Origin of the sequence: Brevibacillus panacihumi W25, assembly GCF_000503775.1 — a bacterium.
Taxonomy (GTDB): domain Bacteria; phylum Bacillota; class Bacilli; order Brevibacillales; family Brevibacillaceae; genus Brevibacillus; species Brevibacillus panacihumi_A.
In genome coordinates this window covers 173014-288356 of sequence record NZ_KI629782.1, presented here as the reverse complement: position 1 = coordinate 288356, position 115343 = coordinate 173014, and the positions used below count along the sequence as shown (strand labels likewise).

The 115343-nt window shown below is 51.2% G+C and carries 100 protein-coding genes, 3 tRNA genes and 1 pseudogene (2 of these 104 only partly in view); 87 read left to right on the top strand and 17 right to left on the bottom strand.

The window, feature by feature from the left end; translation table 11 throughout:
* The 10 genes from T458_RS30805 to T458_RS0128245 all read left to right on the top strand — a co-directional run.
* On the top strand, nucleotides 1–547 hold the 3' portion of the coding sequence (locus T458_RS30805; RefSeq protein ID WP_023554329.1) for an energy-coupling factor transporter ATPase. 326 nt of this gene lie to the left of the window's left edge; only the last 547 of its 873 coding nucleotides appear in the window; the start codon falls outside the window, past its left edge; its stop codon occupies nucleotides 545–547.
* Complete coding sequence (locus T458_RS30800) at nucleotides 544–1404, top strand: energy-coupling factor transporter ATPase (protein WP_023554328.1); 861 nt, start codon at nucleotides 544–546, stop codon at nucleotides 1402–1404. The genes T458_RS30805 and T458_RS30800 overlap by 4 nt, the downstream gene beginning before the upstream one ends.
* A gap of 12 nt (nucleotides 1405–1416) precedes the next feature.
* Nucleotides 1417–2253: an energy-coupling factor transporter transmembrane component T family protein gene (locus tag T458_RS30795; RefSeq protein ID WP_023554327.1), complete on the top strand. Its 837-nt coding sequence runs from the start codon at nucleotides 1417–1419 to the stop codon at nucleotides 2251–2253.
* A 67-nt stretch (nucleotides 2254–2320) separates the two neighbouring features.
* Nucleotides 2321–2872, top strand: coding sequence for an ECF transporter S component (locus T458_RS30790; RefSeq protein ID WP_023554326.1), 552 nt, complete (start codon nucleotides 2321–2323; stop codon nucleotides 2870–2872).
* A gap of 10 nt (nucleotides 2873–2882) precedes the next feature.
* Entirely contained in the window at nucleotides 2883–3842 is a 960-nt protein-coding gene (locus T458_RS30785) for a P1 family peptidase (protein WP_023554325.1), read from the top strand.
* 14 nt (nucleotides 3843–3856) lie between these two features.
* The gene (locus T458_RS30780; protein ID WP_023554324.1) at nucleotides 3857–5074 is read left to right on the top strand and encodes a M20 family metallopeptidase; all 1218 of its coding nucleotides are present in this window, start codon (nucleotides 3857–3859) and stop codon (nucleotides 5072–5074) included.
* 133 nt (nucleotides 5075–5207) lie between these two features.
* The gene (locus tag T458_RS30775) at nucleotides 5208–6986 is read left to right on the top strand and encodes a M3 family oligoendopeptidase (RefSeq protein WP_023554323.1); all 1779 of its coding nucleotides are present in this window, start codon (nucleotides 5208–5210) and stop codon (nucleotides 6984–6986) included.
* A 104-nt stretch (nucleotides 6987–7090) separates the two neighbouring features.
* Nucleotides 7091–7327, top strand: coding sequence for a hypothetical protein (locus T458_RS30770; RefSeq protein WP_023554322.1), 237 nt, complete (start codon nucleotides 7091–7093; stop codon nucleotides 7325–7327).
* Nucleotides 7328–7420: 93 nt separating this feature from the next.
* The gene (locus tag T458_RS0128250; RefSeq protein ID WP_031305320.1) at nucleotides 7421–8101 is read left to right on the top strand and encodes a helix-turn-helix domain-containing protein; all 681 of its coding nucleotides are present in this window, start codon (nucleotides 7421–7423) and stop codon (nucleotides 8099–8101) included.
* Nucleotides 8098–8979 (top strand): IS3 family transposase, encoded by an 882-nt coding sequence (locus tag T458_RS0128245; protein WP_084567900.1) that lies wholly within the window; start codon nucleotides 8098–8100, stop codon nucleotides 8977–8979. Before T458_RS0128250 ends, T458_RS0128245 begins: the two co-directional genes overlap by 4 nt.
* 81 nt (nucleotides 8980–9060) lie before the next feature.
* Here the strand turns inward: T458_RS0128245 and T458_RS30765 are convergent, their stop codons facing one another.
* Complete coding sequence (locus tag T458_RS30765) at nucleotides 9061–9969, bottom strand: C40 family peptidase (protein ID WP_023554321.1); 909 nt, start codon at nucleotides 9967–9969, stop codon at nucleotides 9061–9063.
* 185 nt (nucleotides 9970–10154) lie between these two features.
* On the opposite strand from T458_RS30765, the gene T458_RS30760 reads away from it, so the two are divergent.
* From T458_RS30760 to T458_RS30725, 8 genes are all read left to right on the top strand, one after another.
* Nucleotides 10155–10231: transfer RNA gene (locus tag T458_RS30760), tRNA-Asp, on the top strand.
* Between the two features lie 17 nt (nucleotides 10232–10248).
* A tRNA-Thr gene (locus tag T458_RS30755) sits at nucleotides 10249–10324 on the top strand.
* 5 nt (nucleotides 10325–10329) lie between these two features.
* Nucleotides 10330–10416 (top strand) — tRNA-Leu (locus T458_RS30750).
* 162 nt (nucleotides 10417–10578) lie between these two features.
* Nucleotides 10579–11208 (top strand): DsbA family oxidoreductase, encoded by a 630-nt coding sequence (locus tag T458_RS30745; RefSeq protein WP_023554320.1) that lies wholly within the window; start codon nucleotides 10579–10581, stop codon nucleotides 11206–11208.
* Nucleotides 11209–11611: 403 nt separating this feature from the next.
* Nucleotides 11612–12148 carry a hypothetical protein gene (locus T458_RS30740; RefSeq protein WP_023554318.1) on the top strand — a complete coding sequence of 179 codons (537 nt, stop codon included), beginning with the start codon at nucleotides 11612–11614 and terminating at the stop codon, nucleotides 12146–12148.
* Between the two features lie 96 nt (nucleotides 12149–12244).
* A complete protein-coding gene (locus T458_RS30735) occupies nucleotides 12245–12871 on the top strand; it encodes a fumarylacetoacetate hydrolase family protein (RefSeq protein WP_023554317.1) in 627 nt (208 codons plus the stop codon).
* A gap of 283 nt (nucleotides 12872–13154) precedes the next feature.
* The gene (locus tag T458_RS30730; RefSeq protein WP_023554316.1) at nucleotides 13155–14069 is read left to right on the top strand and encodes a C40 family peptidase; all 915 of its coding nucleotides are present in this window, start codon (nucleotides 13155–13157) and stop codon (nucleotides 14067–14069) included.
* 211 nt (nucleotides 14070–14280) lie between these two features.
* Nucleotides 14281–15864 (top strand): acetate--CoA ligase, encoded by a 1584-nt coding sequence (locus T458_RS30725; RefSeq protein ID WP_023554315.1) that lies wholly within the window; start codon nucleotides 14281–14283, stop codon nucleotides 15862–15864.
* A gap of 65 nt (nucleotides 15865–15929) precedes the next feature.
* Here the strand turns inward: T458_RS30725 and xerS are convergent, their stop codons facing one another.
* Nucleotides 15930–17042, bottom strand: a complete 1113-nt coding sequence (xerS, locus tag T458_RS30720) for a tyrosine recombinase XerS (RefSeq protein ID WP_023554314.1) — start codon at nucleotides 17040–17042, stop codon at nucleotides 15930–15932.
* A gap of 275 nt (nucleotides 17043–17317) precedes the next feature.
* Here xerS and T458_RS30715 point away from each other — a divergent pair, with 275 nt between their 5' ends.
* Both T458_RS30715 and T458_RS30710 read left to right on the top strand, forming a co-directional pair.
* On the top strand, nucleotides 17318–18511 hold the full coding sequence (locus T458_RS30715; protein WP_023554313.1) for a glycine C-acetyltransferase: 1194 nt from the start codon (nucleotides 17318–17320) through the stop codon (nucleotides 18509–18511).
* Nucleotides 18508–19470: an L-threonine 3-dehydrogenase gene (locus T458_RS30710; RefSeq protein WP_023554312.1), complete on the top strand. Its 963-nt coding sequence runs from the start codon at nucleotides 18508–18510 to the stop codon at nucleotides 19468–19470. Before T458_RS30715 ends, T458_RS30710 begins: the two co-directional genes overlap by 4 nt.
* Nucleotides 19471–19519: 49 nt before the next feature.
* Here the strand turns inward: T458_RS30710 and T458_RS30705 are convergent, their stop codons facing one another.
* The gene (locus T458_RS30705) at nucleotides 19520–21121 is read right to left on the bottom strand and encodes an S-layer homology domain-containing protein (RefSeq protein ID WP_023554311.1); all 1602 of its coding nucleotides are present in this window, start codon (nucleotides 21119–21121) and stop codon (nucleotides 19520–19522) included.
* 139 nt (nucleotides 21122–21260) lie between these two features.
* On the opposite strand from T458_RS30705, the gene T458_RS30700 reads away from it, so the two are divergent.
* Nucleotides 21261–22238 (top strand): YpdA family putative bacillithiol disulfide reductase, encoded by a 978-nt coding sequence (locus T458_RS30700; RefSeq protein WP_023554310.1) that lies wholly within the window; start codon nucleotides 21261–21263, stop codon nucleotides 22236–22238.
* Between the two features lie 6 nt (nucleotides 22239–22244).
* Here T458_RS30700 and T458_RS30695 read toward each other — a convergent pair whose 3' ends face one another.
* Nucleotides 22245–22583 (bottom strand): histidine triad nucleotide-binding protein, encoded by a 339-nt coding sequence (locus T458_RS30695; protein WP_023554309.1) that lies wholly within the window; start codon nucleotides 22581–22583, stop codon nucleotides 22245–22247.
* Between the two features lie 330 nt (nucleotides 22584–22913).
* Between T458_RS30695 and fdhF the strand changes: the two genes are divergently transcribed.
* From fdhF to T458_RS30670, 5 genes are all read left to right on the top strand, one after another.
* Complete coding sequence (fdhF, locus tag T458_RS30690; protein WP_023554308.1) at nucleotides 22914–25874, top strand: formate dehydrogenase subunit alpha; 2961 nt, start codon at nucleotides 22914–22916, stop codon at nucleotides 25872–25874.
* Nucleotides 25875–25877: 3 nt separating this feature from the next.
* Nucleotides 25878–26357, top strand: a complete 480-nt coding sequence (locus tag T458_RS30685) for a helical membrane plugin domain-containing protein (RefSeq protein WP_023554307.1) — start codon at nucleotides 25878–25880, stop codon at nucleotides 26355–26357.
* Nucleotides 26358–26466: 109 nt separating this feature from the next.
* Entirely contained in the window at nucleotides 26467–27210 is a 744-nt protein-coding gene (locus T458_RS30680) for a sulfotransferase family 2 domain-containing protein (RefSeq protein ID WP_023554306.1), read from the top strand.
* A 45-nt stretch (nucleotides 27211–27255) separates the two neighbouring features.
* Entirely contained in the window at nucleotides 27256–27792 is a 537-nt protein-coding gene (gene cysC, locus T458_RS30675; RefSeq protein ID WP_252989770.1) for an adenylyl-sulfate kinase, read from the top strand.
* A 96-nt stretch (nucleotides 27793–27888) separates the two neighbouring features.
* Entirely contained in the window at nucleotides 27889–29250 is a 1362-nt protein-coding gene (locus T458_RS30670) for a sigma-54-dependent Fis family transcriptional regulator (protein WP_023554304.1), read from the top strand.
* 13 nt (nucleotides 29251–29263) lie between these two features.
* Here T458_RS30670 and T458_RS30665 read toward each other — a convergent pair whose 3' ends face one another.
* A complete protein-coding gene (locus T458_RS30665; RefSeq protein WP_023554303.1) occupies nucleotides 29264–29752 on the bottom strand; it encodes a GyrI-like domain-containing protein in 489 nt (162 codons plus the stop codon).
* A 316-nt stretch (nucleotides 29753–30068) separates the two neighbouring features.
* Here T458_RS30665 and T458_RS30660 point away from each other — a divergent pair, with 316 nt between their 5' ends.
* The 3 genes from T458_RS30660 to T458_RS30650 all read left to right on the top strand — a co-directional run bounded on the left by T458_RS30660 (nucleotide 30069) and on the right by T458_RS30650 (nucleotide 32573).
* Entirely contained in the window at nucleotides 30069–31430 is a 1362-nt protein-coding gene (locus T458_RS30660) for an ethanolamine ammonia-lyase subunit EutB (RefSeq protein ID WP_023554302.1), read from the top strand.
* A gap of 18 nt (nucleotides 31431–31448) precedes the next feature.
* The gene (eutC, locus tag T458_RS30655) at nucleotides 31449–32276 is read left to right on the top strand and encodes an ethanolamine ammonia-lyase subunit EutC (protein ID WP_023554301.1); all 828 of its coding nucleotides are present in this window, start codon (nucleotides 31449–31451) and stop codon (nucleotides 32274–32276) included.
* An 84-nt stretch (nucleotides 32277–32360) separates the two neighbouring features.
* Entirely contained in the window at nucleotides 32361–32573 is a 213-nt protein-coding gene (locus T458_RS30650) for a hypothetical protein (RefSeq protein ID WP_023554300.1), read from the top strand.
* A gap of 90 nt (nucleotides 32574–32663) precedes the next feature.
* Here the strand turns inward: T458_RS30650 and T458_RS30645 are convergent, their stop codons facing one another.
* On the bottom strand, nucleotides 32664–33542 hold the full coding sequence (locus T458_RS30645; RefSeq protein WP_023554299.1) for an AraC family transcriptional regulator: 879 nt from the start codon (nucleotides 33540–33542) through the stop codon (nucleotides 32664–32666).
* Nucleotides 33543–33661: 119 nt separating this feature from the next.
* On the opposite strand from T458_RS30645, the gene T458_RS30640 reads away from it, so the two are divergent.
* Nucleotides 33662–35164: an L-fucose/L-arabinose isomerase family protein gene (locus T458_RS30640; protein WP_023554298.1), complete on the top strand. Its 1503-nt coding sequence runs from the start codon at nucleotides 33662–33664 to the stop codon at nucleotides 35162–35164.
* A 132-nt stretch (nucleotides 35165–35296) separates the two neighbouring features.
* Nucleotides 35297–36058: a DeoR/GlpR family DNA-binding transcription regulator gene (locus T458_RS30635; protein ID WP_031305313.1), complete on the top strand. Its 762-nt coding sequence runs from the start codon at nucleotides 35297–35299 to the stop codon at nucleotides 36056–36058.
* A gap of 47 nt (nucleotides 36059–36105) precedes the next feature.
* On the opposite strand, the gene T458_RS30630 is transcribed toward T458_RS30635, so the two are convergent.
* The 4 genes from T458_RS30630 to T458_RS30620 form a co-directional block, all read right to left on the bottom strand.
* Nucleotides 36106–37335, bottom strand: a complete 1230-nt coding sequence (locus tag T458_RS30630) for an MFS transporter (protein ID WP_023554296.1) — start codon at nucleotides 37333–37335, stop codon at nucleotides 36106–36108.
* 174 nt (nucleotides 37336–37509) lie between these two features.
* A complete protein-coding gene (locus tag T458_RS57745) occupies nucleotides 37510–37644 on the bottom strand; it encodes a hypothetical protein (RefSeq protein WP_023554295.1) in 135 nt (44 codons plus the stop codon).
* A gap of 8 nt (nucleotides 37645–37652) precedes the next feature.
* Nucleotides 37653–40508, bottom strand: a complete 2856-nt coding sequence (locus tag T458_RS30625; protein WP_023554294.1) for a DEAD/DEAH box helicase — start codon at nucleotides 40506–40508, stop codon at nucleotides 37653–37655.
* Nucleotides 40505–42112 (bottom strand): SWIM zinc finger family protein, encoded by a 1608-nt coding sequence (locus T458_RS30620; protein WP_023554293.1) that lies wholly within the window; start codon nucleotides 42110–42112, stop codon nucleotides 40505–40507. The genes T458_RS30625 and T458_RS30620 overlap by 4 nt, the downstream gene beginning before the upstream one ends.
* Nucleotides 42113–42287: 175 nt before the next feature.
* On the opposite strand from T458_RS30620, the gene T458_RS30615 reads away from it, so the two are divergent.
* Entirely contained in the window at nucleotides 42288–43097 is an 810-nt protein-coding gene (locus tag T458_RS30615; RefSeq protein WP_023554292.1) for an alpha/beta fold hydrolase, read from the top strand.
* Between the two features lie 100 nt (nucleotides 43098–43197).
* Complete coding sequence (locus T458_RS30610) at nucleotides 43198–44085, top strand: YitT family protein (RefSeq protein WP_023554291.1); 888 nt, start codon at nucleotides 43198–43200, stop codon at nucleotides 44083–44085.
* Nucleotides 44086–44144: 59 nt separating this feature from the next.
* Here T458_RS30610 and T458_RS30605 read toward each other — a convergent pair whose 3' ends face one another.
* Nucleotides 44145–45374, bottom strand: coding sequence for an aminopeptidase (locus tag T458_RS30605; protein WP_031305312.1), 1230 nt, complete (start codon nucleotides 45372–45374; stop codon nucleotides 44145–44147).
* 184 nt (nucleotides 45375–45558) lie between these two features.
* Here T458_RS30605 and pepF point away from each other — a divergent pair, with 184 nt between their 5' ends.
* On the top strand, nucleotides 45559–47349 hold the full coding sequence (gene pepF, locus T458_RS30600) for an oligoendopeptidase F (RefSeq protein ID WP_023554289.1): 1791 nt from the start codon (nucleotides 45559–45561) through the stop codon (nucleotides 47347–47349).
* Nucleotides 47350–47429: 80 nt separating this feature from the next.
* On the opposite strand, the gene T458_RS30595 is transcribed toward pepF, so the two are convergent.
* Entirely contained in the window at nucleotides 47430–47789 is a 360-nt protein-coding gene (locus T458_RS30595; RefSeq protein WP_023554288.1) for a Lin0512 family protein, read from the bottom strand.
* A 162-nt stretch (nucleotides 47790–47951) separates the two neighbouring features.
* Here T458_RS30595 and T458_RS30590 point away from each other — a divergent pair, with 162 nt between their 5' ends.
* The 10 genes from T458_RS30590 (at nucleotide 47952) to T458_RS30545 (ending at nucleotide 60575) form a co-directional block, all read left to right on the top strand.
* Nucleotides 47952–49943, top strand: coding sequence for an ATP-dependent DNA helicase (locus T458_RS30590; RefSeq protein ID WP_023554287.1), 1992 nt, complete (start codon nucleotides 47952–47954; stop codon nucleotides 49941–49943).
* A gap of 106 nt (nucleotides 49944–50049) precedes the next feature.
* Complete coding sequence (locus T458_RS30585; protein WP_023554286.1) at nucleotides 50050–50259, top strand: hypothetical protein; 210 nt, start codon at nucleotides 50050–50052, stop codon at nucleotides 50257–50259.
* Nucleotides 50260–50366: 107 nt separating this feature from the next.
* Complete coding sequence (locus T458_RS30580) at nucleotides 50367–51347, top strand: 2-hydroxyacid dehydrogenase (protein WP_031305308.1); 981 nt, start codon at nucleotides 50367–50369, stop codon at nucleotides 51345–51347.
* A gap of 42 nt (nucleotides 51348–51389) precedes the next feature.
* Nucleotides 51390–53402: a S9 family peptidase gene (locus T458_RS30575; RefSeq protein WP_023554284.1), complete on the top strand. Its 2013-nt coding sequence runs from the start codon at nucleotides 51390–51392 to the stop codon at nucleotides 53400–53402.
* A gap of 308 nt (nucleotides 53403–53710) precedes the next feature.
* Entirely contained in the window at nucleotides 53711–54757 is a 1047-nt protein-coding gene (locus T458_RS30570) for an ABC transporter ATP-binding protein (RefSeq protein WP_051410009.1), read from the top strand.
* Complete coding sequence (locus tag T458_RS30565) at nucleotides 54757–55743, top strand: ABC transporter ATP-binding protein (RefSeq protein WP_023554282.1); 987 nt, start codon at nucleotides 54757–54759, stop codon at nucleotides 55741–55743. Before T458_RS30570 ends, T458_RS30565 begins: the two co-directional genes overlap by 1 nt.
* A 23-nt stretch (nucleotides 55744–55766) precedes the next feature.
* Entirely contained in the window at nucleotides 55767–56717 is a 951-nt protein-coding gene (locus T458_RS30560; protein ID WP_023554281.1) for an ABC transporter permease, read from the top strand.
* Between the two features lie 20 nt (nucleotides 56718–56737).
* A complete protein-coding gene (opp4C, locus tag T458_RS30555; protein ID WP_023554280.1) occupies nucleotides 56738–57655 on the top strand; it encodes an oligopeptide ABC transporter permease in 918 nt (305 codons plus the stop codon).
* A gap of 49 nt (nucleotides 57656–57704) precedes the next feature.
* Complete coding sequence (locus T458_RS30550; protein WP_023554279.1) at nucleotides 57705–59369, top strand: ABC transporter substrate-binding protein; 1665 nt, start codon at nucleotides 57705–57707, stop codon at nucleotides 59367–59369.
* A gap of 24 nt (nucleotides 59370–59393) precedes the next feature.
* Complete coding sequence (locus tag T458_RS30545; protein WP_023554278.1) at nucleotides 59394–60575, top strand: M20 metallopeptidase family protein; 1182 nt, start codon at nucleotides 59394–59396, stop codon at nucleotides 60573–60575.
* 61 nt (nucleotides 60576–60636) lie between these two features.
* On the opposite strand, the gene T458_RS30540 is transcribed toward T458_RS30545, so the two are convergent.
* The 3 genes from T458_RS30540 to T458_RS30530 form a co-directional block, all read right to left on the bottom strand.
* Nucleotides 60637–61347, bottom strand: coding sequence for a B3/B4 domain-containing protein (locus T458_RS30540; RefSeq protein ID WP_023554277.1), 711 nt, complete (start codon nucleotides 61345–61347; stop codon nucleotides 60637–60639).
* Between the two features lie 28 nt (nucleotides 61348–61375).
* On the bottom strand, nucleotides 61376–62014 hold the full coding sequence (locus T458_RS30535) for a LysE family translocator (RefSeq protein ID WP_023554276.1): 639 nt from the start codon (nucleotides 62012–62014) through the stop codon (nucleotides 61376–61378).
* Nucleotides 62015–62083: 69 nt separating this feature from the next.
* A complete protein-coding gene (locus T458_RS30530; protein WP_023554275.1) occupies nucleotides 62084–62701 on the bottom strand; it encodes an FMN-binding negative transcriptional regulator in 618 nt (205 codons plus the stop codon).
* A gap of 118 nt (nucleotides 62702–62819) precedes the next feature.
* Between T458_RS30530 and T458_RS30525 the strand changes: the two genes are divergently transcribed.
* From T458_RS30525 to accC, 11 genes are all read left to right on the top strand, one after another.
* Nucleotides 62820–64199 carry a MocR-like pyridoxine biosynthesis transcription factor PdxR gene (locus tag T458_RS30525; protein WP_023554274.1) on the top strand — a complete coding sequence of 460 codons (1380 nt, stop codon included), beginning with the start codon at nucleotides 62820–62822 and terminating at the stop codon, nucleotides 64197–64199.
* A 146-nt stretch (nucleotides 64200–64345) separates the two neighbouring features.
* Nucleotides 64346–65317 (top strand): peptide-methionine (R)-S-oxide reductase MsrB, encoded by a 972-nt coding sequence (gene msrB / locus T458_RS30520; RefSeq protein ID WP_031305307.1) that lies wholly within the window; start codon nucleotides 64346–64348, stop codon nucleotides 65315–65317.
* A gap of 30 nt (nucleotides 65318–65347) precedes the next feature.
* Entirely contained in the window at nucleotides 65348–66244 is an 897-nt protein-coding gene (locus tag T458_RS30515; protein WP_031305306.1) for a M15 family metallopeptidase, read from the top strand.
* A gap of 51 nt (nucleotides 66245–66295) precedes the next feature.
* The gene (locus tag T458_RS30510; RefSeq protein WP_023554271.1) at nucleotides 66296–66943 is read left to right on the top strand and encodes a TetR/AcrR family transcriptional regulator; all 648 of its coding nucleotides are present in this window, start codon (nucleotides 66296–66298) and stop codon (nucleotides 66941–66943) included.
* 189 nt (nucleotides 66944–67132) lie between these two features.
* Complete coding sequence (gene accB, locus T458_RS30505) at nucleotides 67133–67669, top strand: acetyl-CoA carboxylase biotin carboxyl carrier protein (RefSeq protein ID WP_023554270.1); 537 nt, start codon at nucleotides 67133–67135, stop codon at nucleotides 67667–67669.
* 43 nt (nucleotides 67670–67712) lie between these two features.
* Nucleotides 67713–69812, top strand: coding sequence for a methylmalonyl-CoA mutase family protein (locus tag T458_RS30500; protein WP_023554269.1), 2100 nt, complete (start codon nucleotides 67713–67715; stop codon nucleotides 69810–69812).
* Nucleotides 69809–72013: a methylmalonyl-CoA mutase gene (gene scpA / locus T458_RS30495; RefSeq protein WP_023554268.1), complete on the top strand. Its 2205-nt coding sequence runs from the start codon at nucleotides 69809–69811 to the stop codon at nucleotides 72011–72013. Before T458_RS30500 ends, scpA begins: the two co-directional genes overlap by 4 nt.
* Nucleotides 71994–73037 (top strand): methylmalonyl Co-A mutase-associated GTPase MeaB, encoded by a 1044-nt coding sequence (gene meaB / locus T458_RS30490; protein WP_023554267.1) that lies wholly within the window; start codon nucleotides 71994–71996, stop codon nucleotides 73035–73037. Before scpA ends, meaB begins: the two co-directional genes overlap by 20 nt.
* Nucleotides 73038–73073: 36 nt before the next feature.
* A complete protein-coding gene (locus tag T458_RS30485; protein WP_031305305.1) occupies nucleotides 73074–74615 on the top strand; it encodes an acyl-CoA carboxylase subunit beta in 1542 nt (513 codons plus the stop codon).
* Nucleotides 74616–74630: 15 nt separating this feature from the next.
* Nucleotides 74631–75098, top strand: coding sequence for an acetyl-CoA carboxylase biotin carboxyl carrier protein (locus tag T458_RS30480; RefSeq protein WP_023554265.1), 468 nt, complete (start codon nucleotides 74631–74633; stop codon nucleotides 75096–75098).
* 13 nt (nucleotides 75099–75111) lie between these two features.
* Nucleotides 75112–76458 (top strand): acetyl-CoA carboxylase biotin carboxylase subunit, encoded by a 1347-nt coding sequence (gene accC, locus T458_RS30475; RefSeq protein WP_023554264.1) that lies wholly within the window; start codon nucleotides 75112–75114, stop codon nucleotides 76456–76458.
* A gap of 75 nt (nucleotides 76459–76533) precedes the next feature.
* Here the strand turns inward: accC and T458_RS30470 are convergent, their stop codons facing one another.
* Nucleotides 76534–77781 carry a cysteine desulfurase-like protein gene (locus T458_RS30470; protein WP_023554263.1) on the bottom strand — a complete coding sequence of 416 codons (1248 nt, stop codon included), beginning with the start codon at nucleotides 77779–77781 and terminating at the stop codon, nucleotides 76534–76536.
* Between the two features lie 206 nt (nucleotides 77782–77987).
* Here T458_RS30470 and T458_RS30465 point away from each other — a divergent pair, with 206 nt between their 5' ends.
* The 9 genes from T458_RS30465 (at nucleotide 77988) to T458_RS30425 (ending at nucleotide 86379) form a co-directional block, all read left to right on the top strand.
* Nucleotides 77988–78440 carry an SRPBCC family protein gene (locus tag T458_RS30465; protein WP_023554262.1) on the top strand — a complete coding sequence of 151 codons (453 nt, stop codon included), beginning with the start codon at nucleotides 77988–77990 and terminating at the stop codon, nucleotides 78438–78440.
* A gap of 26 nt (nucleotides 78441–78466) precedes the next feature.
* A complete protein-coding gene (locus tag T458_RS30460) occupies nucleotides 78467–78985 on the top strand; it encodes a (2Fe-2S)-binding protein (RefSeq protein WP_023554261.1) in 519 nt (172 codons plus the stop codon).
* A 15-nt stretch (nucleotides 78986–79000) separates the two neighbouring features.
* Nucleotides 79001–81349 (top strand): xanthine dehydrogenase family protein molybdopterin-binding subunit, encoded by a 2349-nt coding sequence (locus T458_RS30455; RefSeq protein WP_023554260.1) that lies wholly within the window; start codon nucleotides 79001–79003, stop codon nucleotides 81347–81349.
* A complete protein-coding gene (locus T458_RS30450; RefSeq protein WP_023554259.1) occupies nucleotides 81346–82203 on the top strand; it encodes an FAD binding domain-containing protein in 858 nt (285 codons plus the stop codon). The genes T458_RS30455 and T458_RS30450 overlap by 4 nt, the downstream gene beginning before the upstream one ends.
* A gap of 30 nt (nucleotides 82204–82233) precedes the next feature.
* Complete coding sequence (locus tag T458_RS30445) at nucleotides 82234–83421, top strand: XdhC family protein (protein ID WP_084567898.1); 1188 nt, start codon at nucleotides 82234–82236, stop codon at nucleotides 83419–83421.
* A gap of 73 nt (nucleotides 83422–83494) precedes the next feature.
* Entirely contained in the window at nucleotides 83495–84373 is an 879-nt protein-coding gene (locus T458_RS30440) for a 5-oxoprolinase subunit B family protein (RefSeq protein ID WP_031305303.1), read from the top strand.
* Nucleotides 84366–85346, top strand: a complete 981-nt coding sequence (locus tag T458_RS30435; RefSeq protein WP_023554256.1) for a 5-oxoprolinase subunit C family protein — start codon at nucleotides 84366–84368, stop codon at nucleotides 85344–85346. The genes T458_RS30440 and T458_RS30435 overlap by 8 nt, the downstream gene beginning before the upstream one ends.
* Before the next feature lie 15 nt (nucleotides 85347–85361).
* Complete coding sequence (locus tag T458_RS30430; RefSeq protein WP_023554255.1) at nucleotides 85362–85607, top strand: acetyl-CoA carboxylase; 246 nt, start codon at nucleotides 85362–85364, stop codon at nucleotides 85605–85607.
* Nucleotides 85608–85620: 13 nt separating this feature from the next.
* The gene (locus T458_RS30425) at nucleotides 85621–86379 is read left to right on the top strand and encodes a LamB/YcsF family protein (RefSeq protein ID WP_023554254.1); all 759 of its coding nucleotides are present in this window, start codon (nucleotides 85621–85623) and stop codon (nucleotides 86377–86379) included.
* Nucleotides 86380–86423: 44 nt separating this feature from the next.
* Here T458_RS30425 and T458_RS30420 read toward each other — a convergent pair whose 3' ends face one another.
* Complete coding sequence (locus T458_RS30420; protein ID WP_023554253.1) at nucleotides 86424–86774, bottom strand: DUF3899 domain-containing protein; 351 nt, start codon at nucleotides 86772–86774, stop codon at nucleotides 86424–86426.
* A 165-nt stretch (nucleotides 86775–86939) separates the two neighbouring features.
* On the opposite strand from T458_RS30420, the gene T458_RS30415 reads away from it, so the two are divergent.
* The 23 genes and pseudogenes from T458_RS30415 to T458_RS30310 all read left to right on the top strand — a co-directional run.
* The gene (locus T458_RS30415; RefSeq protein ID WP_023554252.1) at nucleotides 86940–88607 is read left to right on the top strand and encodes a peptide ABC transporter substrate-binding protein; all 1668 of its coding nucleotides are present in this window, start codon (nucleotides 86940–86942) and stop codon (nucleotides 88605–88607) included.
* A 92-nt stretch (nucleotides 88608–88699) separates the two neighbouring features.
* On the top strand, nucleotides 88700–89632 hold the full coding sequence (locus tag T458_RS30410; RefSeq protein ID WP_023554251.1) for an ABC transporter permease: 933 nt from the start codon (nucleotides 88700–88702) through the stop codon (nucleotides 89630–89632).
* Nucleotides 89633–89640: 8 nt separating this feature from the next.
* Nucleotides 89641–90693, top strand: coding sequence for an oligopeptide ABC transporter permease (gene opp3C, locus T458_RS30405; protein ID WP_427329495.1), 1053 nt, complete (start codon nucleotides 89641–89643; stop codon nucleotides 90691–90693).
* Between the two features lie 17 nt (nucleotides 90694–90710).
* Nucleotides 90711–91727, top strand: a complete 1017-nt coding sequence (locus T458_RS30400) for an ABC transporter ATP-binding protein (protein ID WP_031305300.1) — start codon at nucleotides 90711–90713, stop codon at nucleotides 91725–91727.
* Between the two features lie 148 nt (nucleotides 91728–91875).
* Nucleotides 91876–95166 carry a DEAD/DEAH box helicase gene (locus T458_RS30395; protein WP_031305299.1) on the top strand — a complete coding sequence of 1097 codons (3291 nt, stop codon included), beginning with the start codon at nucleotides 91876–91878 and terminating at the stop codon, nucleotides 95164–95166.
* 2419 nt (nucleotides 95167–97585) lie between these two features.
* Complete coding sequence (locus tag T458_RS30390; RefSeq protein ID WP_023554246.1) at nucleotides 97586–99295, top strand: methyl-accepting chemotaxis protein; 1710 nt, start codon at nucleotides 97586–97588, stop codon at nucleotides 99293–99295.
* Between the two features lie 127 nt (nucleotides 99296–99422).
* Nucleotides 99423–100109: a YjjG family noncanonical pyrimidine nucleotidase gene (locus T458_RS30385; protein WP_031305298.1), complete on the top strand. Its 687-nt coding sequence runs from the start codon at nucleotides 99423–99425 to the stop codon at nucleotides 100107–100109.
* An 87-nt stretch (nucleotides 100110–100196) separates the two neighbouring features.
* Nucleotides 100197–100457 (top strand): DUF2573 family protein, encoded by a 261-nt coding sequence (locus T458_RS30380; protein WP_023554244.1) that lies wholly within the window; start codon nucleotides 100197–100199, stop codon nucleotides 100455–100457.
* 133 nt (nucleotides 100458–100590) lie between these two features.
* A complete protein-coding gene (locus T458_RS30375) occupies nucleotides 100591–101298 on the top strand; it encodes a VOC family protein (protein ID WP_023554243.1) in 708 nt (235 codons plus the stop codon).
* A 14-nt stretch (nucleotides 101299–101312) separates the two neighbouring features.
* Nucleotides 101313–102053: an oxygen-insensitive NADPH nitroreductase gene (gene nfsA, locus T458_RS30370; RefSeq protein WP_023554242.1), complete on the top strand. Its 741-nt coding sequence runs from the start codon at nucleotides 101313–101315 to the stop codon at nucleotides 102051–102053.
* Between the two features lie 96 nt (nucleotides 102054–102149).
* Nucleotides 102150–103454 carry an acetamidase/formamidase family protein gene (locus tag T458_RS30365; RefSeq protein WP_023554241.1) on the top strand — a complete coding sequence of 435 codons (1305 nt, stop codon included), beginning with the start codon at nucleotides 102150–102152 and terminating at the stop codon, nucleotides 103452–103454.
* A gap of 188 nt (nucleotides 103455–103642) precedes the next feature.
* Nucleotides 103643–104737, top strand: coding sequence for a 3-phosphoserine/phosphohydroxythreonine transaminase (gene serC / locus T458_RS30360; protein WP_023554239.1), 1095 nt, complete (start codon nucleotides 103643–103645; stop codon nucleotides 104735–104737).
* A gap of 131 nt (nucleotides 104738–104868) precedes the next feature.
* A complete protein-coding gene (locus T458_RS30355) occupies nucleotides 104869–106701 on the top strand; it encodes a sigma 54-interacting transcriptional regulator (protein ID WP_023554238.1) in 1833 nt (610 codons plus the stop codon).
* A gap of 162 nt (nucleotides 106702–106863) precedes the next feature.
* Nucleotides 106864–108222, top strand: a complete 1359-nt coding sequence (locus T458_RS30350) for a sodium/glutamate symporter (RefSeq protein ID WP_023554237.1) — start codon at nucleotides 106864–106866, stop codon at nucleotides 108220–108222.
* Nucleotides 108223–108249: 27 nt separating this feature from the next.
* Entirely contained in the window at nucleotides 108250–109374 is a 1125-nt protein-coding gene (locus tag T458_RS30345; protein ID WP_023554236.1) for a tyramine oxidase subunit B, read from the top strand.
* A 182-nt stretch (nucleotides 109375–109556) separates the two neighbouring features.
* The gene (locus T458_RS30340; RefSeq protein ID WP_023554235.1) at nucleotides 109557–109889 is read left to right on the top strand and encodes a DUF3870 domain-containing protein; all 333 of its coding nucleotides are present in this window, start codon (nucleotides 109557–109559) and stop codon (nucleotides 109887–109889) included.
* A 243-nt stretch (nucleotides 109890–110132) separates the two neighbouring features.
* Entirely contained in the window at nucleotides 110133–111320 is a 1188-nt protein-coding gene (locus tag T458_RS30335; protein WP_023554234.1) for an ABC transporter substrate-binding protein, read from the top strand.
* A gap of 11 nt (nucleotides 111321–111331) precedes the next feature.
* Complete coding sequence (locus T458_RS30330) at nucleotides 111332–112210, top strand: branched-chain amino acid ABC transporter permease (protein ID WP_023554233.1); 879 nt, start codon at nucleotides 111332–111334, stop codon at nucleotides 112208–112210.
* Between the two features lie 15 nt (nucleotides 112211–112225).
* Nucleotides 112226–113239 (top strand): branched-chain amino acid ABC transporter permease, encoded by a 1014-nt coding sequence (locus T458_RS30325; protein WP_023554232.1) that lies wholly within the window; start codon nucleotides 112226–112228, stop codon nucleotides 113237–113239.
* Nucleotides 113236–113991, top strand: a pseudogene (locus T458_RS57500) (ABC transporter ATP-binding protein); the annotation flags it as partial. The gene T458_RS30325 and the pseudogene T458_RS57500, both read left to right, overlap by 4 nt.
* A gap of 57 nt (nucleotides 113992–114048) precedes the next feature.
* Nucleotides 114049–114780 (top strand): ABC transporter ATP-binding protein, encoded by a 732-nt coding sequence (locus T458_RS57455; RefSeq protein ID WP_252989809.1) that lies wholly within the window; start codon nucleotides 114049–114051, stop codon nucleotides 114778–114780.
* Between the two features lie 20 nt (nucleotides 114781–114800).
* Nucleotides 114801–115118 (top strand): DUF3870 domain-containing protein, encoded by a 318-nt coding sequence (locus T458_RS30315; RefSeq protein WP_023554230.1) that lies wholly within the window; start codon nucleotides 114801–114803, stop codon nucleotides 115116–115118.
* 149 nt (nucleotides 115119–115267) lie between these two features.
* A protein-coding gene (locus tag T458_RS30310; RefSeq protein WP_023554229.1) for an LLM class flavin-dependent oxidoreductase crosses the window boundary here: on the top strand, nucleotides 115268–115343 show its start. 944 nt of this gene lie beyond the right edge of the window; only the first 76 of its 1020 coding nucleotides appear in the window; it begins with the start codon at nucleotides 115268–115270; its stop codon lies beyond the right edge, outside the window.

Below are 115343 nucleotides of genomic sequence, written 5' to 3'. Positions count from 1 at the left end.
GGCTTTCGGGCTGGAGAATATCGGGATCGCCGCTCACGAGATGAGAGAGCGGATCGATGCCTCTTTGGAGGCGGTAGGCATGAGTGCGTTTCGCCATCGGCCTCCCCATCACTTGTCCGGGGGGCAAAAGCAGCGAATCGCCATCGCGGGAATCCTGGCGATGAGGCCGCAATGCATTGTTTTGGACGAGGCGACCAGCATGCTGGACAGCTACGGAAGGCAGGATATTCTCGCGGTCATTCGCAAACTCCATCGAGAGGGCATGACGATCGTGACAGTGACGCATCACATGTCTGAAGTAGCGGAAGCGGATCGGGTCGTCGTTATGGAAGCAGGCCAAATCGTGTTGCAGGGAACGCCCAGAGAAGTATTTGCCCATCAGCAGAGATTGCGAGAGCTGCACTTGGATGTTCCGGACGCAAGCCGCATAGCTGCCTTGGTTCATCAAGAGTGGGAACCTTTTTCTCCCAACCTGATCGTCAACGAGGAAGTGGTCGAGGAAGTAAATCGTCATGTGATCAAACAAGCGGAGGCGAGCGGTACATGACCAGTCCCATCGTAGATGTAACGGATTTGTCGCATGTCTATATGCAGGGAACCCCTCTCGCACACCAGGCACTGGATCGGGTGAGCATCCAGGTTGAACGGGGAGAGTGCATCGCCATCATTGGACACACCGGTTCTGGCAAATCGACCCTGATCCAGCATTTGAACGGGCTAATGAGACCGCAGTCAGGAAAAGTGATCGTCAACGGTCTGGACGTCTCCGATCCGAAGGTGGATGTTCGACTGCTGCGGCGCCAGGTAGGGCTTGTGTTTCAAAATCCGGAGGACCAGTTGTTTGAAAAGCTGGTTGGAGATGATATTGCCTATGGTCCTTTTAAGATGGGACTTCCGATTGCGGAAGTGAAGGAACGAGTAGAGTGGGCGATGGAGCTGGTCGGACTGTCGTTTGACGAGATGAAAGATCGGCCGACATTTGCCTTGAGCGGTGGCCAGAAGCGCAAGGTAGCCTTGGCGGGCGTGCTCGCGCTGCGTCCGCATGTGCTCGTGCTCGACGAACCTACGGCTGGTCTTGACCCTCGCTCCCGCAATGAACTGCTGCAGCGCATCCGTCGGCTGAATCAGGAGGAGGGACTGACGGTCATTTTCGTCTCGCACAACATGGAGGAGGTCGCCCGGCTGGCCCAGCGAGTTTATGTCATGGCAAACGGACAAATTGCTTGCGAAGGTACGCCGCGGCACATATTTGGCAACTCGTCACTGCTGCAGGAACATCATATCGGGACACCGGAAGCTGTGGACATCCTGTACCAATTGCTTGAACAAGGATACGCCGTAGATACCGGGTCTTTTTTGCCTGAAGAGGCTGCCGCCGAGATCTTGAACCTGATCAAACGCTAGGGAGGGAGCATGATGTCAGCAGAATTCGAGTTGTCGCGCAATATTACGATTGGTCAATATCTGCCCACGGACTCCGTGGTGCATCGGCTCGATCCGCGCTTCAAGCTTGCCGCTTTTGTGATCATGATCCTGGCGATCGCCATTTGCGGTACGTATGTCGGGAATTTGTTTGCTCTGGCGATCTGCATCGCGATGTTTTGGGTCTCCAAGATCCCGCTTCATTACGGTCTATCGGGAGTGAAACCGGCGATTCCGTTCATTATCATCCTGGCGACGCTGCAATTGCTGTTTTATGGAGAGATTGCGCGTGGAGGGACCGTTTATTTCCAATATGGCTTTGTTACGATATCAAGCGAAAGCGTCCGGCTGGTCCTGGTCTCCGCGATGCGTTTTGTGGAGGTCATTTTCCTCTCCAGCGTTCTGACGCTCAGCACTTCGACGACGGAATTGACCCATGGCATGGAAAGACTGCTGGGACCGCTGCAAAAGGTGAAATTCCCTGTTCACGCCTTCGCGCTCATCATCACAATAGCGATTCGCTTCGTGCCAACCTTCGCCATGGAGATGGAAAAAATGATGAAAGCCCAGGCTTCCCGCGGTGCAGATTTTGGGACGGGGGAATGGTGGCGGATTATTCGGCGGACCAAAGACATGCTTCCGATCATCATTCCGTTGTTTAATGTCGCGTTGGCACGCGCAGAGGATCTGATCTTGGCGATGGAAGCCCGATGCTATATGCCGGGAGCTTCGCGGACGCAGTATACCCATTACAAAGCCAATGGAAAGGACTATGCCGCACTCATCATCAGCATCTTCATTTCCGTCATCATGCTCTACATTCCTTGGTAATTCCGTACTGGGAATCCGCCCTTTGACGGGCATTCCAAATAGAAAGATCGTAGAGGAGGAGTATGGCATGGAAAAAGGCTTGACGGTACGTAGAATCGTTATAGCAGGTGTCTTGGGAGCAATCGCGATCCTGCTGGGTGTCACGCGTCTCGGCTACATTCCGGTTCCGACTGCTGCGGGAAATGCGACGATCATGCACATTCCTGTGGTTATTGGCGGCATTATGGAAGGCTGGGGCGTAGGCATGATCATTGGTCTTATTTTTGGTGTATCTTCCTTCTTGAATGCTACAGTTCCCTTGTTCAAAGATCCGTTGGTAGCCATCCTTCCGCGTCTGTTTATCGGCGTGACCGCGTACTTCACGTATGTCGGCCTCAAAAACATCAACGAATACTTCGCGATCGGAGCCGCAGGCTTTATCGGAGCGATGACCAATACCATCCTAGTTCTGGGGATGGCTGTCATTCGCGGTTACATGACGTTTGGGGTAGCGGCTACGGTAGCACTGACGAGCGGGTTGCCTGAGGCCATCGTCTCGGTGATCGTGACGCTGGCGGTTGTGGCTGCATGGAAAAATCTGGTGAAAGCAGGAAAACAAAAATCAAAGATTTCGGGGTGAGTGTTACGAAATGACTGGAACGATCGTAGATGTGCCTGGCGTCCTGGTAGGGCATGCACAAGATCAGGAAGCGCTGACGGGATGCAGTGTCCTTTTGCTGGAGCAGCCTTCCGTATGCGGCGTGGATGTCAGGGGTTCCGCCCCTGGTACACGCGAGACGGACCTGTTGAATCCCGTCAATCTCGTCAGTGTCGTGCATGGAATCTGCTTGTCAGGCGGCAGCGCCTACGGTCTGGATGCGGCCACAGGGGTCATGCAATGGCTGGAAGAACAAGGACGGGGACTCGATGTCGCCTTCGGCATCGTTCCCATCGTCCCAGCGGCAGTGCTGTTTGATCTGTCTATTGGCAATCCGCGGGTTCGACCTGATCGAAGCATGGGATATGAGGCATGCAATCGTGCGAGTCGGGATGCTGTGCAGCAGGGCAATGTTGGGGCAGGGACAGGTGCGACCGTAGGCAAACTGAACGGCTTTGCACAGTCCATGAAAGGCGGCCTTGGCTCTTCCTCGCGCTGCTTGGCAAATGGTCTCGTCGTCGGTGCGATGGTGGCGGTGAATGCAGTCGGCCACGTTTTTGATCCGAAAACATCCGAGATACTGGCAGGACCGCGAGATGAGCACGGTGACATTATGGACAGTGTAGAGCTGATGACGACACACTCCTTTTCACCGATACCGCCCGGGACCAATACAACGATTGCCATTGTCGCAAGCAACGCAAACCTCACCAAGGCAGAGGCAAACAAAGTGGCTCAGATGGCGCATGATGGTTTGGCCCGGACGATACGCCCCATCCATACCATGCACGACGGGGACACCATTTTTGCGGTGGCGACAGGAGGGATTCAGACTTCTGTCGATTTGATCGGAGCCTTATCGGCGGAAGTTCTTGCAGAAGCCGTCCTCTCGGCAGTCAAGCACGCAGAGCGAGCGGGGGGCATTCCGGCTTATCGAGATCGAAACAGATGAGAGGAGATGTGCAGATGAACCAGGTCATTTCTTTTGTGGATGAGCAAGAGGTGGTACGTTTGACCCAGGAGTTGGTCCGGATTCCCAGCGTCTACCGTCCGGATCAGCCGGGGGGCAACGAGGAGCGAGTGGCCTTGTTCGTCGCCGATCACCTGCGAAACATGGGCATGGAGGTCTATTATGAGGAGGTCGTTCCCGGCCGTCCCAACGTGATTGCGATCTATGACTCCGGAAGACCTGGTAAGACACTCCTCTTTGAGGCCCACACTGATGTAGTGACAGAAGGAGATCGTGAGGTTTGGAGCTACGATCCATTTGGCGCAACGATTGCCAACGGGCGCATTTACGGCCGCGGCTCCTGCGATACCAAAGGGAATCTGGCGGCTGCGATATGCGCGGTCAAAGCGATCCAACGCTCCAAGCAGCCATTTACGGGCAAAATTTTGCTCTGTATTCCCTGCGACGAAGAGGGGATGATGATCGGGATCAAGGACTTCATCCGCAGAGGCTGGGCAGATCAGGTGGATGCGGCCATTATCTGCGAACCGGAGGAAAATCAGCTCTGCATTACACAGAAGGGTGCGATGCGTGCGATATTGCGAACCTTTGGAAAAATGGCTCATGGTGCCATGCCGCTTACCGGCATCAATCCCAATACGCGCATGGCACGAGCAATCCTCGAGCTGGAAGAGCTGGAGCGCAAGGAGATGGCTCGTCTGGGAGAACATCCGATGCTGGGATGGCCAAGTATCACGCCGACGATTTTGCAGGCTCCGGTCAAGGGCGATCCCCAGATTAATGTCGTGCCTGATCAGTGCATGACCACTCTCGATATCCGTACGGTCCCTGGACAACATCACGATGTGCTGCAAGCTGAAATGCAGGCCATCTTGCAAAGACTCGGGCAAGAGGACGACAAGTTCCGGGCAACGCTGGAAGTCATCGAGGAACGGCCGTGGACGCTGACTGCTATGGAAGAGGAAGTGGTGAAGGCAGTTGCCAGCTCCTACCGTGAATTGACGGGAAAAGAGCCCGTGTACAACGGTGTGCCAGGGGCTACGGACGGAACCTTTTTGCACAAGGCTGGCATCCCCATCCTGACGACGGGAGCAGGAGATCGACACATCCCGCATCACGCGGATGAGTATGTGGATATCGCACAGCTAGTCGAGTCTACCCAGCTGTTTGCCCTCTCAGCCCTTACGTTCCTGACGCAGCCCGTCAAAGTGTGATTTGATACTCGATTACGTAGAGAAAGATCCCTGCAGCAAAATAGCAGGGATCTTTTCGTTGGTAAATCTTGCTCAATCTATCCAATTTTTTTTACAATAGGAGAGTGGGTAATTTGAGAAGGGGGCAAAATGCATGAATATGCGTTGGGACTTGGATGTTTTGTATACATCCTTCGATTCACCGGAATGCAAACGGGATTGGGAAGAGCTCGTGCAGCAGATCCAGGACTTGAAAAAATGGGCCAATGAACATTTGCATTCAACTGAAAATGCGGTTTCCAAAATGGAGTCCTACATTACACAGTTGACGTCGATCCTGCAGAAACAGTATCGGCTGTACAGCTTTGCTGAATTGACTGCCAGTGTAGATGCCAGAAATGAACAGGCTTTGCAGCTCTCGGAGCGCATCCAGGAGCTCGCCGTCGAAAAGGTAGAGCCAAGCGTTCAGTTTCAAAAATGGATCGGCACACTGGAGCAGTTGGGCGAGTTGATCAGCAAGTCCGACCTGTTGGAAGAGCATCGCTTTTTCCTCGAGGAGACGGCAGAGGAAAGCAAGTATATGCTGAGCGAGAAGGAAGAAATCATTGTCGCCAAGATGAAAAACACGGGCTCCAATGCCTGGACCAAACTGCAGGAAAGCTTGACCGCCAATCTGCTGGTGGATATTGTGGTGGATGGCGAGAAAAAGCAACTGCCGCTCCCTGTAGTCCGCAACATGGCGTTTGAAAAGGACGCGCAGGTGCGCAAAGACGCTTATGAAGCGGAACTGGAAGCGTACAAGAAAGTAGATGACGCCGTAGCTGCTGCCCTTAACGGAATCAAGGGTGAAGTCATTACCGTATCCAAGCTCCGCGGCTATGAATCCGCTCTGGAGAAAACGCTGAAGGACTCCCGGATGGATAAAGAGACGCTGGATGCTATGTTGACTGCCATGCGTGAAAGCTTGCCCGCTTTCCAGCGTTACTATCGGAAAAAGGCGGAGCTGTTGGGTCATGCGAATGGATTGCCCTTCTACGATCTCTTCGCCCCTGTCGGTGAAGCGGACATGCGCTTTACGTACCAGGAAGCCCGCGATTTTATCGTCAAGCATTTTGCCAGCTTCAGCGACAAGCTGTCTCAATATGCTGCCCGAGCGTTTGACAATCGCTGGATCGACGCGGAGATCCGGGAAGGGAAGCGGGGCGGGGCGTTCTGCGACAATCTGCACGTAGTCAAGGAAAGCCGGATTATGGCGAACTTTACAGGAAGCTTCAACGACGTGAGCACATTGGCGCATGAACTGGGACATGGCTATCACGGAGAGTGCCTGGTGGATGAAGCGTTTTTAAACAGCGATTATCCGATGCCCATTGCGGAGACAGCTTCGATCCTGTGCGAGACGATTATTGCCGATGCCGCATTGAAAGAAGCGACACCGGAAGAGGCGTTTGCGATTTTGGAAAACGACATCTCGGGTGCCGGTCAAGTCATCGTCGACATCTACAGCCGCTTCTTGTTTGAATCGGCCTTGTTTGCCCGCAGGCAGGAGGGTTCACTCTCAGTGAAAGAGCTGAATGCCCTGATGCTGCAAGCACAAAAAGACGCGTATGGAGAAGGGCTCGATCATCAGTACCTGCATCCGTACATGTGGCTGTGCAAGCCGCATTACTACAGTGCGGACTACAACTATTACAACTTCCCGTACGCTTTTGGATTGCTGTTCGCCAAGGGATTGTACGCGGAATACCAGAAGCGGCCAGAGGCATTCGTCAAGCAGTATGATGAGCTGTTGTCCGTGACAGGCAAGAAAAGCGTGGCGGATGTAGCGGCCATCATGGATGTCGATGTGCGTTCGGTGGACTTCTGGCGTAGCTCGCTGGCATTGATTAAAAAAGATATCGAGACTTTCTTGTCTCTAGCTGATGCTCGCTGACAGATCAGCACGACCAAACGACGTCCGAATGCATTCGGACGTTTTTTGTACGCATAGGGACCTTGTTTGGCGGGGAAAGTAAAAGAAAAAGTGAGGTGATCGAAATGAATGGTTTACAATTATTAGATCGGCTCAGAGAAACCGAAAACAAAATGATGCATTTACATAGAGCCATAGACAAGGTTAGTGGTGAACCAGACTTCAAGGAATCGGTGAGTGTTCTCACCGTGGTCGTGCGTGACTATCAGCAGCAACTGGACAAAATGAAAGAAGCGCTCGGCAATATGGAGATTTCGTTCAACCAAAACTCCCATTCTGAATCACAGCAGCAACGCAATTAGACAAAGGAAAAGCCCACATGCTGATCTGATATGCTCCCCTTTAAGTAGACAGGTTTAAAAAACAAACCTACTACTTGGAGGGGAGTATTTCTTTTGGCTAAGAAGAATGAGTATAGTGGCGCGGAGAAATTGGCGATTTTGGAGGAGTTGAAAACAGGTGGGGGCACTCTGGTGGAAGTCGCCCACAAGTACAATCTCCATAAGAAGACCTTGCGAGCTTGGCGGCATCAGTATGAATTGTACGGAATGGAAGGGTTAGAAATCCGAATCAAGAATAACCGGTATTCCCCTGAATTAAAGCTTCAAGCGGTTCAAGATTATTTGTCGGGGAAGTATTCACAATATGAACTCATCGATACATACAAAATTGCAAGCCGAACTCAGCTCAGAAGCTGGATTGCCAAGTATAATAGTCATAGCAGCTTTAAATCGGTTAACGAGGGAGCATCGGCTATGACCAAAGGACGTTCTACTACGTGGCAGGAACGAATTGATATCGTGCTTTACTGTATGGCACATAAGCGCAACTATGGGAAAACAGCAGCGCAGTTTAATGTTTCCTACAACCAAGTGTACCAGTGGGTCAAGAAGTACGAGAACGGCGGACAAGATGCGCTTCAGGACGGGCGAGGACGGAAGAAAGCGTCTGAGGAGTTAACCGAGGCCGAGCGTCACAAGCTGGAGATGAAGAAGCTCGAATATGAAAATGAACGGCTTAGAGCGGAGAATGCGTTTCTAAAAAAGTTGAAGGAAATTCAAAGGAGGCGAGTTTGAGCAGACATCGACGGAGGCATGTGTATGTGGCCATACAAGCGGTACATGAAGAACAAGGGTTTAGCGTGCAGTTGTTGTGTGAGGTTGCACAGATTCAGCGCTCCAGTTATTACAAGTGGGTAAACCACAAACCCAGCCCGCAGGAACAAGAAAACGAGCAACTGACGAAGGACATGCTGACCCTTCATGAGCAGGTGCGCGGCATCTACGGCTACCGGCGGCACACTGTCCAGCTCCGTCGTCAAACAGGCAAACCCATTAATCACAAACGAATTCGGCGGCTCATGACCCTCGCAGGGATCCAGTCGGTAATCCGTAGGAAGAAAAAGCAATACCCGCGTTCCGCTCCACAGCATATTGCCGAGAACTTGCTAGGCCGCAAGTTCCATGCTGAAGCGCCCAATGAGAAGTGGCTGACCGATGTAACGGAGTTCAAATATGGACATAGTCAGAAAGCTTACCTCAGCGCCATCCTGGACCTCCATAGCAACAACATTATTTCCTATGTGCTCGGGCATTCGAACAACAACAAACTCGTATTTAAAACGCTGGACCAGGCGCTTGAGGCTACGCCGGGCGCTACTCCTATGCTTCACAGTGACCGGGGGTTTCAATACACCTCGACGGCTTTTAAGAGGAAACTGGACAAAGCAAACATTACCCAAAGCATGTCACGTGTTGGCCGTTGCATTGACAACGGACCAATGGAATCTTTCTGGGGAACCTTGAAATGCGAGATGTATTACCTGACTACATACAACTCGTTTGAAGAGTTGAAGAAGGACATCGATACCTATATCCACTTTTACAATAACGAGCGATTACAGGCAAAGTTAAACGGCCTCAGTCCCACGGAATTCAGAACTAAGGCCGCTTAAAACTTTTACTTATTTGTACTGTCTACTTGACGGGGTGCAGTTCAATCATTGTCAGTACGTGGGCTTTATTTTTCGTGTGAATTACTCAAAAGTTAGATAGCGTTTGACGCCATAAAACGGATAGAGCTTATGCATGTACTCCATTTTGCCGTAACGAACATCATCCCCATTGGCATGGACAATTCGGTCGTTGCCAAGGTAAATGGCTACGTGAGAGACACGTCCTTTGTTCAAAGCATCGTAGAACAACAGATCGCCTGGCTTCGCTTCGTCCAAAGAAACGGAAACTCCACCAAGAAATTGCTCTTCAGAGGTACGGGGAAGCGTAACGCCCAGCTTATCGAATACATAAGACGTAAAGCCGCTGCAGTCAAACCCGTCTGGCGTAGTGCCGCCGAGCACATAGGTTGTTCCAAGCAACGGAGCTACGAGTTTTTCAAGATCCTCGAGCCGCTTGATGTCGTCGGGATCAGTCACATCATCAGAGTCCTGATTCTTCAGGCTCAAATATTCACTTGCTACATAGGCCACGTCCTGATCATAACGAATTTTGGACCACTCAGTGCCGTGCTCGAGCAGTTCGACCTGGTTGCCGTAATACAATTTGCCGAGAAGATCGCCTTCCATGGAAGGGGCTTGTCTGACACGCAATACATCAGCGACGACACGAGCTTTTTGCCCGATGGAGCGATCTGCGTTTTCCGAGGGGATCGAATCTGCTTCTCTGTTGCTCTCCTCAGACGGCACAGCTGCCGTGGACACGTAGGTTGCTCGTTCACCAGAGATGGTTAACGTTTGCCCAATCGCAAGCCGATCAGAGGAAAGCTGGTTTTGCTGCATGATATCATCGACGGTTATCTGGTGTTCCCTTGCAATTTTGCTTAGCGTATCTCCTGCAGAAACCACATATGTATAGGAAGCCGCTTGTGCAGCAGAAGGAAGTAAAGCAAAGAGAGCAAGGAAGGTGATTACTCGCGAAGTTTGTCTCATCGTTCGACTCCACCATTCTACTAAATTCTGCAAATCTATCTAAAATTCTAGCTGATTTTTCCACATAAATCTATGAGAAAAAAGAACGATATCGAAGTAAAAAAAGCATTGCAATTTTATATCAAATCATGCTATATTACAGAAGTCCCCAGCACGAGAGTTTTGCTGGGAGAGTGAAAAAGCATGGAGCTGTGGTGAAGTTGGAGTTCACGCCGGTCTGTCACACCGGAGGTCGCGGGTTCGAGTCCCGTCAGCTCCGCCATTCTTTTCTCTCAATAAGCCGGTGTAGCTCAATTGGTAGAGCACCTGACTTGTAATCAGGGGGTTGTGGGTTCAAGTCCTATCGCCGGCACCACGAATGCGGTCGTGGCGGAATTGGCAGACGCGCTAGATTCAGGTTCTAGTGGTGGCAACACCGTGGAGGTTCAAGTCCTCTCGACCGCACCATATGAATTCGGTAACCCAGCTTTTTGGCTGGGTTTTTTCTATTGTGTACCTCAAAACACATTCGTCCGCCTCAAAGTGTCCACAACAGCAAAAGGGCGATGCACAAGCAGCATGCATCGGGTACAATAGCAAAAGAATAGCGACAACGAAGGGGGTCTACCCATGCAAATCGAGATTTTTCAGGACATGGTTTGTCCGTGGTGCCGGATTGGGAAAAAGAACTTGTCTGATGCCATTGCCCAATGGACAGGAGAGCCGATCCATATCCAATACCGTGCCTACCAGCTGTTCCCGGACCTTCCCAGGGAAGGCAAGCCATTCCTAGAGGTAATGGCCTCCAAAGGAAGTCCGGAAATGGTGCAGCAAATGTTGAGCCAGGTCACGCGCGCTGGAGAAGCGGCTAATCTGCCGTTTCGTTTTGATAAGGTTGAAAAAATGCCGAATACCTTGGCGTCCCATCAGTTCATCAAAAGTGTGCCAAGTGGTGACGCGGAAAGGGTCGTGGATGCCATATACAAAGCTTACTTTGAAGATGGGAAAGACATCGGCGATCTGCAGGTTCTGCTCGGGCTGGCAGAAGAACTGGGCCTTGACCGAGAGCAAATCCGCGATGCGATCGAAAACGAACGACATACAGATGAAATCAATGCGGACATCGCATTCGCCAGAGATAACCAGATTACCGGCGTGCCGTTCTTTGTCTTTGACGGGAAGCTTGCCCTGTCCGGGGCGCATCCGCCAGAGAATTTCTTGAAGGCTTTTCACCATGTACTCAATAAGGAAAACGAATAACAAGAATAGCCAGTGAGAGATGAAGGACTGCCCCTGAAAATAAGGGGCAGTTTTTTATTATCAAAACACCATGAGAAACCCTCAGATAGGGCAGCAATTTAATAAGAAGTGTTGGCTGAAGGAAAAAGAGAAAAAAAGCGAAGGCATTTGGGATCTTGACCAAGCCGGAACGGAAAAGGCGGAACACGTATTCAGCGGCCAACCTTGAATGACTTCTTCGAAGTCGGCTGCTTTTGGCCGCGGTTCCGCCTTTGGAGCGGGAGGCGGCCAGGGATGACCACCAGCAAAGATCCCAACCCGCCTGAGCGTTTTTCTCTTTTTCCTCCCCTCCACAACAGTCTGATCAGAGTGTTTTGAGTCAAGTCAATGTGACCATACTGTTGAGGATGGAGGTGCACCGATCATGTACGTACAAGTCACGACGAGCGAAAGTAACCAACAGACAGTAGCAGTGCTGGGCGAATTCCTCTCATTCCAACAGGAGGGACATTACCTTTTGCCAGGAAGACTCATCCACGCCTTAAAACCGAACGATTTGCCAATCGGTATCGGTTTTTCTTTAGCGGATACACTGCCATCCGGATACGGTTTCTACCGGGAGGATCAGGTTGTTTTCAAGCGCATCGACGAGGAAGCCGAAGCATTTTGCGTGGAAGTTACCTCTACGTATCAAAAGTCGGAATGGGACGGTTTGTTTCCTTTGGAGGCGACCCTCTTGTCGCGCAAGCAAGCGTTGGAATTGTGGCCGAATTTTTATTCAATCAGGTACGAATCTACGGATGAGCAAGCGAAGATCTGCTATGCCTTTTCGTATCCGACACCGGAAGAAGCCGACCTGGAGCAAGTGATGGAAGGGATTTGTGACACAGTATTTGAGGTGGAAGCGAGGGGGAATCTCCAGCTGTGGCATCGATATTCGGGTCCTGCACCTGAAGGCTAATCCAATCCCCTGTCATGATCTGATTACCCATGATATAGTAAAAACAGATGGAAAAAGACAACAGCCGTCATAGCTGTATAGTTAGGAGAGGACAGAATGAAGCAGATCCAGAATATTTTTTGCGTAGGACGCAACTACCGCTTGCATGCAGAAGAGCTTGGCAACGATGTCCCAACATCCCCTATGCTGTTTGACAAGCCGACACGTTCGTTGGTTGAAGCAGCCGGACAGGAAATCGATTTTCCCGGAAATCGTGGAGAGATCCATTACGAAGCGGAATTAGTAGTACATATCGGGCGTGCCTACAAGCCAGGGATGACCCTGGACGAGATCGTGGACGAGATGGCATTGGGAGTCGACTTGACTTTGCGGGATGTGCAAACTGTCCTGAAAAAGAACGGTCATCCGTGGCTGTTGGCGAAGGGCTTTAAAAACGCCGCGATTCTGACGCCTTTTCATCCGTTTCCAGGAGAAAGAGCACTGGCGCAAACCGACTTTTCCATGTTGAAAAACGGGGAACAGGTGCAACGTGGCAATATCCGCGATGTCATCTTCGACCTGATGACGATCATTCAATATACGACTGAGCATTTTGGGTTGGATCAAGGAGATATCATCTACACCGGAACACCGGCCGGGGTGGGACCTGTACACGATGGGGATCATTTCAGTCTCTACTGGGGCGAGGAAAAGTGGGGAGAATTTACAGCTCGCCTGCGTTAAATCCCGCTTGGCATCTGGCTTTGCGAAAACCAGCATCTGTTAGTTCTATGCAGATACTGGTTTTTTCATGTTCAAATAAAGTGAAAAAAACCATTTTTGGTGAATTGGTACTTTTGGTCTAAAAAACAGATATGGCATACTTTGGGCTGGGTTTTGTTAGTAGTTCCATGATCCTAAATCCAATATTGGTAAATTTTACGGTCTTATCCTCCTGTTTCCTTATGCGGTAACCTGTCCATGTACCCCACAGAGGGTTCCACGACATGACAAGGAGGAAAAGAAAGTGACGAAACGAGATTGGGTAATGAAGTCAACAGTAGCAGTCATGCTGAGTACGTCCCTGTTAATGGGTGGTCAAGTAGGATACGCGGCCGCTAGTACACCAAAATCAGTCGATGTGACCGAGATCGCAAAAGATGCAAAACAACTGGTAGGCAAAGCGTATAAATTCCAGGCAGATGGCCCTAATGCTTTTGGTTCTGCGAATTTGGCGACTTATGTATACAAACAGGCAGGAATTAAGATTGGCAGCACCATCTCGGCTTTGTATAAGACGGGCCAGAAGGTTGCACAAAAAGATCTGCAAGCCGGCGACCTGGTCTTCTTTGCTTCTAGTGGAAAAGGCAGTCTGAATTTTATGGGGATTTATATCGGGAATAATCAGTTTGTCTACTCTTCGCAGGGCGAAGGTGGAGTGGTACTGAAAAAATTCTCTGAGTATGAAAAGAAATTTGTGGGTGCCCGTCGGGTGATTGAGGATGCAAGCAGCGACAAGACGAGCGATTCGTCGAATAAATCCGAATCTTCTTCTTCCGCAATTGCCAACAAAGTGATTGCCAATGGCGAAAAGTACATGGGAACGAAGTATAAGTTTGGCTCCAGCAAAAATACGACCAAAACCTTCGATTGCTCATCGTTTACGCAGCGCGTCTTTAAGGAGGCGGGAATCACGTTGCCGCGCGACTCCCGTCAACAATCTACCGTCGGAAAAACGGTCTCCAAAAAGGATTTGCAAAAGGGCGACCTGATCTTCATGAAGTCTTCTGCCAAAAATGCTTCTGACCGGATCACCCATGTTGCCATCTATGCAGGCGATGGAAAAATCCTGCATACATACGGAAGTCCAGGAGTGACATATTCCAAATTCTTCGGAACGAATTGGGAAAAACGCGTGGTAAAAATCAAGCGCGTCATCTAAGCACCCAGGAAAGCTCTCATGCTGCTGCATGGGGGCTTTTCATCCTTATTGAACTTTTTCTATATCATTATGACGCTCTTCCTCTCATTTAGTTTCACAAAAACGCCTTGCCATTTGTTGCTATGCGGAAAAAAGCTTGTTTTCGAAAAGGATATTTTCCGAAAATGTCGAATATTAATTTCTGTATAGTTAAAAGTTGGAGGTGTATCGTTTGGAGCTGAACATGCCAAAGTTCTATAATTTTGCTGCACAAGTAGATCAGTATGCGCTGAATCATCCTGACAAACGTGCCGTATGGGAACTGGACGAGAGTGGAGCGGAGCAAATCCTCAGCTATGACCAATTGCGTCGTTTTTCCAATCGGATCGCCAATGGGCTGCAATCTATTGGCATCGGACAGGGAGATAAGGTGATGGTTCTCGTTAAGCGCGGGATTGAAGCGTATGGCTTGTACCTTGCATTATTGAAGTTGGGTGCCGTCATCTTGCCGGGATCGGAAATGCTTCGTCAAAAGGATATTGAATATCGCATCGATCACGCACTTGCCTCTGCTGTCATTTGTTTTGACGGCATGACGGGAGAAGTAGAGCCGTTGCGGAATCGTTGCAAGACCCTCCGGCATTTTATCACGCTTGGAGATCGGGCAGATGGCTGGATCTCCCTTGATCTGCTGATTCAAGACCAGGCTGACGAGTTTGCCTGTGTACAAACAAGCTCTGATGATTTGGCATTTTTGTCTTACACCTCCGGAACGACTGGCGGGCCAAAAGGCGTCATGCACGTTGCCGGGTGGCCATTGGCCCATTTGTCAGTAGCGGCAAAGCAATGGCTGGATGTTCAGGAAAAAGACGTAGTCTGGGCCACAGCGGGTCCGGGCTGGGCCAAATGGATCTGGAGCCCATTCGTCTCCACTCTTGGCTTGGGCGCCACAGCATTTGTATACAAGGGCAGGTTCAGTGCTGATACCTATCTGTCCATTCTGGCGAAATATCCGATCTCCGTCTTGTGCGCCACACCGACAGAGTACAGAATGATGGCAAAAGCTCCAGACCTGGAAAGCTATACGTTGCAAGCCTTGCGCTCCACCTGCTCGGCTGGTGAGCCATTGAATCGGGAAGTCATCGACACGTTTAGACGGGTCTTTAACTTGACGGTTCGGGATGGTTATGGGCAGACAGAAAACACCTTACTGGTCGGGACCTTCGTCGGAGTGGAGCCGAAGCCGGGCTCGATGGGACGACCTTCCCCGGTAGTTCGGGTAGCCATCGTAGACGAAGAGGGAAGCGAGCTTCCTGTAGGCAAGGTAGGGGATATTGCGATCCATAAAGAAATGGTCGCGTTGTTTAAAGGGTATCTGAATGATCCCGATCGGACAGCCAAAGCGTTCCGAGGGGAGTGGTACGTTACCGGGGACCAAGGGAGAATGGACGATGATGGCTACATTTGGTTTGAAGGACGTTCGGACGACATCATTATCTCAGGAGGCTACACAATTGGTCCCTTCGAGGTAGAGGATGCCTTGGTCAAACACCCGGCTGTCGCCGAGTGTGCAGCTGTAGCCAGCCCTGATCCGGAGCGCGGGCATGTCGTAAAAGCATTCGTAGTCTTGAAAAAAGGGAACACCCCTTCGGATTCACTGGCAGAAGAATTGAAAGAGCATGTCAAGCATTTGACTGCTCCTTACAAATACCCGCGAAAAATCGAGTTCGTGGAAGACTTGCCGAAAACCACTTCTGGGAAAATCAGGAGAGTGGAATTGCGGCTACAGGAAAAAGAACAAATGAATCGTGCTTGAACAAAGAACCCGGCTGGTCGTCAGCCGGGTATTTTTGTCGGGTATGTGGAAAGATAAAAAAACAGCTATGTCGTACGATTGACAGCTTTGCTCAAGGCATCCTCCAGGACATGGGCGTACTGCATGGTCGTCTCGATTTTAGAGTGTCCGAGCTGTGCTTGCAGTTGATGAGGATCTGGATTGAGCCGAAGAAACTGCGTAGCAAAACTGTGTCGCAGCTTATGCACGGACAAATCGGGGATGCCAAATGCTTTGGCATATTTTTTTACCAGTTTTTGCACGGAGCGTACATCGATGCGGTGTCCCTCCGGCTTTCCTGGCGAGACTGCCAGAAAGACTGCGTCTTCGTATGCTGGAGGGTTGTAGGAATCACGGGCTTGCAGGTATTTTGCCAGATAATCCTTCCCCCAATCACTGAAAAAGGGGGCGTCTTCTTTCTTTCCCTTCCGCACCAGTTTGATTTGGTTTTTCTCCATGACCAGATCCGACAGATTGAGACTGACGACCTCAGACACGCGAAAACCGCCTGATAGGATCATCGCGACCAACGCAGTATCCCGGTCTCGATTTTTCAAGTGGTACTGCTGCTTTTTCAAGGTGTCACAGTGGGCGAGGAAGCCCGTATGGACGAAGTCAACGAACTGATAAATTTCTTCATCGATCAAGATTTTTGCCCGGATCGCATGGGCGCGTGCCAGCGGGGTCATCTCTGTCATTTCCAGCTCGATTTTTGCCAGCACATTGCGAGTTAGGTAGGATTCACCATGCTCGTCCTCAGCCAGTGCTGATAAATAATGAAACAACGATTTGAGACTGGAGACTTTTCGGTTGATCGTCCGGTCGCTGTACTCCTTGCGGGAGCTGCGAGTGGGGTTGGTCAGCAGCACCGATCGCTCATAGAGATGTGACTCCTGTAAATAGAGAATGTAGCTTTCCACGGTCTCTTTTTTCAGCTCGTTCAAGTCGGATAACGGCAATTGCTTCATCTCGGTGGCGGAAGTCAGCCCTTCTGCCATCATCCAGCGAAAGAAGAAGGCGATATCTCGCAAGTAACCGAGCAGGGTAGAAGGGGAGTTTTTCTTGGTTTTTTTATGTTCAATGAACTTCTCCACGTACCAGGGATATTCGTTTATCGTTTGCAAGAGCTTGCGCGCATCACGCTGTTTCGGTACGGACACATCTTTACACCACCTATCACTCAAATTTTCACGATACGAACATATATTCTATCAAAAAAAGAAGTGATTGGTAAGTGCCTGAGGAGATTCGTCGACTCGGAAATGACAAGAAAATTTTTTGATTTTATGTCTTTCTCATATGGACATTGCCAAGAAAAGGTGATACTTTATAATCATAAAATCCTTGGTATAAGAGAGTTTATTGATTTTTATAATGTCTATTCCACAAGGACACATGTGCGTGACAAGTGATAAATGGTCGGAGGGATCTACAAATGGCGAGCAAAACCTTGGAGCATTTCTTGAGTGAAAATCTATCGGATCTCAAAAGCAAGGGACTTTACAATGTGATTGATCCATTGCAAAGTGCAAATGGTCCGATGATCACGATCGGTGGAAAAGAACTGATCAACCTGTCCTCCAACAACTATCTCGGTTTGGCTACGGATCAGCGGCTGATCGATGCGGCGATCGCGGCAGCACAAAAATACGGGGTAGGGGCAGGCGCTGTCCGTACCATCAACGGTACCTTGGAGCTTCACGTAAAGCTGGAGGAGAAGATTGCAAGCTTCAAGCAGACCGAAGCCGCCATCGCGTATCAGTCCGGTTTCAACTGCAACATGGCAGCGATCTCTGCCGTGATGGACAAAGAAGACGCGATTCTCTCCGATGAATGGAACCATGCTTCGATCATTGACGGCTGCCGGCTTTCGCGGGCGCAGATCATTCGATACAATCACTCGGACATTGATGACTTGCGCCAGAAGGCCAAGGAAGCAAAGGCGTCCGGAAAATATAAAAAACTGATGGTCATCACCGATGGTGTTTTTTCGATGGACGGCGACATCGCCAAGCTGCCGGAAATCGTCGAGGTCGCAGAAGAATTCGACCTGATGACATACGTCGATGACGCGCACGGCTCCGGGGTATTGGGAAAAGGTGCAGGAACTGTCAAGCATTTTGGTCTCTCTGACAAAGTCGATTTTCAGATCGGCACCTTGTCCAAAGCGATCGGGGTAGTCGGAGGCTATGTGGCCGGCCGTCAGCAGCTGATCGATTGGCTCAAGGTTCGCAGCCGTCCCTTCCTGTTCTCTACGGCCCTGACTCCTGCTGATGTCGCGGCTTGCATCACTGCCATCGACATCTTGCAGAACAGTACGGAGCTGCATGACAAACTGTGGGCGAACGGCGATTATCTGAAAAAAGGACTCAAGGAACTGGGCTTCGAGATCGGCAACAGTGAAACACCGATCACGCCTTGCATTATTGGCGACGAGCAAAAGACACAAGAATTCAGCAAGCGCCTGTATGAGGAAGGCGTCTACGCGAAAGCAATCGTCTTCCCGACGGTGCCCAGGGGAACAGGGCGTGTGCGGAATATGCCTACGGCGGCTCATACCCGCGAGATGCTGGATCGTGCCCTGTCGATCTATGAAAAAGTAGGGACGGAAATGGGGATTCTGAAATGAAAAAAATCCTGGTAACCGGTGCATTGGGACAAATCGGCTCTGAGCTGGTTATGAGGCTCCGCGAGCTTTACGGTGCCGAAGCTGTCGTCGCGACAGACATCCGCAAAGCAGACAACAGCCCGGTAGTGGAATCAGGCCCCTTTGAAATACTAGACGTGACCGATGCGAAGCGTATGCTCGAGCTGGCAAAGTCTCATCAGGTTGATACGATTATGCACCTGGCAGCGCTGCTGTCGGCGACCGCTGAGGCCAAACCGCTCTTGGCCTGGAATCTCAACATGGGCGGACTAGTCAACGCGCTGGAGGCGGCACGCGAGCTTTCTTGCCAGTTTTTCACGCCAAGCTCGATCGGTGCTTTTGGACCGTCAACACCTAAAGTCCAGACGCCGCAAGAAACGATTCAAAGACCGACTACGATGTATGGCGTCAACAAGGTGGCGGGAGAGCTTTTGTGCGACTACTATTACCATAAATTCGGCGTAGATACTCGAGGTGTCCGATTCCCCGGATTGATTTCCTATGTAACACCTCCCGGGGGCGGTACGACCGACTATGCCGTGGACATCTACTACCAGGCGATTCTGGAAGGCAGCTACACCTCCTATATTGCGAAAGGCACCTACATGGACATGATGTACATGCCGGATGCGCTGAACGCCATCATCGACTTGATGGAAGCGGACGGGGCAAGGCTGAAGCATCGCAACGCCTTTAACGTGACAGCGATGAGCATCGAACCGGAGCAGGTGGCAGCTGCAATCCGCAAGCATCTGCCGGACTTTACCTTGTCCTATCAGGTGGATCCCGTGCGTCAAGCGATCGCAGATAGTTGGCCGGATTCGATCGATGCGTCGGCGGCCAGAGAAGAATGGGGCTTTGCCACGAAATACGATTTGGACAAGATGACAGAAGATATGCTGACCAAATTGAGGGGGAAGCTGCTTCAAAAGGTGTGCTAAAAGGTGAAAAAAGCCACGTCTGCAAGTTCATTTGCAGCGTGGCTTTTCTTTATAAGCGTTTTCGTGTTTGCTTTAACAAAATGGAATTGTTGATGGCGGACCAAACATCTGGCGATTCTGAACCGATGTACCAGTAAGCAAAACCCCCTACATGATAATCGAGGCTTGCTTTTGCTTTTAATCCCAATGAACGGCTCTCCTCCAACCAGATGGTATGAGTCACTCCTCCTTTATTGTAATAAGAGACGTATTGGCCAAGATTTGCGTCCCATTTAGTGCTCCCTCCATAGCGGGATAGCAAGCCGTAGGAGTCTGGAATACTGAGATCGGTAGATTGCATACCTCCTTGAGCCTTGTACCAATCACGGGTATAGAGCGGCATTCCGACGATCAGGCGTTCGGACGGGACTTCATCGAGTAAATTGGCAATCGTATTCTTGAACCAGGGCAGAGATGCAACCGAACCTGCCATTTGACTGCCGACCCAGTGCTCCTCATAGGCCATCAGGACGATGTAGTCGGCGTATTCCGCGAGTTTTCCATAATCAAAAGGATCGCTCCAGTCCGAGCCTGTGTCAGGTGGAACATCGACGGAGACGACAGCCCCCTTTTGATGCAGTGCTGCTGTCAGCTCCTTGATGAACAACGTGAAAAAATCGCGGTCTGACGGGGAGAACGATTCGAAATCAACATTCACTCCGTCTAGCTGATATTTTTGCACATATCCGGTCAAGGTCTGCACAAGGGCTTTTCGCTTCGCCGGATCGGTGAGAACGGCATGCGTGGTAGCGGAATCAAATCGGTTGCCAAAGAGCGGCCAAACCTGTTTTCCATTCTTTTTCGCCCAGGTGACCAAGGAGGCATCTGTCGTATCGCTAATCGAGCCATCTTTTTGCAGGAAGAACCAGCGCGGCGACAAGGTATTGACCGAGGAATTCTTTACCTGGTTGATGAACTCTGCGGTTGTGGATTGATACTGCCAGCCCAAGGACACCAAAGGCTTTGCAGAAACAGGATGAGACTTGAGAAGATTGTGAATCCGATACAAAATGACAGCCGTTTCCTCGCGGGAGAGCGCGTCTTTTGGACGAAAATATCCATTGTAACCGGTTAGCCAGCCGCTGTGCACAGCATCGCGCACGGAGGGGAGCGCCCATGTGGAGATGGCTTGGACGTCTTTCAAGGACAGGGAGGCATTCGTGACGGATTTCTCCTTGAGCGCACGTACCAGCATCGCTGCAGCTTCCTCGCGTGTAATCGTGCGGACAGGGGAGAATGTGCGGCTGCTCGTTCCATTTACCAGTTCCAGGGCTGCGGCCGCTTGGATGTCCCCATAGGCCCATGAGCTTTTCGGCACATCGGTGTAAGACGCTGTATTGCTTGCGACCGGCTTGATTCCAATCGTCCGGTTCAGCATGGCGACGAACTCAGCGCGTGTGACAGGTCGCGTGGGGTGAAAATACCCATTCTCGTCGCCGGAAATGATGCCAGCTTCGTTCAGCGAGCGGATCTGACTCACTGCATAGCTGTTGGCAATATCGCGCAGGTTAAGCGTTGATGCCGTCGAAGCCGGTACCCCGATGGCAAGGGATAGGCTATAGGCCAGCATCAAGAGGGAGAGAGACCACATATGTAGATTTTGTTTTTTCATCATACTACCAAGTATAAGGAGAGTGAAAAGACCTTTCATTGGTGATTTATTGCCATTTTTCTGGAACTCTTTGGGAAGCATAGGCTTATGGTAGAATAAAAGAAGAAAAAGATATGGATAGAAACGAGGAGTAAGAGAAATGAATGATGTACTGATTGTAGGGGCAGGTCCATGCGGGCTGGCTGCGGCGATTTCATGCAAACGTGCCGGATTGAATCCTTTGGTGATTGAGAAGGGCTCATTGGTTCACTCCATTTACCGATACCCTACCTACATGATTTTTCACAGCACGCCGGAACGACTGGAGATCGGGGATGTGCCGTTTGCTACTGCCAATGAAAAGCCGACAAGACAAGAGGCGTTGAATTACTATCGACTGGTGGCCTCGCGCGAACAACTGCGGGTCCACGTCTATGAAACAGTGATCTCAGCCAAGCCGATTGCAGAAGGCTATGAGGTCCAGACGAAAGATCGGTTTGGGCAAGAGCACTCTTACGTTTGCAGAAATCTGGTGATTGCGACTGGCTACTTCGATCATCCCAACAAGCTGGGGGTGCCGGGCGAAGAACTGCCCAAGGTTTCTTCCTTCTATCAAGAAGCTCATCCATACAGCGGCATGAAGGTAGCTGTGATAGGCGGAAACAACTCGGCGGTCGACGCAGCGATGGAGCTGGAGCGGGCAGGTGCAGACGTGACAGTGATCTGCCGTGGGGCAACTCTGTCCGAGAAGGTCAAAGCTTGGACTCGTCCTGTCTTTGAGAGCCTTGCAGAGAAGGGGCGCATTCAGGTGATGTACCAATCTACAGTGGATTCGATCCAGGAGAAGACGATTCGCGTCAAGAGCGGCGACGAGATCATGACGCTGGAGAATGATATGGTATTTGCCCTGATCGGCTTCCGTCCGGATCGAACCTTCCTCCATGCACTGGGGGTCCAGACCGATCCGGAAACGGGGATTCCTGTGCATGACCCCGAGACGATGGAGACCAATGTCCCCAACCTGTACATCGCGGGAGTCGTCGCCGCAGGAAATCGTGCCAACGCCATTTTTATCGAAAACGGCCGTTTTCACGGGGAAGCGATAGCCAAGCACATCCTGGAGAAGGACGGACGATAATCGAAGCTACATCGTCCAGTTTAGCTGTCTGCCGCCGATCAGATGGTAATGCAGATGGAAGACTGTCTGCTGACCGTGTTTTCCGATATTGGTAACAATGCGGAATCCGGGATCCTTCACTTCCATGGTTTCGGCTACCTTCTGCAGGGAGAGGTGGAGGTGACCGATTAATTCCTTGTCCTCCGGCTGAATCTCCAAAAGAGAAGCGATATGCTTTTTGGGAATCATCAGCACATGGACGGGTGCGATCGGGTTGATGTCATGGAAGGCGAGGACATGCTCGTCCTCATACACCTTGGTCGAAGGAATTTCGCCCGCTACGATTTTGCAAAAAAGACAATCCATCGTCATTCACAACCTTTTCTAAGAGTAGTCTGTTCCCTACTTCGCCATCGGAACAGGCTTTCCCTGTCAAAAGAAAGAAAACGATTTCATGTCGAACTATTGCTTTTTTTTCCTGGTATCATATAATTATGAATGGAAGTTCAAAGATGGATTGAGTGACGCTTGCGTCCTTCATCGTCCTGGCTTCCACTCGCTTCAAATGGCGGGATTGATAACTGGTACGTAAATGCTAAGTGTTAACCCACCATGAAACGGCTTGAGCGACAAGATTTCTTGTTGCATCAGTTGTTTTGTGGTGGGTTTTTATTGTTTTGTTTGTAAGGAGGAGCCATGACGACGAAAAACATGATTAGCGTTCAATTGAACGGAGAAGCGCATCAGATCGAAGAAGGCACACGTCTGCTCGATTATTTGCTGCAAAAAGAAATCGAACATCCGCATATTTGTTATTCCCCGGTCCTTGGACCGATTCAGACCTGTGACACCTGTATGTGCGAGATCAACGGCGAGATTATGCGCGCTTGCTCGACGGTCGTTCAGGCGGGCATGGAGATCAAAACGGCCTCCGAAAAAGCCCGCGCCGCACAGACGGAAGCGATGGATCGCGTGCTGGAAAACCACATGCTCTATTGCACCGTTTGCGACAACAATAACGGGAATTGCCGTGTACACAACACGACGGAAATGCTTCACATCGAGCACCAATCTCGTCCTTTCCAGGAAAAGGGCTATGAGGTCGACATGTCACATCCGTTCTACCGCTATGACCCGGATCAATGCATTCTGTGCGGTCGGTGCGTAGAGGTATGCCAGGATCTGCAGGTGAACGAGACGCTTACCATCGACTGGGAGCGGGAAAAGCCTCGCGTCCTGTGGGATGACAACAAATCGATCAACGAATCATCCTGCGTCTCCTGTGGTCAATGTGTCACCGTTTGCCCGTGCAATGCCTTGATGGAAAAATCCATGCTGGGCGAGGCTGGCTTCATGACTGGAATCGGCAAAGACCTGATGACGCCGATGATTGATCTTGTCAAAGAAGTAGAGCCCGGCTACAGCGGAATCATGGCAGTCTCCGAAATCGAGTCGGCGATGCGCGAGACGCGAACGGAGAAGACCAAAACCGTCTGCACCTTCTGCGGAGTGGGCTGTACGTTTGAAGTATGGACCAAGGGGCGCCATATCCTGAAAATTGAGCCAAGCGAACAAGCACCTGTGAATGCGGTCTCTACCTGTGTAAAGGGCAAGTTCGGTTGGGATTTTGTGAACAGTGATCAGCGTTTGACGACACCTTTGATTCGCAAAGGCGACGAATTCGTACCTGCATCCTGGGACGAGGCGCTCGATCTCGTAGCCAAAAGACTTGGGGAAATCAAGCAGACTTACGGTGGCAATGCCCTTGGCTTTGTCAGCTCCTCCAAGACGACCAACGAAGAAGCATACGTCATGCAAAAGCTGGCTCGTCAGGTCTTCGGCACCAATAATGTGGACAACTGCTCCCGTTATTGCCAGTCTCCGGCTTCTGACGGTTTGATGTCGACAGTGGGCTATGGCGGCGACTCTGGTACGATCAAGGATATTGCAGCTGCAGGATTAGTCATCATTATCGGAGCCAACCCGACGGAAGGCCATCCGGTACTGGCGACTCGTGTAAAACGCGCCAAAAAGCTGCACGGGCAAAAACTGATTGTCTCCGACCTGCGCAGGCATGAGATGGCAGACCGCTCGGACCTGTATATCCATCCCAAACAAGGGACCGACTACGTATGGCTGACAGCTGTCGCCAAGTACATGATCGATCAGGGCTGGCATGACGAGAAATTTATCCAGGATCGCGTCAATTTCTTCACGGAATACCGTGAGATGCTGCAAAAATACACACTGGACTACGCAGAGGAAGTTACCGGAATCTCCAAAGAGCAATTGATTGAGGTCGCCAAAATGATTCATGAAGCAAGCGGCACCTGCGTGCTCTGGGGCATGGGCGTAACCCAGAATACGGGAGGATCGCATACTTCTGCGGCGATCGCCAACCTCTTGCTCGTGACGGGCAACTTCGGCCGCACTGGTACGGGGGCATACCCGCTGCGCGGACACAATAACGTACAAGGCGCTTGCGACATGGGAACTCTGCCAAACTGGCTGCCAGGCTACCAGCATGTCAGTGATGATGTCGCTCGCAAAAAGTTTGAAAAAGCCTACGGGACAGAAATTCCAAGCACTCCAGGCTGGACCAATATCCAAATGCTTCAGGCAGCCGAACGCGGCGAGCTGAAGGGAATGTATCTGGTCGGAGAGGACATGGCTTGGGTCGATTCCAACTCCAACCATGTGCAAGAGACCTTGGGCGGGCTCGACTTCTTCGTCGTGCAGGACGTCTTTTTCACAAAAACGGCGCAATTCGCGGATGTCATCTTGCCTGCTGCTCCGTCTTTGGAAAAGGATGGAACATTCACCAATACAGAGCGGCGCATTCAACGCCTGAACAAGGTATGGGAGCCGCTTGGCGACTCCAAGCCGGACTGGTGGATCGTACAGGAGATTGCCAGACGGATGGGGGCAGATTGGAACTTTACCCATCCAGGAGATATCATGGACGAGATCGCCAGCTTGAGCCCGATTTTTGCAGGGGTCTCCTACGATCGTCTGGAAGGCTGGGACAGTCTGGTATGGCCTGTAAAAGCAGATGGCACCGACGAACCGCTCCTGTACACCGAGCGTTTCACATTCCCGGATGGACGTGCCCGCTTATCGTTGGTCGAGTATGTGCCGCCCGTTGAATTCGCTCCGGAATTTGATCTGATCGTAAACAATGGTCGTTTGCTGGAGCATTTCCACGAAGGAAATATGACCAATAAGTCGAAAGGCATCCAGTACAAGGTGCCGGATGTATTCGTGGAGGTACCGCCAGAGCTCGCGAAAGAACGCGGCGTAAAAGACGGTTCCCTGGTGCGCCTAGTATCGCCGTATGGAGCAATCAAGCTGCGTGCAGTGGTCACGGACCGTGTTCAAGGTAAGGAACTCTACGTGCCAATGAACTCCGTCAGCCATGAAAATGCGATCAATATTTTGACGGGAAATGCAGTGGACGTACGTACGCAAACACCTGCTTACAAGCAGACGAAGGTATATATGGAGGTTCTGGAAAAAGACGGAATCAATCCGCTGCCGATGTACAACCCGCGTTACGCCAAGCGCAATCCGCAATTGGGAGTTCAGGTGGAACGCAAGTGGGCGCGCGAAGATTACCAGCCTATTGCCAAAGTAAATCAGGCAGGAGGTGTGAAGTAAACCATGGCGAGACCGATTGTAAAAATTGCCAAGCCTGTCCTGACGCCAGAGGAGCAAGAAGCGCAAAAGCTCGACCAGATCAAGGCGGAAGCGGCACAGAACGCCGAGGGAATCCTTGACACGATCAAGCTGCTGCAGGAGCTTCATGCCAGCGGGATCCTGGAAACGGTCCAAGCACTGGTCGAGGCGAAGGAACAGGTGGCCAAGATCGCACTTGGACAGCTGACTCGCCCGCCAGTAACGAATACGCTGAACAATGCGATGGCGGTGGCGGAAGCCGTCAGCGACATTGATCCTGCTACGACCAAGAAATTGGTCAGCAGCCTGACGCATGGCTTGCAAAAAGCGGAGGAAGGTTTGCAAAAGGATCAAAAAGTGGGCTTGTTGGATTTGTACAAAGCCATGAATGACCCTGATATCAACAGAGCGATCGGTTTCGGTCTCAACCTGTTGAAGGGAATGGGTGAAAGCTTGAAAAAATAAAGAAGAGAAGGCTCGGTGTCAACGATTGTGTTGATGCTGAGCCTTTTTTGACTTACCGGCGGGAAGTTTGCAACATACACTACAAAAACGATGAAAGGGGGGAAGCAATTTGCAAAATGAGCCATTGCTTCTTTTTCTCCACATTCCCAAAACAGCTGGTACATCGATTAATCAAATGCTGATGGATGAATACAAACGGGAAGAAATCGCCTTTCTGCACGGAGAGGGAGGATGGTCTACAGAAAAGCTGGTTGCGCTGTGCAATCATCCGAACCCTTCCCTACGAATCGTCTCAGGTCACTTCCCCTACGGAATCCATGAGTTGATCACGAGGCCTGTCCGCTATTGTACCTTTGTACGCAATCCATTCGAGCTTGTTCTCTCGGTTTTCTTTTTCCTGCTGCGAAATCCATCGATCCCCACTTATGAACGAATCTCCGGAATGAGCTTTGCACAGTTCGTCCAAGCGGATGAGCTGGACTTTTTAACCTCCAATCTACAGACACGTTATTTATCCGGCAATCCTCAAGGATTCACTCATCAGTCGGTGATGGCTTACTACACCTGGAAGCCCGGTGATTACGAGCCCGATTTGCATCGTGCCAAAGCACATCTCGCCTCCTTTTCCTTTGTCGGGATTACCGAATGGTCCAATCGCTGCTTTCCGGCTATGCGCAAGCAATTGGGGTGGTCATCTTCAGAAAAGGTCTACCTTGAGAACGTCACGCCCAACAGAATGGCAATCGAGGAGGTCGATCCTGTCACAATGCAGCTTCTATACCAGAAAAATCAGCTGGATCTACAATTGTACAGCTATGCGCAAGAACTGTTTTTGCAACGCTTTTCGGGGTAATGGTTGAGAGAGGAATTGCATATGAAAGGCAAAGGGGGAGAGAAGGTGACTGCAAGAAGCTATGTTCTCTGGTTTACCGGATTGTCTGGTGCGGGCAAATCGACCTTGGCAAATGAAATGCATGCGATGTATCAAGCACGCGGCTTGAACAGCTATGTTTTGGACGGTGATCGCTTGCGGAGTTCCCTGAATCGAGATCTGGGATACACCCCAAACGATCGAGCGGAGAACATCCGGCGTGCTGGCGAGGTGGCGAAAATTCTCACAGAAGCAGGCGTCATTGTCATGGCGGCTTTTATCTCTCCTTACAAAAGAGACCGAGAAATGATACGACAGATGTTTGCCGCGGGGACTTTTATCGAAGTCTACGTCCAATGCCCCTTGCAAATTTGTGAAGCAAGGGACCCCAAGGGATTGTACAAACTTGCCCGGGCCGGTACGATATCGGATTTTACGGGCATTAGCTCAGAATACGAAGCTCCCGAACATCCCGAGGTGGTAGTAACAGCTGATCACATGTCGATTCCGGCGAGTGTCGATCATATCGTCGCCTATTTGAAGCAACGCCGCCTCCTTTCCTAAATGCATCCGTACTCCAGCCAGACCGGGGAGGGAATCAAGTACGCATGTCGTATGGATAGGGTGAGAGAACTCTTCTGGAACGGGGGAAGATGACGAATGACCATGCCGTTGCACGATTGGATCCAACCCATTTCCACTTCTCTGCGACCGGATGACACGATGGAAGAGGCGGCCCGCATTATGCTGGAAACGGGTTTGGATGTCATTGTGGTTGGCGATGCTGCCGGCAGAATGATCGGGGAGTTTTCTTCCAGCTCGTTGTACCAGATGATCGTGGATAAAATGCCTGTTACCGTACCGATTCGCGATTTTATCAAGACGGATGCGGTGACGACACGCATGGACAAGCTGTCTGAGATGACGTTGGAGCAGATCGAACAGATGGTCTCCAACTGTCCTGGAGCGTACACAGTCGTAGTCGATGACCACCGGAGAATGATAGGAATTTTGACGAGAGGAAACCTTGCACGTCAGCATGATGACAGGAGCAGAGCACCGGAAAAAAGTGCTCTCAAGCATCCCTATCAGGCGATGTATTCCTGGGATCATATCATCACGTGCGACAAGCGGATGAAGCATTGCATCGCATTGGCGGCCAAAACAGCGAGGCACAATACCCCGATCCTCCTGCGCGGCGAAAGCGGTACGGGCAAAGAGCTGTTCGCCCACGCCGTGCATCAGGAAAGCGATCGCGCCAACGGTCCTTTTATTACGGTCAATTGCGCTTCGATTCCGGAGCATCTGCTCGAGGCCGAGTTCTTGGGTTATGAGCCAGGAGCCTTCACGGGAGCCCATCGAGCAGGGAGACTCGGCAAGCTGGAGCTGGCGCGAGGGGGAACCTTGTTTCTGGACGAAATCGGCGACATGCCGCTGGCTTTGCAGGCGAAGCTGTTGCGCGTGTTGGAGGGGAAGGATTTCTTTCGTGTGGGGGGGAGCCGACCAATCCAGACAGATGTACGAATTATCGCAGCGACCCATGCTCCGCTTGAGGACATGATGGCAGCGAAGGCCTTTCGCGCGGATCTCTATTACCGTTTGCATATCATGACCCTGACCATTCCGCCATTGCGAGAGAGAAGAAGCGATATCCTCCTTCTCGCCCACGCTTTTATCAAACAGTTGAATCCCGTTCTGAATACGAGGGTGACAGGGATTGAGGAAGCGGTGCAGGAAGCGCTGTACCAATACGAGTGGCCGGGAAATATCCGTCAATTGCGCAATGTGATGGAGAGGGGCATGATACTGGCTGAGGAAGGAGAGCTCTCGTTCGCTGACCTGCCGGAGGAGATCGCGCAGTCAGCGGCAGCGGGGACCGGCCGGGATCTGGTCCATGAAGTCGAAAAAAGGGAGCTCGAGCGGACACTACGCGAAACGAACGGGAACAAGACAAAAGCGGCCAGACTCCTGGGAATCAGCCGCTCTGCGTTTTACGAGAAATTGAAAAAGTACCGCATCTAGAAAAGGAGTCCTGTTAGAGAACAGAGATGTAAATATCGACCTGACTGTTCTGAGGGTCGCTGCAACGGGAATCATAGAGCTCGAAATCGGCTACAAACGCGCGCTTGTTCGTTTTTGACCATTCCCAAATGTACTGCCAGGTCTCCGGGACGATCTCGGTAATGATTCCTTTTCGCGTCGTAAACACGACATATTCGGAGGCAGGCACAGCATATGTATCCAGACCTGCTGGCGCTTCCTCTATTGGGCCAACTTCTGCACCGATGGCAAACGTATAAGCCCCCGTTTCATCGGATTCGTAGTTGGTGTAGAGGGCGAGAGCCGGTGCATGTTCCTTCACAGGTATGCTCGCCAGCACCTGATCCCGATAAAAATGTCCCCACATTGCAGGGATGACACCTTCTCCTTTCATTTCCGCTTCATTCGTCGTACGTGCGGATTTCCCCATAAAAACGAAGAAATCCAAATGCTTTCTTGTGATTTCCGGCTGAAACGCTGACACAAAAACTCCTCCCACCGTCTTACAATATAGATCGAACAAACGTTCCTGTTATTATCATACTGGAACATTACGGAAATTTCAAGGAAGGAAGAGCAAATATACGAAAGAATTGTAGAAATGAACAAACTTTCCCGATATAATACAAATTGAAGGAAAATTCAGACTGTATTTCCGACAATGGCGTCGGAATGTCACGTTTTCCGGTTTGGTTGCTTTAAAAAGTAAACATGCTCAAGCAAAGGTGCTTTTCGAGGTTGCGGTTATTCGCCGTATCCACGTGAGGCACCTTTTTTAGATGAGGAAAGAAGGTGTTTTCATGAAATTGTCTTGCACGATCCGAAAGCAGCAATACCAATTCTCCTCCGTACGAGAAGTACTGGGCAAAGCAAGTGAAGAAAAATCAGGCGATCAGATGAGTCAATTATCCGCTAGCTCTGCCTTGGAGCGCATGGCTGCCAAGGTAGTCCTGAGTGAAATGAAGCTCGAAGACATTTATGAAAATCCGGTGATTCCGTATGAGAAAGACGAGGTTACCCGCATCATCTATGACGATCTGAATTTGACTGTCTACCGCGACATCCAGAATTGGACAGTAGGTGAGCTGCGCGAATATATTCTCTCCCATACGACGGGGAGGCCGGAGCTTTCCCGCATCAGCCGCGGTTTGACCAGTGAAATGATCTCCGCTGTGGCCAAGCTGATGTCCAGCATCGACCTCGTCCTCGCTTCCCAGAAGATGCGCCATCAAGCCTATTGCAATACCGTGATCGGAGAACCGGGACGGCTTGCGTTTCGCTGTCAGCCCAACCATCCGATCGATGATCCGGAGGGGATACTCGCTTCGATCAAGGAGGGTCTTTCCTATGGATGCGGGGATGCCGTGATCGGAATTAATCCCAACAATGATTCGGTCGAAAGCGTCACCAGGCTGCTGCGGATGACGCATGAATTCATGCAGCGCTGGGAAATCCCCACGCAAAATTGCGTGTTGGCCCATATTACGACACAGGTGCAGGCTCTGCGCAACGGAGCCCCGATCTCGCTGATGTTTCAGAGCTTGGCGGGTTCACAGCGCGCGAATGAAGCATTTGGCGTGAACAAGGAGATTCTGGACGAAGCGATGGCATTGATGCTTCGCTGCGGGACGGCATCAGGCCCCAATGTGATGTATTTTGAAACGGGGCAGGGCTCAGAGGTATCGCTGGATTCGCATGAAGGGGTCGACATGCAGACGCTGGAATCGAGAACATACGGCTACTGTCGGCACTGGAAGCCGTTCATGGTGAATAACGTATCCGGCTTCATCGGTCCCGAAACCTTGTATGACGGCAGGCAGATGATTCGTGCGGACCTGGAGGATTTGTTTATGGGAAAACTGCATGGGTTGCCGATGGGGATTGCCCCTACCTATACGAATCACATGCATGCCGATCAAAATGATCAGGAAATTGCTGGGATGCTGACTGCCTTGGGGGGTGCCAATTTTTATATGGGTGTACCAGGCGGCGACGATGTTATGCTGAGCTATCAGGATACGAGCTACCACGACGATGCCAGCCTGCGGGAGCTTTTGGGCTTTCGGCCGCTGCGAGAGTTTGAAAAGTGGCTGGAGAAGATGGGCATTATGGAAAACGGTCGGTTGACGGAACGGGCCGGGGACTTGTCCATATTTGATTAGGAAGGGGAAGGAATCGGGATGAAGCAGATCGATCTGGATCATCTGGTCCAAAGAGTGGTGGAGGAATTATCCAAAAAGAGTCAGGAAGCCATTCCTTTTCCTGAAGAGAAAGAGTTGGGCGTGAAGAACCCGCACAACCGGGAAGTACTGGAACAAGCGATGCGGCGGACACCGGCACGAATCGGGATTGGCCGGGCGGGGACGCGGATGAAGACGACCAGCTACCTGCAGTTCCGCATCGATCAGGCAGCGGCGCATGACGCGGTGATGAAACAGATCGAGCCTGCATGGCTAGCGGAATTGGGACTGCCTGAGCTGTATACGAGAGCCAAAGACATGCAGGAGTATTTGATGAATCTCGACTCGGGCAGATTCTTGTCCGAAGAATCCGTGCGCTGGCTCGAACAGAATGGAGACAAACACAAGGACGTGCAGATCATCATCTCGGATGGGCTTAGCACATCGGCCTGTGAAGCCTGCATTCCCGACTTGCTCCCTTCCTTGCTGCAGGGGTTGGCTCTGAAAAATGTCAGTGTTGCGAAGCCGCTTTTTATTCATCGGGGACGCGTCTGGGTACAGGATCATGTCGCCTCCATCGTACGGTGCAAGGTCGTCATCTCCCTCATCGGAGAACGTCCCGGACTCGCTACGGCGGAGAGCTTGAGCGCCTACATGATTTATCAGCCCAATGAAAGTACTGTTGAATCCGACCGCACGGTTATCTCCAATATCCATCGCGGAGGCACACCGCCAATCGAAGCAGGGGCGTATCTGGCTGATTTGTTGGCCGATATTTTGCGTGTGCAGGCGAGTGGTGTTGCGTACGCGCAACTTCGGGTAAAATAAAGAGACAGATTTCTCTTGGCAGATTTTGCTGTCATGCACTAGAATACAAGGAGAAGGACCATTTTTCCCAAGGAGTTGCTACGCATGTCGGAGCCAAATCAAAACGAAAAAGAAGCATTGGAAAACAAGCCTGGCAAGATCAGCCTGCAAGAGGCCATTAAACGGAAGCTGGCGGAGAAAAAGCAAGCGCAATCCAACGGCCGTGCATCGAGTCACAATCCAAAAGCAATGAATCAAACGATGAAAAGCCAGCACACCAAAAAACCGAATAATCAACGAAGACGCACGGGTGTCTAACACCGATGAGTGCAACCGTAACAAGAAGCTGCTGAAGGAGAGCGATCTCTTCTCGGCAGTTTTTTTATTGGGTCGTCAGGCTCGAGGTCTCTACGACTGCGGGCGCTGCCATTTTTTCCGAAAGGCAAGTGGCGTCATTTCCACCCGTTTCTTAAACAGATCGATAAAGTGGCTGACATGATCCATTCCCACCTGTTCGGCAATCTGTCCGACTGTAAGATCGGTGTAGGTCAGCAACTCCTTTGCATAGGTGATACGGCTGTGAATGACGTATTCGTTCGGGGTATAGCCGGTGTATTTCTTGAACTCCCGCACGAGATGGAACTTGCTGATGGCATGTCGGCGCGCCAGTGAATCAAGCGAGATTTTCTCCTGAAAACGGCGATCCAGGTCGCGGACTACGTTCTCGATGACGGGCGGCAAATAAGCGTCGACTTGCGGCATCGGGCTGGTCGCCAGCAGAAGCTGGGTCAGAAGCTGGACCAGATACTGGGAGGCCAGCATCTCTGTACGTACATCCTTGTGCCGATGAAGCAAAATCATTTTCCTGATCAGCTCGGCTGCGTCTGCCTCCTCCCCAAATCGGATGACGGGTGAACCAAATTTGGCAAATTGCTCGTAATAGCTGCGGCTGTTGCTTCCGCTGAAATGAACCCAGAGGATTTCCCACAAGTCATGAGAATCGGTCCTGTAATATTGGTACTCCCGACAATCAATAAAAAAAGCCTGATTTGGACCCAATACATATTGCTTGCCTCGATAATCAAGATAGCCTTTGCCCGCCAAGGTATAGACAATCAGGTAGGAATGAAGCTGCTGCCGTTCAGTAAAATAGCCAGGCTTCGTCCGAAAGTGGCCGATTTCTTGCACGAAATAGAAGGTTTTCATAGCAGTTTGGCTTGGCGTAGAGATCAAGCGTATCGAATCTTCCGACCAATCATGGGCTGCCCGTTCTCGATAGCGGTCCACAGCACGCGCCTCCTGGCAAGATCCTGTTAGGAATGAACAAGATCATGGGATGTTTCCTTTATTGTAAGCGAATACAATGAACGCATAAAGGTAGTATTTTTCGCAGGGAGGGAGCATTCATGGCAGAAGGTACAAAACTAAAACCGATGAAAAAGGGGAGAATTGGACTTTACACGATTGGCCTTTCGACATACTGGGAGCAGTTTCCGGGACTGCGTGAGCGCATCATTGGCTATGGGGAGTTTTTAAAAGAAAAAATGGCTTTGCGCGGAGAAGTGTTCTATTACGGGCTGGTAGATTCTGAGGAGGAAGGCAGGCGTGCAGGGGAGTGGTTTCAGGCCCAAAATGTAGACCTGATCTTCTGTCATGCCGGCACCTACAGCACGAGCTCTGCTGTGCTGCCCGTCCACCAGATTTGCCATGCGCCCGTGGTCGTTCTCAATCTGCAGCCGGCCGCCCGGATCAACTACGAGCAGACGACGACAGGCGAGTGGCTGGCGCATTGCGGAGCCTGCCCCGTTCCCGAGATCGCCAATGCTTTTTCACGGGCTGACATTTCCTTTCGTGTCATCAATGGGCTGCTGGGACTCGATCAAACCCCCGCTATTTCACTGGCCAATGAGGTGACAAAGGATCGGCCAGAGGCCATACGCGCCTGGAAAAGCATCGAAGAGTGGATACAAGCCGCTTCCGTGCGCAGGACCTTGCGCCACAGCCGTTTTGGTTTTTTAGGCAATACCTACAGCGGCATGCTCGATATGTACAGCGATTTTACCATGATTCAGGCACAGACTGGATTGCATGTCGAAGTGTTGGAAATGTGCGATGTAGACCGGATGCTTCGGGAGGTAACCGAGACGCAGGTCCGGGAAAAGATGGCTGAAATCGAGGAAATGTTTGCAATCAGTGGGGATTCTCCAGCAGATCCGATCGCCAAAAAGCCTACTGCCGAACAGTTGGAGTGGGCGTGTCGCGTGGCAGCCGCACAGGAAAAGCTGGTGCTTCATTACGATCTCGACGCTCTGACCTATTATTATCACGGTGCGCCAGGGAACCCGTATGAAAAGCTGCAGGCAGGCTTTATCGTCGGTCACTCCCTTCTGACCGCAAAAGGGATTCCCTGTGCAGGGGAGGGGGACCTGAAGACAGCCGTAGCGATGAAAATATGCGATATCCTGGGAATCGGCGGTAGCTATTCCGAGATCGTCGTCGTCGATTATGAGGATGAGACCATTCTCCTGGGGCATGACGGGCCATTTCATATCGCCATTGCAGAAGGTAAACCAATCCTGCGCGGTATGGGGCTCTATCATGGCAAGCAAGGGACGGGCGTTTCCGTGGAGGCAAAAGTAAAGTCCGGGCCTGTAACCACTGTAAACCTGACACAGACAGGGGACGGCAGACTGAAATTGATCCTTGGCGAAGGAGTCTCTACCGACGGTCCCACGATGAAGATCGGAAATACCCAAACTCCGATCAAGTTTCGCGAGCATCCGGACGACTATATGGATAAATGGTTCCGGGAAGCCCCGACCCACCACTGTGCCTTGGCAGTGGGTCATCATGCCCGGCAGTTGCAAAAAGTAGCGGAAGTCATGGAGATCAGGCAAGTGACTTTGTAAACGATCATTGCGAGCAAAGACAATCCAAAGAAAATCATCAAAAATTCTCCTGCTGTTGCGAGTAAAACTGGTATAATCAAACATATACAAAAAAGTTGACGCAGATCACAATAGCAGGAAAAGAGGATGACGATGCTTGTAGCCGAAAGACACGAAATGATAGTCCGACTGGTAAATGAGAGAGGGAGTATTCGCGTCTCCGAATTAAGTGAAATTTGCAACGTGACCGAAGAGACCATTCGTCGTGATTTAGATCGTCTGGAGGAAGCAGGGCGCTTAATCAGAAGCCATGGCGGGGCGGTCAGCGTCTCGGACCCCCAGCCGGAAATTCCTTACCTGGAACGTGAAGTGACGCGTATGGAAGAGAAGAAACGCATCGCGAAACAGGCAGTCGCGTATATCGAGCCGCATGACAGGATCATTCTCGATGCCAGCACGACGGCTTGGTACATGGCTGCGATCGTCCCGGATATACCGCTGACCGTATTGACCAATTCCATTAAGGTAGCTATGGAGCTGAGCACCAAGGAAAAGGTGGAGGTGATTTCGACAGGAGGCACCCTGGCACCGCGTTCTCTGTCTTTTCTTGGGCCCAGCGCAGAACGCAGCCTGGATCAGTATCATGTAGACAAAGTTTTTCTCTCCTGCAAGGGGATCCACCTGGAGCGTGGCATCAGTGAATCCAATGAAATGCAGGCACTCGTCAAAAAGAAGATGATCAACATCTCGGACAAAGTCTTTCTTTTGGCTGATACCAGCAAAATTGGCGTACAGGCATTTACCTATTTTGCTGCGCTCTCCCAGATCGATGAAATCATCACGGATGACGAGGTGGATGCCTTGACCATCCGGCAGCTTGAAGAAAAGGCAATCAAAGTCACGGTCGCTCCCTAGGGCTGGGTAGACGACGCAAAAAGACGGCGGGTTTGGAAACCCGCCGCCTATTTTGCCAATACCTGTGCATCCGCAGCAGGCTGCTGCGAAGGACTCGACTTGCGCCCTGGTTTTTTGTAGTAGATCACGAGGGCTGTGACTAGCAGAGCCAATCCGTTAAGGATAAAAACCACCCGGATTGGAATGAGTCCGCCCATTACTCCGCCTATAACGGGGCCCAGCATCGTTGCGAGCTGGTTCGAGGATTGGTTGAGGCTGAATGCTCTACCGCGAAACTCAGGTTCCGTTACTTTGACAATCATTGCGTTGATAGATGGATAGACCGCCGCAAAGAACAGGCCGTACACGAAGCGAAGGATGCCGAATCCATACAAGTTGGTGAAGAAGTATTGCAGCAAATTCCCAACCGCTCCGCCGATCAAACCGATAAACAATATCTTCGTAAAACCGATGTTGCTTCCCAAACGCCCCCATCGCGGAGAGGCGATTACGGTGGCGATTCCGACAGAGGCGAAGATAATTCCTGCGCTTAAAGAGGCCTCGTGCTCGCTCACACCCAATTGCAGGACGTAGACCGTAAGCAGCGGTTCCAGCAGCATCACCGAGCAAGTCACCATCATGCTGACGCCCAGCAGGGCCATAAGCGGCCGATTCGCCCATGCTGCTCGCAGATCTTCACTTACACGTGAGCGCACACCGGATTTGTTCAATTTCGTTTCTTTGACAAAAAAGGTTGCAATCAAGGCAGCCACCAGCACGACACACCCGGAAAAAAGAAACGCTTCGCGGTTTCCCCACAGATGGCTGACAACCCCGCCAACCAAGGGCCCGATGATGTTTCCGGTAGCTCCCGCTGTGGCCATGACGCCGAGTGCGTACCCGACATCTTTTTCTGGCGTGTTGGTACCGACCAAGGCGATGGAGGCGGGGACAAACCCGGCGAGCAGTCCTTGGAAGATGCGCAAGACGATGAACACATAAGGGTCCGTAATGAAGTATGTCAAGAAATAGAGGAGTGCAAGACTGTATCCAGAGCGGATCAGCATCGGCTTGCGCCCGTACTTGTCTGCAAGAGAGCCCCAGTAGGGAGAAATCAAGGCACTTGCCAAAAACGTAATTCCGAACGAGATACCCGCCCAAATCTCCAGATTTTCGTTAATTCCCATCGAAGTATGGAGGAAGATCGGCAAGAACGGGATTGAGATGGTGTAGGCCGTACTACAAAAAAAGACTCCGAGCCAGAGTACGATTAAATTTCGTTTCCAGGAAAAATTCATCTTTCCGTCACAACCTTTGCAGTGAAAAAGCAGGAAAATGGAAAATCATCTGTTATCATTATAACACCGTTTTTGCAGGGGACTAATAAAGAAAACTGATCATACTATTGCATAAATGAAATTAGTGCAGCACAAATACAAAAGGTCCGACCAGCAACCTGATCGGACCTTTTTTTAGTTTTGGGAAGAGGGAAGGGAGGCTGCTTCTTTTTGAATGGCGGCGAGAAATCGCTGCCAGGCCTCCGGCAAATCGCGTTTTGACTCCGAGTTCTTTGGATCTGTTGGGGAAGTGGCAGTTGGTTCCTTCATGACATCACCTATCCTCTCGTATCCATCCAATGGTGGCGGAGTGCAAAAAGCTCGCGGAGCTCAGCGTTGGACAACTCGGTAATCCAGCTTTCACTTCCGCCTACGATCTGCTGGCTCAAGGACTGTTTTCGCTCGATCATTTCGTCGATCCGCTCTTCAATCGTCCCCAGCGATATAAATTTGTAAACCTGCACATTTCGTTTTTGACCGATGCGGTGAGCTCGGTCTGTGGCCTGATTTTCGACCGCCGGATTCCACCAGCGGTCAAAGTGGATGACATGATTCGCCTCTGTCAGATTCAACCCTGTCCCGCCTGCGCGCAAAGAGAGGATAAACACCGTTGCCCGGTTTTCCACATCCTCGGAAGGGTCCTGGAAGCGGCTGATCATTTCGTCTCGCATTTCCTTCTTGGTTGAGCCATTGAGGAAGAATACAGGTCCATAGCCTTCCCGGATCAGGACACGCCTCAGCATGTTTCCCATTTCGATATACTGGGTAAACACCAAGCACCGTTCCCCTTTGTGGCGAATATCCTCGATCAACTCCAGCAGCCGCTCCAGCTTATGCGAGCGCCCGATCTCATCCCGTGCTTGGATTTCTCCGAGAATGAGAGCGGGATGATCGCAAAGCTGCTTCAAGCGTGTCAGCGTGGTCAAGATGAGACCGCGGCGCTCCATCGTCGAAGCCCGTTCCATGCGAGCGAACATGTCTTGGATGGCCGTTTCATAGAGAGCGCCTTGCTCAGCCGTGAGCGGGACAAATTCCTTTCGTTCGCTTTTTTCCGGCAGATCCAGTTGAATGGAAGGATCGGTCTTGACCCGACGCAAGAGGAACGGCTGGATCAGACGCTGCACTTGGGAGATCAAGGTTTTGTCCTGATCCCGTTCGATCGGCAGGACGAAACGCTGTGTGAATTCACCCAGCCCTCCGAGATAACCCGGGTTTAAAAAGTCGAAGATCGACCATAGTTCACTCAGACGATTTTCGATCGGAGTGCCGGTCAGCGCGATCCGATGGTTGGCACGCAGGTCACGGACAGCAGAAGCCTGCTTGGTATACGCATTTTTTATATTTTGTGCTTCATCCAGGCAGATGGTATTCCAGTGTACACGAGACAGCTCTTGTTCATCCAAATGCGAAAGAGCATAAGACGTGATGACCAGGTCCGCCCCTTCGATTTCGGATAAGAATGCCTCCTGTCTTTTGCGATGGTTGCCGTAGTGAATGACCACCTTCAGAGACGGAGCGAACCGTTCCAATTCCTTTTGCCAGTTTCCGATGACCGACGTGGGACAGATCAGCAGGGAAGGGGTGCTTTGCTCCTCGTTATCCTTGACATACAGCAGGTAGGTAATGAACTGCACCGTTTTCCCGAGTCCCATATCGTCCGCCAGACATGCGCCGAGTCGATATTGCCGCAAGAACCACAGCCACGAGCTCCCTGCCAGCTGGTAGTTGCGCAGAGTGCCATGGAAAGCTTGCGGCTGCGGGAGCAACGGAATTTTTTGTGTCTGCTGCAATTGGGTGAACAATTGCTGCAAAGGTCGGTTCAGTTCCACCTCCATAGCGAACTGCTGGGGTACGTCGTCTTCAGTGGGGCGTTCAATTTCTTCTTCCGGCAACGCTCGCAGATGGATGTTCATGACATCGCGAAGGGTCAGGGCGTTTTTTCCGCGGTTTATCTTCAAGGCATCCTGCATCTGCAAGAAAAGATCCGGTGTCAGCTGCACCCAATGGCCTCTGATCTTCAGCAGACGTTGTTTTTGCTTGAGCAATTGGGCAAATTCTGCTTCGCTGATCTCCACATCGCCCAATGCCAGCTTCCATTCGAAATCCATAAGCTGCGAGATGCCGAGAAACGACGGGCCTGACGTACCCGCATGTGACTTGATTTTTGCTTTTAGCCGCGGTTTTGTGCGACGCACCTGTTCCCACCAGACGGGTAAAAAGACGTGTATCCCTGCCTGCACCAATTGCAAGCTGCTTGTCGTCAGGAAAAGCCATGCATGTTCATTGTCGAGCCGTGTCCGCAGCTGCCCGCTAGCTTCATCCGCCATCAGCCATGGCATCACTTCCAAGCATGTTGTGAGGTCCCTGTAGATACGGTCCGCATACGCTTGCCAGGCAGCAGGTATTTCTTCGTATCCGCCTTGTCTCGCCAAAAGAAGGGATGGCTCGATCGGGTAGAGGCGATCGGGGTGTTCGCGATCCTGCAAATGAAATTGCAGGGTCCAGTCGTCTTCCGTCTCCGTGGCTTCCAGGAGTTGCAGACAAGTCCGAAACGGTGTCAAATCGGGCAGCCAGCCGATGGATTGAAGCCATTCCTGTTCTTGCAAATGCGGGGACAAGTCCTCTCCTGTAACGGTGAGGGCGGGATATTGAATTTGCAAGTTCTCCCAAGCACGTTCAACTTCGCCTCGCGATGCGATCATCTCGTCAACGACAGCAGAAAGCCATCGTCTCGTGGTATCCGGCAGTTCAGGTGGCTCGTCCGCGAACTTCCACCCAGGATAGCCAGCCCTCCATGCGGCAAAATCGGGGAGAAAAGACCCGGACTCGAGACTTTGCTGGATCATCATCGCTGTATGTTGATAGGCGGCAAATGTCTCACTGGGCTCATAGTGGACGTGGCGCAGCCAGGGAGGATCGATGAAAAAAGAGAGTGCCTCGCGGGGACTGAGCAGCAACCCCTCTTCATTCCTTGCCAAAAAAGTGCCGTAAAACGATTTTTCATCCCAAGCAAAAAGAAAGCTGGCAAGCTCCTCGGGGGCGACAGCGAGATGATGGGAATCCGTCGCGGAAATCAGGAAAGTGCCATCTGTCAGTTGCGCAGCGTTCAGTTTGAGTGTAGTCGCGGTACTCATACGTTCAGATTTCCTCTCCTTAACTCCTCTTGGAAGGCCCGAAGCCGATTATGTTTTGCAGATAAGAGCTCCAGATAGCTGTTCCAGCGCATCTCCTGATTGAGCTTGCTGTACAGGGATCGTACTTTTTTTAACAGCTTGATGGCCTCCTTGTATGCGGGGCGATTTCTCTCGTCAATCAGCCGATTTACTTCAGATAGAAATAACGGGAGGAGCAAGGTCGGGTTCATCTCCTCGATGGCTTTCATGTTCCATGCCTGAAGCTCTGGAAAAGGCGTCCGGTAAGAAAGCTGCAAGTCCAGCCACTCCCGATATTGCTGATGATCAAAGAGAAAGGCGGCGTATTCCGAGAAACTGCCTGGCAAGAACGCTCTTAGCTTAGTGCCGCATTCCTGTTCGCGTCCCATCTGTTTCATGGCCTCTCGCCAAATTGCCGTGACCAATCGGTATTGCCCATTCTCGGCAGTTCCAATCAGGCGTTCAAGCCGATGTGTCCACTCCAATAAGCGCACCCAGTCTTGTTCGCGCGCGAATGACTTCAGGAAGGGCAAATAGAACGCCAAAGGCAACTGTTTACTCGTCAGCCAAATCGCGAGTGCATCCTGATCCTTTCCATCCATCACGAGAAAAAGGGCTTTCAGCATCCGGTACTTTTCCATTTCTGTTGGTGTCGTCGTCGGATCTGCGATTCTCTGGTCAATTTCGTTTGTTTCTTGCTGGACCCAGGCTGGTGCTTGCAGCAGGTTCCACCAAAGCAATTGATAGGCAAGCATCTCGAAAACGGATAGTGCATCCTTATCTTTCCATTCGCTCAACAGCTGTTTTGTCTCAATCAATGCCTTTTGATCACCCTCATCGAGATGGGAAGGATCCCAATAATATAGAAGACCTTCCAGGGTGGACAGCAACCGCTCTGCAGATTGTGACAGCTCTACAGACCAGTGGGAATGGCGCTTGGCTAGCACGAATTCCTGCAAAAGGTTGAGGTGAAAGAGGGTTGCGTGCACGGCAAAGAGTGATGCGCGTCTCGGCGGCCAAGAGACGGCGATTCCCAAGAGATTCTCATAACTGGAGAAAAGCTCGGAGGAGGCGCGGAAGCTCTCCATGGCAGAAGGAAGATTTCGCGTCCAGTTCTCAAAAAAACGCCACCATTCCGCTACGGAAGTGGAAGAGTCCAACAGACCGTCCCTCCACGAATCGGTATGGCTCCCGGTCAAGTATTGAATACCGTTTTTAAAGGGAGGGACCAGCAGGGCAGGGGAGTATTTCAGCGTCCTTGGCTGTTGCGAGCGTGCCAATAAGTGACGCGGATTCTCAAACACGCTGTACATTTGAAAAAATGTAGCGGCGATATGCTTGCACAGGCGGGAGTAAGGACAGGTGCAGGTGCTCTCCTGCACAATCTGCAGATTCAACGAGACATGATAGACTTGCGTGCCTTGCACATCGCTTTTCAGCAGGATTTCGTCCTCCACTCGGGTGTTGAAAACGACACCGTTGGAAAAATACGTGTAGCCCCTCTCCAGTATTTGACCTTCCAATACTTCAAGGATCTGTTCTCCTGTCTGAATGGCTTGATCTCGTGTCAATTCTCTTTGCAGCATATCGTCAGGTCCTCCGTACGAAGTGTCATCCCCCCATTATAACCCAAAATGCGTGCTGGTTGCCTAGTTCGGGTCTATTTTTGCAGGCGGATATCCACTTGGCGATTGCCTACATAAGCTACGGTAGGCTGCACGAACACGAGAGCAGGGTGACTTAGTAAAGGAGGAGTATGGTGTGGGCTACTACATTCCAGTAGAGCGCAATGTAAATCTGTATGTGGAGGACATTGATCCGGGAAATGGAAAGCCAATCTTGTTTATCCACGGATGGCCGCTCAATCAAGAGATGTACGAATACCAGTTCGATCAGTTGCCCAAATTGGGGTATCGTTGCATTGGGGTAGACTTGCGAGGATATGGGAAATCAGATCGTCCCTGGACAGGTTATTCTTATGACCGGTTGGCGGATGATATACTGGCGATCGTGGATACTTTAGGCTTGGATGACTTTACACTCGCTGGTTTTTCCATGGGTGGAGCGATTGCGATCCGGTATATGGGACGCCATGTCGATCACCGCGTCTCCAAGCTGGCGTTAGTCAGCGCCGCTGCTCCAGTTTTTACCAGAAGACCGGATTATCCATTCGGGATGACCAAAGAAGAGGTAAATAAGCTGATTGAAGGTGCCTACCAGGATCGTCCGCAAATGCTGAGCGATTTCGGCAATCTCTTTTTTGCGCGCTATGTGACCGAAAGTTTTAAAAACTGGTTCGACGGCCTGGGCTTGGTTGCTTCCGGCCACGCCACGATACAAGGGCTGATCGCCCTTCGCGATGAGGATTTGCGCAATGACTTGCCCAAAATTCATGTTCCGACTGCCATTTTCCACGGCGTCCAGGATCGGATCTGTCCCTTTGCGTTTGCTCAGGCGATGCATGCAGGCATCCGGGATTCGGAATTAATTCCCTTTGAAAAGAGCGGACATGGGCTGTTTTATTGTGAGCGAGAGAAGTTCAATCGGGAGTTGGCGCATTTCATTGGATAAAGGACAGAGTAAGTCAGCTTGCGCCACAAGCTGGCTATTTTTTTAGGACTTGGGGAATGATGGAAGTACAGTGGTGATCAAAGAACAGGGATGGTAGCAGATGGAACAACAATTTCAACCTGTCTCGGCCGCTCATAAGCGGCTGTCGAAGAGAAAATTACTGCTTCGAGCATTGGCGATCGTAGTAGGAGCAAGCCTTGTCGCGGTTGGGTTGGAGATTTTCCTCGTACCCAATAACATCATCGATGGTGGTGTGACAGGACTGTCGATCATGTTCTCTCATTTGGCGGGTATCCCTCTAGGAGTCTTCCTATTTCTCTTGAATCTGCCTTTTTTGATTATCGGCTATAAACAGATTGGAAAAAGTTTTGCGATCGCTACTTTGTTCGGTGTGGCTGTCATGTCAATTGGAACGACATTGCTGCACGAAGTCTCCGGCTTGACAGAAGATCTGCTGCTCTCCGCCGTATTTGGTGGAATTATCGTCGGAATCGGAGTCGGATTAGTCATTCGGGCTGGCGGCTCGCTTGATGGCACAGAGATTGTCGCGATTCTGTTGAACAAAAGAAGTCCCTTCTCCGTAGGGGAGATGGTGATGTTTTTCAATATCTTTATTCTCGGCAGTGCAGGCTTTATTTTTGGCTGGGACCGGGCCATGTACTCTTTGATCGCCTATTATATCGCGTTCAAAATGATCGATTTGACGATGGTAGGACTGGAGCAATCGCGAGCGGTGTGGATCATCAGTGACGAAGCGGAGAAAATCGGGGATGCCATTTCAGCCACATTAGGCAGAAGTGTGACGTATCTCGTCGGTGAAGGCGGATTTTCCGGTGATGCGAAGAAAGTGATTTTTTCCGTTATTACACGGCTGGAAGAGACGAAGCTCAAGGAAATTGTAGAGGATATCGATGATTCAGCTTTCCTCGCGATGGGTACCATCCACGATGTCAACGGAGGACAGTTCAAAAAGAAAAATATCCATTAGGGGGAGCCACAAGCTCCCCCTCCTTCTATTTCATGCCGCTCGATACAGAGCAACTCTCGTTAAAAAGCCCAATTGCCATTGCGGAAGATAGGCTCGCGTTCTCCTTGCCTGGTCTCGCCATCGATGTTCATTTTATCCGATCCGATCATGAAATCGACGTGGACCATGCTGGTATTTAATCCGTGTTGCTGCAGTTCATCGTCGCTCATCCCGCTTCCGTCTTGAAGGTTGGTCGGATAAGCTTTGCCAATCGCCAGATGATTCGAGGCGTTTTCATCGAATAAGGTGTTGAAGAAAATAATGTTTGATTGGGAAATGGGCGAGAGATGGGGGACCAAGGCCACTTCACCCAAGTAACAAGATCCCTCATCCGTTTCTATCAGCCGTTTAAGAGAGTCTTCTCCCTTCTTGGCAGTGACCTGTACAATTCGCCCTTTTTCAAAGGTAAGCTGGAAATCCTCAATCAGGGTGCCTTGGTAACTCAAAGGCTTGGTGCTTTGCACAACGCCATTTACTCCATCGCGTTTCGGAGCCGTAAAGACTTCTTCTGTCGGCATATTGGCCATGAAGGATACCCCGTCCTGATTCACGCTGCCTCCGCCGATCCAGATGTGATTCGCGGGCAATTCAATGGTCAATCGGGTTCCGGGTGCTTCGTAGTGCAGGGCTTTGTACTGTTTTTCGTTCAGGTGTTCCACTTTGCGGTTCAATTCTTGATGATGCTCTTTCCAGGCTTGGACGGGGTCAGGTTCATGGATGCGTGTCGCTGCAAAAATGGCTTCCCACAGTGCTTGTTCACGCTCATCTTCAGGAAGCTCGGGAAAAACCAGGTTAGCCCATGCAGGAGAGGGAATAGCGATGACACTCCAGCTTACCTTATCGGCCATGGTATAGCTGCGAAAACGCTGCAGCGCTTGACCAGACGCTTTGCTTGCCTTGACGATACGTTCCTGATCGATTCCCTGCAAAAGATCCGGGTTGGAAGAGGAAAGGTACAAAAATGCGGCTCCTTGCTCAGCCAACTCTTCCCAGCCCTTTGCTTTCCATAGCGGAAATTCTTCAAAAGCTTCTTCCGGTGCCAACTCGTATTTCATGCGGGTCAATTCGTCGTCGTTCCAATCGATATAGACATGCTTGGCTCCTGCCTCGTATGCTTTGCGAACCACTTTGCGAATGAAAGGGGCTGATTGGACAGGCCCTGCGACGACGAGTGTTTGCATGTTTTGTACGTTTACTCCGACTCGAACTGCCAGCTCGGCATAGCGATCCAGCAAGTTTTCAAATGTCATCTTATCGACTCCCATCTTCATTCATCCTAGAGACACCCATATTATACCAAAAACTGCTTGGGTTTACGCTTTGAACCAAGAGAATTCATTCTTTTTCACAAATATTCAGAAATGCGAGGAACAGGAAATAGCTAAAAAGTATCCAATACATCTTTTCATAGTCGAAAAGAGGAGGAAATCCCAGATGAGATTGACGCGTGAACAAGTGCCCACCGAACAGACTTGGAACCTGGATGATCTATTTGCCTCGCAGGAAGAATGGGAGAGTAAGCTGCGCGAATTACAAGAATTGCTGCCTGCCGTAACTCGTTACAAGGGGGAATTGAACAACGCGGACAAGCTGCTCGCATGTCTCGAAGCTGAGGATGCGCTGGCAGTGCAGCTTATCCAACTCCACACTTATGCGAGTCTGCGTCTGTCAGAAGACGGGACGAACCCGGCCAATCAGTCCAGGTCGGCACAGGTAGGGGACATCGCTTCGCAGATCCAGTCCTCGCTCTCTTTTATCCGTTCTGAAATTCTGGACCTTCCCGATGGCAGCTTGGAGCGATTCTTGGACGAAGAGCCGGGACTTTTGCCATTCCGTAAAAAACTGCTGGATCTGTATGCGACAAAGCCCTACCGGTTGTCAGCAGAGACCGAATCCGCTCTAGCAGCTTTGGGAGAGGTATTTTCCGCTCCTTATCTGATCTACAATCGCAGCAAGCTTTCCGACATGCGCTTTGACTCCGTCGCAGACTCGGCTGGGGTGATGAGACCGGTATCGTTTGCCTTGTTTGAAAGCGACTATGAGATGTCATCGGACTATCAGCTTCGGCATGCTGCCTACGAATCTTTTACCAAGACGTTGCAAGCGTATCAGCACACCTTCGCCGCTGCGTACGCCACAGAGGTGAAAAAACAGACCGTACTTTCCCGTCTGCGCGGTTATGAGTCCGTCACACATATGCTGTTGGACACGCAGAAGGTAAGCATGGAGATGTACCACAATATTCTCGACATCATCGGGACCGAGTTGGCGCCGCATATGCGTCGCTATGCTCGCTTGAAGGCGAAAGTCCTAGGATTGGAAAAGCTCCTTGTCTGTGATTTGAAAGTGCCGCTCGATCCCGAGTTCAGTCCGAAGGTAACTACGCAAGAAGCTGGCAAGACCATTCTCGCCGCCCTTGAAATCATGGGCGAGGAATATACCGCGATCATGAAACAGGCGTTGGATAACCGATGGATCGATTATGTAGACAATGTCGGAAAATCTACGGGAGCGTTTTGTTCCAGTCCATACGGAGCACATTCGTTCATTCTGATTACTTGGGCGGACAACATGCGAAGTGCCTTCACGCTTGCCCACGAACTGGGGCATGCCGGACATTTCATGCTGGCGGGAAAATACCAGCGCTACGCCAACTATCGGCCGTCCCTCTATTTCATTGAGGCCCCGTCGACGCTAAATGAACTGCTGCTTGCCCAGCATATCCGCGAACAGTCCGATGACACCCGTCTCAAACGCTGGGTCAACCTGCAGCTTCTGAATACGTACTATCACAATTTCGTCACCCATCTGCTGGAAGGACAATTGCAAAAGAAGGTCTATGAAGCGGCAGAGGCTGATCTGCCAATCACAGCGAAACAACTTAGCGAATGGAAGGGACGGGTGCTTTCCGATTTCTGGGGCGACGCGGTCGAGTTGGATGAAGGCGCGAGTTTGACCTGGATGCGTCAGCCGCATTATTATATGGGGCTCTATCCGTACACGTATGCGGCAGGACTTACTGCCTCTACGGCCATGGCCGGGCAAATCAGACAGGAGGGGGAGGCAGCCGTCCAACGCTGGCTGGAGGTTTTGAAGGCGGGCGGATCCTTGTCGCCGCTCGAGCTGATGAAAATGGCAGGTGTAGACATGTCCCAGCCAGACCCGATTCGCGAGGCGGTAAGGTATGTTGGGCAGCTTGTAGATGAGCTGGAACAAGCCTTTTAGACCATAGCAAAAACAAGAGAGTGCTGCATCCGTTCGCATGCGAGTCGGGAAGCACTCTCTTTCTTGTTTCTACCGATTGACTAATAGCCTACTTCCACCGAAGCGATGACGACATAAGCCAAATCATTTTTATCCTCTTTTTCGGCAATCACGACACCGCTGGAGGTCAACATTCCGCCGTCGACGATTTCAAAGCTGACCGCTCCATAAGGCAGCTCCTCACGTACCACAGCCAAATCCAGCTTTTCCTTGTCTGCCGGCACAGCCAAGCGAACATGCACCTTCATGTTGTGAATATCGTTGCCAGGCAGAACAGATCGCAAACCGGGCATGGAATTGTGATGGATCGCGTTTTGCACCGCACGCACTGCGGCTTTCGTCACGTTTTGACCGTGCAGGTCGATCCCCATGCCAATTTCAATAAACATCACTTTTTCCATCGCAACAATCGCTCCTGTCTTTGGTAGATGACGAAAACTAGTGTACCACTTTTTCTTCTTTCGGACATTTTCTTGCGTCTTTTAAGCGAAGAGATATTGTGTTCAGAGGACGAACATGCGATTATTACATTTTGAGCTGAGTACAATGGAGGCAGAACATACGTGGAACGCTACCCCTTTTCATACGATCCGACACAACCGTTTATCCCGCAAGTCAGTGACTGGATTGCCGATGTCTTTTATGAAGTATTGCCCGAAGCAGGATTTGAGGTGCGGGATGAACAGATCTACATGGCTTTTCAACTCGAACGGGCCTTTTTAGAAAAGCAGACGATTTTTGCAGAAGCAGGAGTCGGTACTGGGAAGACGCTGGCCTACCTGCTGTACGCAATCTGCTATGCCCGCTATACGCGCAAGCCGGCAATCATCGCCTGTGCGAATGAATCATTGATCGAACAACTGGTCAAGCCGGAGGGGGACATCGCCAAATTGGCCCGGCACCTGAATATGAAGATTGATGCGCGTCTGGGTAAGTCACCCAACCAGTACCTTTGTCTGCAAAAGCTGGATCAAGCCCGTTTGCGGGAAGAAGACGGGGAGCTGTATCAGGAAATCTATCAGGAATTGCCTCCGTTTGTTCATAACTACGAAGCCTTGCAAGCATTTTCCCCCTATGGGGATCGCAGTCAATACCCTGCACTGGACGACGAACAATGGAATGTGGCCAACTGGGATGTTTTCCAGGATTGCTTCTCCTGTGACAAGCAGCATCGCTGCGGGCAGACGCTCTCTCGGGATTTCTATCGCAAATCGGCTGATCTCATCATCTGTTCGCATGACTTCTACATGGAGCATGTCTGGACCTACGAGGGGAGAAAACGGGGAGGACATTTGCCATTGCTCCCAAGTCACAGCTCTGTCATTTTTGACGAGGGGCATCTGCTCGAGACGGCAGCGCAGAAGGCTTTGACCTATAAACTAAACCACAACGTATTTGAAGAAGTGATCACCCGCCTGCTAAAAGGCGAGATTCGAGAGTCTTTGGCGTACGCAGTAGAGGATGCGATCATGCAAAGCGACAATTTATTTGCCATGCTCAAGCAGGAGAGCAAACCGGTTCCCGGTTCTGAGCGCAGGGAAATCACGCTCCATCCTGGATTGCTTGCGCAGATTCAAGCGTTTTCGAGTCTGATCGATTCCATACAAGAAGAACTGGTATTAGAGGGCGGTCTGTACACATTGGATGAATTCCAACTGAATATCGTCAGCGAGCATTTGGAGATGATTCAGATCGCGCTGCAATTGTTCGAAGACCCTTCGAAAGTCATTACCTGGGTGACAGAAGATGCGACTGGGACGAGTCTCGTGGTAATGCCGCGAAAAGTGCAGGAGGTTCTGAAGGAGTTCGTCTTCTCGCAAAAAATGCCGGTCGTCTTCTCGTCTGCCACCTTGTCTGCGGATGGCTCTTTCTTCTATCTCGCAGACAGCCTGGGGATCGATGAATATCTCTCTTTTTCCGTAGCATCTCCCTATGATTACGAGAATCGGATGAAGGTGTTGGCCCCTGATTTCACGTCATCTGATGCGTTTGCGGAAAAGGTAGACGTGACGCTGGAAATGCTGGAGAAAACACAGGGGAGGTCCTTGCTGCTGTTTCCCTCCTTGGAGGAGATGCATGCCTTCAAGCAAAGCCTGCAGAGCAGGAGCGAGACCAGCAATCAGCAGCGTTTCCTGTTTGAAGGGGATCAGGAAATCAGTCACTTGATCTCCCAATTCCAGCATGATGAACACAGCAATTTATGCGCCGTTTCCCTATGGGAGGGATTGGACGTGCCTGGGCCTTCCCTTTCTCATGTCGTCATCTGGTCCTTGCCATTCCCGCCGAATGATCCCGTGTTCGCGGCGAAGCGCAAGGCGGCTGCCGGCAATGCTTTCAATGAGGTAGACATGCCGTACATGCTTTTGCGCTTGCGCCAAGGCATCGGCCGGCTAATCCGCACACGGGAAGACAGCGGGATTATTACGTTGCTCAGTCCAGAACTGCAAGCAGATGAAGGGTTGCGCAAGAAGGTAGAGAAAGCCCTTCCAGTAGGCGTGGCTTGGCACAAGTCTGCTGCACAGGTTTGGCAAGAGCATGCCGAGTCAAAACTTTGACACTTCTGTTACGGTTTGGAAGGATGATGATATCTTTGGTATTCTCTTGGTATAATGGAGGATAAGATACAAACCATCGTGTTGCCAGGATGGAAGACAAGGGACGGTGTTCTTATTGGGTAATGTCGATTTTGCCAGTTTGCCGTGGGACTTTTTCTGGGTTGCCGTAGCCTATTTTATGGTAACCGGCGTGCTGTTTTGCTTCAGCATTCTGCGCTTTGCCCAACAACGCAAAAAAAGCGGGGTCGTCTTTATCGTCGGCGCTGCGATCAGTGCAGCCTACTTCTTGAACTATTTCTACACCAACCACATCTAGGGCAGGCAGGAATTTAATCTATCGATACGGAATCCATGAGGGACCAACGAAGAAGCAAATCGTTGGTCCTTCTTCTATTTTCCTTCAGAAAGCGGGGCGCAGCGAACATGAAGCCAAAAGTAATCGCGTATAAAAAAATATACCCGGAAGTCCTGGCCTACTTGCAGGAAGCATGCGAGGTCATGCACCTGGAAGAGTGGAACGAAGAGGCCCGATCTGCCTTTGATGCAGCCTTGGGCGAAGCGGAGGGTCTGATTGGCACGGGTTTGAAAATCGATCACGAACTGCTGAAGCGCGCACCAAAGCTGAAAATCGTCAGCAATATCGCAGTCGGCTACGACAATTTTGATCTGGGAGCCATGAGCCGGCATCATGTCATGGCGACCAATACACCAGACGTATTAACGGATACGGTAGCTGATACGATGATGGGATTGATCCTGGCGGCAGCGCGACGGATTCCGGAGATGGACCAGCTCGTAAAGTCAGGCCGCTGGACGTCGCCTCTCACATCCGCCCAGTTTGGCACGGATGTCCATCACAAGACCTTGGGCATCGTCGGAATGGGCCGGATCGGTTCTGCTATCGCCAAACGGGCACATCTTGGTTTTGACATGAACATTCTCTACCATAATCGTTCGCGCAATGTAGAGGTGGAGCGCCGATACCAGGCCACTTACTGTACGCTGGACGAACTGTGCAGGCAGGCGGATTTTGTCTGTGTGATGGTGCCGCTTACGGAAGAGACAACCAACCTGATCGGGGAAAAGGAATTTCAGGCGATGAAAAAAACAGCTATCTTTATCAATGGCTCCCGCGGCGCGACTGTCGATGAGAAAGCTTTGGTCAAGGCCTTGCGGGAAGGCGAAATCCTGGCGGCAGGCTTGGATGTGTTTGCTAAGGAACCCGTCGATCACGATCATCCCCTGCTTGGCATGCCGAATGTCGTGACTCTGCCGCATATCGGGTCGGCCACGGAGGAGACGAGATTTCGCATGGCACAGTTTGCGGCGGAAAATCTGGTGGCAGGTCTGCAAGGGAAGAGGCCGCCAGCTTTGCTAAACGAAGAAGTGTATTTGAATAGCTGATGATCCTGATGCGATCAACCCATGAAAAAAGGAGTGAAAGTCATGTCTGACAACAAACGGGGCATTACAGCAGAAGATTTGTACCAAATCCGCTACACCAGTGACCCGCAGCTTTCACCAGATGGTTCTAAAGTTGTCTATGTTCTGAACAGGATTGATGAAGAACGCCAATACCAGAGTCATTTGATCCTTTATTCCCGGGAAGAAGATCGCACCACGGAGCTTACCTGCGGACCCGTGCGGGATTCCTATCCGCGCTGGTCTCCCGATGGGTCCAAACTCTGCTTTGTCTCCAACCGCTCAGGCAAGGCGCAGATCTGGATGCTTGCGATCGATGAGTCACAACCAGTGCCAAAAATGATCACGGATTGTCCGAACGGGGCTTCTGCTCCACTCTGGTCTCCGGATGGAAAGCAGATTCTGTTTTCCTCCTGGATGAAAGCGGGAGACAGGTATCGCGAAGAAGCTGCGGAACAAGAAGATTACGTTCACAAGCAAAATGCGGAGAAAGCCATTCGCGTCACCAAGATGAAATACAAGTCAGATGAATTTGGATTTTTGTACGAGAAGAACCGCCAATTGGCGATCGTCCAGGTGGAGACCGGAGAAATCAGACCATTGACGACTGGGGCGGGCGATCATACGGCGGGAAGCTGGTCGCCGGATGGCAAATGGGTCGCAATAAGCGCCAACCGTTCGTCCAACCCGGACCTGCAGCATGAGATCGACATCTACCTCGTACCTGTAGACGGGGGAGAATGGAGGAAAATCACGCAAAGCAACGGGACTTTTGGCATGCCGCGTTTTTCCCGGGATGGTTCGAAGCTGTCTTTTGTCGGCAGTCTGATAGACAAGCATCTGTACGGCACTATGAAAAAAATCTGGGTGACGGATCTTGCAACAGGAACCATTACCTGCCTCACTGCAGAGTGGGATGTACAGGTTGGCGATGTCACAATTGGAGATGTCCGTTCGCCTGGCCATCCCGATCACGGCGGCGTGTGGACAAAAGATGGGGAAGGGCTGCTGTTTTTGTCAAGTCAGCGCGGCAGATCGGGGATCTGGAAAGCCACTCTGGACGGCACTTTTTCCCAGATTATGGATGGAGAACAAAACGTATTCGGATTCTCCTACCACGCGGAGCAGGACTGTCTCGTAGCTGCCGTCAGTGACCCGCTCATCCCGGGAGATTTGTTCAGCCTCGATTTGCAAACAGGGGAAGAAGCTCGTCTGACTGATGTGAACAAAGAGCTTTTTCAGCATATCGCCTTGTCCTCGCCGGAGGAAATCCTGTTTACCGGTGCGAAAGACTGGGAGATCCAGGGCTGGATCATGAAGCCGCCAAATTTCGTGGAAGGAAAGAAGTACCCGGCCATCCTTCAGATTCATGGCGGACCGCATTCGATGTACGGGCAAACCTTTTTTCATGAATTTCAATTGCTTGCCGCCCAAGGCTATGTCGTGCTCTACACCAATCCGCGAGGGAGCCACGGGTATGGCGAACGCTTCATGCAAGCCTGCTGCGGAGACTATGGCGGTCATGATTTTGATGATCTGATGGCTGGAGTGGATGTCCTCTGCCAGCTCGACTATATCGACGAAAATCGTCTGGGTGTTGCTGGCGGGAGTTATGGAGGCTTCATGACCAACTGGATCGTTGGGCAGACGGATCGTTTCAAGGCTGCAGTAACGGACAGAAGCATTTGCAATTGGCTGAGTTTTTACGGGGTAAGCGATATTGGCTATTATTTTTCGGCAGAAGAGATTCAGGCTGATCCATTTTCCAACCCCGAAAAAATGTGGCATCATTCCCCGCTGCGTCTCGCATCACAGGTCAAGACGCCTCTGCTGATTATGCACGGAGAGCGGGATTTTCGCTGCCCGATCGAACAGGCAGAGCAGCTCTTCATCACCTTGCAGCATCAGGGGAAAGCCCCGGTATCCTTTATCCGCTTCCCTGACGCCAATCACGAGATGTCACGAAGCGGAGATCCCAGTCAGCGTGTCTTGCGGCTCAACTATACGGTGGAGTGGTTCAATCGGTATGTAAAGTGACTGGTGATGGGCCAGATAGAAAAAGGTGCTGACACAAGCAGAGAAGTCTTCTGCCGGTTCAGCGCTTTTTTTGATGAAAAAGAATGCACCAAAATGTATTCTCTGGGTTTATCTGTAAATCAATTCTCCTTAGAGCCACAAGGATTGTAAGCGCTTCACCGAAAACAGTTAATTCAGAATTGAGTGAAAAATAGATTGATTCTGCAACTAATTATCCGTATACTCTGAATAAGCATAATCTGTTCAATCCCATAAAACAAAAGAATATGTGAAACCGAGATAGTTCGTTTTGCTTGGGTGTATAGCCAATGGAACAATTGGAGGTGTGGAGTTTGGAGAATAACTTGTTGGAAGTTGACAAACTTCAGGTCGCGTTTCGCACAGATAAGGGGGAGGTAGTTTCCGTCGATGAAGTCACCTTTCAATTAAAACAGGGTGAAACCATTGGAATAGTTGGTGAATCCGGTTGCGGGAAAAGTGTCACCTCCTTGTCCATCATGAGACTCCTCGGCCGCACCGGTCTGATCAAAAAGGGAGCCATATCCTTTAACGGCAGGGAACTGACGCAGTTGGAGGAAGCTCAAATGCGCGAGATCCGGGGAAATGAAATCTCCATGATTTTTCAAGAGCCGATGACATCCCTCAATCCGGTATTTAGCATCGGCAATCAAATGCTGGAACTAATTCACTTACATATGAAAATGTCCAAGAGCGAAGCGCGGGCGTATGCCATCGAAATGCTCAAAAAGGTTGGCATACCTCGCGCAGAACAGATCATCGACGAATATCCGCACAAATTGTCCGGCGGCATGAGACAAAGAGTCATGATCGCCATGGCTCTCTCCTGCAAGCCAAGGCTGCTGATTGCGGACGAACCGACGACGGCTCTGGATGTGACGATCCAGGCGCAAATCCTGGAGTTGATGAAAAAACTGAGACAGGAATCGCAGACGGCCATCATGATCATTTCGCATGATCTGGGTATCATCGCAGAAATGGCAGATAAAGTGCTGGTCATGTATGCAGGACAAGTCGTCGAGGAGGCGGATGTGTTTACCCTGTTCGATGATCCCAAACATCCGTACACGGTCGGACTGATGGAATCCATTCCACATCTCGAACACGATAGCCAGCAAAAGCTCTTTTCCATTCCCGGAACGGTTCCCCACCTGCACGCGATGCCAAAGGGCTGCCGTTTTCATCAACGCTGCCAGCACGCCACGGAACAATGCGTGACACAAAAGCCCCCGCTGCTCACGATTCAGGGCAGCAACGGCCATCGTGTCAGATGCTGGTTGTACCAGGAAGAGGAGCAAGTGGTCTCTGGCTACGGTCAAAATGAGGTGATTGCTTAATGCGTAAACCCCCCGATAAACAGACGCCGCTCTTGGTCGTCGAAAAGCTCAAAAAATATTATCCCATCAAAAAAGGGATTATCTCACGCACTGTCGGCCATGTGAAAGCAGTGGACGGGATCGATTTTCACATCTACCCTGGGGAAACCCTGGCGCTTGTCGGCGAGTCGGGCTGCGGAAAATCGACGACGGGACGAGCTATCGTCCATCTTGAACCTCCCACAGAAGGCAGAGTGATCTTTGCAGGTCAGGACATGGCCGCGCTGCAAGGTGCAGAATTGCGTAAAGCCCGCACGGATTTGCAGATTATCTTCCAAGACCCGTACTCATCGCTCAATCCCAGAAAACGCATCGGCGATTTGCTGGCAGAGCCGCTATTGGCCCATAAGCTCGTACCGAAAAGCGAGGTTTCCCAAAAGGTAGACGAAATTCTCGAGATCGTCGGTTTGACCAAGTACCATAAAAGCCGTTATCCGCATGAATTCTCCGGAGGTCAAAGGCAACGGATCGGCATTGCCAGAGCGCTTATTTTGCAACCCAAGCTGATCGTTTGTGATGAACCCGTATCTGCGCTGGACGTCTCGATTCAGGCGCAGGTGCTAAATCTGTTGAAGGATTTGCAGAAGGAATTTCAGCTCACGTATCTGTTCATCGCGCATGGTCTGGGTGCAGTCAAGTACATCAGTGACCGGATCGCCATCATGTACCTGGGCAAAATCGTGGAGCTGGCCCAAACGCAGGAGATCTTCAAATCCCCCAGACACCCATATACGCAAGCTCTGCTGCACGCCTATCCCATCCCCAATCCGCATCTGCGCAATCGGGAGCGGATCGTGATGGAGGGGGACGTCCCCAATCCTGCGAATCCCCCGAAAGGATGCCGATTCCATACTCGTTGCCCCTTTGCCAAAGAGATTTGCCGGGAGCAGGCGCCTGATCTGACCAAAACCGCTCACGCCGTAGCGTGTCATTTTCCACTTGTCTAATATCGAAGGAGGGACGATTATTCGTGTTTCCATATATCGTACGGCGTTTGCTCATCGCCATCCCGGTGCTATTCGGAGTGACCGTGTTCAGTTTCTTTATCGTCAATCTGGCACCGGGCAACCCTGTGGAAATGTTTATCAGCCCGGATGCGACACAGGCGGACATCGAGTTGAAAAAAGAAGCATTGGGTCTGAATGATCCGATCTACGTCCAGTATTGGCGATGGTTGCAAAACCTGCTGCAGGGAGATTTCGGCTATTCCTTCTCAACCTACGCTCCGGTAGGGGAGATGGTGGCATCGCGGATCTTGCCGACGCTTTTGCTGATGGGTTCAGCTTTGCTGCTGGCATACATCTTCGCCATTCCGATCGGCGTGATCAGCGCGACTCGGCAATATTCGTGGATTGATTATCTAACCACCGGCTTTTCCTTTATGGGCATCTCCATACCGAATTTCTTCCTGGGACTTGGTCTCATCTATCTGTTTGCCGTACAGTGGCAAATCCTTCCGTCCGGCGGCATGAATACACTCGGGGGAGACGGAGGCTTTGGCGATACGATCATGCATTTGCTGCTCCCGGCTTTCGTTCTGGCTACGGGGATTGCAGGGAGCATGGTTCGATATGTGCGTTCCAGCATGCTGGAGATTTTGGGACAAGATTATCTGCGTACAGCCCGTTCCAAAGGCCTGCGGGAATTTCTCGTCGTCAACAAGCATGCCTTTCGCAACGCGCTGATTCCGATCATTACGGTCATTGGCATGGATATTCCGCTGTTGATCGGTGGGGCCGTCGTGACCGAACAGATCTTTCAGTGGCCGGGATTGGGACAACTCACGATTCAATCCATCCTCTCGCGCGATTACCCGACTCTAATGGCAATCAATTTTATCGCGGCGATCACAGTCCTGTTGTCCAATCTTCTCGCAGATATCCTCTATTCGGTTGCAGACCCGCGGATTAAATACAATTAAGGCTAAAAGGGGGGGAGCAGATGTCGCTTGCCAATCTGAAAACGGAACAGGAGCCCGTCCTGCAGCACCCGCCGGATTTGGGCCTGGGCGAAGAAGAAAGCTACCTGAGGATGATTACGAAGCGTTTTTTCAAACACAGGCTCGCGGTTGTCGGGTTGGTGATTTTCACCATCATTACGCTGATGGCGATTTTGGCTCCGTGGATATCGCCCAGGGATCCGTATGAAATCACAGGGGATTTCGCTGCGGAACCGTCTGCCGAGTATTGGCTGGGGACGGACCAGGTGGGTCGTGATATCGCGAGCCGCTTGATCTACGCGTCGCGCGTCTCTTTAGCTGTCGGGATTGGCGCCGTTGCGATTTATGTCGTCATCGGAACGATCCTGGGGGCGATTGCCGGCTATTTTGGCAAATGGGTAGACATGTGCATCATGCGGTTGACAGATGTGTTCATGGCCTTTCCCTACTTGATGGTCATCTTGGTGCTGGTCAGCATCATGGGCCCGAGTCTGTACAACATTATCATCGTGCTGGGATTGCTCGGCTGGCCCGGTATCGCCCGGATTGTACGCGGCAGCGTCTTGTCGATCAAGGAGATGGATTACGTCAAGGCAGGCATTACACTGGGGTATTCGACACCCAAAATCGTCTTCCAGCACATCCTCCCGAACTGCCTGGCTCCCATTCTCGTCAACGCCACCTTTGGCATCGCCTCTGCAATCATCATGGAAGCCTCGCTCAGCTTTCTCGGGATGGGTGTCCAGCCTCCGACAGCGAGCTGGGGCAATATGCTGACAGAAGCCCAATCGCTTACAGTCCTGTCGACACAGCTTTGGCTCTGGATTCCACCGGGGTTGATGATTTTGCTCGCCGTTCTCTCGATTAATTTCATGGGAGACGGACTGCGGGATGCGATGGATCCGAAAAGTCTGAGGTAATGAGTGATGGCAACACGTTTTTTATTACGATAGATGTGGGGGGAAAATGATGAAAATCGTCAAGAAAGCAGCAAGCATTTTGGCTATTTCTTCACTTTTCACACTGGCCGCGTGCGGTGGTGGAGGCGGGAGTTCGGCTCCGGTCCAAGGAAACGGGACCGCGGGAGGCACAGCGCAGGCGCCAGCCGGTGCCACAAGCGCGGCAGGCGGCTCCATGTTCCTGGGGATGACCAATCCGCCGATCTTGTTCAATACGATCAACAGTGTGGACGTCGCTTCGCAATTCACGGAGAAGTTTATGTTTGACTCCTTCCTGGAAATGGAAGGTCCGCTGAAATTCGTGCCCAAATTGGCCGATTCCTTTGAGACGACAGACAACCAGACTTACACGATCAAAATCAACAAGGACGCCAAATGGACGGACGGGACCCCTGTCACGGCTCACGATGCCGCATTCACCTTCAACCTCATCGCCAATCCCAAAACAGAGACGAGTGTAGGCAGCTATCTGTCCATGCTGGATGGACTAGAGGAAAACGGGAAGCTCAAAGCGGGCGAAAGCAGCATCCCATCGGTCAAAGTCGTCGACGACAAGACGTTGGAGTTCAAAACCAAAGCGCCAGTCGATCCCAATATGTTAAAAGAACAGCTGGGCTGCAAGCTGATGATTTTGCCGAAGCATGTGCTGGAAAAAGTGGACCCGGCGAGCCTGTCGCAGGACCCCTTCATGCAAAAACCTACCGTTACCAATGGACCGTTCAAATTTGTCAAATACCAGAAGGACCAATATGTAGAGCTGGAAGCCAACCCGGATTACTATCGCGGCAAACCGGAGCTGGAGAAAATGTTTATTAAAATCATGCCGTCTGCGAATATGGTCGCCCAATTGCAAACAGGAGAAGTTCACATGAACGTCGGCGGGGGCATCGGCAAAATTCCGCCGCAGGATTACGATACGGTCAAAGGCATGGACCATCTTGTCGCCAAGGACGAGCCTACGATTGGTTTCCAAACCATGATGTTCAACACGAAAAAACTCGATCCGAAGGTGCGTCAGGCAATGGCGTACGCCGTCGACCGCCAGCAGCTGGTAGACAAGCTGCTGAAAGGCTACGGGGAAGTGATAGACGGTCCCTATTCATCGGTTAACCCTTATCTCGATAAAGATCTGAAGAAATACACATTTGATACCGCCAAGGCCAAACAATTGCTGCAAGAAGCTGGGTGGGACTTCAATCGGGAGCTGCATTTCATGGTTCCGACTGGCAACAAGGTACGTGAGCAGTCCGCTGATATTATCACCCAGAACCTGATCGCCGCAGGTCTCAACGTAAAGGTCACGAAATACGATTTCCCGACCGTGCTCGCGAAGGCCAAGGCCGGAGATTTTGAAGTCGTACTGATGGGACTTACGCTGACGTTGGATCCTGAGGTCTCGTCTCTTTACGGCGTAGGCGGCACCTACAACTTTATGCAATACGACAATCCCAAGTCGGAAGAGCTGTTGAAAAAGGGCAGGGCGGAAGCCAATTCCGATGTTCGAAAAGGAATCTACAGCGAATTGCAAAAGCTCTGGAATGAAGACGTGCCGCTCATCTCTCTCTACTCAGACAATGACTTCGTCGGAATTTCGAAAAAGATTGCATATGGAGAACCCCGTGTCTTCGGTTTCCACCGCGATCTGGAAAAATGGTCCATGACAGGCGTCCAATAGACATGCAAAGAGGGGAGGAAAACGATGCTTGCCGCTATGTGTCGCGAACTGGAGACCTTGTATCCGGAAATGGTGAGGATCCGCCGCGATCTGCATATGCACCCGGAGTTGTCCTTCCAGGAGGTGAATACTCCCCAAAAGGTGGCTGATTACCTGGAAAATCTGGGCTTGGAGGTAAGGACGGGCGTCGGCGGTCGCGGGGTGGTCGGATTGCTTCGAGGAGGAGCGGCAGAAAAGGAGAGCCGTACCATTGCCTTGCGCGCCGATTTCGATGCTTTGCCGATTCAGGATGAAAAAGAGGTGCCTTACAAGTCAAAAATCCCTGGCGTCATGCACGCATGCGGCCACGACCTGCACACAGCTTCGTTGCTGGGCGCAGCCCATGTGTTAAGCAAAGTAAGGGACAAACTACGCGGCAATGTCGTCTTTCTTCACCAATTTGGTGAGGAAAAACCACCCGGAGGGGCAAAAGCGATGATCGAGGATGGCTGCCTGGACGGGGTGGATGTCATCTACGGCGCGCATGTCTGGCCGGCGTTGTCGGTAGGTGAGGTCGCCGTGACAGAAGGATATGCCATGGCAGCTGGGGATTTGTTCGAGATCGAAATCAAGGGGCGCGGCGGCCATGGAGCACAGCCGCATCTGACCGTAGACACACTGGTCGTCGGCTGCCAACTGGTCTTGAACCTGCAGCAAATCGTCAGTCGTCACGTCAATCCGCTTGAGCCCGCTGTTTTAACGGTGGCTTCCATCCACAGCGGGCAAGCCTCTAATGTCATACCGGATACCTGCAAGCTGACCGGGACGATTCGTTGCTTCAACCCGGACGTACGACAGCTCATGCATGAACAGATCGCGAAGATCACAAAAGCGACTTGCGAGGCAGCCGATGCTGTGGGGTCACTGGTGTTCCACAAAGGCTACGATGCAGTCTGGAACCATCCGGAACAGGTCAGAAGCGTCGAAGCGGCCGCGATGAAAGTTGTCGGAGAGGATAAAGTCAAACGGGTAGAACCCAGCATGACAGGAGAAGACTTTTCCGCCTACCTGCAAAAGGTCCCGGGTGCCTTTTTCTTCGTAGGAGTGGGAAATCCTGAACAGGATGCCATCTATCCCTTGCACCATCCGCGATTTGACGGAGATGAGCGGGCCATGCTGATCACGGGAAAGCTCTTTCTCCACCTGGTCTGGGAGGAATTGGGATAAATGAAGATCGGCTGTCACATGAACGGAGATGTTCGTTCGTGCGACAGCCTTTTCAAGCTGCTTACTCAAAGATTGACATTTCCTTATTATTGCGATCTAGCACTTCAATCCTCACAATGCCACCAAGATGCTGCGACACTAGATCAGACAATTCTTTCAAGGCCATATGAAACTCATCGCTTCTTGTCTCATCTATCAATTCAATACAGAGGAATGCATTTTTTGTACGTTCTGTGAGCATTGTTCTCTGCGCTTCACGCCAATTCCAGCATCTGCATATGGCACCGGCATCATCTTTGTACACAATTTCACCTTCATAAGGCGGAGCATTTTCATCACTTCCCAAGGGGATAAAAGCTTCGGTACCATTTGCCTGCGTTAGCCGAATATCACCAGCAAAAGTGTCGATATCTTCTCCACCGCACGGAAGCCCATAACGCAAGGAAATGGAATTATAGATGTCAACAAGCGGGTTTATGTTTCCGATCTGATTGCCATTTTTCACTCTTTTTAATAAAGCTTCAATGGAACACCTTGCCCCTTTCTTAGTCTTGAATTTCTGAAACGCTTCTCGCCATACGGAAATGACTGGGTTTCTACTGAATTCATCCATACTTAAAAACGTATGCGCTTCTTTTTCCGCCTCCTGCAGCAGCTTCTCGTAGATCTCAACGTCTCTTTTTGAATTATCAATCCCCTGGCAAATCACGGTGCCTATTTTGGCGTGAGGGAATAACGACCAAAAATCATCTTCAATGATAAATCTGGGCATAGCTATCTCTCCTTTTCCTTTGTGTCACTTAGGTTTTCAAGGGGCTCGCGAAGGCGGAGAATACCCCTAAAATAATATAAAAATAGCCAGTTATCCGATTCATCAGCTTCGAGCTCGCTTTCCTGCCTACGAGTCGCTTTCTCATGCTTGCTGCGAGAACTGCATACAGACCATCACAAAGTAAAGCTAGGATAATAAAGATCGTTCCTAAAAGCAAAAATTGTGACGTGACTGATCCGGCAGCAGGCGATATAAATTGCGGAAAGAAGGCTAAAAAAAACAATGCTGTCTTCGCATTCATGATTTCTACGAGCGCTGATTCATAAAAAATCTTACCTAATTTTTCGCGAGGGGCTTCTGGGATATCTGAAGCCGTTTCAGCAGATTTAGAAAATAAAGTCTTGCACCCCAGATAGATCAGATAAGCAGCACCCAAGTACTTCACGATCTGAAAGGCTGTAGCAGAAGTCATCAGTATCGCAGAAACTCCCATCGCTCCAGCTAAAACATGAACAGAACCGCCAAGAGATACACCGAGAACGGATACCAGGCCCGCTTTTTTTCCCTGATTTATACTTCTTGCCATGATATAGAAGACTGCTGGTCCAGGGATGATTAACAATGTCGCAGCAGCCAAAACAAACAGCCAAATCGTTGATAGCTCCATAACGTGCAACTCCTTGTTGTAATTTTGGGCATGATTGATTCGGGCTCCTCCTTAGTATGGTGAAAAAGGTTACCCTTTTTGCTGGAGGTTGGCTTTCATCAAGGAGGCAATTTGCTGTTCGTTTGGGTGTGGAATCTGTTCCAACTGTTTGATAACGAGTTCTTGTCTCTGCAAGGAATGGTTTTGACTTATCTTTGCTTTTCCTTCCATTCGATCGATTTTTATTCTGAATCCTTGAATGCCCTTGCTCATGCCAAGGAGAAATTCAGCATCTAACTCGTGTAAATTGTATGAACTGTCTGGGGCTTCGTACTTTCCTACCAGATCATGCAAGGAATCCATGAGCTCCTGTTCATTTTCAATTAGCTCAACTTCTCCGTAGACATGAACCGTGACATAATTCCACGTTGGCACGGCTTTATTGGTCTCATACCAGGAGGGGGAGATGTAGCAATGAGGACCATGAAAAACGGTTAAGACTGTCTGATTTTGAATATCCCTCCACTGCGGGTTCGAACGGGCAAAATGACCGTACAAATAGGTTTTCTCCTGATTTAATAGCAGAGGCAAATGGGTAGCGAAGGGGATCCCGTTATGAATCGAAAACAGCGTGGCAAAACTGTTTTCCTGTATGACATCGTAGGCAGCAGTTCCTTCTTTCATCGTAAAATGCTCTGGAATATACATGCGACATCCCCTCATTCCTTTTTTATATACAACCAACATCCTTACACGGAATGATAGTATCCAAACTGACATGAAAAAAGGTACAATACTGAAAAAATGAACATGTCAGAGGGATAAAATGATAAATACCATATTTGCTTTGACGGATCGAGCGCCTAAATACAAACAAATCTACGAGCATTTCAAATTATTGATTGAACATGGCGACATTAAGGCGGAGGAGCCATTGCCCTCCATTCGTTATCTTGCACAATCCCTTCAAGTAAGCCGCAATACCACATTAATGGCTTACGAGCAGCTCGTTGCAGAAGGCTATATTCGCGGAAAAGGGCGCAAAGGGTATTTTGCAAATGAATTAGAGCCCCTTTCCTTTCAGGAGGCTCGCAGTTCTTCTATTCCCAAGCAAACAGAGCCGATACCATCTGTTCACATTGATTTCCGTGCAGACGTCGTCGATCAATCGCATTTCCCTTTACAAACATGGAGGAGAATCTCGAATCAAGTATTAACGGCAAAGGACAGCTTTCGATACGGGGAACCTTTTGGCGAATTGTGCCTCCGCGAACAAATCGCAGCCTATATACTTCAGTCTCGCGGGGTGAGAACAGACCCGCATTCCATTATTATCGGAAGCAGTACCCAACAAATGCTCGTATACCTCGGTCATGTCCTGAAACATGATTTTTCCAGCATGATCGTGGAGGATCCTGGTTATGACGGCGCCAGGGAAGCTTTTCAGCTGAATCGTTTTACACTTGAAACGTTGCCCGTTTATGAGACAGGCGCTGATTTTTCACATCTGGAACAGATGAAATCTCGAATCGTTTATGTGGCGCCATCCCATCACAGTCCGTACGGGGTAAGCATGCCTATTCAACAAAGACATGCGCTGATCCATTGGGCAAACAAGAGGCAGGGGTACATTATCGAGGACGATTATGACAGTGAGTTTCGCTATACCCAACAGCCTTTTCCCGCTCTCGCTTCCATCGATGCAGCGAGAGTGATTTATCTCGGAAATTTCTCAAAGTGCTTTCTTCCTGGAATTCGTTTAAGTTATATGGTATTGCCTCAGCCGCTTCTCAACCGTTATAAAAATCAGTTCAAACGGTTCGAGAGCACCACTTCGCTGCTCAGCCAATTCACAATGGCGAAATTTATGGAACAAGGGGAATGGAATCGCCATATTAAACGCATGCGGCACGTTTATAAACGCAAAATGCAGCACTTGGTTTTGGAGTTAAGGAATCATTTCAAGCAAAATATATCTATCATTGGCGAGCAGTCGGGCTTGTACGTACTAGTGAAAGTACACTTGGAACATTCAGAAGAGTGGCTTATTCAACAAGCTTCCAAACAGGGGGTTAAAGTCTATCCTACTACTCCTTTCTTCATGGAAAACAAAACTGACAGACCCATGATTAAACTTGGTTTCAGCAATTTATCATGTGATGAAATCCAGCTTGGCGTAAAGCTCTTAAAAAAGGCTTGGCTATAGAATGCCATCACACGTCAGCTGCGTAAGAAGGGCCTCCTGCTGGGAGATCGGACCCTGCTGAACAACTGAGGAGTGGTCTTCTCATGGATTTCCATGTAAAATCAGTCGTATACACTTGCAAGGAAATGCCAAGGGAGGCGAATTACTTGAGCGATCATACTAGCAATTACCGTGTCGCAACCTTTGCAGGAGGATGCTTCTGGTGCATGGTGAAGCCATTTGACCAGATGCCGGGCATCATTCGCGTCGTGTCCGGATATACAGGGGGAGAGGTCGAGAACCCCACGTATGAACAGGTATGCAGCGGTGCGACAGGACATTACGAGGCCGTTCAAATCACCTACGATCCTGCGTTGATCTCCTATCCGCAGCTCCTGCAAATCTTCTGGCGGCAAATAGACCCCACCGATGCTGGCGGACAGTTCGCTGACCGTGGACAGTCCTATGCCCCGGCGATCTTTTACCACGACGAGGAGCAGCATCAGCAAGCCCTGGAATCCAAGCGGCTTTTGGAACAGAGCCAACGCTTCGACAAGCCGATCGCTACGCTGATCCTGCCTGCGAAACCTTTTTACCCAGCTGAAGAGTACCACCAGGATTACTACAAGAAAAATCCGCTTCGCTACAAGTATTATCAGGCTGCATCCGGTCGTGCTTCATTCGTAAAGGAAGCGTGGCGCGATACGAACCGCCTGGAAGAATTGAAGCAACGATTGACTCCGATGCAGTTCCATGTGACACAGAACAACGGGACGGAACCGCCTTTTTCCAATGAGTACTGGAATCATCAGGAGGAAGGAATCTACGTCGATATCGTCTCCAACGAGCCGCTGTTCAGTTCGCTTGACAAGTTTGATTCCCACTGCGGTTGGCCTTCTTTTACCCAGCCGATTGAGCAGTCGCAGGTGACAGAGCACATCGATCTGAGCCACAACATGATCCGCACGGAGGTGCGCAGTCGCGAAGCAGATTCCCATCTGGGACATGTTTTTGAAGACGGTCCAGGTCCCAATGGACTGCGGTACTGCATCAATTCGGCAGCATTGCGATTTATCCCCAAAAAGGATCTGGAAAAAGAAGGATTCGGAGAGTACCTGCGTCTATTTGAAAAAAAATAGAGAGATCTTCCTTTGAAAGGACAAGAAAGCATGGAGAGAGTGTGGAAACAAAGAGGTTCAGCCCTTTTGCTTGGAGCAGCGGTCTTGCTTGCCATGACAGGCTGCAGCGGGCAGGCAGCAAGCGGCGAGGTGATACAGTCCCCGCCCCAGGAAACGGTGACGCCACCGCCAGCGCAAGAGGAGCAGCCTCCACAAACGAGTGAAGAGCAGGAGGGGACGGATGTGAAGCCTTCGCAAGAGGAAGAAGCAGGCAAGCCGGCTGAAGCTGCGCCACAGGAGCAAGGAACAAGCGAGCAAGAGGAAATACCTGCGGGTCTGGATCTGGAGGTCGTAGCGGAGCCGGCAAGCATGGCCGTGCTGGTAAACAAGCAGCATAAATTGCCGGAATCATACGAGCCGCCAGATCTGGTCTTTCCGAATGTGCCGTATCTTCTGCCGGAAAAAAGCGAGAGAAGGAAAATGCGTCAGGAAGCAGCGACTGCCTTGGAGCAAATGTTTGCCGCAGCCAAAGCGGACGGGATTCAGCTTGCAGGAGTTTCCGCATACCGCCCTCACGCCTATCAAAAAGACCTGTTTAACCGCTACGTGAAAAAGGATGGGCTGGAAAAGGCGAGAACCTACAGTGCGTATCCCGGTACGAGCGAGCATGAGACAGGGCTTGCCATCGACATCTCTGGCATCGATGGCAAATGCGCAGCCAGCAGCTGTTTTGCCGGGACGAAGGAAGCGATCTGGCTGGCTGAGAACGCAGCGGATTACGGATTTATCGTGCGCTATCCGGAGGGAAAAGAAGCAATCACTGGCTATATCTATGAGCCATGGCACATGCGCTATGTAGGGGTGGAAACTTCCAAGGCGATTGTGGAGAGCGGCTTGACCATGGAGGAATACTTCGGGATTGCCCCAGTGTCTAGTCAGAATCCATAGAGAAAGACTGACGATGGCTTATCTATGCTATAATGTTCACGGGTGAAGATAATGAGCGAGAAATCGATTCGGGAAAGAATCATCGAGACTTCCATGCGTCTGTTTGAAGCGCATGGGTATCATCGGGTGACGGTAGATCAGATCGTAAAAGAGAGCGGAACATCCAAAGGCGGATTCTATCATAACTTCAAGTCAAAGGATGAGCTTCTCTATATCATCCACGACCAGTTTATCTCCTATGTACTGGAAAAGGCGCAGGAGGCTTACGAGCAGTGGGAGACGCCTCCGGAACGGCTGCAAGCCATCGTCAAGTCCTTTGTGATGATGATTGATCTCTATCGGTCGCAGGTGACGATTTTTTATCAGGAGAGCTTGTTTTTGGCTCCCGAATATTTCTCCGAGATTGAGAGCAAGCGGGACCAATACAAGAAAATGATGTTTACCGTGATCCAGGAAGGCATCGAAAGCGGAGATTTTCGTCCCGAGCTGCCTGTGACGATTGTCTCGATGGCCATCTTTGGGATGGTCAACTGGATCTACAAATGGTATCAAAAAACAGGTACGTATTCGATCGAGCAAATCGCTGATATTTATGCGGACATGGTTTTGCATTCGATCCTGCAGCCAGACGCGATGAAAAACCCGAGGTACGCTCGCTTTTTCTTGCAGCAACATGATTTTCCAGGCAAGCTGTGGTAGGGCAGCTTGGTGTCGTATGAAAAATAGGCTCCGCTCTTCCTGAACAGGTGTAGCGGGGCTTTTTTTACAGAGAGTGAAGAAAATCACACAACAGACCAACTAGTTGGTCTGTACAAAGGAAGGCACCTCATGGTAAAGTAACCGTATACAGACCAACCAGTCGGTCTCGGGAGTTCAGGAGGAATGACGATGCTAACCATATATGAAGTGAAAGAACTGGTAAAATTGTTGGAACAAACAGATATTGAGTCTGTTGAGGTGAAGGATGACCAATCGCGCATCAGCATCAAGAGAAGTTTTCCCGGTGCACAAGTGACAGCGATTGTGCAAGCAGAACCAGTCAGTTCGTCCAAGACACCAGTAGCAATTCCCGCTGTTGTCGCCCCAGCGGTGACCCATGCACAAACAGAGCGAGCGGTCGTTCAAGAAGCTCCGCGTTCAACCGCAGGCGAAACAGTCGATAGCGCTCAAAGCCATTTCGCAAATATACAGAAGATTGTTTCTCCGATGGTCGGGACCTTCTACGCTGCCCCCGCGGTGGATGCTCCTCCCTACGTCAAAGTGGGGGATCGGGTGCACGCGTCCAGCGTCGTCTGCATCGTAGAAGCGATGAAGCTGTTCAATGAAATTGAGGCGGAAGTGTCGGGGGAGATCGTCCAGGTTCTGGTCGAGAACGGACAATTGGTCGAGCCGGGACAGCCTTTGTTTATGGTCAAATTGGACTGATTGGCAAATAAGCAGCGGACATAGAGGGGAGGGCTATCAATCGATGAGCAATAAGAGGTTGTTTCAGGAATTTGCGGTACCGACCTATGAGCAGTGGCGAGAGGAAGCGGAAAAATCGCTGAAAGGCGCTTCATTCGATGCCAAACTACTTACCAAAACCTACGAAGGAATTACCCTGCAGCCGATTTATCGTGAGGAGGATGTGAAGGACCTGGCACATCTGACGGGACTTCCGGGTGCTGCGCCGTATATACGGGGAACCCGGGCGCTTGGTGTTGCCGCAAAAGGCTGGGAAGTAAGCCAAGAGATCGGGGAAGCAACGCCTGAAGCGTTCAACAAAACCATCAAACATGATCTGGAGCGCGGGCAGACGACGGTGAACCTGTTGCTGAATCATGCCGCTTTGCTCGATCAAGACGAGGATACAGGCGCAGGCATGGCACGCGACAATCACGGCGTCTCCATTTTCTGCCGAGAAGATATGGATGTCGCGTTGGCAGGCGTCGACCTTGCAAAATATCCGTTGTTTTTGCACACCGGTTTTGTGACTTTACCCATGTTAACGTTACTTTTGGCCCATCTGGAAAAGACCGGCCAAGAGACAACCTGCCTCAAGGGTTTTGTCGGGTCGGATCCGCTCGGGACACTCATCGCAGATGGCCAGCTTCCATGTCCCCTGCAAGATGCCTATGAAGACATGGCTGCCGTGGTCAAGTGGGCGAATCAGCATGCTCCCGGACTGCGGACGATTCACGTCATGTCGCATCCATACCACAACGCAGGCGCGAATGCCGTGCAGGAGCTGGCGTTCGGTCTGGCTGCCGGAGTCGAGCATATCCGCGAGTTGTTGAAACGGGGCTTGACCATCGAGCAGATCGCGCCCAAGATGCAGTTCTCCTTTTCCATCGGTTCTCAGGTTTTTATGGAAATCAGCAAGCTGAGAGCCGCTCGTCTTCTCTGGTCTACGATCATCGAGGCATATGGAGGAAGTCCTGAAGCGCAAAAAATGAATATTCACGCGAGGACATCTGCCTGGACCAAAACGGTTCTCGATCCATATGTCAATATGCTGCGTGCAAGCACAGAAGCATTTTCAGCGATTGTTGGGGGAATCGACAGCCTTCACGTCTCTGCCTTCGATGAAGCGATCCGACCTGCCAATGAATTTTCGCGGCGCATTGCCCGCAATACTCAAATTATTCTGGAACAAGAGGCGCATCTCGCCAAGGTCGCCGATCCCGCTGGCGGCTCCTGGTATGTCGAGTGGCTGACCGATCAGATCGCGCAAAAAGCGTGGGGCTTGTTCCAGCAGGTAGAGGAACTAGGCGGGATGCTGAGTGCGATCAAGAGCGGATTCGTGCAAGCGCAGATCGAGCAGGTCGCCGCAAAGAAAGCGGAGAATATCGCGCAGCGAAAAGACCGGATCGTCGGAACCAATATGTACCCCAATATCGAAGAACCGCCACTTGAAAAGGAAAAGTTCATCCGTGGCGCCGCACAGCAAGCAGACGCCTCCATCCAAGCGACGCTCTTGCAATCGCTGCAGCAAACCCGTATCACATCTCCTGAATGGATCGAGCAAGCGGTACAGGCTGTCCATGCCGGGGCAACACTGAGGACGCTGGCGAAGGCTGTTTTGTCGACAGAATATGCTCCGACATCTGTACGTCCGCTCCGCAAGCAACGCGCAGCAGAAGCCTTCGAGGGCCTGCGCCAGAGAGCCGATCAATACCGGGAGAAAAACGGCCATCGTCCGACGGTTTATCTGGCATCCATGGGAGCGCTTGCGAAGCATAAGGCCCGTGCCGACTTTAGTGCCGAATTTTTTGCGGTTGGCGGCTTTGCGGTCCTTCGTCCTGCTCCCGCAGCGAGCGTAGAGGAAGCAGCCGCTGAGGCGATCGCCTCGGGTGCGCCAGTGGTCGCCATTTGCTCGGATGACGAAAGCTATCCCAGTATTGTCGTACCCTTCGCGCAACGAATCAAGGCAGCCAGGCCGGAGGTCGTCCTGCTCTTGGCTGGATTGCCTGGGACGGAGCAGATGGACGAATACCGGGCTGCCGGTGTGGATGACTGGATTCATGTCCGGACGAACGCTTACCAGATGCTTCACGACCTTCAGGAACGTATAGGGGTGATGTCATGAGCAAGCAGCCTGATTTTACAAAAATACAGTATCGTTCCCATAAATCTTTGTCATCGGTTCCGGAATGGGAAGCAAAAGCCAAAGATGAGGCAGGCGTATCCCTGGATGAGCTGTTGTGGCAAACGCTGGAGCAAATTCCCGTGAAGCCGTTGTATACAGCCGAAGATACCGCAGGAATGAGCCACACTGGCTATTTGCCCGGCTTGCCTCCTTATTTTCGTGGACCATATCCGACGATGTACGTGACCCGTCCCTGGACCGTCCGCCAATACGCTGGGTTTTCTACGGCAGAGGAGAGCAATGCCTTTTACCGGCGCAATCTGGCGGCAGGACAAAAGGGGCTGTCCATCGCGTTCGACCTGGCGACACATCGCGGCTATGATTCCGATCACCCCCGCGTCGTCGGCGACGTGGGAAAAGCGGGGGTGGCCGTCGACTCCATCCTTGATATGAAAATCTTGTTTGACGGCATCCCGCTGGATCAGATGTCGGTATCGATGACGATGAATGGCGCCGTCTTGCCGATTATGGCCTTTTACATCGTGGCAGCAGAAGAGCAGGGTGTCGATCAGTCCAAGCTGACCGGAACGATTCAAAATGACATTTTGAAAGAATACATGGTGCGTAACACCTATATCTATCCGCCTGAAGCGTCGATGAAAATCATCTCGGATATTTTCGCCTATACGTCCAAGCACATGCCCAAATTCAACAGCATCAGCATTTCCGGCTACCATATGCAGGAGGCAGGTGCGACCGCCGACATCGAGCTGGCGTACACCTTGGCTGACGGGCTGGAGTACGTTCGCACAGGCCTGAAAGCTGGCATTGACATCGACGCCTTTGCCCCGAGGCTCTCCTTCTTCTGGGCAATCGGCATGAACTATTTTATGGAGGTAGCCAAGATGCGGGCCGCTCGCTTGATCTGGGCCAATCTGATCAAGCAGTTCAATCCGAAAAATGAGAAATCGATGGCCTTGCGCACGCATTCCCAGACCTCGGGCTGGAGCTTGACGGAGCAAGATCCGTTCAACAACGTCATTCGCACGAACATCGAGGCAATGGCAGCCGCCCTCGGCCATACCCAGTCGCTTCACACCAATGCTTTGGACGAAGCGATTGCCTTGCCGACCGACTTCTCTGCCCGCATCGCCCGCAATACCCAGCTGTATTTGCAGGATGAGACCGGGATCTGCAAAGTGGTGGATCCATGGGCGGGTTCCTACTATGTGGAATCCTTGACGGCACAGCTCGTGGAGCGCGCCTGGGAGCATATCGAGGAGATCGAAGCCCTGGGCGGGATGGCAAAAGCGATCGAGACGGGTCTGCCAAAGATGAAGATTGAGGAAGCCGCCGCTCGTCGCCAGGCGCATATCGATTCGCGCAAAGAAGCGATTATCGGGGTCAACAAGTACCGCTTGGAAAAAGAAGATCCGCTGGAAATTCTCGAAGTGGATAACACAGCGGTTCGGGAGGCGCAGATCCGCCGCCTCAAGGAACTGCGGGAGAATCGGGACGAGGCGAGAGTGCAGGCCGCTTTGCGGGCGATCACCACATGTGCCGAGACAGGGGAAGGCAATCTTCTGGCCTTGGCGATCGAAGCTGCCCGTGCCAGAGCATCTCTCGGTGAAATCTCGGATGCATATGAAAAAGTGGTTGGACGCCATAAAGCAGTGATTCGTTCGATCAGCGGGGTCTACAGCGCTGAATTCGGTGAAGCGGAAGAAGTGGCGGCTGTGCGCAAAATGGCAGACGAATTTGAGCAATGGGAAGGAAGACGTCCGCGCATCATGATCGCCAAAATGGGTCAGGACGGACACGACCGCGGAGCGAAAGTGATCGCGACAGCATTTGCCGACATGGGCTTTGACGTCGATGTAGGACCGCTTTTCCAGACGCCGGAGGAGACAGCCAAGCAAGCTGTGGAAAACGACGTGCACGCCATCGGGTTCAGCTCGCTTGCCGCCGGACACAAAACCCTCCTGCCGCAATTGGTCGAAGAACTGAAAAAGCTGGGACGCGATGACATCGTAGTGGTCATCGGAGGAGTCATCCCGCCACAGGATTACGCCTTCCTGCGAGAACATGGCGCGGCAGCCATTTTCGGACCGGGAACGGTCATTCCGGTGGCTGCACAGAACGTGATCCAGGAGATCGTCCGTCGACTGGAGGCTTCCGACTATGAGCGAAGCCAAGCATGATCGGAGTTTCTTGACGTTTTCCTCTACGGTCCGTCGTCCCCGGCTTTCTGTGGAGCAATATGTACAAGGCGTTCTGGAAAATAACCGGTCGGTATTGGCGCAGGCAATCACCTTGGTGGAAAGCAATTCTCCTGTTCACATGGAAATAGCCCAGGAAGTCCTCGGGCAGCTTCTCCCGCATACCGGCAAGTCGATTCGAATCGGCATTACTGGAGTCCCGGGTGCTGGAAAAAGCACCTTTATCGAAGCGTTCGGCATGATGTTATGCGAAAAGGGGCATCGCGTAGCGGTACTTGCAGTCGATCCCAGCAGTCCGGTAACGAAGGGCAGCATTTTGGGGGACAAGACGAGGATGGAGCTTTTGTCGCGTAATCCGAATGCCTTTATTCGTCCTTCCGCTGCCGGCGGGACACTGGGCGGCGTAAACCGCAAGACGAGAGAGACGATGTTGATCTGTGAAGCGGCAGGATTTGATGTGATTTTGATAGAGACAGTCGGTGTGGGCCAAAGTGAAACGACAGTTCGGTCGATGGTCGATTTCTTTTTGCTGCTCATGCTGACGGGTGCAGGAGATGAGCTCCAAGGAATCAAGAAGGGGGTCATCGAGATTGCCGACGCCCTTTTGATCAACAAAGCAGACGGAGAGAACAAAGATCGGGCATTGATCGCAAAAGGCGAGTTTAACCGCGTCCTGCACTATTTGCAGCCAGCCACGCCAGGCTGGGAGACGAAAGCGTACATGTGCTCCTCTCTGACGTGTGAAGGCATACCGGAGATTTGGGCCGTGATCGAGAACTTTCGTGAGAGGATGACACGCTCAGGTTTCCTCCAGTCTCGTCGCCAGGCCCAGTCCTTGAATTGGATGCAAAGCATGACAGCCGATTATCTTCACGCACATTTTTACAGCCATCCAGAAGTGGCCAAGGCCCTCCCCGATGTGGAGGGGAGAGTCGCCAGGGGAGAGCTTTCCGCGACAAGTGCTGTCCAGCAGTTGATCGCCATCTACGAAAAATCCTTTCAATAAAAGGTGAATGGAGTGAAAAAGCCTGCCATGAGCAAAATGCATGAGAAAATCGACGAATTGATGGAGCGCAAGTTCAAGATTCAACTCGGCGGGGGAGACGCTCGCATCGATGCCCAGCACGATCGCGGCAAGCTTACTGCCCGTGAGCGGATCGAGCTGCTGCTTGACCCGGACAGCTTCATGGAGTTGAATCCGTTTGTGGAGCATCGCGCCACCCATTTTGGCTTGGACCAGATCGAAGCGCCAGGGGAAGGCGTCGTGACAGGGTATGGAAAAATTCACGGCAGGCCTGTCTACATTTTTGCACAGGATTTTACAGTGTTCGGCGGAGCGTTGGGTGAGATGCACGCGATGAAAATCGCCAAGGTGATGGACTTGGCTGCCAAAAACGGCGCGCCTGTCATCGGGCTGAACGATTCCGGCGGCGCGCGCATTCAGGAAGGCGTCAGCTCCCTGGACGGCTACGGGACGATTTTTTACCGCAACGCGATCTATTCGGGAGTGATTCCGCAAATCTCCGTGATACTCGGCCCTTGCGCGGGTGGAGCCGTATACTCCCCGGCGATTACGGATTTTGTATTTATGGTGGAAAAGACGAGCCAGATGTTCATTACAGGTCCAAAAGTCATCGAGACTGTGACGGGAGAAAAAATTTCGGCGGAAAATCTGGGCGGCGCCAAGGTGCACGCCAGCATCAGTGGTAATGCGCATTTCACAGGAGAGACCGAGCAGGAGGTCTTGGAAGAAGTGCGCCGTCTGCTCAGCTTTCTGCCGCAAAACAATCAGGAAAAACCGCCTCTTGTCGAGACTGCGATACGGCGTGAGCTGCAGGAGGAACTGCTGGAGCTGGTTCCGGCTGAGAGCACCAAGGTCTACGATGTCCGCAAAGTCATCGAGACGATCGTGGATAACGGTGATTTTCTGGAGGTTCAGCCGCAGTTCGCCAAAAACATCGTCGTAGGGTTCGCCCGCATCGACGGACACAGCGTCGGGATGATCGCCAACCAGCCCAAGGTCATGGCAGGCGGACTGGATATTCATTCCTCCGACAAGCTGGCGCGGTTTATTCGCTTCTGCGATTGCTTCAACATTCCGCTCGTCACCTTTGAGGACGTGTCCGGCTTCTTCCCCGGGATCAACCAGGAGCACGGGGGAATCATCCGCCATGGCGCCAAGATTTTGTACGCCTATTCCGAAGCGACAGTACCCAAAATTACGGTCATTCTGCGCAAAGCGTACGGAGGCGCATATGTGGCGCTCAACTCCAAGTCGATTGGCGCAGATATCGTCTACGCATGGCCCAATGCGGAAATTGCCGTGATGGGACCCGAGGGGGCGGCCAATATCATCTTCGCCAAAGAGATTGAGCAAAGCGAGGACCCGGCTGCGACAAGAGCGGAAAAAATCGCAGAATACCGCGAGAAATTCGCCAATCCTTACGTCGCTGCCAGCCTCGGCATGGTCGATGATGTCATCGATCCGCGCGAGACGAGAACCAAGGTGGCGCAAGCGCTGGAAATGCTGCGCCACAAAACCGAAAGCCGACCCGCGAAAAAGCATGGGAACATCCCATTGTAGGAGTGATAACTTGCGATGAAACTTCATGATATACGGGAATTGATCAAATTGGTGAATCAGTCATCAATCGAGGAATTGGAATGGGAGCGTGATGGCAAAAGCATCGTGATCAAAAAGGCAGCTCCTGCAACGATCGTTGTGACTCCAGAAATACCTGCACAGGAAGCCGTAGAAACCAAAGAAAACGAAGGCTATCAACAGGCTGCAGCTGCTTTGGAAGAGGCAATAGCTGCCCCAGAGCCAGAAGCATCCGTGGAAAAAAGATCGTACATCACCTCGTCCTCTGTAGGCTTGTTCTACACTGCTGTTACTCCCGGGCAAAAAATCAAAACGGGAGATCTGGTTGGTCGTCTAAACGTCGAGTCCCTCCAATTGACAGAAGAAGTTCGTGCAGTATCGGATGGGGAAGTCGAAGAAATTCTTGTTGCGGACGGTCAGCTCGTCGATTATGGACGAAATCTGATTGCGGTCAAGAACAAGTAGGGGGAGTAAAAGGATGTTTACAAAAGTACTGATCGCCAATCGCGGTGAAATCGCGGTTCGGATCATTCGCGCTTGCCGGGAGTTGGGTCTGGCTACGGTTGCCGTCTATTCGGAAACGGATCGTGAAGCCTTGCATGTTCAATTGGCCGATGAGGCATACTGCATCGGCCCTACCGCTTCCAAAGTCAGTTATTTGAATATGTCACGCATCATCAGCATTGCGTTGTTGACCAAAGCAGATGCAATCCACCCGGGTTACGGCTTTTTGGCGGAGAATGCTTCCTTTGCCCAGCTTTGCCGGGATTGCTCGATTGCGTTCATCGGTCCGGAGGCAGAATCCATCCAAAAAATGGGGGACAAATCCGTAGCCAAATCGACGATGCGGGCAGCGAATGTACCGCTCGTGCCGGGTACAGAAGGACTGATCGAAGACATCGAAGAAGCGCTCCAGGTCGCTAAAAGCATCGGCTATCCGGTCATTGTAAAAGCAACCGCTGGCGGGGGCGGCCGCGGCATGCGTGTGGCTTTCGACGAGCACGAGCTTAGCAAGTCCATTCGTCAGGCGCAGAAGGAAGCGGAGACAGCTTTCGGCAATGCAGGGGTCTACCTGGAGAAATACGTAGAGGAGCCTCGACACGTCGAGATTCAGGTAATGGGCGACAAGCACGGAAATGTGGTCTACTTGGGGGAGCGTGACTGCTCGATTCAACGCCGACACCAAAAGCTCGTCGAAGAAGCGCCGTCTCCTGCCCTGGATCAGAGCTTGCGTGAAGCGATGGGGCAGGCAGCAGTCGCCGCAGCGAAAGCGGTGAACTACCACGGTGCGGGAACAGTCGAATTTTTGCTCGACAAGCACGGCCAATTTTATTTCATGGAGATGAATACGCGAATCCAGGTGGAGCATCCCGTTACGGAAATGATTACGGGCTTTGATCTGATCAAGGAGCAAATTCTCGTGGCAGCCGGGAAGCCGCTTTCCTTCCGTCAAGAAGACGTGAAGATCAACGGTTGGGCTATCGAGTGCCGGATCAATGCAGAGAATCCCGCCAAAAACTTCATGCCTTCTCCAGGCAAGGTAGCCAATTACCTGCCGCCGGGAGGCTACGGGGTGCGAGTTGACAGCGCTGTTTATCCCGGCTATGAAATTACACCCTTCTACGATTCGATGGTGGCCAAGCTGATCGTCTGGGGCAAGGATCGCGAAGAAGCCATCGCGCGCATGAAGCGGGCACTGGAAGAATTCATCATCGATGGCGTGCATACGACGATTCCTTTCCACTCCAAGCTATTGGAGCATCCAGACTTCGTATCCGGCAACTTTGCGACAAACTTCTTGGAAATTCATAAATTGGAATTGTAAACGTTGGAAATCATTCATGAAAATAAGAAACGAGCCCGAGAGGCAACTCTTGAGGGCTCGTTTTCTATATTTGCATTACCGAAGTGTATGTACGATCTCTTGGATGCCTTGGATAAACCGGTCGATTTCTTCCTCCGTGTTGTAAGGAGCAAGTCCTGCACGAATCCAGCCGCCATCCTGATTGATTCCCAGCTTGTCAGCGAGCGTCATTGCATAGAAGTCGCCGTCGGCAACAAACACGGCGTGTTCATCTGCCATGCGTTGACAGACCTCATGAGGCGAGATGCCTGCGATTCGAAAAGCAATCGTCGGTGTTTTTGGCACTTCGGGAGCTGCTTGGTACAGGGTGACCTCAGGGATGGCTTGCAGGGCGTTGCGCATTTTTTCCGCCAGAGCATTTTCATAGGATTCGATCAATTCAAACCCGCTTCGGAACTGCTCCCGCAGCGTCTCGCCTTGTCCCAGGCTGGCAATAAACTGGACAGCAGGCTTGATGCCCGCAATTCCTTCATGGTTTTGCGTCCCGGTTTCCAGCTTGTCGGGCAGGTGTTGGGGAGCAGGAGCCAGCTTGTACGGCAGCAGCGACTCGAACAATCCTTCGCGGATGACGGCGATGCCGATGTGTGGACCAAAAAATTTATAGGCAGAGCAAAGCAGAAGATCTGCGCCCAACTGGTCTCGATCCACAAAAAAATGAGGAGTGGCATGAACAGCGTCAACGGCCATGATCGCTCCAACCTCTCTGGCTTTTGCGGCGATCCTTGGAACATCGTTGATGGTCCCAACGGCATTGGAAGCAAGGCCGACCGCAACCAGCTTGGTTCGTGGCGTGATGATGTCATCCAGGTCCTCCAGCTCGAGTGTCAAGCTGTCCGGATGAACCCGCAGCCAGCGAACGGTCATGCCGCGATCTTCGGCGATCGAAAGCCAGGGGTCGACATTAGCGCGATGATCCAGCTCCGTGACAACCAGCTCATCGCCAGCCTGCCATTGCCGTCCCAATGCCCTGGCGATGGCAAACGTGATGGTAGTCATATTGGCGCCAAAGACGACTTCGTTTGACTTGGCACCAAAGAGCTGTGCGACGGATTCGCGGGCTTCGGCGATCGTCGCTTCCGTCTCCCGGCTGGAGGGAAAGGAGCCGTGCAGATTGGCGCCTCCATTAGCCATGTAGGCATAGATGGCGTCCATGGAGCTTTTCACTACTTGAGAACCTCCAGGGCCATCCAAATAGACGGCGCTTTTTCCCTGAAAGGTTCGTTTGAGGGCCGGGAACTTCTGGCGTACGGCATCGATCGGGAACGAACGGAGTGTTTTCGTCATGCAACTCGTCTCCTTTATTGGGATGGTAAAATCATCCTTCTAATTCATATTATCATAATAGTTGCAATATTTTGAGTCGTTGTTGTAGGAAGTATGTTTGTCTGCTATATTTAAAAGTATCAAGCACGGAGAAAAGACAGCGATGTCGAAAATTATCAAAATATTCCGAATTAAATTCTTGGCATTTTTTCAAGGAGGGATACTACTTGCAGCTTTCCTATACGCATACCTTTTCTTTACCAAGGGAGATTGTCTGGAAGTTGATCCAAAATGAGGACGTCCTGAAAACCGCGATACCTGGATGCAAATCCTTTTCCCGAATGGATGACGGCAGTTACGACGTCGAAATGGGATTGAGTGTAGGACCCGTAAAGGGTGTATTCACCGGACAGGTCCAAATGACAGACCAGGAAGAGCCATCTTACTACTGCTTGAAAGTAAAGGGAAAAGGATTGCCGGGAGAAGTGGACGCAGTGGCCCACATGCATCTGGACGAGACGGAGAACGGGGCTGCGGTGACATGCCGAATGGAGGTGGTGGTGACAGGGGTTCTGGCTTCAGTAGGTCAACGCGTCATGGGTGGTGTGGCAAAGCTCGTCTTGGGACAATTTTTCAAATCGGCAGACACGGAAATGAGGAAGTTGACATCACAGGTGTAAGCTTTCGATTTTTAGGAGGTGTGACGATGGCCCATCAAGCAGAGGTATCGATGAAGGTCAATGGGGCGGAGAGCAAAAGCGTTATCGAACCGCGCATGCTCCTGGTCCATTATCTTCGCGAGGAACTGAATCTGACAGGTACACATATTGGCTGTGATACGAGCCAGTGCGGAGCTTGCACCGTACTTTTGGACGGAGATCCCGTGAAATCCTGTACCGTCTTGGCTGTGCAGGCGAATGGAAAATCCATTACGACAGTCGAAGGGCTTGCCAGCAAAGAAGGGCTTCATCCCATCCAGATGAGCTTCTGGGAGAAGCACGGGCTGCAGTGCGGCTTCTGCACGCCCGGGGTAATGATCGCAGCGATCGGCTTGCTGAATGAAAACCCTGACCCCAGCGAGGAAGAGATACGTCTTGCCTTGGAGGGCGTCATTTGCCGCTGTACCGGGTACCAGTTCATCGTGGACGCGGTGAAGCATGCCGCACAGACGTTACGGGAAGCAGGGGAAACAAAAGTTGCGATGGCCGACTCTATGAAGGCTTAAGGAGGTAGGGTAACGATGGCTAGCTTGATCGGAAGTGCTGTCAGACGCAAGGAAGATCCGCGTTTGCTGACAGGAAACGGCTGTTTTACAGATGATATCAAGCTGACTGGCATGGTACATGCCGCCTTCCTGCGCAGCCCTCATGCACATGCCCGGATCATCCGTGTGGATACTGAAAAGGCAAGAAGTCTCCCAGGTGTCACGGCTGTTTTCACGGGGCTTGATTTGGCAGGAAAAATGAAAGCTGTTCCGGCCATGTGGTTTTTGCCGGGCTGCGACCTGAAACCGAAGGATCGGCCTGCACTGGCAACCGATAAAGTGCGTTACGCTGGTGAAGCTGTTGCGGTGGTGATCGCAGAGAACCGCTACGTGGCGCGAGACGCCCTCGATCTGATCGAAGTGGACTACGAGGTATTGCCGGCAGTCGTGTCTCAGGAGCTGGCCATGCAGGATGACGCCGCTCTGTTGCATGATGATGTGCCGAATAATCTGGCTTTGTTGTGGAAGGCAGGCGAGATACCGGACGAGGTCTTCGCGGATGCGGAGGTCGTGGTCAAACAACGCCTCTACAACCAACGGGTCATCCCGAGTCCGATGGAGACCAGGGGCGCAGTCGCCCAGTACAATCCGGGGAGCGGCGAAATGACTCTCTGGTGTACTTCGCAAAATCCACATATACATCGGCTGATTTATGCGGATGTGTTGGGAATCCCCGAGACCAAGCTGCGCATCATCGCACCGGATGTCGGCGGAGGCTTTGGTGCCAAGATCGCCACCTATACGGAGGAGGCCGTCGTCGCCTGCATCGCCCGTGAAATCCAAAAGCCCGTGAAATGGGTGGAGGAACGCAAGGAGCATTTTATGGCGACAAGCCACGGACGCGACGAAGTGCTTGAAGTAGAGCTTGCGGGTACGAAGGACGGGCGCATCACTGCACTTCGCGTAACCAACACGGCCAATCTGGGGGCCTATCTGTCCACATTCGGCGCTGGCTGCCCAACGATAGACTTCGGTTTGATGGTCACAGGCGCGTACGCCATTCCGCAGGCGGCTGTCGTCACATACGGAGTCTACACCAACACCACGCCGACAGATGCGTATCGGGGAGCAGGCAAGCCAGAGGCGACATACCAGATCGAGCGCGCCATCGATCTCTTTGCGGACAAAATCGGCATGGACCCGGTAGAAGTGCGACGCATCAATCTGGTTCCGAATGATGCCTTCCCCTACAACAGTGCGATGGGTGTCACCTATGACAGCGGCGATTATCAAAAGGCGCTGGATAAAGCATTGGAGATATTCGACTACGAGGCATTCCGCGAAGAGCAGAAGGAACAGCGGCAGAAGGGCAAATACCTGGGCGTTGGATTTTCCACGTATGTAGAGTTGTGCGGCTTCGGTCCTTCAGCAGTGGCTGGAGCGATCGGCTTTCAAGGCGGCGTATGGGAGAACAGCACCGTCCGCGTCCACCCTGGCGGTACAGTTACCGTCTTTACCGGTACTTCACCGCATGGCCAAGGAACTGCTACCACGTTTTGCCAAATCGTAGCCGAGAAATTAGGCGTTCCCCTTTCGGATGTGGAGCTTGTCTCCGGCGATACGCAAAGCGTTTCGATGGGCTGGGGTACATACGGTTCGCGCGCTACGGCTGTCGGCGGGGCTGCCGTCTCGCTGGCGACGGACCGTGTGATCGAAAAGGCGCGCAAGATCGCTGCGCATGAACTGGAAACAACCGTGGATCAGATCGAGTTTATCGCGGGCCAATTTACGGTAAAAGGAGATCTGTCGAGAAGCAGGACGATCCAGCAAATTGCAAGATCTGCTAATTATGCCTGGAATCTGCCGGAAGGAGTCGAGCCGGCTCTTGAGGGCCAATCCTTCTTTGATCCCTCCAATTTCGTCTATCCGTTCGGCACACATATTTGTGTTGTGGAGGTAGATGAAGGCACAGGTGAGGTGGAGATCAAGCGTTACATCGCCGTCGATGATGTGGGGAGAGTGATCAATCCGCTGCTGGCAGAAGGGCAGGTGCACGGAGGAATTGCCCAGGGCGTGGGGCAAGCGCTTTGGGAGGGAGCTGTCTATACGGAACAGGGCCAGCTGCAGTCTGGCACGTTTATGGATTACACGATGCCAAAAGCGCGTTTCTTCCCTCCGATCGAGTCGGCTTTTACCGAAACGCTTTCACCGGTCAATCCGCTCGGTGCCAAAGGGATTGGCGAGACCGGAACGACTGCGGCGCCACCAGCAGTAGTCAACGCCGTCATGGATGCGTTGAAGCCGTTTGGCGTAGCCGCGTTGGATATGCCGCTCACCCCTGAAAAAGTATGGCGGGCGATTCGCAGTGGGAGGGATAAGGAATGATACCAAGCACCTTTTCTTATGTTCAAGCCCACTCCGTCGAAGAGGCGATCCGTCTCTTGCGTGAAAGTGACGGGGAAGGGAAACTGCTGGCGGGCGGACACAGTCTTGTGCCGCTGCTCAAATTTCGCTTGACGACACCCGGAACACTCATTGACATCGGGGAGATCCCGGAGCTGAGAGGAGTGCGGAAGGAAGGGAATCGAATCGTCATCGGAGCTATGACGACCTATCGCCAAGTGCTCTCGGACCCTCTCGTCGCCCAACACTTGCCCTTACTCGCTCAGGCCATCGGACAGATCGGCGACATCCAAATTCGCAACCGCGGAACGATTGGCGGAAATATCGCGCATGCGGACCCTGCCGCCGACCTTCCTGGAGTCGCACTCGCTCTGGACGCCATGCTGGAGATCCAAGGGGAGGATGGAGCAGAGCTCGTGGAAGCAGATGGTTTTTTCCTGGGCCCACTTGTAACCGCACTGCCGGAGACCAGTCTTCTCACTTCCGTCTCCTTTCTGATTCCCCCTGAAGGGGCGAGAAGCACATATCTGAAATACGCTCATCCTGCTTCCGGCTATGCGGTTGTCGGCGTATGCGCGATTGCCGCCCTCGACCCCGACGGAGTTGTCTCCACCATTCGGGTGGCGGTCAATGGAGCCGGAGACGTGGCATACCGAGCCAGAAGCGTAGAGGATAAGCTGCTGGGGCACGCTCCGACTGCAGAGCGAATTCGCCAGGCTGCATCGTTGGCCGCCGATGACGGTGAGATGGGCAGCGATCAATTTGCGTCAGAAGAGTATCGGCGACACCTCTGCTGTGTGTATGCACAGCGGGCTTTGGAAGCCATTTTGCTTTGACGCGGTTTGCAGGAGGCGCCCACTCGATTGATGGAGTGGGCCCTCGGTAAACAAAAAGGAGGTGCGCGGATGTACGAGCAGATGGAGATTGCAAGGGCTATCGAGGAGGCGAGTATGGCAGGGCTGGGGGGAGCGCTTGCGACTGTGATCCGTGTAACGGGTTCGGCTTATCGCCATCCGGGTGCCAAAATGTATATCGATTCGCAGGGAAAATCCCGTGGCATGATTTCGGGAGGTTGTCTGGAAGCAGACGTTACCGAGATAGCGCTGAATGTAATGGAAACAGCCAAACCAGTGCGAAAAGAGTATGTCATGGATGAAGACCTCGTATGGGGACTCGGTCTTGGCTGCCCGGGAACCGTCGAGGTGTACATAGAACCGATGCCGCCCGCTGTTTTTCAGAATGATCTCTTGCAGGAATGGCGCAGGACGGTTTTGGAGGGGAAATCAGGGGTTCTTTGCACCTTGTTTCTTCCAGAATCAGATGAAGGTTTGGAATCAAAACCCGCTAGAATGTTCATTCCGCAATGGGGCAATCCACTTGGCGATCTCGGGCTTCCGGGCTGGAACAAGTTTGCGACCCAGCTTGCTCAGCAGCAGTTGAATCTCTCACATGCCAAATCAACCATGCTTGCCCTTCCTGATGAAGGGGGAGAGATTTTTCTCGACGTATATCAGCCAGCACCGCAATTGCTGGTCTTTGGAGCCGGACATGATGCGTTGCCGCTAGTCGAAATGGGGGCCACGCTCGGTTTTTCCGTGACCGTCGTCGATCCGAGGCCCGGATTCAATACCGCGGAACGCTTCCCCAAAGCGGAGCAGCGTTTGCTGATCTCGCCACAAGAGATGGTGGATGCGTCCATCGGGGGATGTACCTACGTGGTGATCATGAACCATCACCTGGAGCGTGACAAGGATGCATTGCGCTTTGCTTTACAGTCGAAAGCGCCGTATGTGGGAATGTTGGGCCCAAGAAAGCGGTGCGAGCGAATCATGAATTCTCTAATGCAAGAAGGCATAACGTTTACCAAGGATGAACTCTCACGCTTGTACAATCCGATCGGACTGAATCTGGGGGCTGACTCCCCTGAGGAGATCGCGGTAAGCATCCTCGCAGAATTGGTTGCGGTGCACAGAGGTCAGGATGGCGGATTTTTGCGTGATCGGCAAGCGAATCGCGAGAGAGCATCCCATCTTTCACTGACGCAGACATCTTGATTGGAAAATCCGTTTTGAACGCAATGATTTTCAGATGTTTATGGAGGTGATCGCCGTGAAGGAAGTTACCCAGATGCAAACCCGCTACGAATATGGCGGGGATGAATTTATCTTTGTTCAATTGTCCGAAGCGATGAGCTTGGAAGCCAATTTTAAAGGGATAGCCATCACGCGAAAGCTGAAGGAAGCCAATCTCGAAGGCGTATACGACATCTGTCCCTCCAATGCTTCATACATGGTGCGTTTTGATCCGGATGTGATCCCGCCTGAGGAATTGATGGCGCGATTGCAGCAAATCGAGCGCGAAATGGAAGGGCTCGATGATATAACCATCACCTCTCGTCTGGTCGATGTGCCCGTCTATTTCAACGATCCCTGGACGCATGAAGCACTGATGAGATTCCGCGACAGGCATCAGGATCCGGATTCGACGGATTTGGAATATTCCGCGAAAATAAACGGCTATGATTCATCAGAAGCCTTTATCGAAGCGATTACAAGCGCTCCATTCCTCGTCTCGATGATTGGCTTTGTTCCCGGGTTGCCTTGGTGCTTCCAGATGGTTCCCCGGGAAAAGCAGATCGAGGTTCCCAAATACGTCCGGCCGCGTACGTTCACCCCAGAACGGGCATTTGGCTTCGGCGGAGCTTTTTCCGTCATCTATCCAGTTCAAGGAGCAGGCGGCTACCAATTGTACGGCATTGCGCCCGCGCCAATCTATCAAAAGGATCAGACGCTGTTCGACTTTCAGGAGTCCATCGTCTTTCCGAAGCAGGGCGATATTTTCCGTTATCGCAGCATAGGGGCAGAGGAGTACCAGGCGATCCGTGAGCAAGTCGAGGATGGCAGCTTTGTCTATCACAAAAAGGAGATTCAATTTACGCCGGGAGAGGTCCTCGCCGATCTGGAGGGCTTTGCCGAGAGGGCATTAAGGAGGTTGTACCATGATTAAGGTTCTCAAGCCTGGACTGCAGACGACTGTTCAGGATCGTGGTCGCATCGGTTATTACGAGATTGGAATGCCTCCCTCTGGTGCCATGGACAAATATGCGTATACCGTCGCCAATTTGCTGGTGGGAAATGACCCCGAAGCTGCGGTGTTGGAAATTACGTATCTCGGACCAGTCCTGGAATTTGGCAAGAGGATGAAAATCAGTCTGACAGGAGGCGAAATTCCTCCCAAAATCAATGGACAGCCTGTTCCCATGTGGACGACGCTGGAGGTTCGGGAGGGAGACCAGCTTTCCTTTGACTTTGTCAAGGGCGGAGCGCGGGTGTATCTGGCTGTAGAGGGCGGGATTGCAGTTCCTCTCGTCATGGGTTCTCGGTCGACCTATACCTTGATCGGCATCGGCGGGTTTGAAGGCAGGGCGTTGGCGGAGGGAGACGTGATCCACACGGCAGACATGATTCGGAAGTCAGTAGCAGCTGGTACCAGCGTAGAAGCAAGCCTGATACCCACCTACGGGAAAACACATGAGATACGTGTTGTGGTAGGGCTTTGCAGCTATCGACTGACGGAAGAAAGCAAAGAGACTTTTTTGGCTACCGAATGGACGGTCACGCCGGAGGCCAATCGTACCGGGTATCGTCATCGAGGGGAGCGGCTGCAATTCGTCGAACGCGAACAGCCATTTGGCGCAGGCAGCAATCCTTCCAATGTGACAGACCTGGGCTACCCGATCGGGTCCATCCAGGTGCCGGATGGCGTCGAACCGATTGTCCTTTTGCACGATGCGGTGACGGGCGGCGGTTACGCGACCATCGCGACTGTGATCAGCACCGATCTGGATCGCATGGCGCAGATAAAAACGAACGAAAAAGTGCGCTTTGTCTCCGTCACGATGGCAGAAGCCTTGGATGCGAGAAAAGATGTGCAGGCCAAGCTCGGGCGGGTTGCACAGATGATTGAAAGCGGGAGCTAGGAGGAGAGTGTGAAAATGGCAGAGAAAACAGCAATTGTATCCCCATTGCCGGGCATTTTTTATCGCAGACCTAGCCCGGATATGCCGGAATTCGTGCAGACTGGGGAGTCGGTCAAGGAGGGTGACGTCATCGGCTTAATCGAGGTCATGAAAAACTTTTACGAGATCAAGGCGGAGGCGGACGGCATCGTAGATCAATTCGTTGTCAATAACGAGGAACTGGTTGACGCTGGCCAGGAATTGGTAACATTGATCAAGTGAGGGGCAGGTAGACATGTACGTAGATCTGAACTGTGATATGGGCGAGAGCTTTGGCCACTACCAGTTGGGCAATGATGAAGAGATGATGGCCCTGATCTCATCCGCCAATATCGCTTGCGGCTTTCACGCTGGCGATCCGCACGTGATGAGAAAAACCGTCCAGCTCGCTCGCCAGCACGGGGTGAGCATCGGCGCTCATCCCGGCTTTCCCGATATGATGGGCTTTGGACGCAGGTATATGAACTGCTCGGCAGAAGAGATTCGCGATTACATCCTCTACCAGACGGGGGCATTGCGCGAATTTGCTCGAGCGTATCAATTGGATCTGGACCACTGCAAGCCGCACGGTGCCCTGTATATGATGGCGATGGCGGATGAAAAGATCGCCCGTGCGTTTCTGGAGGGCCTGGCGATGCTCGATGAGAAAATGATCGTGTTCGCCTTGAACGGCTCGGCTGTCGCCTGGCTCGGGGAAAAGATGGGCATCCCGATCGCGCTCGAGGTGTACGCCGATCGCGAACATACAGAAGATGGTTCCATCGTCCTGACGCGTTCCGGACCGACGATTTCCGATCCGCAGACGATGGCAAAACGAGTCGTGCGCATGGTGAAGGAAGGAAAAGTGACGACGCCGGATGGCAAGGAAGCGACGGTACGTGCCGATACGATCTGCATCCACGGAGACACCCCCGGAGCGGTTGAATTGACGAAAGCAATCCACCACGCATTTCGCGAGGCAGGCATTGAGATTCGCTCCGTCAAGAAATCTTGAATCAAGCAGGCTGACCACCGAAGACGTGGTCAGCCTATTTGGCGTCAGGAAATAGAGAGAATCGAGAGAGCAAGACTGAGGAGAAAATAGAAGAATCCCACAAGCAAGAACGGCGTGGGTGACCATGTTTTTTGTTGATAAACGGCATCCGCACGGTGACCTTCCTGCTCGCGGATAAAGCTTTCCTTTTTTCGCAGGGAACGCAAAAAACGCTTGCAGCTATCGATAAAACCGTAGAAGAATCTGCCATTGCGGACTAGGAGGATGGCGCCAATCATCAGCATAAGTAAAGAGGCATAAGTCAGCCCGTCGAGCCAGGTCAGGTAATAGGGATCACTGGGAAATACGAGAGAATAGAACAACGATGCGATAACTGGGCTCAGAGCAAGAAGCATCCACCCTGTTCTTGTAAGAGAAGACCACATGAGACTAGATACCTTTCGGAAGCGGGATAATTTTAATTAAGGCTTGACTGAGAGTTCAGAAAAATTGTACTTTATATAGTATATCCATATATGGTTATATCGTCTATATGAGATCTGGATGGTAGGGGGGCACTCATGAAAAAAAGAAAGAGTTTTCTGGCTTTTACGTTGATGGCCGCATTGGCGGTGACAGGCTGTAACTTCAACTCAGGCGAGTCGAGCAGCCAAACGCCTGCGCCAAGCAACAACGGTGGAACGACCACAGAACAGCCAAGCAGCGGTAAAAAAGTATTGCAGGTTTTTAATACAGACGAAATTCCAAGTCTGGATTCAGCCCACGTTCATGAGACGGTTTCCTTCACTGTACTCAACAATACGATGGATGGGCTCTATCGTCGGGATCAAAATGGCCAACCGTATCTCGCCATCGCGGAAAAGCATGATGTGAGTGAAGATAAACTGGTTCATACCTTCACGATTCGCGACAACGCAAAATGGAGCGACGGATCGCCTGTTACGGCCAAAGATTTTGAATTCTCTTGGAAGAAGGTATTTAAAGAAGCCGGCCACTACAGCTTCATGTTTGAAACTCTGGCTGTGAAAAACGCGGTTGCGATCGAAAAGGGCGAAAAACAGCCGGACGAGCTGGGAGTAAAAGCATTGGATGACCGTACGTTGGAAGTAACATTGGAAAATCCAAACCCGCTGTTGAATCAATTGCTGTCCTTCCCAACGTTCTATCCCCAAAAACAGGAATTCGTCGAAAGCAAGGGAGACAAATACGGCCTCGAATACGACAATATGCTGTATAATGGTCCGTTCATGCTGACGGATTGGAAGCATGATCAGGGCTGGACCTATACGAAAAACCCGAATTACTGGGATGCAGGAAAAGTAAAGCTCGATCAGATCGATGGCTATGTTGTCAAAGATGCTCCCGCAAGGCTCACCTTGTTTGAAGCGGGTCAACTTGATCGCATTGAGCTGGACTCTTCCTACGTGGATCAGTTCAAAGATGACCCTCGTTTTCATATTATCGAAACGCCAACCATCTATTTCATCCGCTTTAACCATGAACATCCTGTACTGAAGAATAAGAACATTCGCAAAGCGATCAGCATGGCATGGGATAAAAAAGGTCTGACTGATGTCATTCTGAACGATGGTTCATCGCCATTGAACGGCCTCGTGCCGAAGCGTTTTGCAACAGACGCGTCGGGTAAAGATTTCCGCGAATTCAACGGCGATTTGCAGCAAGGCTCGCTTGAAGATGCAAAGAAATTGTGGGAACAGGGACTGAAGGAATCCGGCGTAACCGAGGTGAAGCTTGGCGTAAACGCTGCTGACACCGACAGATCGAAGAAAATCGGGGAGTACCTGAAAAATCAACTGGAGAAAAATCTCCCTGGTCTGACTCTTGAGTTGAAAAACGTACCTTCCAACCAACGTCTGGAAATTGAGAAAGCGATCACCTACGACCTTTCCCTGGGGACATGGGGACCAGACTACGCCGACCCGATGACGTATATCGACATGTGGGTGACGGGCGGTTCTGCAAACCGGATGAAATATTCCAACCCGAAATACGATGAGCTGGTGCAGCAAGCCAAGCTGAACACCGATTTGGAAAGCCGTTTCAAACAAATGGTAGAGTTGGAGAAAATCTTGATCGAGGAAGATGTGGCGATTGCGCCGATGTATCAAGAAGGACTCGCGATTCTGCAAAAAGAGTACGTAAAAGATTTTGTGTACCTGCCAACTGCACCAACGAACAATTACCTCTGGGCAGATATCGTGAAATAAATGATTTCATGTGAAAAGAGGGTGCCGCCAAGCATCCTCTTTCCCCCTGTGGGGGAGCTTTACAGACGCTGGAATGAGATGAGGTGGACGAAGTGGGAGCATATCTGCTGCGACGGTTGGGATATATGCTGGTCACATTATTGGTTATCGCGACCGCGACCTTTTTTTTGATGAAGATGCTTCCAGGTACGCCCTTTAACAATGATCGATTGAATGATCAGCAACTGGCGAACATGAATGCCAAGTACGGCTTGGATCAGCCCGTTGCTATTCAATATCTGAAGTACATGAGCAATTTGGTCCAAGGTGACCTGGGCGACTCTTACAAGTATGTGGGGAGAAGCGTAACCGAAGTCATCTCGGAGCGAATAGGTCCATCGGCGCTGATCGGATTTCAGGCGTTGATCGTCGGGACCTTGGTAGGATTAGCACTAGGTGTGACATCGGCTCTGCGACATAATAGCTTGCTGGATTACACCTCTGTGACTTTGGCCGTATTGGGAATGTCAATCCCGTCCTTCATCTTTGCAGCACTTTTGCAATACTACGTGGGATTGAAGTGGGGCCTCCTGCCTCCTGCTTTATGGAAGGGCTACGAATATACCATTTTGCCTACGCTCGCCCTGTCGGTGACGGTGATCGCCACTGTGGCTCGCTTTATCCGCACCGAGATGCTGGATGTCATCAACCAGGATTATGTCATGACAGCACAGGCGAAAGGGTTGAATCAGCGCAAGGTCATCATCCGACACGTATTGCGCAATGCCTTGATTCCTGTTGTCACGATGCTCGGACCTCTTGCTGTCAATATCATGACGGGTACACTGGTCATTGAAAAAATCTTCTCGGTGCCGGGTCTTGGGGAGCAATTCTCGCTCTCTGTCATCGTGAATGATTACAGCGTTATCATGGGGATTACGTTGTTTTACAGCTTTCTCTTTATCTTCATGGTGTTTATCGTCGATATTTTGTACGGTTTGCTGGATCCACGAATCAATTTGCGAGGAGGAAGCCAAAAAGGATGAGCATGGAACTGGAACGAACCAAGAACAACTCGCAGCTTCCTCAATCCGCAGCACCACTCTTTCCTGCAGATTCGATTCCCGAGGATCTTTTCGTCCCGGAGCCGGTCGATGCCAGTCTGCAAGAGCAAACCAGCGGTCCGATGAAATCTGTATGGCAAGACGCCTGGCAGCGACTGGTGAAGAACAAAGGTGCGGTCCTGTCTTTGTTTATGATCCTCTTGATCACCTTTCTGGCGTTGGCCGGTCCTGCGATGTCAGGGCGTACCTACGACGAGCAGAATCTTCTTTTTTCCAATTTGCCCCCAAAAGTTCCTGGGCTTGAGTGGCTTGGTTTCGATGGAATCGATTCGAAGGGAATCAACCAATACGAAGTCCGCGGCGTGACAGAGAACTTCTGGTTCGGTACCGATGAATTTGGCCGGGATCTGTGGACGCGCGTATGGAAAGGAACGCAAATCTCCTTGTTGATCGCAAGCTTGGCTGCCTTGCTTGATCTGATCATCGGGGTAGCCTACGGCGGAATTTCAGCTTTTTACGGCGGTCGGACTGACACGGTGATGCAGCGGATTATCGAGGTGCTGATGGGGATCCCGAATCTGATCGTCATCATTCTCTTTATTCTCATCCTGGAGCCGGGGATTTTCTCGATTGTTTTGGCGATGATCGTCACAGGCTGGGTCAGCATGGCGCGTGTCGTCCGCGGGCAAATCCTGCAGATCAAGGCTCAGGAATTCGTCATGGCCTCCAGGGCATTAGGCGCATCCAATTCCCGTCTGATTGTCAAGCACATGCTGCCGAATGCAATCGGTCCGATTTTGGTCACGATCATGTTTACCATTCCCAGCGCCATTTTCTTCGAGGCTTTCTTGAGCTTTATTGGCTTGGGGCTGCAGCCGCCGCTCGCTTCCTTGGGCATGCTGATTCAGGATGGCTATGTGGCAATGCGCTATTTTACCTACAAACTCGTATTCCCGGGTATTATCATCAGTGTCTTGATGATCAGCTTCAACCTGCTGGCTGACGGACTTCGCGATGCTCTCGACCCACGAATGAAAAAATAGGAAAGGGATCGATGTCGATGAACGAGACTATACTCTCAGTTGAAAATTTGCGTATCTCTTTTCATCTTCAGGATCGAGTGATCCAGGCGGTTCGCGGCGTATCGTTTACCCTGAACAAAGGGGAGACGCTGGCAATCGTCGGTGAGTCGGGGTCTGGAAAATCAGTGACGGCCAAAAGCTTGATGCGTTTGCTGCCTAAACAGACGACGCGGATTACAGATGGTCGCATTCATTACCAAAATATGGATATTACAACCATTTCACCACGAGAACTCGAGTCTTTGCGTGGCAAGGAAATTTCCATGGTCTTTCAGGATCCGATGACCTCGCTGAATCCGACTATGAAGATCGGCCAGCAGATCATGGAAGGAATTGTGCAACACCAGACCTTGACCAAAGCAGAGGCTCGTCAAAAAGCGATTGAGATGCTGAAGCTCGTGGGCATTCCCAATGCCGAAGAGCGTATGGAGGCCTACCCGCACCAATTTTCCGGCGGGATGAGACAGCGCGTCGTCATCGCCATCGCATTGGCTTGCCGCCCCAATATTTTGATCGCGGACGAGCCGACTACTGCTCTCGACGTCACGATTCAGGCTCAAATTCTGGATTTGATGAAAAGTGTGCAGGAGCAGACGCAGATGGGCATGATTCTCATTACCCACGATCTGGGTGTTGTGGCCAATATGGCGCAGCGAGTCGCGGTCATGTACACCGGGGAAATCGTCGAGATTGGTCCAACGGATGAAATTTTTTCCAATCCGCAGCATCCGTACACCAAGGGATTGCTGCAATCCATGCCGCGTCTGGACGCAGATCGACAGGAACCTCTGGTGCCAATCCCGGGGTCGCCACCTGACGTAAGCCGACTGGGCACCGGTTGTGCTTTTGCACCCCGTTGTCCATACGTCATGAAGGTATGCCATCATCACGCTCCTCCCAGAACGAGCTTGAATGAACAGCACGGTACCGCCTGTTGGCTGCAGGATCAGCGCTCTTTGAAGGCGAGAGAGACATTTCAGATGCAAAGATCATGATGATGAAAGCCTAAAACCAAAAACTCTTTTGGGTCCGAATCCACATTGGGAACGGGTGACTCAAAAGAGTTTTTTTCGTTTCATCTGTTATGATGGTGAAATGAAGGACCTACAGCCCGGAAAATCGATTGATAGAAAGGAACCGACGATGGCTTTTCATCTTACGCGACAAGAGATTCGGCTATTATGTGGCAGATTGGCATACGAAAAGGGTGAGGCATACGTCAGGGAGCGAAAAGTGGGGCTCACGCACATCGATCATGACTACGGAGTGTATGAAGCGGTGGTCAGTGGAAGGGAAGATTTTGCAGTATCCATTGAATTCGCTCAGGATCGGAGCATGGATGCGTCATGCACGTGTCCCTCTCTTTCTTCTTATGATCATCATTGCCAGCACATTGCAGCAGTTCTGATACACCTCCATGAACGTATGGAACACGGTACTCTGCTCCGTCCTTACCTGAGCACGACAGCTACTCAGGGCGGACGAGACGGTTTGAGACTGCATGCAGCCAAAAGCATGCTGGATTTGTTTCAGGGGCAAGGAAAGGAAGAGTCGGCAAAGCAGATCGGGCGGGTACGCTTCGATTCGCGGGAAACCCTTGAGGTGGAATTCACTGTTCGGCCATACCCATATGGATATCGGCAATTGCTCTTTGGCATCGAAATGCGGCTAGGCAGCAAGAGGCTTTATATTGTGCAGAAAATGCGTGATTTTTTGAACAGGATCGCCCGCAAGGAAGCTTTCGTCTTTTCCAAGCACTTCACCTTTGAGCCCCTGGAGCACTGCTTTGAACGAGAAAATGAGGAAGTGATTCAATTGCTCCTCGAAATATATCAGCATGAAGCCATGTTTCGGGAAGCTATCAACAACAGTGCCCAGATCGGCTATGCTGGCATGCGCAACGCTGAACGAATCCTCTTGATTCCGCCTGTGTTCTGGGAACGGATGCTGTCGGCTTTGCAAAAAGCTCCTTTGGTGAAATGGGTCCAGGGAGATCAGGAGTACCATGGTATTGAGCTGGGAGAGGGGAATTTGCCGCTATCCTTTTCGTTCACGCAGGATGAGGAAGGTAGACAAGAAGAGTACCAAATGAGCGTAAAGGGTTTGGATCGCTTGACGATCCTAGAGGCTTACGGGATGGCGCAGTACGAGGGGGCTTTATACAAATTAGGGAGTGAGCCTTGCAAGCGTCTCTTCAAACTGAAACAGATCATGGAAAAAGCGAACGCCGAAAGGATCGTGATTGAACCCGAACAGCTATCTCCATTTATTGAGCAGGTTGTACCGGGCTTGATGAAACTGGGAGAGGTACAGATCGCCCCTGCGATTTCCGATCGAATCGTGAAAACGCCGTTGCAGGCGAAGCTCTATTTGGACAGAATCCGGGACCGCTTGTTAGCTGGCTTGGAATTTCATTACGGGCAGGTCATGATCAATCCGTTGGAGGAAAAAGAGCCAAAGCAGCCCCATTTTCAGATTCTCATCCGGGACGTTGAAAAAGAAGAGAAGATCCTGGAGATCATGCAAAATAGCATGTTCACCCAAACAGAGGCCGGTTATTTTTTGGAGAATGAGGAAGCTGAATATCATTTTCTCTACCACGTCGTGCCCAAGTTGGAGAAGCTGGTCCAGGTGTACGCAACATCTGCGGTCAAAACCAGGCTTCATCCGGGACAAGTCGGTGCAAAGGTCAAGGTGGAGCTGAAGGAACGAACCAATTGGTTGGACGTACAGTTTGAGTTCGCCGGAATTCCGGAATCAGAAATTCGCCAACTGCTTCATTCTGTCGAGGAGAAGCGCAGATACTATCGTCTTCCAAATGGCTCCTTGCTGCCGTTGGAGGGAGAGGAATTTCAAGAGATCGGCCGCTTTCTCGATGCGATGAGCATACGTCAAGCCGATTTGAAGGGCGGCGAGGTGCGCCTGCCACTGATACGGGGAATGCGGTTCCTGGATGCCGATCAACAGGGACGCACTGTTCAATTGGGTAAGTCATTCCGCAAACTGTTGGAAAACATGCGCCATCCGGACAACCTGGATTTTCCCTTGCCCGATTCATTACAGCATGTATTGCGTGATTATCAGCGGTACGGTTTTCAATGGATGAAAACACTGGCCCATTATGGTTTTGGCGGGATTCTGGCCGACGACATGGGATTGGGCAAGACCTTGCAAAGTATCGCATTCCTCGTCTCAGTCTTGCCGGAAATTCGGGAGCAGAAGCTTCCTGCCTTGATTGTAGCGCCTGCTTCCGTGGTGTATAACTGGTACCATGAATTGAGGAAATTCGCGCCACAGGTCAAAGCCGTGGTTGCAGATGGAACCAAGGAGGAGCGTGAACAGAGATACCGGGAGACGGCAGAGGTCGATGTAATCATTACCTCTTATCCGCTCGTTCGCCGCGATCACGACCATTTTGCCAAGTCCCGTTTCCATTCACTGATCCTTGATGAGGCCCAGGCGTTTAAAAACCATGCCACACAGACAGCCCATGCTGTAAAGCAGATACAGGCAGAATACCGCTTTGCCTTGACCGGGACCCCGATCGAGAACAGGTTGGAGGAGCTTTGGTCGATTTATGATGCCGTGTTTCCCGCGCTGTTTCCCAGCCGAAAAGCGTTTAACGAACTGCCATCCGAGATCGTCGCCAAACGCATCAAGCCTTTCTTGCTGCGCCGGGTCAAACGGGATGTCCTGCAGGAGCTTCCGGAGAAGATTGAATCCATCCAGACCTCGGACCTGCTTCCGGAGCAGAAAAAGCTGTACCTGTCCTACCTGGTCAAATTACAGCAGGAAACCTTGAAGCATCTACAGGAGAAAGGGTTCCAAAAAAACCGCATCAAAATATTGGCGGGCTTGACCCGTTTGCGCCAACTATGCTGTCATCCTGCTTTGTTTGTCGAAGAGTACACAGGCAGCTCCGCCAAGTTCGAGCAGCTGCTAGACACCTTGGAGGAATGTCGTCAAGCAGGCAGACGCGTTCTCGTTTTCTCGCAGTTTACGGAGATGCTGGGGATTATCGGGCGCACACTGGGCGAGCTGGGAATTCCTTATTTTTATTTGGATGGACAAACTCCTGTCCGCGAGCGTGTTCCACTGTGCCAACGGTTTAATGAAGGAGAGGGGGATTTGTTCCTGATCTCCTTGAAAGCAGGGGGGACCGGGCTGAACTTGACTGGTGCAGATACTGTGATTTTATACGATTTGTGGTGGAACCCGGCAGTTGAGGAACAGGCAACGGATCGAGCCCATCGCATCGGACAAAAAAAGATCGTGCAGGTCATCAGACTGGTCACACAAGGAACAGTAGAAGAAAAAATGTACGATCTTCAACAAAAGAAAAAACACCTGATTGATGAAGTCATTCAACCAGGTGAAGAGGCTTTGTCTGCTCTGACTGAGCAGGAGATTCGTGAAATTTTGCAGCTGGAGTAACTGCTTTTGCGGTTGCTCCCATTCTTTTGACTGCAGTGTGATCGGACGATTCCAATCCGCCTGATAGAGGCTGGCCTCAGGAGTATCCGCGATGACAGCGTACTCCCCGGGGGCAAGGTCAAACCAGAATACCAAGTCGCCATTCGCCTCTCTTTGGAGAGGTTTTTTCCCGTTCACATATACTTCTTTGCTCCGCGCTGCCATCGACAAGCCTTTGATCGGATGGCCGCTCTCATTTTTTAGATAGACGGCTCCGTTGGGTGCGTACGCCATCTGCACATGAGAGAGATCCAGCCAATAATCCATGATGTTCCCAACGGTGGTCAGGTATAGATCCCCTCGATCGCGCAAAGCTGCCATTCTTTGTAACACTTTATCAAAAGAGGGCTGAATAACCCAGTCTCCTTTTGCGTCCTGGCCGATAAAATGGCCACCTCGTTTTTCGGTGGGAATCCTGGCGAGGTAGGTATGGTTGATCAAAACTCCGCGATTGCGCACCAGATCATACAAATGTTTGCCGGTATACTGATCCAAGGTATCTTCGGGCACAACCAATGCTGCCCAGGTGTAGAATGGGCCAGTGACGGTCGGGTGCGACCAGTACAACGGAGTGCGCTGGGCATCGTTACGTCGATTTTGATAGAGATCGAAAGAGGTATTGATATTTCCGGTATCTTCCGAGCTGTAATGCCAGAAATAACGGGTGTCATATTTTTCCCACATATTTGCCATGTAGTTAGGGGTCTTGATGTCCAGACCGTTAAAGGCAAAGCTGGATTTCAGGTACCCATGATCAATCCAGGTGACACTGTTGAAGCGATTTTGCATAAATGACATCGCTTCTTCTGTGGTCGGCTGATAGTGCCGGAACTCGAAAGGATAGAGCGTGTGCAGCACGATTTCATTCCCATTCGCATGAAGCTGATCAAGGAAGGACAAGAAGTCCGGCCTTTGTTTGATCGCGATAGAAGAGCGTTCGTCCGGTTTGTAATACGGATTGGAATAAAAAACGCTTTTCGTAACGGGTATCCCGTATTTGACAAAGCCGCCGACTGCTTTTGAGACGTCAGTGATCTTCTCAGAGCCAAAATAGATAGCCCGATTCGTCTCCAAGGACTGTTCATCCGCATGCTCGGTCCACACATGTGTCGCCAAATACCCGTCAGGCTGGGTCATAAAACGCGGCATAACCTTGGGCTGATAGCCAACCACGAGAGAAAAGGAGTTCGTTCGCTTCTGCGTGGCACGATATTCGGAAGGATGGCGAACTTTTCCTACCCGATTGTCCTCGGTTTGCTGCACGTAATGATGATCATTCATATGATCCAGGTTGATGAGGAGTTCTTTCTTATCGGTATACAGCTCAAGAGATGAAACCTCTGGTGTATGGTACAAAAACGCGCATCGATTGCCGGAGCCGAAGCGAACCCCTTCACGGTCTAGCCAATAGGCAGACTGAAGCCACCAGGTGTCGACAATCCGGTTTTTGCGGTACACCTCTGACACTTGCGGTTTGAACGTAAGATCCAGCGCCTCTCGAAACACCTTTACATCCTTTTGATAGCTAGTGTTTACAATCACGCCAATCATCGGACTATTTTGATCCAAATGATATTGCGTCGTTACTACGGAAACAGGGGTTTTTCCAATCATGGTTACTGTCCAGCCGGTATCTGTTTTGCTTGTTTGCACCTGCTTTTGTGTCCAATCTTGGACACGGGTTTGTTCCTGCTTCACGAAAACATTGCGGTCTATCGGCAGCGCCAGTGGCGGCGCAAAATGCACTTCGTTTCCAACGACTTTGGTCACTTTCGCTTGGTGGACCAGTGGTTTATTCAGTCGCCCAGCATAGGATTCGGAACGTATTTCGATGGTTGATCCTTCCCGCATGCTCGGCGATTGATCAAAAACAATACTTGCGCTCCCTTTGGGATATGCCGGTTGAAGCGCATTGTAGATTTCTCCGTATTCAGCCACATACTCGATGTTTGACAAGATTTCATATTGCTCGGGATCGGTAATCATTATATTTCCATCGTCATCCCAGGAAAAGATATACCAAGGATTGCGAATCACATGTTCTTTCAGTTTTGCCGGCGCCTCCTGCATGGTAAAAAGAAGCAGCAGGGCAATACAGCATCCGACGAGCAGCATTTTTTTTATCATTGTAACGAATCACCTTTAAAGTTGGAGTGAAAACCCCTCTAATTATATACGGGTTCGGCAATATTTTCCTCTAAATGTTTATAAAATTTCTATAAGGGAAATAGTTTATGAAACAGGTATTTTTCATTTTCTTGAAAAGGGCCTGTCAGACGCGGGAGAGTGTGGTGATAACGGTATAGACAAGCTCTGGCATGTCGCCAGATCACTCATAGAGAGAAATAACGATTATCGGGGATAGGGGTTTATGGTACACATGAAGAAAGCTGTATTCACATTTACCATTGCAAAAAAAATTGTCAGCGGTTTCTTATCGGTTTTGCTATTGTTTACGATCGTATCCTGGATCGCCATGGTGCAAATCAAAAACGTGGATTGGACCTATAGCAATTTGCTGATGCGGCATTCGCTTGTCATTGAAAACGTCCAATTGCTGAAAAAGGAAATGATTGTACAGGAAAATGCGCTGCGCGGATATCTTTTGACAGAAGACACTTCCTACGTATCCCTCTATGAAGCATCGGAGATGATCTTTCAAACCGCGCTGGATGAGTTTGCGACGACAGCACCAAACGAGGAGGCCAAAGAACAGATCGCGGATCTTACCATGGCCTATGACAAGTACCACAGCCTGATGCGAGATTTGATCGATATGAACCAGCAAAATCCTGAGCTGGCCAAGATCCAATTCCAAAACTCCACGATCAGCAGTGCGGGATCGATTTTTCACGAACAGGCGGACAATATTCTCAATATCGCCAAATCCGTCATGGAGAAAGACCAGAACAAAGCGAAGGAAACCACGACCTTTATCATTACAATGTTGATCGTTGCTACGCTCATTGCGCTCGTAATGGGACTGGCGATCAGTATATGGATCGGTCGGTTCATATCCAAACCAGTGATTCAAGTAAGCGAGTCGATGAAAAAGTTGGCGGAAGGAGATTTCTCCATCGAACCGATTCGCGTACGGAATCGCGATGAAATTGGCGTTTTGGTTGACTCCATGAACCAGATGGTTGATGACTTACGAAAGATCCTGGTCCAGGTATCGGAATCCAGTGAATATATCGCGGCTTCTACCGAGGAATTGTCAGCATCGACGGAACAAAGCGCAGAGTCAGCAGCGCAAGTAGCAGACCTTTCGCAAAAAAATGCGATCGGAGCAGAAAAGCAGTTGGAGACGTTCAAGGCAACGGCGCTCAAAGTCGAGGAAATTGCCGAGGAAGTCGATCACATCTCTCAATCGAGCGAAAGCATGCTGAGTGCGACGGAAAGCGCTACAAAGATGACGCAGCAAGGGGCGATATCCATTCACAACGTCCTGTCCCAGATGAATGCCATCCGTTCCTCTACGGAGGAAACGTCAGCATTGATTCGTTCTTTGGACGAGCGTTCCAAGCAAATCACCGATATCGTTTCCCTTATTACAGCGATCTCGGAGCAAACCAATCTTTTGGCCTTGAATGCTGCGATTGAAGCGGCACGTGCCGGGGAACACGGGCGCGGATTCGCCGTCGTCGCGGAGGAGGTCCGAAAACTGGCTGAGGAATCACGCAAGTCTGCGGAGCAGGTCATCGAAATGACCAGCTTGATTCAGCAGGGGACGATTCAGGCGGTAGGCGCGATGGAAAATGGCAACATGCTGGTTCAAGAAGGCTTGACGTATACGGGACAAGCCGAGCAAGCATTTGCTGCTATTGAAGCCGCGATCGACAACGTCAACCACCAAGTGCGAGAGGTAAATGAATCCGTAGAAGAGATTCGCGACTTCAGCAGACAGGTTGCGGCGGGAATTGAAGAGGTCACAAGCATTTCTGATCAAGTGCTGCAGCTTTCCCAAGAAAGCTCCACAGCTTCCGAAGAACAACTGGCTACATCAGAAGAGATTACCTCTTCCGTACAAAATCTGGCTGCATTGGCCGATGACATGAAGCAACAGATCAACCGTTTTCGAATTTCGTAATATCACCAAGCAGCAAGGCCCGTGATCGTGGCCTTGCTGTTTTGCTTTGGTGGCCATTGCACTTGCGAAACGGTGAGAATGATTTACAATGATCAAAGACGAAATCGACAACAATGGGGAGGACCTGATGAACTACGATATCCTATTATTCGACTTGGACGATACGCTATTTGACTTTCAGCGGGCACAGCAATACGCTTTGCAAAAGGTGTATACCGCCTTTGATATGCTGGACCGGGCAGATGATTATACAGCCTGCTACAAAGAGATTGGAAAAGAGATTTGGGGAGAACTGGAGCGAGGAGAAATCACCTTATCCGAGCTGCGAGTAGAAAGATTTAAACGATTGTTTAACAAATATCAGCTTCCTCATCAACCAGAAGCCTTTGGGGACACCTACCTGAAGTTTTTGGGAGAAGGAAGCTTTCTGGTCGAGGGAGCAGAGGAATTGTGTCAGGCTCTCTCTACACAGCGGCTGGCGATTATTACCAATGGGTTCCGGGAGGTTCAGATCCCGAGAATTTCTCATTCGCCGCTATCGCAGATGTTTGAACAGATCATTATTTCCGAAGAAACAGGCTATCAGAAGCCACAGAAGGAAATTTTCGATTATGCTTTTGCCAAACTGGGCATCACCCGCCGGGAGCGCGTTCTGATGATCGGCGATTCGCTAACCTCGGATATTTTGGGAGGCAATCGCTACGGAATCGATACGTGCTGGTTTAACCCGCGGCAAAGGAAAAATGAAACAGACATCAGCCCGACATACGAAATTTCCAAGCTGACGGATCTTTTGCGCATCGTAGCTGAATAGCGTGCGGCAAAATCCTTTCTTCTGTTGACCAGATTGGATACAATGAACGAAGAAATAAGGACCGATAGGAAAGAAGGAGGTCATCTCGTGGACGAAAAGAAACTGACGCCAATCCCGGAACTGGATCAGCTGCTGTACAAGTTTACCGAGCTGTTAACGGGAGAGGCAACGCCGGAACGCGTGGAAATGGTCAAGATCTGGTGCCTGTATTCGCATATGTCAAAAGCGATGCCGCCACTCGTGCAGCATTGGGCGAGCGAACCCGAGCATGCCGAAGCGCGCGATCAAATCAGGGGCATGATTGAACAGATCAAGCAATGGAATCAAGCGAAAAATCAAAAGCATTAGGACATCGTGCAGCAGCCACTCGTAAACGAGTGGCCTTTTTTATTGCAGGCACTGCTTGAGCAATTTAATAAACTTAATCATTTACAAAGTATGAATAATCAGGTAACGTTAAAAGAAAAGGGAGGGGATCGGAATGAAGTTCATCGGAGTTGATTTTCAAGCCAATCGAATGGACGAAATGAAGCATTTTTACACGGAGCTTCTGGGTTTTCTTCAGACGGAGCAATCGGATGATCATTTTGCGTTTCAAGCAGGCCGTACGAGTGTTCGTTTTACTCGAATGGAGCCGGACAGCGTTGCCCCTTTTTACCACTTCGCCTTCTCGATTCCGGAAAATAAATACGAGGAGGCAAGAGCGTGGATGGAGAGCAGAGTCCCTCTGGTCTTGTTTCCAGAAGAAGATGGCACTGTATCATCAGAAGTTCATTTTCCTCACTGGAACGCTCATTCCTTCTATTTCCTGGACCCGGATCAAAACATTGTAGAGATGATCGCCCGCCATGATCTACAGAACCAACAGCAAGACGCCTTTCACATCGGACAGGTGCTCGGGATCGATGAAATCGGCTTGCCCGTAGCCGATGTCCCGAACATGCTTTCCTTCGTGCAGAAAGAGCTTGGTGTCGTTCCCTGGAGGCCGCCGACGCAAACATTTGCTCCAGTTGGTGATCAGGAAGGCTTGTTCATTTTCGTCCAGGAAGGCCGGATTTGGTTTGGAACACAGCGCGAGGCAACGGCATCACCTGTTCGCATCACGATTCTCGGTGAAAAAGATCAAGAGATTTGTGTTCCGCAAACGCCTTATTCGGTTATGATAGGTAGAAAACCATATCATCCCTGAATAAGGAGGCAATCATGTCGACAGAAGTAACCCGCTTGATTCAATCACATCGATCCATTCGCAAATATACGGAGGAGCCGATCGACGGAGAAATTCTCACCGACATCCTGACCTGCGGGCAATGGGCTCCGTCTTCCCATAATGTCCAAGCCTACAGCGTCATCGTCGTCCGCTCAAGTGAGAAAAAACAGCAATTAGCCGTTCTGACGGGCGGCCAGCAGTGGGTAGAGGAATGTCCGGTATTTCTCGTTTTTTGCGCCGATTTCTACAAGCTGCAGCAGGCCTGCGAGATGAATGGGGAAACGATCGCTGCGGAAGGCGTCGAAAGCTTTCTCGTAGCGGCGGTGGATACGGCGTTGGCAGCGGAGAATGTCTTGCTCGCGGCCCGTTCCTACGGTCTGGGCGGGGTCATGATCGGGGGAATCCGCAACAATCCGAGGGAGGTCGCTGAGCTACTGGGGCTGCCGCCTTTGACGTACCCGATCATGGGCATGTGCTTGGGCTATCCGGCGCAGGATATCGAGCAAAAGCCGCGCCTCCCGATGCGCGCATACGTCCATGAAGAGCAGTATGATACAGACGGAATACGTGAAGCTTTGCAGGAGTACGAGGAAATTTCCGCTGCTTATTACGAACGCCGCACCAAAGGCAAACAAACCGACGGCTGGACCAAGCAAATGGCCCACTACGTGAACAAGCCTCGCAGAGTACATATGAAGGAGTTTGTGCAGGGGCAAGGTTTCCGTTTGGAGTAACGATTGCACATTCCCAGCATCCCTATCATTCTATCTGGTAAAATCAGCGCTATAATAGAGCTGTAAGCATTTCACCGTAATTAAGGAGCGATGGCTATGAAAAAGACAGTTGCCCAGCAAACGGTATATGTGAACAGCTTTATCAATGGCATTCTTGATCCAGCCCAGCCCATGCTAGGTCCCGTCCGTGATGGCGGGTACATCGTCGCCAATACGGCACCAGGGTGCTGGGGCCCGATGATTACGCCAGCGCTGCGTGGCGGCCATGAAGTAACGCAGCCAGTCTACGTGGAAGGTGCCAATGTCGGGGATGCGATTGCGATTCGGATCAAATCCATCGAAGTGACTTCTATGGTGACCGCCTCTGGAAATGAGCGAACCATGGAAGGCAGGTTCTTGGGAGATCCTTTCGTCGCTGCAAAATGTCCGGGCTGCGGGAAGCTTTACCCCGAGACCAGAATCGACGGCATCGGACCAGAATCGATACGCTGCTCTGAATGCGGAGCAGACACGACACCATTCACGTTTTCCAATGGCTATACCATCGCTTTTAACGACAAGAAAGAATTTGGCGTGACATTGCCCAAAGAAGCGGCAGAAAAAATTGCAGAAAACGGCCGTTATTATATGAATACCCCAGAAGCATCGATACAAAATCCAATCGTTGCTTTTGCTCCTCATGATCTGGTAGGAGTCGTAGCCCGTGTCCGTCCGTTCCTGGGCCAGTTGGGCACCACCCCTTCCAAAGCGATGCCCGATTCGCATAATGCCGGGGATTTTGGGTCCTTCTTGATCGATGCTCCGCATGAATACGCATTGACCAAAGAGGAATTGACGACCCACAAGACGGATGGACATATGGATATTAACCGCGTCAGACAGGATGCCATCTTGATCTGTCCGGTGAAGGTACCGGGAGGCGGAGTCTATCTCGGAGACATGCACGCCATGCAGGGAGATGGAGAGATTGCGGGACACACTACAGACGTGGCAGGCATTGTGACCTTGCAGGTGCACGTCATTCACGGCCTGAAGCTGGATGGCCCGATTCTGTTGCCCGTAGAGGAGGATTTGCCTTATCTGGCGAAACCGTTTGCTCCCGAGGAAAAAGCCAAAGTCCTGGAGTACGCGAAAGGCTGGAAGCTGGATGCCATCGAAGATTCGCTGCCCGTTTCTTTTATCGGGACGGGTGCCAATTTGAACGAAGCGACCGAGAATGGATTGTCTCGTGCTGCACAGGTGCTTGGGCTGACGGTCCCCGAAGTCTTGAACCGGGCGACGATTACAGGCTCGATCCAAATTGGTCGGCATCCAGGCGTGGTGACGGTTACGTTTCTTGCCCCCACGCATTTGCTGGAGAAGATCGGAATTCTTGATCTGGTTGCGGAGCAGTATGCCTGAACAGGAATTTAGCGATAATACGAACGGGAGCGGTAAAAAAATCGCTCTCGTTCCTTTTTTGGCAAAAGATTTTCATTTTTTCACTTTCTTCTACTGCAAATATCCGGATTTCTAGGTACAATAGAAAGGTGCTGGAGTACATGCATTTTTCATTGATCGTAAAAAGAGATATTTGAGGAGTGAGAGCGGTGAATCAGGGAAACCGTGCCTACAATTTCAATGCTGGACCTTCTGCGCTGCCTTTGGCCGTGCTGGAGAAAGCGCAACAAGAGCTTTTGGACTTCCGGGGAACCGGCATGTCTGTCATGGAATTAAGCCATCGCGGCGACGTGTATGAAGAGGTTCACAATCAGGCGATCGCACGATTGAAAGATTTGCTGTCCATCTCTGATGACTATGAGGTTTTGTTCGTGCAAGGCGGAGGCAGCATGCAGTTCTCCATGGTGCCGATGAATTTCTTGCAACCGGGCAAAACGGCTGCTTATATCATGACAGGAGCTTGGTCGGAGAAGGCTTTTGGCGAGGCGAAACTCTTTGGGGAGCCGTATCATGCTGCAAGCTCCAAAGACAGCAACTACCGCTACATTCCCAAACTGGAAGACATCAAGTTCCAGGAATCCGATGCTTACGTTCATTTGACATCCAACAACACGATTTTTGGTACGCAATGGAGAGAGTTCCCGGATACAGGCAGCGTTCCACTGATCGCAGACATGTCCAGCGATATTCTCAGCAAACCGATTGATGTGAACCAGTTTGCGATGATCTACGCTGGGGCACAGAAAAACCTCGGTCCATCCGGTGTCACCGTGGTGATACTGCGCAAAGACTTGTTGGAAAAGGCCAACACCAACATTCCGACGATGCTCCAATACGGCATCTACGCCAAAAACAACTCCCTGTACAACACGCCTCCGACCTTCGGCATCTACTTGCTGGGAGAAGTGCTGAACTGGGTACAGGAGACAGGCGGTTTGGCTGAGCTGACCAAGCGCAATGAAGAAAAAGCGAAGCTGATCTATGATGCGATCGATGCAAGCAACGGGTTCTACTATGGTCACGCAGAACCGGAAAGCCGCTCTCTGATGAATATCACGTTCCGTGTCAAAGATGAAGCGCTGGAGAAGCAATTCCTCGCAGAAGCGAAAAAAGAAGGCTTTGTCGGGCTCAACGGACACCGTTCTGTCGGAGGTTGCCGGGCATCTGCCTACAACGCAGTTCCTTATGAGGCTTGCAAAGCACTCAGCCAGTTTATGGTACAATTCCAGGCTAAACATAGCTAAAGTAAGACATGCCGATAAGACCCTTTCAAAGGGTCTTTTTTCAATGCACAAAGAGACGCCGTGCAACACCGACAGTCCCTCCATTTTTGGTATGATTGAGTTTGAATAATCTGAAAAATCGGAGGGGAACGATGAGCGATCTGCGGAAGATAGTCTCGGTTGCACAAGAGGTTGCGGAAGCCATAAAAGCAGCTTTTCAAATGGATGTGGAAATCATCGACGCGGAGGTGAAACGGATCGCGGCTACTGGTTCTGCCAAAAAGAAGATAGGGGCAGCGATGGCTTACGGGACGGTCACCCGGCATGTTTTACAAAATACGGAACCTATCGTCATTCATCAGCCCGGGCAAGAAGATTTTTGCTTGGCCTGCCAAGGATATGGCAAATGCACGTATACAGGGGGCATCATCGTGCCCATTCTCTACAAAAACCGGACGATCGGCACGATTAACGTCGTCGCCTACGATCAGAAACGGATGCAGGTGCTCCAGCAAAACCAGACGGGTCTCATCGAGTTTCTAAACAGGATGGCGGAATTGATGACCTCCAAAATTGCCGAACAAGAGCTTTACGAAGAGCAAATACGCGTGAACAGCGCTCTGTTGACCTTGATCAACACGATCTCCAACGGCGTGCTCTCCATTGATCAGGAGGGAAGAATCCGACAGGCAAACTCGCTAGCGGAACAAATGCTTCGAGGCTCGGAACAGGCGGCCGCGATGGAAGGCATGCTGGTGACGTCAGTTTTCCCGGATTTTCCGCTGGCTGAGACATTGAATGCCAAGGAGTTCAAAAGCTATGAGCTGGCGGCCAAGGTCAACGGGAAGGGATACCGCTACATTGCAGACATCAAGCCGGTGACAGCCGATGATGCAGTCACTGGTGCCGTGGTCTCGATAGTCGATTATGAGAACATGAAGCAGCTTGCGTTTGACTTCGCGACACCGAATCGACAGATTACCTTCCAGGAGATTATTTGTGAGACGCCGCACATGCAACATATCAAGACAATCGCTTCCCGCATCGCACAGAGCAACTCTACGGTGCTGATCACGGGTGAGAGCGGAACCGGCAAGGAAATGTTCGCCCGGGCGATCCATGAAGAAAGCCCGCGTTCCAAGCATCCGTTTATTGCGATCAATTGCGGGGCGATCCCGGAGGCATTGATTGAGAGCGAGCTGTTTGGCTATGAAAAGGGGGCCTTTACAGGGGCACATGCCAAAGGAAAGCCGGGAAAATTTGAACTTGCGAACAAGGGAACGATCTTTCTAGACGAAATCGGAACGATGCCGCTTTATCTGCAGGTCAAGCTGTTGCGGGTTTTGCAGACCAAGGAAATTGACAAAGTAGGCGGAACGGAAGCGATTCCGATCGATGTCAGAGTGATTGCCGCCACGAACAACAACCTGGAGCAAATGGTTGCAGAAGGGACGTTTCGCCAAGATCTTTATTATCGGCTGCATGTGATCCCCATCCAGATTCCGCCTCTTCGCGAACGAAAAATGGATATTGTACCGTTGGCGCAGCATTTTATCAGACGGTATTCCGTTTTGCTGGAGCGCAATATCCAAGCCTTGTCCGAAGAAGCGCGCCTGGCGATGGAAGCCTACCATTGGCCCGGCAATATCCGCGAACTGGAAAACAGTATCGAATATGCGATCAATCTGTCTCATCCGGACGAAACCATTCTACGCCTGTCACAGCTCCCTTCCGCGATAAAAAATAACTTGCAGAATCACACCATCGTCGAACACCTCGAAACCCCCGACCACCCCTTTCCACTGGAACAAAGCATCCTGAGCAAACAGGAATATGAAAAAAGGCAAATTACACATCTGCTTGCCGAGTGGGGCACCTCCACCACCGACAAAAAGCGGATCGCCCGACAGCTCGGGATCAGCTTGCCGACGTTGTACCGTAAAATTCGCCATTATCAAATTGAGAATCATCGCTTATCAAAATGATCATTTTTCTTATTTTGAGAAATGAATACGAGAAAAGTCCGCTTTATGATGCCCTTAATCTTTTGGCATGCGATTTGCACATACAAATCTGCCAGAAAGGAGGGGGGCCCGAAAATACGCGTAGAGAGGTCTGATCCATCTAGGGAGATAAGGAGGCTCAGTATGAATTTTTCGCCTTGGACAATCGTTACGGACTTAGGTGTTATGTCGATTTTGTTCTTGATAGGGGTGATTCTAAGGGCAAAAGTAAAGGTGGTACAGGAGCTATTCCTGCCTGCCGGTCTCATTGCCGGAATACTCGGTCTCATTTTCGGTCCGAACGGCCTTGAACTCTTGCCGTTTTCCAGTTTGATCGGAACCTATCCAAGCATTCTGATCGCCTTCGTATTTGCATCCTTGCCGTTCAGTTCTGAAAAGGTGCCCTTCAGATCCGTCACCAGACGGGTAGGGAAAATGTGGGGGTATTCCCAAGCGCTCATGCTCATGCAGTGGGGCGGCGGCATGCTGTTTGGCCTCTTGATACTCAATTTGATCTGGGGCGATTTGCACACCGGATTTGGCTTGATGCTGGCAAGCGGCTTTGCAGGGGGACACGGTACTGCTGCAGCGATCGGGCAGGCTTTTGACGGTCTTGGTTGGGATGAAGCGGCTTCGCTCGCCATGACATCCGCTACGGTCGGAATTGTAAGCGCTATTGTTGGCGGACTGATTCTTATTAAATGGGGAACGAGAAACGGGCATACGGGATTCATTACCGACTTTGCGCAGCTTCCCAAGGAGCTGAAAACGGGACTTGTCCCGGAGGAAAATCGCCAATCTGTCGGGGAAGGAACGGTTTCCTCGATCTCCATAGACCCGCTCGCGTTTCATGTTACCTTGGTAGGGCTGACAGCAGCAGCTGGATATTACTTGAGCACGTTGGGTTCGCAATGGTTCCCCCAGCTGAGCATTCCTGCATTTTGCTGTGCCTTTCTCGTCGCCTTGCTCTGCATGAAGATCATGGAGTGGACTAAATCGGACCGTTATGTCGACAAGAAAATGGTGAATCGCATCAGTGGAAGTGCTACTGATATCCTGGTGGCTTTTGGCGTCGCTTCCATCAAGCTGCCCATTGTCGTGAAATATGCGGCTCCATTGGCCTTGCTGTTCATTTTCGGACTTTTGTACTGCTTTTTCTTCTTCAAAGTATTGGGCCCCCGTTATTTCAAGGAATACTGGTTTGAGCGCTGCATCTTTTCCTGGGGATGGGCGACAGGAACGACTGCGATGTCCATCGCACTGTTGCGCATCGTCGACCCGGATCTGAAAAGCAAGACGCTGGACGATTTTGCCCTCGCCTATATTCCGATGGCTCCGGTAGAGATTGCTGTCGTTACGCTGTCACCGCTGTTGATCATCAATGGTCAGCACTGGCTGTTTACCAGCATCACGATTCTGGTCGGTATTGCGCTGCTGGTTGTTACCAACATGAATCGTTTCCATCGCCAAACAGGACGTTTGGGAACGGAGAAAAATTTCTAAATCAAATAAATCAGGGAGGGATTGAGCATGTCTGATACACGGATCGATTTTTTGTACTTGTCCGAACCGGATGTCATCCAGGCAGGGGTATTGAATATGGAAAAATGCGTGGAGACCATCGAGAAGACATTTGCCTTGCTGGGGAAAGGCGACTATCTGATGGGAGGTCCGCGGGAGAATGAGCATGGCATCATGCTCTGGTTTCCGGAGGAACAGCGCACGCCGAAGATGCCGGTAGCGGGTCCTGATCGCCGCTTCATGTCGATGATCGCCTATGTAGGAGGAGAATTCCACGTCTGCGGAGACAAGTGGTACGGCTCCAATATAGAAAATACGAAGCGGGGCTTTCCTCGATCCATCCTGATGGTTACGCTGAATGATCCGGACACAGGGCAGCCGCTTGCCTATATGTCGGGCAATCTGATCAGCGCGATGCGAACAGGCGCGGTTCCAGGGGTTGCGGCGAAATACCTCGCGAGAAGCGGTTCTGAGGTGGCGGGCATTCTGGGGGCTGGAGTGATCAGCAGAGCGTGTCTGAAAGCTATCGCCGAAACGCAGAAGCAGCTAAAGGAAGTAAGAGTCTATGACTTGTTTTTGGAAAAAGCAGAGGCGTTTGCAAACGAGATGAGCGAACAACTCAACCTGAATGTAATTGCTGTCAGCAGTATGGAGGAGGCCGTCGCTCCCGCTGACATAATCAGTGTGGCTACTTCTGGTCACACGAAAGTGAAAATTGAAAAAGACTGGCTGAAGCCCGGAAGTCTAGTAACGCTGACAGGGACGGCTGATCTGGATGATTCGACCTATTTGGAAAGCAAAATCGTGGCAGATAACTGGAAAATGCACCAGTCATGGATGAATGATGCCAAGGAGCACCCCAAAGGCATGGCTAGCATTACGGAATGGACCCCTACCGGACAGCTGCTGCAATTAATCGACCAAGGCAGAGCGAAGCATCAGGATATCCTGAATCTCGGGGACATCGTATTGGGCAGCGTACAAGGCAGAACGGATGATTCAGAGCGGATCCTGTTCGTTACGGGGGGCATGCCGATCTATGATGTCGCTTGGGGGCATGCTGTCTATCGGGAAGCCTTGGCGAGAGGGATTGGTCAAAAGCTGAATTTGTGGGAACGTGCCCACTGGTCTTAACACGATAGACAGGAAATCCTCGATGGAGTCGCAAGAGGCGGCGAAGTCGAGGTTTTTTTGTGGAGAAAAACGTTTCTGGCAAGCTAGCAAATTGTAAAAAAAGGAATTAGAATTTATAATACAAATTCAACCAGGACTTTCCTAAGGTCCAAAAGACTACTTGTGTAAGGGTGGATCGATCGATGAATTGGGGATCAAATACAAAAAACGTGTTGGTCGCAGGATTTGCACAACTTCCGAAGGGGACGACCTTGTATGAAATCCAGAAAGTCGTCGGTTGTGTACTGGTGATCGATAGGGACACGAAGACGATCGTGGATGCTTCTTTTACTTTCGTAATGGGAGTTACCAATGATTTTATTTCGTCCATGGTCAGAGGAAAGTCTGTTGAAAACGGAATCCAAGCGATTGTGCAGGACATCGAGGAGCGTTTTCTGGTGCCGCCGCAAAGAGCCATTATTCAAGCACTGCGGGCTGCTTACGAACGATACTGCGATATGCACGAAATTAATTGAAAATAGATACTTTTACAAATATAAGCGTTTACATTTTTGCCACAGCTTGCTAAAATACCAGCAAGAGAAAAAACAAAGCGAAAGCACTGGCTTATCTACGGAGAATTGGCCTGAAAACCTGTTCCTAGCAAGTGGATAAAACACCAGTAGAAATCAAAAGCGGAGGAGCACCGTAATCAGGGCTCCATATTCGCTTTCGATTACTACTGGTTTTTTTATTGCCAAAAACAAAGGGGGATTCGTATGAAGCTTCGCAAAAGGTTGGGAATTTGGCTCAGTCTAGCTCTTGTTGCCAGCTTATTGGGATGCAGCAGCTCGACGGTGAAGACAGAGGGGGGAACAGCAGGAGCAACGTATAAGATTGGGGTGGATCTGGAGTTGACCGGGGGCTCATCCGTCTGGGGTGTCCCGCAAAAGAACGCAATCGAGATGCTCGTAAAGGAGATCAACGAAAAAGGCGGCATCAACGGCGTACCGATCGAACTGATCGTCTACGACAACGAATCCAGTGAGACACAAGCTTTGATCGTTGCGAAGAAAATGGTAGAGCAGGATCAGGTGCTGGCCATTATCGGGGGCGGTACAACCCCTACAACCATGCCGATCGTACCGTACGTTACCCAGCAGCAAGTACCGCTCGTATCCGTCGGGTCCGGTGACGGGATTACAAGCCCGGTGAATGAACGGGAGTGGATTTTTAAAACACCAAGCAACAACCGGGATATAGCGAAAAGCATCGTGTCTTTCTTGAAGCAAAAAGGAAAAACGTCGGTCGCATTCCTGTCTATGAACAATGCGTATGGGGAAAGCGGCAAACAAGCCTTCGAAGCACTCGCGAAGGAAGAGGGCATCGCGATCATCGCCGCTGAAAAATTCGGCGCGGGTGACAAGGACATGAAACCACAGCTGACCAACATCAAAGCCAAAAATCCAGATGCCATCATCGTGTGGGCCATTCCGCCGTCAGCTTCCATCGTGAACCGCAATTTTTGGGAGTTGAAAATGGATCAGATGCTGATCTACAGCGCAGGCGCCGGTGCCAATGCCTTCATCGATCTGGCGGGAAAAGAGGCAGCAGAGGGAACCTATATCGCTTCCGGGAAGGTATGGGTTGCCGATCAGCTAGATGGCAACGATCCGCAGCAAGCGTTGTTGACCAAATACGTCAAGGATTATGAGAGCAGCTTCCAAACTGGTGTCAGTCCAATCGACGGGATGGCATACGACGCCGCACTGCTCGTGACCAAAGCGATCGAGATGTCCACAGAAAATGTCACTCGTCAATCCATCCGCGACAATCTCGAAAAAATTCAAGGCTTAGTAGGTGCTACTGGAATTTTCAACATGAGCCCGAATGATCATACAGGTCTGAAACCGGAGGATGTCATCATCCTGCAGGTTCAAAATGGCAAATGGGTGATCGCGAAATAGGAGGATCGAGAATGTCTGGAGCGGACTTGATTCAATTAATCGTATCGGGGCTAACCGTAGGCGGATTCTACGCATTGATCTCTGTCGGTTTTGTCACCATCTACAACGTCAATGGAGTGATCAATTTCGCCCAAGGTGAATTTGTCATGGTGGGGGCGATGAGCGCTGCATCGCTCGTATCGGCGGGATGCCCGCTTTGGTTGGCTTGCATCGTTGCGATATTAGTAGCTGCAGTTGTTGGGGCAATCGTCCAAAAGATCGCTTTGCACCCGGCGCGATTCAGCAGCGAAGTGGTGTTGATCATCATTACGATCGGAATCTCTACTGCGCTGCGGGGAATTGCCCAGATCACTTTCGGCAGCAACCCGCTGACATTGCCGGCTTTTCTCTCAGGCGAGCCTGTCCACTTCTTGGGAGCCTACGTCCCGCGGCAAGATTTTTTTATCGCCGGCATCACGCTGGTCAGCATGGTCCTTCTCTATCTGTTCTTTGAGAAGACGATGACGGGTTCCGCACTGCGTGCCTGCATGATGAATCGCGAAGTCAGCCGGTTGGTGGGAATTTCTCCGAATCGCATGGCCTTACTGGCATTTGGCCTCGGAGCTGCTTTGGCAGGGATCGTGGGAGTGGCCATTGCGCCTGTGTCATTGGCTACTTATGACATGGGCATGATGATCGGGCTCAAAGGCTTTGTCGCGGCGACCATCGGCGGACTAGTCAACATTCCTGGAGCGGTGATCGGCGGATTGCTGCTCGGGCTGGCTGAATCGTTGGGCGCAGGGTTGATTTCATCCGGATACAAGGATGCGATCGCGTTCTTGATCTTGCTCCTGGTTCTCGTCTTCCGCCCGCAGGGTATTGTCGGAGCCAAAAGCGGAAAACGGGTGTAAGGGGAGAGTGGCTACGTGGAAAGAATCGTGCAAGTTCACAAACCTGCTGCAATCGGCATGAAAAGATGGGGATTGGTAGTCTTGGGTGTCATCGGCGCGGCCGCATTGCCCCTCTTGGTCAACTCGTACCTGACCAGCGTGCTAGTGATTATCGGAATCTATTGCATCACGACGGTCGGCGTCAGCTTATTGATGGGCTTCGCCGGATTGGTCTCTCTGGCTCAAGCCGCATTCTGGGGAGTAGGGGCTTATGCTACAGGCGTCATGGCGGTCTCATTCGGGATCAGTCCGTGGCTGGGAATTGTTCTGGGGGTGCTCCTTTCAGGCTTGCTTGCCTTCGGACTGGGCTGGATCACGCGGAATCTGAATGGGCATTATTTTTCCCTCGCTACACTTGGCTTCGGAATCGTGCTGAATATTGTCCTGATTGAGGAGAGTGAGTGGACGGGAGGTTCATCCGGCCTGTCAGGGATACCCGGGCTGTCATTTGGTTCGATCTCCCTCTCCGGTGATACGGCATGGTATTACTTCGTCTGGGCAATCGTCCTGCTGTGCTTGTTTTTGTGCAGGAATCTCGTCCATTCCGGCTGGGGCCGAAATCTGCGTTCGATGCATGCCAGCCAGGCAGCATCGGAATCGATGGGGATCCATACAGGACGGTATCGGCTTCAAGCATTTGTGATCAGCGCTCTCTTCACCGGTCTAAGCGGCGGGTTGTATGCGTGCTACATGAGTTTTATCAGTCCAGCTGTCTTTAACTTTGACATGTCGATCAAATTCGTCATCATGGCGGTTTTGGGCGGACTTGTCTCGATCTGGGGCTCTTTGGTTGGAGTGGTCGTCGTCACGCTGCTGGTAGAGGCACTGCGGCAATACGTTCCGGTGATTCTGCAGGATTCCAGTTCTGGCGGAGCGATTGAGGTGATCTTTTTCGGCGTGCTGCTGGTAGCCATCATGGTCTATCTGCCGAATGGAATCATGGGAATGTTTCAGAAAAGAAAGTCGAACATGCGGGTGAATGCGAAATGACGGAAGCATTATTGGAATTTCAAGACGTCACCAAGAGCTTTGGCGGAGTCATTGCAGTTAACAACAATACGTTTCAAGTGGAAAAAGGCAAGGTCGTAGCGCTGATTGGCCCGAATGGGGCAGGCAAAACATCTACGTTTAACTGCATAACCGGGATGTACACGCCAGATGCGGGAGAGGTCCGGTATAACGGTGAGAAGATCAACCATCTCAAACCGCATAAGATCGCCAAGCTGGGCATCGCAAGAACCTTTCAAAACCTGCAGATTTTCACCAATCTGAGCGTGCTGGAGAATGTCATGGTAGCAGCAAAGGAGACGAGAAAGCCCAACGTCTTGTCCTCGATGCTTCGCCTGCCCGGGATCAGAGCGGACGAAGAACGGGCGCGAAAGCTGGCGCTCGACATGCTGGAGCTGGTCGGTTTGACGGATCGGGCGCAGGTTTTGGCCAATGATTTGTCGTTTGGGGAACAGCGTCTGCTCGAGGTGGCGCGTGCTTTGGCGCTTCGACCCAAGCTACTTTTGCTGGATGAACCGCTGTCTGGCTTGAGCCGCGAGGAAGTCAACGGGATGGTAGCATTGATTCAAAAGCTGAAGAAGGACGGCCTGACCATCTTCCTCATCGAGCATGATCTGTCGACAGTGATGGAGATTTCCGACCACATCATCGTCCTTGATTTTGGCAGCAAAATAGCGGAGGGAAAACCAGACGAAGTGCGCAGCAATGAACGTGTCATCGAAGCCTATCTGGGACGAGACGTCAAAAAGCAATACGAAGTTCCCGAAAGCAAGCGGGAGGACCGCGAGCCGATCTTGACATTGAAAGATATCCATACCTATCGCTCCACGATTCACGCCCTCAAAGGCGTTGATCTGCAGATCGACAAGGGCTCTCTCGTCGCAGTTATCGGTGCCAACGGGGCCGGGAAATCAACGCTGCTCGGTACAATCGCTGGTCAGTACAGCCCCAAACAAGGGACGATTTTTTTCGAGAACAAGGCGATGGAAAAGCTGCCGGCAGAAATCGTCTCACGGATGGGAATCAATCTTGTGCCGGAGCGAAGGGGCATGTTTGCCGAACTGACTGTCGAAGAGAGCATTCGGTTGGGAGCATATCCGCGGCTTGACTCCCTGCTGATTCCTGCAAATGAGAAGCGCAGGATCGAGGAAGAGATGGAGCAGATGTACCAGCTATTCCCCAGGCTGAAGGAAAGGCGCAGGCAACTGGCTGGCACGCTGAGCGGAGGGGAGCAGCAGATGCTGGCTATCGTTCGCGGGCTGATGGCACACCCCAGGGTGCTCTTGCTTGACGAACCCTCTCTCGGCTTGGCGCCGTTGATCGTGGAGGAAATTTTCGACCGTCTCTATCAGCTAAAGCAGTCCGACATGACGATCATCCTCGTCGAGCAGAACGCCAAAGCAGCGCTGCAAATCGCAGACTATGCCTATGTCCTGGAAAATGGTCGAATCAAGCTGGAAGGGCTCCCGCAACACTTATTGCAGGATTCGCGCATTCGGGACGCGTACCTGAGCAGTCACTAGTGTGAGGAGGTGAGAGAGAAGTGAGTAGGAGCAACAGCCTGGTCATGACAGCAGGATTTGCCGAGTTTCCCAAGGATACGTCTTTGCACGAGGTGTACCGCATGATCGGCTGTGTGATGATTGTCGACAAGGAGACAGAGACGATCCACGATATTTCCTTTACCTTCGTCATGGAGCTGTCCAATCAATTCCTTGCGAATCTGCTTCGCGGAGTTAGTCTGCGAAATGGATTGGATGAGGTGAGGAAGCGGTTGAAAGAGTCCATCAAGGTACCCGGCGTAGGAGCGATTCAGTATGCGATCCAGCAAGCCTATGACCGCTATTGCGAATTGAAATAATAGTACATGCTGAGTTATCCATGGGAGAAAAGCAAACCTTTTCTTCAAAAAATGGATTTCCGCCAGCACATCCAAACAGGACGAAAGGTCTTTTTGGTGTGCTGGTTTGTATTTTCTACAACCACACCTGATCTTAGGAGGAACGACTTATGAAATTTGGATTATTCACTGTTTTTGACAACTATTCCGACCGATATGCACGCACAGCCGAGGAGATGCTGTATG

Bases quoted from the DNA above. Each gene is read 5' to 3' on its own strand.
- T458_RS30575 (WP_023554284.1), top strand. From the start codon at position 51,390: ATGTCTGACAACAAACGGGGCATTACAGCAGAAGATTTGTACCAAATC.
- T458_RS30640 (WP_023554298.1), top strand. From the start codon at position 33,662: ATGGCAGAAGGTACAAAACTAAAACCGATGAAAAAGGGGAGAATTGGA.
- T458_RS30420 (WP_023554253.1), bottom strand. From the start codon at position 86,774: ATGCTTCTTGCTCTGAGCCCAGTTATCGCATCGTTGTTCTATTCTCTC.
- T458_RS30565 (WP_023554282.1), top strand. From the start codon at position 54,757: ATGCGTAAACCCCCCGATAAACAGACGCCGCTCTTGGTCGTCGAAAAG.
- T458_RS30515 (WP_031305306.1), top strand. From the start codon at position 65,348: ATGGAGAGAGTGTGGAAACAAAGAGGTTCAGCCCTTTTGCTTGGAGCA.
- T458_RS30485 (WP_031305305.1), top strand. From the start codon at position 73,074: ATGCATGAGAAAATCGACGAATTGATGGAGCGCAAGTTCAAGATTCAA.
- T458_RS30510 (WP_023554271.1), top strand. From the start codon at position 66,296: ATGAGCGAGAAATCGATTCGGGAAAGAATCATCGAGACTTCCATGCGT.
- T458_RS30610 (WP_023554291.1), top strand. From the start codon at position 43,198: ATGGAACAACAATTTCAACCTGTCTCGGCCGCTCATAAGCGGCTGTCG.
- T458_RS30425 (WP_023554254.1), top strand. From the start codon at position 85,621: ATGTACGTAGATCTGAACTGTGATATGGGCGAGAGCTTTGGCCACTAC.
- T458_RS30705 (WP_023554311.1), bottom strand. From the start codon at position 21,121: ATGAAAAAACAAAATCTACATATGTGGTCTCTCTCCCTCTTGATGCTG.
- T458_RS30535 (WP_023554276.1), bottom strand. From the start codon at position 62,014: ATGGAGCTATCAACGATTTGGCTGTTTGTTTTGGCTGCTGCGACATTG.
- T458_RS30480 (WP_023554265.1), top strand. From the start codon at position 74,631: ATGAAACTTCATGATATACGGGAATTGATCAAATTGGTGAATCAGTCA.
- T458_RS30765 (WP_023554321.1), bottom strand. From the start codon at position 9,969: ATGAGACAAACTTCGCGAGTAATCACCTTCCTTGCTCTCTTTGCTTTA.
- T458_RS30450 (WP_023554259.1), top strand. From the start codon at position 81,346: ATGATACCAAGCACCTTTTCTTATGTTCAAGCCCACTCCGTCGAAGAG.
- T458_RS30395 (WP_031305299.1), top strand. From the start codon at position 91,876: ATGGCTTTTCATCTTACGCGACAAGAGATTCGGCTATTATGTGGCAGA.
- T458_RS30580 (WP_031305308.1), top strand. From the start codon at position 50,367: ATGAAGCCAAAAGTAATCGCGTATAAAAAAATATACCCGGAAGTCCTG.
- T458_RS30350 (WP_023554237.1), top strand. From the start codon at position 106,864: ATGAATTTTTCGCCTTGGACAATCGTTACGGACTTAGGTGTTATGTCG.
- T458_RS30595 (WP_023554288.1), bottom strand. From the start codon at position 47,789: ATGGAAAAAGTGATGTTTATTGAAATTGGCATGGGGATCGACCTGCAC.
- T458_RS30435 (WP_023554256.1), top strand. From the start codon at position 84,366: ATGATTAAGGTTCTCAAGCCTGGACTGCAGACGACTGTTCAGGATCGT.
- T458_RS30630 (WP_023554296.1), bottom strand. From the start codon at position 37,335: ATGAATTTTTCCTGGAAACGAAATTTAATCGTACTCTGGCTCGGAGTC.
- T458_RS30795 (WP_023554327.1), top strand. From the start codon at position 1,417: ATGTCAGCAGAATTCGAGTTGTCGCGCAATATTACGATTGGTCAATAT.
- T458_RS30335 (WP_023554234.1), top strand. From the start codon at position 110,133: ATGAAGCTTCGCAAAAGGTTGGGAATTTGGCTCAGTCTAGCTCTTGTT.
- T458_RS30445 (WP_084567898.1), top strand. From the start codon at position 82,234: ATGGAGTGGGCCCTCGGTAAACAAAAAGGAGGTGCGCGGATGTACGAG.
- T458_RS30740 (WP_023554318.1), top strand. From the start codon at position 11,612: ATGTACGTACAAGTCACGACGAGCGAAAGTAACCAACAGACAGTAGCA.
- T458_RS30415 (WP_023554252.1), top strand. From the start codon at position 86,940: ATGAAAAAAAGAAAGAGTTTTCTGGCTTTTACGTTGATGGCCGCATTG.
- T458_RS30540 (WP_023554277.1), bottom strand. From the start codon at position 61,347: ATGCCCAGATTTATCATTGAAGATGATTTTTGGTCGTTATTCCCTCAC.
- T458_RS30780 (WP_023554324.1), top strand. From the start codon at position 3,857: ATGAACCAGGTCATTTCTTTTGTGGATGAGCAAGAGGTGGTACGTTTG.
- T458_RS30735 (WP_023554317.1), top strand. From the start codon at position 12,245: ATGAAGCAGATCCAGAATATTTTTTGCGTAGGACGCAACTACCGCTTG.
- T458_RS30605 (WP_031305312.1), bottom strand. From the start codon at position 45,374: ATGACATTTGAAAACTTGCTGGATCGCTATGCCGAGCTGGCAGTTCGA.
- T458_RS30685 (WP_023554307.1), top strand. From the start codon at position 25,878: ATGGCGAGACCGATTGTAAAAATTGCCAAGCCTGTCCTGACGCCAGAG.
- nfsA (WP_023554242.1), top strand. From the start codon at position 101,313: ATGTCGACAGAAGTAACCCGCTTGATTCAATCACATCGATCCATTCGC.
- accC (WP_023554264.1), top strand. From the start codon at position 75,112: ATGTTTACAAAAGTACTGATCGCCAATCGCGGTGAAATCGCGGTTCGG.
- T458_RS30660 (WP_023554302.1), top strand. From the start codon at position 30,069: ATGAAATTGTCTTGCACGATCCGAAAGCAGCAATACCAATTCTCCTCC.
- T458_RS30650 (WP_023554300.1), top strand. From the start codon at position 32,361: ATGTCGGAGCCAAATCAAAACGAAAAAGAAGCATTGGAAAACAAGCCT.
- T458_RS30695 (WP_023554309.1), bottom strand. From the start codon at position 22,583: ATGGATTGTCTTTTTTGCAAAATCGTAGCGGGCGAAATTCCTTCGACC.
- T458_RS30340 (WP_023554235.1), top strand. From the start codon at position 109,557: ATGAATTGGGGATCAAATACAAAAAACGTGTTGGTCGCAGGATTTGCA.
- T458_RS30790 (WP_023554326.1), top strand. From the start codon at position 2,321: ATGGAAAAAGGCTTGACGGTACGTAGAATCGTTATAGCAGGTGTCTTG.
- T458_RS30635 (WP_031305313.1), top strand. From the start codon at position 35,297: ATGCTTGTAGCCGAAAGACACGAAATGATAGTCCGACTGGTAAATGAG.
- pepF (WP_023554289.1), top strand. From the start codon at position 45,559: ATGAGATTGACGCGTGAACAAGTGCCCACCGAACAGACTTGGAACCTG.
- T458_RS30770 (WP_023554322.1), top strand. From the start codon at position 7,091: ATGAATGGTTTACAATTATTAGATCGGCTCAGAGAAACCGAAAACAAA.
- T458_RS30550 (WP_023554279.1), top strand. From the start codon at position 57,705: ATGAAAATCGTCAAGAAAGCAGCAAGCATTTTGGCTATTTCTTCACTT.
- meaB (WP_023554267.1), top strand. From the start codon at position 71,994: ATGAGCGAAGCCAAGCATGATCGGAGTTTCTTGACGTTTTCCTCTACG.
- T458_RS30620 (WP_023554293.1), bottom strand. From the start codon at position 42,112: ATGCTGCAAAGAGAATTGACACGAGATCAAGCCATTCAGACAGGAGAA.
- T458_RS30570 (WP_051410009.1), top strand. From the start codon at position 53,711: ATGGAACAATTGGAGGTGTGGAGTTTGGAGAATAACTTGTTGGAAGTT.
- scpA (WP_023554268.1), top strand. From the start codon at position 69,809: ATGAGCAAGCAGCCTGATTTTACAAAAATACAGTATCGTTCCCATAAA.
- T458_RS30500 (WP_023554269.1), top strand. From the start codon at position 67,713: ATGAGCAATAAGAGGTTGTTTCAGGAATTTGCGGTACCGACCTATGAG.
- T458_RS30385 (WP_031305298.1), top strand. From the start codon at position 99,423: ATGAACTACGATATCCTATTATTCGACTTGGACGATACGCTATTTGAC.
- T458_RS30715 (WP_023554313.1), top strand. From the start codon at position 17,318: ATGGCGAGCAAAACCTTGGAGCATTTCTTGAGTGAAAATCTATCGGAT.
- T458_RS30440 (WP_031305303.1), top strand. From the start codon at position 83,495: ATGCAAACCCGCTACGAATATGGCGGGGATGAATTTATCTTTGTTCAA.
- T458_RS30455 (WP_023554260.1), top strand. From the start codon at position 79,001: ATGGCTAGCTTGATCGGAAGTGCTGTCAGACGCAAGGAAGATCCGCGT.
- T458_RS30785 (WP_023554325.1), top strand. From the start codon at position 2,883: ATGACTGGAACGATCGTAGATGTGCCTGGCGTCCTGGTAGGGCATGCA.
- T458_RS30330 (WP_023554233.1), top strand. From the start codon at position 111,332: ATGTCTGGAGCGGACTTGATTCAATTAATCGTATCGGGGCTAACCGTA.
- T458_RS30365 (WP_023554241.1), top strand. From the start codon at position 102,150: ATGAAAAAGACAGTTGCCCAGCAAACGGTATATGTGAACAGCTTTATC.
- T458_RS30530 (WP_023554275.1), bottom strand. From the start codon at position 62,701: ATGTATATTCCAGAGCATTTTACGATGAAAGAAGGAACTGCTGCCTAC.
- T458_RS30545 (WP_023554278.1), top strand. From the start codon at position 59,394: ATGCTTGCCGCTATGTGTCGCGAACTGGAGACCTTGTATCCGGAAATG.
- accB (WP_023554270.1), top strand. From the start codon at position 67,133: ATGCTAACCATATATGAAGTGAAAGAACTGGTAAAATTGTTGGAACAA.
- T458_RS30700 (WP_023554310.1), top strand. From the start codon at position 21,261: ATGAATGATGTACTGATTGTAGGGGCAGGTCCATGCGGGCTGGCTGCG.
- T458_RS30625 (WP_023554294.1), bottom strand. From the start codon at position 40,508: ATGAGTACCGCGACTACACTCAAACTGAACGCTGCGCAACTGACAGAT.
- T458_RS30470 (WP_023554263.1), bottom strand. From the start codon at position 77,781: ATGACGAAAACACTCCGTTCGTTCCCGATCGATGCCGTACGCCAGAAG.
- eutC (WP_023554301.1), top strand. From the start codon at position 31,449: ATGAAGCAGATCGATCTGGATCATCTGGTCCAAAGAGTGGTGGAGGAA.
- opp4C (WP_023554280.1), top strand. From the start codon at position 56,738: ATGTCGCTTGCCAATCTGAAAACGGAACAGGAGCCCGTCCTGCAGCAC.
- T458_RS30460 (WP_023554261.1), top strand. From the start codon at position 78,467: ATGGCCCATCAAGCAGAGGTATCGATGAAGGTCAATGGGGCGGAGAGC.
- fdhF (WP_023554308.1), top strand. From the start codon at position 22,914: ATGACGACGAAAAACATGATTAGCGTTCAATTGAACGGAGAAGCGCAT.
- T458_RS30525 (WP_023554274.1), top strand. From the start codon at position 62,820: ATGATAAATACCATATTTGCTTTGACGGATCGAGCGCCTAAATACAAA.
- T458_RS30800 (WP_023554328.1), top strand. From the start codon at position 544: ATGACCAGTCCCATCGTAGATGTAACGGATTTGTCGCATGTCTATATG.
- T458_RS30430 (WP_023554255.1), top strand. From the start codon at position 85,362: ATGGCAGAGAAAACAGCAATTGTATCCCCATTGCCGGGCATTTTTTAT.
- T458_RS30745 (WP_023554320.1), top strand. From the start codon at position 10,579: ATGCAAATCGAGATTTTTCAGGACATGGTTTGTCCGTGGTGCCGGATT.
- T458_RS30375 (WP_023554243.1), top strand. From the start codon at position 100,591: ATGAAGTTCATCGGAGTTGATTTTCAAGCCAATCGAATGGACGAAATG.
- T458_RS57745 (WP_023554295.1), bottom strand. From the start codon at position 37,644: ATGAAGGAACCAACTGCCACTTCCCCAACAGATCCAAAGAACTCGGAG.
- T458_RS30670 (WP_023554304.1), top strand. From the start codon at position 27,889: ATGACCATGCCGTTGCACGATTGGATCCAACCCATTTCCACTTCTCTG.
- T458_RS30710 (WP_023554312.1), top strand. From the start codon at position 18,508: ATGAAAAAAATCCTGGTAACCGGTGCATTGGGACAAATCGGCTCTGAG.
- T458_RS30390 (WP_023554246.1), top strand. From the start codon at position 97,586: ATGAAGAAAGCTGTATTCACATTTACCATTGCAAAAAAAATTGTCAGC.
- T458_RS30775 (WP_023554323.1), top strand. From the start codon at position 5,208: ATGAATATGCGTTGGGACTTGGATGTTTTGTATACATCCTTCGATTCA.
- T458_RS30400 (WP_031305300.1), top strand. From the start codon at position 90,711: ATGAACGAGACTATACTCTCAGTTGAAAATTTGCGTATCTCTTTTCAT.
- T458_RS30355 (WP_023554238.1), top strand. From the start codon at position 104,869: ATGAGCGATCTGCGGAAGATAGTCTCGGTTGCACAAGAGGTTGCGGAA.
- T458_RS30345 (WP_023554236.1), top strand. From the start codon at position 108,250: ATGTCTGATACACGGATCGATTTTTTGTACTTGTCCGAACCGGATGTC.